Raw genomic sequence first — 112,606 nt, 5'->3', positions numbered from 1 at the left:
GACGCCAGCGACCGGCCCCCCCTGTGACTGTTCAGGACACGGTGCCCTGGCCGCCCACGGTCATCCGCGTGCGCTACGCCGAGACGGACGCGATGGGCGTCGTGCACCACGCCACGTACCCCGTGTGGTTCGAGGTGGCCCGAACCGACCTGATGCACCACCTGGGCCTGCCGTACCGGGACGTGGAGGCGCGCGGGTACTACCTGATGCTCTCGGGCCTGAACGTCGAGTACCGCCGCGCCGCCCGCTACGACGATGAACTCCGGATCGTCGCGCGGCTGAGTAGCGTCCGCTCGCGCACGATGACCTTCACGTACGAGGTCCTGCGCGGCGACGAACTGCTCGCCACGGGCGAGACCCGCCACATCGCCACCGACCAGACCTACCGCCCCGCCCGCCTCCCGGACGACGTCCTGAGCCTGCTGCAGGCGCCGGGGCGCGCTAGACTGCCGGGCACATGAGCCACCTGTCGCGCACCCTGCCGCTCAAACGTGCCGCGCACGTGTACCTCGTCCGGGACGGGCACCTGCTGCTCGTCGAGGAACGCATGGACGACGGCAGCATCTTCTACGGCCTGCCCGGCGGCAAGGCCCTCCCCGGCGAGACCCTCGGGGACGCCGCCGTCCGTCAGGTTCTCGTCGAGACCGGCCTGACCGTCACGGACCTGATATTCGTCAGCCTGCTCGAAGGCGAACTGCTGACCGGCACCCGTAACGAGTGCTACGCCATCTTCGGCCGCTTCACCGCGACCTTCCACGGCGAGATCGACCCCACCGACCCCGAGGTCGTGGGCGTCAAGTGGGTGCCGTTCGCGCAGGTGGAGTCCCTGGTGCGGTACGGCCCGCCCCCGGAAGTCGAGGAACGCAACCCGCTGATCTGGGTGCCCACCCGCGACTTCGTGCAGGGCCAGCCGCGCGCGTACTACCCCATCTGACCAACAGGAGAGAGGCGGCCCCAGGAGTACCGGGGCCGCCTCTGCTGGTGGTGTTCAGTTCAGGGTCTTGATGTACGCCTGCACGTTCGCGATGTCGCTGTCCGTGATCTGCGCGTCGGTGAAGCGGGGCATGGTGGCGGCCAGTTCCTTCTCGGGCGCCTTGCCTTCACGCAGCGCCGTGGTGAACTGAGCCAGCGTCCAGTCCTTGGGACCGTTCGCCGCCACGAGGCTCGGCCCGACCACACCCTGGCCGTTCGCACCGTGGCACCCGGCGCAGTTGGACGCGAAGAGTTTCTCCCCGGCGCTGGCGTCACCCTGCGTCTCGGCCGCGGCAGCCGTCTCTGCGGGCTGCTGCCCGGTCGAACCGGCGGTGTCGGTATCGGTGGCGCTGCCCTCGGTGGTGCTGGTCTTCTCGTCGCCGGTGGTGCCCTCGCCGCTGGCGGTCACGGCGCCGTTCGCACCGGCCTGCTCGCCGCCCTCGTTGGCAGCCGTGACGTCACCGGTCGTTCCGGGGGCGGCCTCGGCGCCGGTCGAGGCGCTGTTCGGGCTGGGTGCTTCCTCGCTGCCCATCGAGGGCGCCTCGGTTTCCTCGTGACCCTTCTCGCTGTGGTGCGGCTTGGTGGCAATGTTGTACCCGACGACGGAGCCGCCGACGGTCAGGGCCAGCAGCAGCGTCATGGTGACGGCGAAGGTGTTCTTCATATACCCCGAGCCTACCATACGGTCAGGGGGCGTTTGCCCGCGCCAGCGCGCACTTCCAACCCGCGTAGACTGCCTGGCATGCCCCCCATGCGACTGGCCAGCCTGACGTGCAGCAACACCGACATCCTGCACGCCCTGCACGCCACCGACCGGCTGGTGGCCGTGGACAGCCACAGCGACGCCCCCGGAATAGAACGCGCCGCGCGGCTGGGACCGGACCTGAACATCGACGTGGACGCCCTGACCCGCGCACGCCCGGATCTCGTGCTCGCCAGCCTGAGCGTGCCCGGCATGGAGCGCGTCGTGCAGGCCGTGCAGGCTGCCGGGCTGAACACCGTGATCCTCGACCCGACCAGCGTGCCGGACACTGCCGCCACCATCCGGCAGGTGGGCACACTGCTGGGCCTGCCGGAACGCGGGGAGGAGGTCGCCGCCGCGCTGGAGGCCGAACTGGCCGCCCTGCACCGCCCCAGCCCAGCCCCGGCGCGCGTGCTGGTCGAGTGGTGGCCGAAACCCATCATCGCCGCCACCCGCGACTCCTGGGTCACCGACCTGCTGACCAGCCTGGGCGCCGTGAACGCCCTGGCCGAACGGGAGGGCCGCAGCAGCCCGCTGACGCTGGACGAGGTCCGCGCCGCCCGCCCGGACCTGATCGTCTGCTCATGGTGCGGCGCGAAGAAACTCCGCCCCGAGGTCATCGAGGCGCGCGGCCTGGGCGTCCCCGTCGTCGCCGTGCCCGAGAGCGGGCTGGGCCGCCCCGGCCCCCGCCTGATCGAGGGCGCCCGGCAGATCCGCGCCGCCCTCGACGCATTGGGCCGCTGACGGCAGCAGAAGAGGAGAGGCCACCCGACCTCCCCCCCAGATCAGACTCCCGGTTTACGCGAGGTCGTCCAGCGTCTCCCGCAGGTCCTTCTTCACGCAGGTGAACATCGGGGTGTCCTGCAGCGTGTAGTTGCTCGCCTCGGTGTAGCGCAGGCGGTGCACCAGATCCACGAATTCCTGCGGGTGGTCGCTGTCGAAGCTCACCACGAACTCCTGATCGTCGATCCCGTAGGAGTAGCTGGTGTTGATGCGCACGCCCTTGAACGGTTCGGAGGCGTAGATGTGCTCGTCCATCATGCCCTGGCGGGCGTGGGGCGTCAGGTCGTACCACGCGCGGGTCTTGATGAACGGGTAGATGAACAGGTAGCGGCCCTGGCCGGGCAGGATTTCCAGGCCGTGCCCGCTGCCCTCGACGCGGTTCACGTACTGGCTGCGTTTGTTCATGCTGGTGTACGTGTACGGCTGGGTCAGGTAGCCCATCAGGCGGGTGCGGTTCAGGCGGGCCTGGGCGTCCTGGAAGTCGCGGACGTCGAAGGCCATGCGCCAGATCATGAAGTCCACGTCGCCGCGCACGCCGACCAGCGAGTAGCTGCGCTGGATGAGGCCCTTCGCGGCGGGCGCGTCGGCCTGCCACGCGTCGGCGGCGGCCATGAACTCGGCCTTGATCTCCTCGCGCTCGGCGTGCGGCAGGCGGCGGAAGGCCGGGTCGAGCTTGAAGAACGAGTAGTTCATGAACTGCCGCCCTGACCGGTCGGGTTCACGCTGCGTGACCTGCCCGCTGGGGTCGAGGTCCACCATGCGCTTGCGGGCGGGGCGACCGGCGGGCGCACCCTGGCCCGGCGCACTCTGGGCAGGGGCTCCGTGGGCGGGTGCGGCGGGTTGGGCGTTCGATTCGGGTTGTTCACTCATGGGATCACCGGGGCGCGCGGGGCGCCGAAGTCAGAGAGGAGTGGGGAAGAGGGTGCCCGCAGGCCCAGTGCGCGGGGCAGGTGGGGTGGGGGCGTTCGCGTTGAACTATCTCACCCGCCGCGCGGGGCGCATGACCCCGAACGACCGGTCAGGCAGGCCGCACGCGCGCAGCGGGGAACACCATCCGGAAGTCCGGCACCGCCACCGACAGCAGCGGTCGCCGCTCCAGCAGGGCCGGGTGGAAGTCCCCGCCGACCACGCTCAGCCGCGCGGGCCGCCCCCGACCAGACGCCGAGACGGTCGTCAGGAGCGTCGCCCGGTCCCCGGCCTCCGGCAGGGGCGGCTGCGTCAGCGTCCGCCACGCGGCCGGCACCACCGCCGTCGTCACGGGCAGCGACGGCCCCCACGCCTGCACGCTCAGGTGGGCCAGCAGCCGCCCGTCCTGCGTGACCCGCACCTGCTCGCGCCCCGGCAGGCCCTCCCACGCGAACTCCGCCTGTGACTTGGGAATCGCCCAGTTGCGGCGGCCCCACACCACACTCTGCTGCGTGCTCACCACGATCCGCGTCACCTGCGGCGCGCCCGACAGGGACACCCACAGCAGCTCGTCGTACGGCCCCACGCCGGACTGCGCGTAGCGCACGAGCATCAGCGCCCCCGCCTCTCGGCCCCCGTACACGGCGACCGCTCCCCGCCCATTCAGATTCCACGGTGCTCCCGTCACGCCCGGCAGCGTATACCCTGCACGCATGCTCAAGCACGTCTCCTTCCTCACGCGCGACATCGCCGCGACCGTCGCCTTCTACGAACGCCTCGGCGCGACCACCGAGAAGAACCTCACCACCCCCGAGGGCCACCGCCGCGCCGTCCTGCGCCTCGGGGACGGCCTCCTCCAGTTCTTCCAGGTGACCGGCGAGACCCCCGCCCCGCACCCCCACTGGGCCGAACACATCGCCCTGCACGTCACCGGCCTCCGCGACCTCCTCCCCAAACTGAAAGAGGACGGCGTGACCGTCACCCGCGACCTCCAACCCAGCCCCGGCGGCCGCGACATGGCCTTCGTGCAGGACCCCGATGGGCGGCAGGTGGAACTCCTCGAAGGGTGAAGAGGGTTGTGGGAAGTAGGGAGTGGGGAGTGGGCTGAAGGGCATCAGCGGGGACATCGGCGTGTTCGCTTTATCGCGGTTCCGCTGCGTGCCCGCCCAGAGCGACCGACCCACTCCCCACAACCCACTCCCCACTCCCCTCAGGCGCTAGCCTGAGCAAATGACGCCGACCATCGTGATCGTGCCGGGCCTGGGGGACAGCGGCCCGGAGCACTGGCAGAGCCTCTGGACCGGGAAGTTCGGCGCGGCGCGCGTGCGGCAGGACGACCCGGAGCGGCCCACGCCCGGGACGTGGTCGGCGCGGCTTCAGGAGGTCATCGACGCGACGCCGGGTGATCTGGTGTTGATCGGGCACTCGTGCGGCGTGCTGAACATCGTCCACTGGGCGCGCCTGACCGGCGGGCACCCGCGCGTGAAGGGCGCGATGCTCGTCGGCCCCACCGACGCGGACCGGGCGTTCGAGGAGTACCCGACCGTGGCGGACATGGCCCCCGTGCCCATGCAGCCCCTGCCGTTCCCGGCCCTGGTCGTCGCCAGCGAGAACGACCCCTTCGCCAGCTTCGAGCGCGCCCAGGCGTTCGCGGACGCGTGGGACGCCGAATTCATCTCGGCAGGCGAGGCCGGGCACATCAACATCGCCAGCGGACACGGCGACTGGCCCGACGGCGAGGTGCTCCTGGGCGAGGCCCTGCACGCCTGGACGCCACCGGACATCGTGAGGATGTGAACGGGGGGAGTGGGTTGTGGGCAGTGGGGAGTGGGTCGGTCGCCAGTGGCAAACACGCGGTGGCCCTGCCGTAAAGCGTCCACACGGGCAGGTACGCTGATGCCCTTCAGCCCACTCCCCACTCCCTACTTCCCACTACCCAGGCAACGACGAAACGCGCCCCAGGTCACTGCCCGGGGCGCGTCACCGTTGCCGTTCAGGCGCTGGCGGTCGCGTTGCTGTACTTGTCCAGCAGCGCTTCGAAGGCGCGTTTGGGCTGGGCGCCGACGACGCCTTCGACGGGCTGGCCGTCCTTGAAGAGGATCAGGGTGGGGATGCTCATGACGCGGTACTGGCCCTGCGTGACGGGGTTCTCGTCGACATTCAGTTTCGCGATCTTGACCTTGCCCTCGTACTGCCCGGCGAGTTCCTCGATGACCGGGGCGATGATGCGGCAGGGGCCGCACCAGGGGGCCCAGAAGTCCACCAGGGTCAGGCCCTCGCTGATCTCGTTGTTAAAGTTGCTGTCCGTGAGTTCCACAGGCTTCATGCCTTCGACTATACCCCTGGGGGGCAGGGTGGGGATATGCCGCGCGTGGGTGTTCCCTCACCGGTTGTTTAACCGTGGTGAGGTGGGTCGCAGTTGGTGTTTCCGTGGTGGGGAGACGGTAGCCTGCCGGGCATGACGGTCACGGAGTCCGGGGAGTTCCGGCGCGGCGCGGCGCTGTTCGCACGCGGCGAGTGGTGGGAGGCGCACGAGGCGTGGGAGCGGCCCTGGCTGACGGCGCGCGGGGACGACCGGGCGTTCCTGCAGGCGCTGATCCTGCTCGCGGCGGCGCTGCATAAACGCTGGGCGCACGGCAGCCTGACGCACCGGAACTACGACAAGGCCCTGCGGTACCTGGACGCGTTGCCCGCCGGGTACGCGGGGGTGGATCTCGCGCGGTTGCGGGCGGACGTGTGGGACGCCCTTCAGGGTCCGTCGCCGCCGGAGTCCGGGCGGCCCGCGCTGCGTGTGGTGGGGGGTGGGCTGTTTCCCGCGTGACGGTCCGTCAGGTATCCTGAGCCGCGAACGCTCAGGGCCACCAGCCGGTGTGCCGGGCGTCCGCCGCCGCCCGCCCCATGGCAGGCGCGGCCCCAGGAGATCACAGATGGAACGCATTGCACTCTTTATTGACGGCGCGAACGTGTACGCGGCAGCCAAACGACTCGGGTGGAACTTCGACCACCGCAAGATCCTGGAGCACTTCGCCGCTCCGGGCCGCCTGTACAACGCCTTCTACTACACCGCCGTCCCCACCCCCATTGACGACAAGCAGAAGCGCTTCACGGACGCCCTGACGTACATGGGCTACACGGTCCGCACCCGCCCGCTGCGCGAGGCGACGGACGACAGCGGCGACACGTACCGCCGCGCCAGCCTGGATATCGAGATCGTCACGGACCTCCTGACGACCAGTGACCAGTACGACACGGCGGTTCTGCTGACCGGCGACGGGGACTTCGAGCGCCCGGTCGAGGTGCTGCGCGCGCGTGGTAAGCGCGTCGTGGTGGCCAGCATCGCCGAGATGACGAGCTACGAGCTGCGCAACGCCGCCGACCTGTACGTGGACTTCAAGGACATCCGCGAGCACGTCGAGCGTCCCGGCTACCGCCTGCCCAGCGAGCAGCGCGGGCAGGAGACCCGGCCCTTCTACACGTCCGCCGCGCTCGACGGCGACGACCGCTGATGAGTCTGCCGGTCGCGCTGGACGCCATGGGCGGCGATCACGGCGCCGTGCCGAACGTCGAGGGGGCGGTGCAGGCCGCCCGCGCGGGCGTGCCCGTGATCCTCGTCGGGGACCGCGTGAAACTCCACGCGGAACTCGGGCGGCACGCGGGCAGCGCCAGTCTGCCCATCGAGGTCGTCGAGGCGACCGACGTGATCGGCATGGACGAGCACGCCAGCGACGTGCGCAGCCGCACGCAGGCGAGCATCAACGTCGCGTCGCGCCTCGTGAAGGAGGGCCGCGCGTCGGCGGTCGTCAGCATGGGCCACAGCGGCGCGACCATGGCGTCCGCGCTGCTCACGCTGGGCCGCATCAAGGGCGTCGAGCGGCCCGCGATCCTCACGCACCTGCCCGCCAAGGGCGGCTTCACCACCCTGCTGGACGCCGGGGCGAACGCCGACGTGAAGGCCACGTACTACGCGCAGTGGGCGCGGCTGGCGAGCGTGTACCTGAAGGTCGTCGAGGACCGCGACAACCCCACCGTGGGCCTGCTGTCCATCGGCGAGGAGGACCACAAGGGCAGCGCGCTGGTGCTCGAGGCGCACGGCCTGCTGCGCGCCCTGCACGGCCGGGGCGTGAACTTCCACGGGAACGTGGAGGGCCGCGACATCTTCCGCAACACCACCGACATCGTCGTCACCGACGGCTTCACCGGGAACGTCGTCCTGAAACTCGCCGAGGGCGAGGCGAAGGTGCTGTTCGGCTGGGTCAAGGAAGCCCTGCAGAGCAGCCTCAAGAGCAAGCTGGGCGGCCTGCTCGTACGCGGCGCGCTGCGCGGACTGGCCGAACGCATGGACCCCAGCACGTACGGCGCGAGCCTGCTGATCGGCGTGCGCGGCCTGGCGTTCATCGGGCACGGCAGCGCCGACGCCCGCGCGGTCAAGAACGCCCTGCTGCGGGCCGCACGCGCGCACGAGGCGAACCTGATTCCCCGCCTGGAGGCGGCCTTCACCGAGCAAGCCTCCGGCTGACCCGCGCTGCCTCCACACCCGCCCGGGAGGTCACCTGGGCGGGTGTCGGCCGTTCAGGGCCGCGCCGCGCCTCTTGGCACACTCACCACCTCATGAGAAGGTGTGGGTCATGTTGCAGGAACTCAGTGTCCAGATCGTCAAACCACAGGTGTGGGTGGGGCTCGCGCTGACGGCGGTCGCCGCGTACGCCATCCACCGCTTCGGCCGGCTGCTGATCAGCACGCTCGAACCGCACGTCCCCGCCCGCCTGCGCCCCGCCCTGAACGGGCTGTGGGCGCTGGTCGTGATCGTCGGCTGGCTGGCCGTCGCCACCGCCGTCGCGTACCTGCCCAGCGTCCCCGTGCTGTTCAGCCTGGGCCGCGACATCATGGACGGCTTCCGCCACAGCGCCGGACAGCTCGTCGTGGTGATCGCCATGGCGCTGATCGCCTGGAACCTGATCGGCGCCCTGGCGCACCGCATCGTCGCCGACGAGGAATTCAACCGCCGCAGCGTCCGGGTGCAGACCCTCAAGGGCGTCGTGGAAAGCACCCTGCGCGTCGTCGTCGTCATCCTGAGCGTCATCGCGGGCCTCCAGGCGCTCGGCGTGAACGCCACCAGCCTCCTGGCCGGGGTGTCCGTGCTGGGCCTCGCGGTGGGTTTCGGCGCGCAGAGCCTCATCAAGGACGTCTTCAACGGCTTCTTCATCCTGCTGGAAGACCAGTACGGCGTCGGGGACGTCATCACCGTGAACTCCGGGCAGCTGTCCGGCGGCGTGGAACGCCTGAACCTGCGCGTCACCGCCCTGCGCGCCCTGGACGGCACCGTGCACATCATCCCCAACGGGCAGATCGCCACCGTCAGCGTCAGCAGCAAGGACTGGTCGAGGGTCGTCGCGCAGGTGGACGTCACGTACGCCGCGAACATCGACGACGCCCTGCGCGTGCTCGAACAGGTCAGCACCGAGATCTACGAAGCGGACGCGTGGAAGCACTTCTTCCTGGAGGCGCCCGAGCAGCAGGGCGTCACGCAACTCGCCCCGGACGGCGTCACCCTGCGCGCCCTGTTCAAGGTGCAGCCCAAGAGCCAGTACGCCATCGGCCGCGAATTCAACCGCCGCATCAAGATCGCCATGGACGAGGCCGGCATCGAAATTCCCTTCCCGCAGCGCAGCCTGAACTTCGGCGGTTCACCCATCGAGATCAAACTCACCCGCGAGGACCTGGGCCGCGACCCGCGCGGCGGCCAGGACCGCGACCACGCGCCCGTGAAACCCACCCTGACCCGCGACCCCGAGGAGAACGAGAACACCTGACGGGGGAGAGGGTTGATACGGACTCCGGTTGAAAGGTTTGCAAAATCTTTCAACCCGAGCGGAGCGAGCGGGAGAGAAGCGGGTTCCGGACGTGGAGTTGACAGATCGGTGGAGTTCCGATCTGTTATTGATTCCTGCGCAACTGGGTCACAGCCGAGCTCCATGCAGGAGGCGCCTTGGAAGCTCAGCCGCTCGCACTTTCCGCCACGCCACGGGCAATCGGGCCTTCAACGTCTGAAGATCTGACGGGCAGAAGTTCGCGAGGACATGCTGCTTCACATACGCCCACACCGGCTCAATCGGATTCAGTTCAGGCGCGTATGGCGGGAAGTACACCACCGACAATCGAGGTTCAGCTGCAACGAAGGCGCCCAGCGCCTTCGTCTTGTGAATGCGGGCGTTATCGAGCAGTACCGTGATCGATCCAGAAATGTGACGCAACAGATGCGACAGAAACGACAGGACGTGTGCGCCGTTGATCGACGCTGGATGCGTGTGTTGCAGAAACTGTCCCGTCGTGGCGATCGCTCCAATCGTCGACACGCTGTCCCAGCGGTACTTGGACACCAACACGGGCGTCTGACCACAGGGGGCCCAGGTGCGGGTCACGGTGGGCTTCAAGCTGAAGCCCACCTCATCGATGAAGACGAGTGTTTCTCCGGCCTCAACTTTTTTTTTCCAACTCGGGCACCGTGGTGTCCACCCAGGTGACGAGGGCCTCCTGATCCTGTTCTCGTGCCCGCCTCATCGGTTTCTGTGGTGTGAATCCCCACTGCCGTAAGAGCCGACTGAGGTGATCGACGTCGTACCACACGTCGTAGGTCTGGCCGATCAGCTCGCGCACCTGTGGGCACGTCCAGCGGGCATTCGGGGCCTGCGCGGGGCCCGGCCCCGCGCTGAGGATCGTCATGATCTGGGCGATCTGAGCGTCTGTCAGTCGTGGTGTGCGGCCTGGAGCAATGGTGGCTTCAAGAGAGCCCTGTGTGCGCAGACGTTGTCGCCATCGTCGAACGGCACTGCTGCTGACGCCGCACCGTTCGGCGATCTGGGTGGAGCTGAGCTCCCCTGCGCGGAGATACGGCTCAGCGAACAGTCGCCGTTCTTCCATCTGTTCGCGGGTCCACCGGGTGGGTTGCCAGGCTGGCGGCATGCCCTCATCGTACCCCTCTCGTTACGCTCCAACGCAGGAATCAATAACGAAACAAACGGAATCCGTATGATAGGTGATAGTTGATGGGTGATGGTTGATAAAGAGGAGCCACACCATCGATGCAGAGAGGCCGTGGAGGTGTTCCCACGGCCTCTCTGCGCGGTTCGATCCGTCTAGGGTCTGTCTGGCTGAATCTGTAAGGATGGGCAGATGGGACGGACGGATCTCACCGAGCAGCAATGGGCGACCCTCTCTCCGCTGTTGCCTGCCAACCCCACACGTGGACACGCCTTCAAGGACCATCGGACCGTCCTGAATGGCATCCTGTGGCGACTGAAGACCGGTGCCCCCTGGCGAGATATCCCGGAACGGTACGGGTCATGGCATACCTGCCATGACCGCTTCACCCGCTGGTCTCGGAACGGCACCTGGGTGGCGATTCTCGCCGCGCTCCAGGTCAAAGCCGACGATGAGGGAAGAATTGACTGGGACGGCGCCGCCATCGACAGCACCCATGTCAAAGCCCACCGCAGTGCGGTGGGCGCGCGGAAACAACTGGCACGGACGGAAAAAAGGGAGGCGTGCCTGATGAATGGCTTGGCATCAGTCGTGGGGGAAGAACCAGCAAAATCCACGTCCTGAGTGACGGACATGGGTATCCACTCAGCGTCCTGGTGTCCGCCGGACAGGCCAGTGACCCCACTTACCTCGCGCCGCTGCTGGACAATGTTCGGGTGGGGCGTCCCGGGCCGGGACGCCCCAGGAAGCGTCCGACGACGCTCAGGATGGACCGAGCGTATGGCGCGAGGACCTACCGTAAGGTGCTACGGAAGAGAAAGATCTGCTGTGTCTGTCCGGAACGTGCGGATGCTCGGAAGGCTCGCCTGCGGCGCGGTGCGCGGGGTGGGCGTCCACCGAAATTTGACGCACAAGCCTATCGGGGACGTCAGGTGGTGGAGCGCAACATCAACCGGTTCAAGGATTTTCGGGCTTTAGCGACGCGATACGAGAAGCGGGGACATCAGTTTTTGGCCGGCGTACACGTTGCCTGCATCGTGTTGTGGCTCTGAAACGTCAGCCAGACAGACCCTAGGCGCGGCTCCAGGTGGCGGCCTGCGTGAGGGCCTGGGCCGCCGCGCTGACCTCGGCGGGCGTGGTGGCCGCGCCGAAACTGAAGCGCAGGGATGCGCGGGCCTGCGCCTCGTCCAGCCCCAGGGCGGTCAGGACGTGGCTGGGTTGCATGGTGCCCGCGCTGCACGCGCTCCCGGCGCTGGCCGCGACGCCCAGCATGTCGAGGTTCATGAGCAGCGCCTCGCCGTCCGCGCCGCCCACGGTGACGTTCACGACCTTCGGGCTGCTGTCCGGCGCGTGATTCACGCTCAGGTCCGGGATGCCCGCGACCTCCCGCATGAACTGCTCGCGCAGGGCGCCCAGGTGCGCCAGGGTCGCGGGCTGCGCCGCTGCCGCGTGGGTCAGGGCCACGCCCGCCGCGTACACCCCGGCGGTGTCCTGCGTGCCGGGGCGCACGCCGCCCTCCTGCCCGCCGCCCAGTGTCACGGGGGGCAGCTCGGCGCCGCGGCGGACGTACAGGAAGCCCACGCCGCGCGGGCCGCCCCACTTGTGCGCGCTGAACGTCGCGAACGTCACGCCCCAGCCCGTCAGGTCCACCGGCAGCACGCCCGGCGCCTGCACGGCGTCCGTGTGGTACGGCACGCCCCGCGCCGCCGCCAGGGCCGCCAGTGCGGGCGTGTCCTGCACGGCGCCCACCTCGTTGTTCGCGTGATGGATGGACACCAGTGCCGTGTCCTCCCGCAGCGCGTCCGCGAGCTCTGCCGGGTCGTAGCGCCCGAAGCGGTCCGGGGTCAGGAACGTGACCGCCCAGCCCTGCGCCGCCAGGGCCCGCGCGGGGGCCAGCACCGCCGAGTGCTCGCTCGGCGTGGTGATCAGGTGCCCGGGCTGGCTGTGGCGGTCCTGCCACGCGCGCGTGATGCCCAGCAGCACGTGATTGTCGCCTTCCGTGCCGCCACCGTTGGCGATCAGTGTGCGCGGGTCCACCCCGAACGCCGAGGCCACCCGCGCGCGGCCTTCCTCCAGCCGCTCGCGGGCCGCCTGACCCGCCGCGTGCACGCTGGCCGGGTTGCCCGGCAGCGCCGCCGCCTGCGCGTAAGCCGCCAGGGCCTCCGGGGTCATGGGGTGCGTCGCCGCGTAATCCAGGTAGATCATGTGGCCCTCAGGGCGTGACGAGCGCGAAGTCCTGCCCGTCCCGCCGGATCACGAACACCGCGTCCCCCTGCACGCTCGCCACCGTGCTGATCTGCTTCCCGGCCAGCGCCCCGGCGTCCGCGTTCAGGTCCAGTGCGCGCTCGCCACTGTCGTCCCGCACCGCCAGCGTGTACGTCCCCTGCGGCAGGTCGCTGGGGAACGTGTACCGCAACGTCACGCTGCGCGGGGCGGGCGCCGACACCTGCGGCGACGCGTCCTGCGCGGGCACCGCCGGGATCTCCTGCGGCGCCGCGCCCTGCGGGTCCGGCGTGACCGGGTCCGGTTCGGGCGCCGGTTCCGGTTCGGGCGCCACGACCGGCGGCGGCAGGGGCAGACTGCCCGCCGGGCGGCTGGGCGCGCTGTACCGCGGCGCGGCGACCGTCAGGGTCACGGGACTGCCGACCGGCACGCTCTTGAACGCCGCGGGCGTCTGCTCCAGCACCGTGCCCTCCTTCTGGTCGCTGGGCTGCGGCGTGACCTTCGTGATGACCAGCCCCGCGTCCCGCGCGTACGTCCGGGCGTCCTCGTACTGGAAGCCGCGCACGTCCGGCAGGAAGGTCTTCTTCCCGACGATCCCGGTGCTGACCATCAGTTGCACCGGCTGCCCCTGCTGCGCCGTCGAGCCCGGCTCGGGCAGCTGCGCCACGATCCGGCCCTCCGGCGTGCCGGTCAGGGTGCCGTCCACCTTCACGATCTTCCCGACCGTCATGGCGCTGCCCTTCAGCGCGTCGCGCGCCTGGTCGGGCGTCATCTCCTCCAGGCGCGGCACCTCGATCGCCGGGGGGTTGTTCACGGTCAGCGTCACCAGCCGCCCCACCGGCAGCGTCGAACTGCCCGCCGGGTCCTGCCGGATGACCGACCCGATCGCGCGGCCCGCCGCCTGCCCGGTCGTGTACTCCACGCGGAACCCCTCGCCGGTCAGCTGCCGCGCCGCGTCCTTCGCCGCCTGACCCACCACGCTGCTCACGGGCCGTACCGGCGGGTTCAGGTAGATCTGCACGGCCTGCGCGCCCACGTACGTCGCGCCGCCCAGCAGCAGCAGGCCCGGAATGAACGTCAGCCACGCGCCCGGCTCGCGGCGGCGTTTCACGCGCGCGCCCTTCAGCGGGGCGAGGGTCGCCGCGTTGCGCGCCGCGATGTCCTCGGGGCTGCGCGGCGCCAGCAGGGGCGTCAGGTACGCGACGCGCGGCTCGTGGGCCTCCACGAGGACCTGCGCGTCCTCCAGCGCGTACCCGTGCTCGGCCAGAGAGGCCGCGAGCGCCTGCACGTTCTCCACGAGGTCCTGCGGGACGCCCTTGTGCGCCAGCGCCGCCTCCAGCGGCTGACCCGTCACGGGCTGCCACACCGCGTAGAACGCGCCGGGCCGCGCGACGACGTCCGTCAGGCCCGCCGGGCTCAGGGCGCGCAGCGCGGTCCGGTACGCGTGAAAGGCCTGCCGGTCGGCGGGCGTCGCCACGGTGAACCACGCCACCTGTCGCGTGACGCCCTCCGCCGCGCGGACCTCGGACAGCGTGACCGGGCCCTGCACGGACACCTCCCGCAGCACCTCGTACTTGCCGTCAATGACTTTCACCCTGCCCACCTGACCCGTCATGCGCCGCTCAGCATAGCGCGCGCCCCACCCTGCACGCGGCGGCCCGCCTCACACGCCCCGGCTACGCGCCCAGCAGCCGCGCCGCCCAGTACGCCGCGAAGCCCCCCACGATGCCCAGCGCGAGGTTCCGGGTGCGCCACAGCAGCGCCCCGCCCACCGCGGCCCCGATCAGCCGCCGCGCCCACTCGGGGCTGCCCAGCACGTCCGGGACGATCAGCGCCGCGAACACGCTGACCGGCACGAAGCGCAGGAACGCCAGCCAGAACGGCGGCAACTCCAGGCGGCCCAGGCTGAGACCCACGAAGCGCGCCGCGTACGTCACGCCCCACATGAGCAGGATGACCAGCCAGCCGCTCACGCGCGGACCTCCGCCCGCCGCGTACTGATCGGCGCGCCCAGCAGCGCCCCGCCCACCCCGACCAGCAGCACGACCAGTCCGCCCGGCAGCACCCGTCCCAGCCCCCACGCACCCAGACCCGATACGACCGCCACCAGCACCGCCACGCGGCCCACCAGCAGCGGCACCAGCAACCCCAGGAACGCCAGCGGGAAGATCACCCCCACGCCCAGCGCGTCCGGGTCGGGCAGTACGCCGCCCGCCAGGGCGCCCAGCAGCGTCGCCGCGTTCCACGCCGCGAACAGGCTCAGTTCCGCACCCAGCAGGAACCCCACGCTCAGGCCGCCCGGATCACGCGGGCCCGCCACGAGCACCATGCCGTACGCCTCGTCCGTCAGGAACTGCGCCGCCACGGCACGCTGCCACCGACCCAGCGGCACCTGCCGCGACAGGCTCAGGCCGTACAGCACGTGCCGGGCGTTCAGCACGAACGTCGTCCCCACCAGCGCGACCGCCGCCACCCCCGGCACGGCCCCACCCACGAACTGCCCGGCCGCCGCGAACTGACTCGCCCCGGCGAACACCGTCACGCTCATCAGGCACGTCTCCCACACGCTCAGGCCCCCCGCGCGGGCCGTCACCGCGTACGCCACCGCGAACGGCACCACGCCCGCCCACAGCGGCACCATCACCCTGAAGCCCCGCCCGAACGCCCCCCAGTCGAACCTCCGCCCCTGACCCGTCATGCCGGGCAGCTTACCCGCGCTTGACCCTCACGCGGCGGGAGGGCCTACGCTGCCCCTCAGGAGGTTCCACCCTGGACGCGAAGCGCTGGACGGTGGGGGAGGTCGCGGCCCTGACGGGCGTCAGCGTCCGTACCCTGCACCATTACGACGAGATCGGGCTGCTGCGCCCCGCCGAGCGCAGCGACGGCAATTACCGCCTGTACACGCCGGGCGATCTGGCGCGGCTGCGGCGCGTGCTGACGTGGCGGGCGCTGGGCGTGCCGCTCGCCGAGGTGGCGGGGGTGCTGGACGCCCCGCCGGACCTGGAACGCGAGGCGCTGCGTGCCCACGCCGGGCGGCTGCGCGAGGACCTGCGCCGCGCCGAGCACACGTTGCGCGAGGTGCAGGCCCGCCTGAAGGCCCTGGAGGACGGGGCAGAGGAGACCATCATGAACAACGAGGACGTGAAGGCCGTGTTCGACGGCTTCGACCCCACGCAATACGAGGCGGAGGCCCGCGAACGCTGGGGCGAGACGGAGGCCTACCGCCAGAGCGCCGCGCGCACCGCCCGGTACAGCAGGGCGGACTGGGCGCGCATCCGCGCGGAGATGGACGGCATCACCGCCGCATACGTGGAGCTGATGGACGCGGGCGTGCCCGCCACGGACGTTCGGGCGCAGGGGGTCGCGGCGCGGCACCGCGCGCACATCAGCGGCGCGTACTACGACGCGTCGGCGCAGATGATGCGCGGCCTGGCGCAGATGTGGGTGGCGGACGAGCGGTTCACGCGCAACATCGACCGGGCACGCCCTGGACTGGCCGCGTACCAGAGTGCCGCCGTGATCGCCTGGGCCGACGCGCAGGACGGGTAAAGGACGGGTAGAGGGGCTCACTGCCCGCCCGTCACGCCGCGCCGTGCTGCACGAAACGGGTGGGGGTCTGCGCGGCGACCTCGGCGGCCTCGCGCGTCAGGCGCTGCCACGCGGCGCGCACCCCGTCCGGGCCGAGCACCTGCACCTGCGGCCCCCAGGACAGCAGCCACGGGAGGACGCTGCGGGGCACGCCCCCGGCGTCGTGCGGGACGAGCAGGGGCGCGTCCACGCTGCCGTCCGGGTTGATGCTCGGTTCGCCCAGGCAGGCGTGGCCGCCTTCCAGCACGCGGAATGCCGCCTCGCCCGTGAAGCGCAGGGTGACCGTCACACTGTCCGCTGCCTGGGTGGTCAGCAGCGTGACGGGCAGCGCGGGCACCTGCCCCGGGTCGAGGGGGTCGGGCGTGAAGGTGCCTGCCTCGGGCGTGACGTGCAGCATGCGGCTCATACGGACTCCGATTGAATGGCTTACAAAGCCGTTCAATCCGAGCGGAGCGAGTGGGAGAGAAACGGATTCCGGACGTGGAGTTGACAGATCGGTGGCGTTCCGATCTGTCAACGAAATAAACGGAATCCGTATCAGGCGGTAGGTGCGGACCTCGCCCGCGTGGTCGGGGTCGCGGCCCACGACGAGCAGGTCACCGCTGACCGGGTGCGCCTCGATCCGCAGCGGGTGCAGCCGCGCCGCGCGCCGCTTGCCGGGCTGCCATTCCTGGAAGCGGATGGGGCGGCAGGCCAGCCAAGCCTGCGTCACGGCGCGGAGCGCGAGGTCGGAGGCGGCGGGGCGAGCCGTGCCCGTGGTGGGCAGGGCCGCGCGGACGTGCGCGGGCAGCGCGTCGGCCAGCGCGGCGCGCAGCGGGGCGAGGCTGGCGGCCGGTTCGTTTCCGCGTGCCGCGAGGGCGTCCAGGCCGCGCAGCAGGGTCAGTCGCGCCGCGCCGTCCAGCTCCGGCGTGCCGATCACGTACCCCTGCGGTGGGCCGGGCAGGACGCGCAGCCCGGGTTCCAGCGCCTCCAGTTCGCGCAGGTCGCGCGCCGTGACCGCCAGGGGCTGCCCGATGGCCGCCGCGAGTTCCGCGACGGTGTGCGGCCGGGCGCGCAGCAGGCGGGCCAGGAGGAACAGGCGCTGGACGGGGCTCTGGACACGCTCGGGCTGCTCGTCGGGGGTCATGCGTCCAGTCTGCGGATGGGGTGTCCGCAGAACGTCCGTATTTATGAGAATGACCTATCAATAGTGGTCAATCCGGTACTCCAGCCAGCGTCCGCTCCTCCCGCCACTCCAGCACCCACGGGTCGAAGCGGCCCTCGCAGAAGAAATCCTCCCGCCCCCGCCCCGGCATGGAGGGTTCCTCCCAGCGCGGCGCGTCCGACAGGCGCAGCACGCCCCCGTCCACCGTCAGCGCTCCCGGCCAGCCCAGCAGCTCGCGCAGGGCCGCGACCGCCGCACTCAGCGCCTTACGCCGCGCCGTCGGCGTCTTCCCCGGCAGATCCAGCGCGTCCAGCGCCCGCTCGCGCGACACCTGCCCGCCCGCCGTCACCAGCAGCGCCAGCAATCCCGCCTCGGGCCGCGTGGAGCGCAGCGGCAACTCGTCCCCGGACATCCACACCCGCACCGGCCCGGCCAGACTGACCCGCACCGTCCACTCCGGCGGCGCGAACGTCACCACCCCGTACTGCTCCAGCAGCGCGGGCAGGTACGCGCGCACCCACGACCACCGCAGCGTCGCCAGCTGCGCGCGGATGCCGTCACCCGGCGGCAGCGGCTCACCCCCCGCCTGCCGGGCGCACTCCGCGCGGGCCAGCCACGAGAGGGTCCCCGCATGCTGCGAGTAACTGTCCGCGCGGCTCAGGGCCTCCTGGGCGCGCGGCAGATCCCCCGCGTGCAGGTACGCCAGCGCCAGGTGGTTGAGGATCGCGTGCCGATCCGAATCCAGCACCCGGTGCAGCGCGGCCGCCTCCTGCGCCATCAGAACGGCTTCGAACGTCTGCCCCATGAGCGCCAGGGCCTTCGATCCCATGACCAGTGTTGAGGCCAGCCGATCGGGAGCAGAAATGTGCTCACGGGCTGACATGGCCGTCTTGAGCGTGACGGGATACTGGGTCAGGCTCAGGGTCAGCAGTGCCCGCGGCAGGAACAGTTCTGAGGCGAGCAGGCCGTCCTGAGCGATTGCTTCCGCCTTTCGCAGTGCATTCAGGGCTGCGCCCGGTTGACTGGTGTCGAGGGCGATGGACACGAGCGTCCGGTAAATGTATGTGGAGGATGTCGGGTCGTGCCGCAGGTCACCCAGCGCCCGCGTCAGTTCGGTGGTCGCCTCGCCCACTTCCTGATGGTGTTGCAGGTCGAAGGCGAACTGGAGGCGGGCCAGCCCCCGGTAGATGGGTGGTGCCTGAGCGATCTGGAAGCGGTACAGCTCCTTCCAGTGGGGGTGATCGAGCATGGCGGCCGCACCCGCCAGCTGCGTGAGGGTCAGGGAACGGGTGGGGCCATCGGGTGCCTGCAGGACGCTGAAGCGCGCGAGGTTCAGGGCCAGTTCGCTGCGCCGGTGAATCAGGTGCAGGTGCGCCCGGAACGGCAGAAGCTGCCCGGGGGGCCGGGCGTCCAGCAGATCGTCGAGCTGGCGGTGCTGCATCCCCCGGAAGTACAGCCAGGCCAGGGCGAGGCCGCCCAGCTCGCTGCCGATCCAGTCCCGCGGTACCTCCGGCAGGGCCGCGATGAGCGGAAGTACGTCTGCTGCCCTACGTGCGTGTTGTGCCGCCTGGATCAGGTGATTCAGTGTTCCCTCTGCGTCGTCACGGAGCAGCAGTTGACGGAGCGGGATCAGGGGATCGGGCACAGCGAGAGCTTAGCGGCTTGGCGTCAACCACGGGGCCGATCGTCGTCAGCTGCCAGGAATGGCGAGTTCGGCACAGGGACGGTGTCACTGGACAGGCGGAAGATCCAGATCAAAAAATACGCCGAAAACATAATATGGCTCCAGTCGCGGCCTGTCCGATGTCCGTGAGGTGCCGGATGGTCTGGGTCGACTGCGGGTGGGCGAGGTGGCGCGGCCACCAGAGCGGGATGTCACCCGCTTCGGGCCGCCAGTGGGCGTGGAACGCCGTTCACCTCAGGCATCGCTGGGGTGAAGGGTTCCGGTGGAACGTGGATTGAATCGGAGAATTCAGGGTCGGTCGGGGGCACCCCGACGACTATGTAAACTATAGAACAATGTTATGTATTTCGCAAATAGCAGAATGAGCCTAGAGGGGAATGCGCCACCTCATGCAGAAGCCACACGCCACATCGCCGACCTCACCCCAGGCGCGCAGCAGGCCACACGTCCTACCGCCCCATGAAAAACGGCAGGAAAAAAGGCGGCCCACGCCGCCTCGATTCCCCACCCCCGCATTCAGATCACGCGCCGTTCCGGCAGTGTCACGCCCCGACTCAGACGCGCCTCCAGCGCGCGCACCAGCCGCGACAGCACGAACGTCAGCAGGAAGTACACCAGCGCCAGCACGGCGTAGACCTCGAACTGCCGGTACGTGGCGTTCGTGATGTACCGCCCCTGACTGAACAGTTCCTGCAAGGTCACCGCGCTCGCCAGACTGCTGCCCAGGATCAGGCTGATGAACTCATTGCCCAGCGCGGGCAGCGCCACCCGCCACGCCTGCGGCAGCACCACGAACCGCAGCGCCTGCCCCCGGCTGAGCCCCAGACTGCGCGCCGCCTCCGCCTGCCCCGCCGGAACACTGCTGATCCCGCCGCGCACGATCTCACTCGTGTACGCCGCCGAGTACAGACCCAGGGCCAGCACCGCCGCCGGAAAATCCGGCAGGGTCACGCCCAGCGTCGGCAGGCCGTAGTACACCACCGACAGCAGCACGATCAGTGGAATGCCCCGCACCACCGTCACGTACGCGTCCCCCAGCCGCCCCAGCACCGGCACGCGCAGCACCCGCGCCGCCCCCAGCGCCGTGCCGACCAGCACCGACACCAGCAGCGCGCACACGCTGACCGCCAGCGTCAGGCCCAGACCCGACAGCAGCAGACGCGGGTACTCACCGGACAGCACCGTCCGGAAGCCCTCCAGAACCTCTGTCACAGGCGCGCCCCGCCGGACACGACACCACCGAAAACCATCACGCGGACACCTTCACCGCCCCACCATAGGACAGAACCGCCTCGGGGACGCGCCCCCACCAAAGAAGAAGGGCGCAGGACGACACCGTCGCCCGCGCCCCGCCACACCCGACGTTACTTCTGCACGATCCACTTCTTCAGCAGGTTCTGGTACTCTCCGCTGGCCTTCAGGCGTGCCAGTGTCCTGTTCGCGGCCGCCGCGAGATCACTCCCCTTTTTGAACACCATGCCGTAATCCTCGGCCGCCAGGTCCTTCCCGGCCTGCTCGAACTGCCCCGGCAGTCGCTTCTTCAGGTCATCCACCGTCGGCGCGTCCCCGACCAGCGCCGCGATCCGCCCGGCCCGCACGTCCGCCAGTCCCGCCGCGAAATCGTCATACACCTTCAGCGTCGCGCCCCTGGGTTTGAGCGTGTCGTTCGCCACGAACTGCCCCGTCGTGTTCCCCTGCACACCGATCACCTTGCCCTTCACGCTCGCGGGCCACGCGAACTTCCCGGGATTCCCCGCCCGCACGATGAACACCTGCGCCGACCGGAAGTACGGCTGGCTGAACGACACCACCTTCGCCCGCTCCGGCGTGATTGTGATCGCACTGATCGCCATGTCCACCCGGCCCGACGTGACCGCCTGCGGCATCAACGCCCCGAACCCCACCGCGCGGATCTCCAGCCGCACGCCCAGATCCTTCGCCACCGCCCGTGCAAGATCAATCTCGAAACCCTGAATCGTTCCGTCCGGACCCTTGAACTCGAACGGCGCGAACGTCGGGTCCGTGCCCAGCACCAGCACGCCCTTCTTCTTCACCTCGGCCACCGTCGCCGCCTGCGACACGCCCGCCACCGCCACGCCCAGCACCGCCGCAATCATCACGAAACGCTTCATGCGCCCAGCATAGAACCCCGCGCGGCGCGCCGTACCCTGCCTGCATGGAATGGCCCGCCCCCACCGACTTCGTCCACGGCGACCCCGTCCCCCCACCCCAGGCGTGGACGCGGCCCGGTCTCGTCATGACCTTCAACCTCGAATGCCCCGGCTGCGTCTCCCGCGGCATCCCCTTCCTCAAACGCCTGCACGCCGAATTCGGCGACGCCGTCCACCTCCTCGCCGTGCACACCAGCCACGGCCACCGAACACTCCCCAGAGAGGACGTCGAACCCACCCTGAAAAAATTCGCGCAGGACTACGCGAAACTCCCGTTCCCCGTTGCCCTCGACCTCACCGGCACCCTCGCCCGACACTGGCACACCGAAGGCACCCCCCACTGGCTCGCCTTCGCGCCCGGCGGCGACCTCATCCGCAGCGTGTACGGCAGCCAGGACAACGCCCAGACCAGACTCCAGTACCTCCTGGAAGAATGGACCGGGCGCACCGGAGAAGAACAGGCTTAACGGGCGTCGGACGTCGCCTGGGCGGGCACGAAGATGCCGGATTTGAGGTTGTTCAGAGGCAGGTTCGTGATCCGCACGAGCAGGGCGCTGCGGCGGCCCCCGGACAGGTACGGCCCGAGCTGATCGAGGCTAGAGACGAACCGCAGTTGCCGGTCCCGACTGTGGACGCTCAGCCGATCCTGGGCGTCCACCTTGCCCGTGTCCACCATGAAGTTCGTACCGCCGCGACTGGTGACGAGCATGACGGCCTCGCCCGTCTTGAGTCCCGTCGAGATCAGGTGCTCAGGGCCGGTCTTCGTCCCGACAAAGTAGCTGCCCCAGACGGGCTGGCCGACCAGCGCGGACAGGAACACGCTGTTGCTGGCGTTGTAGAACGCGGCGCCGATGTCCTCCGGGCCCGCGTTCAGCAGGAGGGTGGCGTCGCCCACCTGCACGCGGGGAGAGGTGTACCCGCTGAACCGTACGGAACGGGTCTGAGTCAGCAGGTCGATGACACTGCTGGCGTCGAAGAAGGCCGCGCCGTCACGGGTAAATCGCGCGTTGACTGAAGTGCCACCCAGGGCCAGTGACCGGCCGTCCCGGCTGAGCGTGACCCCCTGGGCATCCAGGGCCCGGGTGACGTCGGTGCCTTTCAGGAAGACGCCCTTATTCACCTCGTTGTCATTGAAGGTGTAACAGGTGACGCCGCCTGTCTCGCTGACGATGGTGATGTTGTCTCCGGAGGGCTTGGTGCCGCGCACGCAGCTCGGCTTGACGGGTGCCTGCCGGACGACGGTGAGGGTCGTGCTGGTTGTGCTGCCGCCCGCGAGGGCGTAGAGTCCGGCGCTGATGCCGAGGGCGAGGGTTCCGGCGGCCAGGATGAGTTTCGGCATGGTGTACACCTTCGCCATGCCCAGGGTGACGCGGGCGGGTGGCCCGAGTTCACGGATGGCCTGGGCGGTGGCCTGAGTGGGGGTGAGGCCGCTGAGGATCAGGTGGTCGGTGCGGGTCAGGATGTGTTCTTCGAGTTCGTCCCAGAGTTCCTGGCGGCGCGCTTCGGGCAGACCCCAGGTGGCGCGGGTCAGGTACGCGGTCAGAGCACGGGGGGTGGTGTGGGCGGCGGTGGTCACGCGCCGGTCCCGCCGAGGCTGCGGACGGCGCCGGTGAAGGCGGCGAATTCCTGGCGTTTGGCGTTCAGGGTGTCGCGGCCCCGGTCGGTGATGGCGTAGTACTTGCGGGGTTTGCCGTTGCGGCCGGTTTCGCCGTGCTGCGCGGCGAGGAGGCCTTCGGCTTCCAGGCGGTGCAGGGCGGGGTAGAGGCTGCCTTCCTTGAAGTCGAAGTACCCGCCGGTGCGGTCGCGGGCGGCCTGGATGATCGCGAAGCCGTACAGGGGGTGCTGTTCGAGGAGGGTCAGGAGGATCAGGTCGAGGTTGCCGCGCAGCAGGTCTGGGTTCATGGGTGCTCCGGGTGGGGCTTTGGCCGCGTGGCGTCCCGCGTGGTTGCCGCCCCTGCATAGCTATGTCTGTCTACATAGTCTGTCTTGGTTAGGCGGTTGTCAAGCTCAGTCTGCCTATGTAGTCCGGTCAAAGTAGAGCCCCAGCGCCGGAGTCGGCAGGCTGGGGCCTCGTGGTGACAGCGGTCTTCAGGGCGTCTGCTGATCGACGTTGACGGTGCTGCTGTCGGTGTCCTCGCTGACGACGTCGGGGGCCGTTTCGGTGTAGGTGCCGTCCTGTTCGGCGGCTGCTTCGGCGTCGCCGCGGTCCACGTAGCTGAAGGTCTTGTCGTTCAGGCTGGTCACGGTGATGGTGTAGTCGCTCAGGCGTTTCGGGTCCAGGGTGATGACGCTGCTCTTGATCGTGTCGCCCATCTCCTGGCTGAGCGAGTAGTCGCCCAGCAGCGGGGATGTGCAGGGCTGGCCGTTCAGACCGGCGGGCAGCTGCTGGGGTGTGGCGGTGGCGCGGGCGCGTTCCAGTGCCTGGATGCACTGCGTGCGGAAGTACAGGGCGTTGTCGATCTTCAGTTTCTCGGCGCGGTCGGCGTTGTGTTTCTCGAACATGCCGCTGCAGGAGGCCAGCGCGGCGGGCAGGGCCAGGATCAGCAGGAGGGGAAGGCGCATGACCCGAGTGTAGAGGCCAGGGAAACAGCCGGAGACCGCAGGTGCGGTGGATAGGCCAGAGGGCCTACAGCGAAAAAGACCCCCGGCGCCACGCGGGGGCTCGGGGGTCCTGGGGTGTGAACTGGCTTCAGTCGATGCTGATGCGCCAGCGCCATTCGCTCGCGCGTTTCATGACGTGCGCGATGCCGCCGGTGATGGCGAGCTTCTGGTTCCAGGGGAGTTTCATCCAGCCGACGGCCATCAGGCCGCCCAGGCTGACGAATTCGCCCAGGGTGGTGGGCTCGTAGGACTCGGGTTCCTCGCCGCGCACGAGGCGCATGATGTTCTTCCCGGTCAGGCGGCCCTGCTGCCCGGCGTGCTGGGCGGTGGTGGGCACGGGTTTGCCTTCCTGGTTCAGCGCGAGGCCCATGTCGCCGATCACGAACACTTCGGGGTAGCCCTTGGCGCGCAGCTTGTCGTCCACGGCGATGCGGCCGCCGGGGCCTTTTTCCAGTTTGCTGCCGCTGACGATGTCGCGGGCCTGGATGCCGCCGGTCCAGATGATCTTCCCGGCGCCGATGGTCTTCTGCTCGCCGCTGGCGGTCTGCACGGTGACGGTGTCGGCGGTGGCCTGCGTGATGCGGTGCCCGACGAGGATGTGAATGCCGTATTCCTCGAGGGTCTTCTGGGCCTTGGCGCGCAGGGCGTCGTCGAGGATCGGGAGGATCTTGGGGCCGGCTTCCACGAGGTAGATGTTGAAGGGGGGCAGGCCGCGTTCCTTGGTCAGGAGCTGGGCGCGCTGGGCGAGTTCGGTGACGAGTTCCACGCCGGTGAGGCCCGCGCCGCCCACGACGATGTCGCGGTTGCCCTGGTACTCGGTGGTATAGGCGCGGTTGACGAAGTTGAAGATCTCGTCGGCGTCGCTGAGCTGCTTGAGTTCGGAGGCGTTCTCGGCCAGGCCGGGGATGCGGTAGAAGTTGGTGACGCTGCCCAGGCCCACGACGAGGGTGTCGTAGGTGAGGACGCGGCCGTCTTTGAGCTTGACTTCACGCTCGTCGAGGTTGACGGCTTCGACCTGCGCCTTTTCGAGGTTCACGCCGGTGCCGCGCAGCAAAGGAGCCAGGGGCAGCGTGACGGGGGTGTTGTGGGCGGCCGCTTCGTGCAGGCGGGTTTCGAAGGTGTGGTAGGCGTTCTGCTCCACCATCAGGGCTTCGAGGCCGGGGGCGGGCTTCATTTTGGTGGCGACGGCAAGGCCGGAGTAACCAGCACCGAGGATGAGGGTCTTCATGTCTCTTTCTCCTGTGAACGAATTCACGAGTCAAGTGGGAGTGCTCCCACCGGCTCATAAACACCGCTGGAAGCCTCCGGCCTCCACACGGCAACAGTGTACATCTTACACCAAATACACCTGAATGCGCCCACACAGTGTCGTCTCGTCTAGCGAGACCGTTCATCTACCCCACGGCCCGCGTCTGCCAGCGCCGCCGTCACCACCCGTTTCAGGGTGATGTTGTTCTTCCACATGCCCAGCGCCAGCGTCTGCCCCGGCAGCTCCGGCACCGCCGAGACCCGCGAGCCCGGCACCCGGGCCGCCACCCACATCACCTCCGGGCGCAGGCCCAGCACGCCGTCCACCTGCCCGGCCCTCAGCGCCGCGACCGCCTGACGCGCGTCCGGGAACGCCTGGAACGCCCCGCTGTGATCCTGCGCCCAGCCGAACGCGTCGTCCGCGACCAGCCCCCAGTGGTTCGTCAGGACTGCCAGCTGCGCGGGCCGCTCGGCCCCCCGCCCGCGCAGCAACGACCAGCCCACCCGCGCGTACGGCAACACCTGCATCGCCCCGCGCGTCTCGTCGTTGACCACGATGCCGCCCGCCAGCAGGTCGCACGACTCGGGCCGCAGTCCCCAGTCCACCGGGTCCGGCGCCGTGCCCCACCCCGCCTGCACGTTCCAGCCCACCGGCACCCCGATCCGCGCGGCGGCCCGCTCCACCAGCGTCGCCTCCTGCCCGGTCACGCCGTCCCCTTCCGGCGACACGAAGGGCGGCAGGTCCGGCGGCACGCACACCTGAAGCGTCCCGGCCCCCCGCACCCGCGCCAGCGAGTTGTCCGGCGGCAGCTGCCGCAGCCCCAGATACGCCAGCACCCCCAGCACGATGAACACCACGTTCCCCGGCGGCCGCCACCGGCGCCGGTGTAGGGGAGAGGACGCACCCCGCCCGCCCGCACCCTCCGGTTCCGCCCGGCTCACGGCCTCACCGCCGGAACGCCCGGAACGCCAGCGCGCAGGTCACCACCGTCAGCGTGCCCAGCACGCCCAGGTCCAGGCCCAGCGGGTGCTCGTGGTAGTCGATGATGAAGTGCCGCAGCAGATCCACCGCGTATGTCAGCGGGTTGGCCCGCACGAGCAGCACCAGCCACGGCGGGAACACCTGCTGCTGCTGCTGCACGCTCAGGCTCGGGTCGAGCGGGAACACGCTGCTCGCCAGGAAGTACAGCGGCAGGATCAGCGCGTTGCTGAACACCCCGAACCCCTCGAAGGAACGCAGGCGCGTGGCGATCAGCAGCCCCACCGCCGTGAACGCCAGCGACACCAGGAACATCGTCCCCAGCACGCCCGGCAGGATCGCGGGCGGAATGGGCACGTCCACGTACGGGCCCAGCAGCAGCACCAGCCCGCCCTGCAACGTCGCGACCGTCGCGCCGCCCAGCAGCTTCCCGGCGAACACCACGCCCCTGGGCACCGGCGACGCGAAGACCTCGCGGAAGAAGCCGAACTGCCGGTCGTAGATCAGGCTGACCGCCGACTGGATGCTGGGGTACAGGATGTTCAGGACCACCACCGCCGGGAAGATGTACTGCATGTACGTGAACGGCACCACGAACGTCGTCTCGCGCAGCCCGGTGCGGAAGTACGGCGTCAGGCCCACCCCGAAGATGATCACCCACAGCAGCGGCCGCGAGAACGCCCCCACCAGCTGTCCGCTCTCCCGGACGCTGCGTTTGACCTCGCGCGCCCAGATCGCGTACAGGCACCCCGCCAGATACCGCGCGCCCGTCAGGGTCACCTCGCCGCGCGTCACCGGAACCCCCGGCCGTCCACGGGCGACGCCGCGCCCACCCCCACGACCGGCCGCTCCTCGCGCAGCGCCCGCCCCGTCAGGTTCAGGAACACGTCCTCCAGACTGGCGGGCTGCGCACTCACGCCCCCCAGCCGGTGCAGCTGCGGCCCCAGCTCCGACAGCAGCGGCCCCGCGTCCGGCACGCGTGCCACCAGCGACCCCGCCGCGCCCGCCGTGAACGGCCCGCCCAGCAGGGCCGCGCGCAGGTCGTCCGGCACGCCCCGCAGCGTCACCACCATGCCCAGCCCCGCGCGCAGGTCATCCGGCGCGCCCAGCGCCAGCACCTCGCCCCGGTCCACGACCGCCACCAGATCCGCACCCTCGGCCTCCTCGATCTGATGCGTGGTCAGCAGCAGCGACACGCCCGTCTGCGCCCGCAGTGAGTCCAGGTACGACCACACCGCCCGGCGGCTCTGCACGTCCAGCCCGGTCGTCGGTTCGTCCAAGATCAGCAGTTCCGGGCGGTGCATGACGCCCCGCGCGATCTCCAGGCGGCGTTTCATGCCGCGCGACAGGATGCGCGCCGTGGCGTTCTGCCACTCCAGCAGCTCCACAATCCCCAGCACCTCCTGCGCCCGCGCCCGCCGCGCCCGGCCCGGCATGCCGTAGATCTGCCCGTGGAACTCCAGGTTCTCCAGCACCGTCAGCCGCTCGTCCAGGCTGGGTTCCTGAAACACCAGCCCCAGCGCCCGGCGCACCGCGCCCGCCGAGCGGTGCACGTCCAGTCCCGCCACCCGCAGGTCACCCCCCTGCAGGGGCAGCAGCGTACTGAGCAGCGACACGAACGTACTCTTCCCGGCCCCGTTCGGGCCCAGCAGCGCGAAGAACGATCCGCGCGGCACCGCGAGGGTCACGCCCCGCAACGCCTGCACGTCCCCGTACGCGAAACGCACGTCCCGCGCCTCGATCACCGCCCCGCCCGGTTCAGTCATCCTTGAACGACTCCGACTGCGGCCGCCGGTCCGTCACGGCCGCCGCCGCCATGCCCGGCCGCGCCAGTCCATGCTTGACCAGCAGCTTCTGCACCTCGCCACGCGAGATCAACCGCGTGAGCGCCCCGTCCAGCTGCGAACGCAGCGCCGGACGGTCGCGCCGCAACCCGTAGATCACGTACCACGACATGTTCGGCAGGCCCGCCACCGGCTGCGCCGACAAGCCCGCCTTCGCCAGGTCTGGCACGCGCGGGTACAGCTGCGACGCGAACACCATCCCCACCCGCGCCTGCCCACCCCGCAGGTCCGCCACCAGCCGCGCCGCCGTGTTCACCGGCCGTTCCGTGAACTGCCCGCGCCGCGTGGCATACATCATGTACGCCGGGACGCCCTGACGCTCCATGCTGACCGGCAGCGACTTCGGCAACTGCGCCAGGGACCGGACCTTCGGGTCGCGGCTCACGAACAGGTAACTGACCTTCAGGTACGGCCGCGTGGCGTACATCTGCTCGTCCGCCGGGTAGTCGAACGCCGGCGTCGTGCTGCCCACCAGCCCCGGGTACACGTCGCACCGGTGCGCGAACAGCCGCATCAGTTCCGTCCGGTCCAGCGGCTGCGGACTGGTATCCACGCCCGGCAGCGGCGTGCGGTGCACGTAGAACTCCGCCTTGCGGCCCAGCGCCGCCGCCACCCGCGTCGCCAGGTCCTGCTCGAACCGCCACATGGGATTCTGCTGATCCAGGCAGAACGTCAGGTTCGGACTGGTCCGCAGCAGCCCCGTCGTGCTCGTCGGAGAATTCGGGTCCTGCTGCGCCGCCGCGCTTCCCAGCAGCCCGGCCAGGACGGCCGCCATCACTCCATGAAGCACTCGCCTCGGCATCATCGTCTCCCTTCCCGCCTCACGCGGATTCCGCTGAACTGATCCTCGACCCGGCGTGAACGCCAGGACCGGCGCAGGGGACGCGCCACGAACCGGAATCCGGCCGTCAGCGCGCCCCCCTCTCTCTTTCCCTGAAGCTCATGTCATACGGATTCCAACTGTTTCACCGACCACCCGGAACCCGCTGCGCCGCCACTCGCTCCGCTCGGCCTGAACGGCTGACCATTCAGGCGGAGGCCGCATCAGTTCAGCGCGAACACCCACAGCACCCCGCCGCGCGGCGTGTCCTTCGTCAGCTGCGCCATCGGCCCGGCCCACAGCGGAATCGCGCCGCCGTACCCGCTGAACACCGCGACGTACTGCTTGCCGTTCACGCTGTAGCTGATCGGCTGCCCCACCACGCCACTGTTCGTCTTGAACGACCACAGCTTCTTCCCGGTGCGGGCGTCGAAGGCGTTGAAGTCACGCTCGGCGGTGTTCCCGGTGAACACCAGCCCGCCCGCCGTGGTCAGCACCCCGCCCCACAGCGGCGCCTTGAAGGTCTGACTCCAGACCCGCTTCCCGGTGGCCGGGTCGATCGCCTGCAGGTTCCCCACGTAGTTCAGGTTCGGGACCGGGTTCAGTTCGAACTCGGCGCCCACGTACGCCTCGCCCGCCGCGTACTTCGTCTGCGCGCCCTTGATGTCCATGCACCACTCGTTGCTGGGCACGTACACCAGTTTCGTCTGCGGGGAGTACGCCGCCGGGTGCCAGTTCTTCCCGCCCAGGAAGCTGGGGCAGGCGTTCACGGCCTTGGTCAGGTCGGGGCGGTGCTGCGGATCCCAGATGGGCCGCCCGTTCTTGTCCAGGCCCTTGTACGCCGTGACCGTCACGTACTTGTTGGCGTTCAGGTACTTCACGCCGCCGCCCGTGCGGTCGAAGCGGTACAGGTACCCGTTGCGGTGCGCGCTGACGATGCTCTTGACGGTCTTACCGCCCTGTACGGTGTCGATCAGGATCGGTTCGTTCACGCCGTCGTAGTCCCACGCGTCGTTCGGGGAGTACTGGAAGCCGCTCTTGATCTTCCCGGTGTTCACGTCCACCGCGATCAGCGAGGAGCTCCACTTCAGGTCGTCGGTGGCCTTGCGGCGCGGATCCATCCAGGGGCTGGGGTTCCCGACGCCCCAGTACACGGTCTTCGTGGCCGCGTCGTAGCCACCGGTCAGCCAGGTGGGCGCCCCGCCGGTCGCGGCGCTGCCCGCCGGGTAGCTGCTCTCGACGGTCGTGTAGGACTTCCACTGGGTCTTGCCGGTCTTGGGGTCCATGGACTCCAGGAAGCCGCGCACGCCGTACTCGCCGCCGTGCACGCCGGTGATCAGGCGACCGTTGGCGACCAGCGGCGCCGAGGTGATCGTGTAGCGCTTCTTGTAGTCCTCGATGGTGCGGTCCCAGACGATCTTGCCGGTCTTGGCGTTGAAGGCGATCATGTGCGAGTCCAGCGTGCCCATGAACACCAGGTCCCCGTACACGGCCACGCCACGGTTCACGACGTCACAGCAGGTGGTGATGTCGTCCGGCAGTTCGCGTTCGTACTTCCACAGCAGCGACCCGTTCGTGGCGTTCAGCGCGAACAGCTTGTTCATGGGCGCCGTGATGAACATCACGCCGTTGTTCACGATGGGCGCGCCCTCGTGCCCCTCGGTCTGCCCGGTCGAGTACGCCCACACGGGCCGCAGCCCGGCCACGTTCTTCGCCGTGATACCCCCCAGCGCCGAGTAACCCCAGTTGCTGTAGTTCCCGCGGGTCATCAGCCAGTTGCTGGACTCCGGGTTGGTCAGGCGGGCGTCGGTCACCGACGGGTAGGACTGCGCGCCAGCCGCGCCCAGAAGGGAAACGCCGACTGCCAGAATTGCGCTCAACCGTGCTGCACCCACCAAACGAGTTCCCTTCATGTGTCTCTCCTTCGCGGGGTCATGACCCCACCGTGCGGTCGTGCGTGTCAGGGGCGCGGCGCGCCCGGCGTGCGGGAGGAACTCAGCTGCCGACTTTGCCGGTGAACGCGGCCTTGGCGACCAGCTGCCCGCTGTCGTCCTTCTTCAGCGGCAGCGCGGCCAGGCGGCGCGGTGCGGGACCGCCCAGCACCTTGGCGTTGTCGCCCGGATCGAAGATCGAACCGTGGCAGGTGCAGATGATGTTTCCCTTGCCCTGCCCGAGCGACCCGATCTCCTTGGTGGGGCAGCCCTGGTGCGTGCACAGCGCCGAGTACGCCACCACGTCACCCAGCGCGTTGGGTTTGCTGCTGGCCTTGACCTTGCCGCTGGCGAGCTTCACGATCACCACGCCACCCTTGGCGGCGTCGCGGGGCTGCTTGGTGGCCGGGTCGGCGACGGCCGCCCACACGGCCACGCCCACCTTCAGGTCGGCGAGTTTCACGGGCTGGCCCTTCTTGGCGCCGTCCTGGTAGATCAGCAGGTCGCCGGGTTTGGCCGGCGACGCCGCCGCCTGCGCCCCGGCGCGGCCCACGGTGGAGGCGAGACCGACGGCGGCGCCGGTGGCGGCGGTCAGTTTCAGGAAATGACGACGGTTCGTGTTGGTTTCATTCATGGCAACCTCCGGGAGAGTCCAGTCGCGTCAGGACTGGACGGGAGCCTTTCAGGAAAGGCGGAATTGATTCAGGTCACCGTTCACTGTAGAAACGACGGGTTGGGCCGGGGTTGGAGATGGAAGGGGAAGCGGTTGGTGCGCCCCACGCTCCCCCCGGCTGCGGGCCGAGCAGCGCCGCATGAACTGCCGATTTTGAACCCGGTCAAAACACGTGCGGCCGGGTCAGCCGCGACCGTCGGCGATGCGGGCAGCGTCGGGCGTGGCCCGCAGGGCCCGCATGGCCAGCGCCCCCAGCAGCGGCCCCAGCGCCCACAGCGTGAACAGGCCGCCCCAGCCCAGGTGCGGCAGCAACAGCGGCACCAGCGCGATGGTCACGGCCGTCAGCGTGAACCCCAGCGCCAGCTGCGCGGTCAGGGCGGTCCCCACGTACTCGCCGGGTGCGATCTCACTGACGACCGTGCTGAACTGCGCGCTGTCCGCGATGATCCAGAACCCCCAGAACAGACTGACGGCCAGCACCGCCCCCGGCGACGCGCCGCCCACCACCAGCGCCGCCAGGACCAGCGCCGCGCCGCCGGACAGCCACATCGCCAGTTCCGTCAGGCGCGTGCGGCCCCAGCGGTCGCCCAGCACGCCCCCCACCACGCAGCCCAGCGCGCCCAGACCGACCACGCTGAACGTGGCCAGCGCCGCGCCGCGCGTGGCGTCCGGGGCGCCCGCGCCGCTCAGCACGCCGCCGTAGAACAGCGCGAACCAGGTCCACATGGCGTACAGCTCCCACATGTGCCCCAGGTACCCGAGGGTCGCCAGGGCCGGGCCGCGCGCCGTCAGGACCCGCCACGCCTGCGCCGGACGGAACGGCGGGGCTTTCGTCGCCAGTGGGCCCGGCGGGACCGGCAGGGCCAGCAGGCCCCCCAGCGCCGCCAGCGCACTGGTGACACCCACCACCACCCGCCAGTCCGCGCCGCCCAGCGCGTTGACCAGGTGCGGACTGGCCGAGCCGAGCGTCAGGGCGCCCACCATGACCCCCAGCGCCAGACCCCGGCCGCGCGTGAAGTACGCACTCATGGCCCGCAGCGCCGGAGGGTACACGAGCGCCAGGGCCGCCCCGACGGCCGCGCGTGCCAGCAGCGCCCCCACCAGCCCCGGCCCCAGCAGCAGCGCCGCGTTCGCCAGGGCCGCCGTCAGTGCCCCGGCGGCGATCAGCACGCGCGGTTGCGTCCGGTCCGCGAGGTTCAGGGCGGCGCTGACCACCGCGCCCGCAACGAAACCCAGTTGCACCGCCAGCGTCAGCCACGAGCCCTGAAAGGCGTTCAGGCCCCAGCCTTCACGCAGCTGCGGCAGCGCGGCCGCCGCGCTGAACCACGGACTCATGCTCAGCACGACACTCAGGGCCAGCAGCGCCAGCGCCGCGTTCGGACGCAGGCGCGGCGCCGGCGGGTTCATGCGGACTCCGCTGGACCGGGTCGCGCGCCCCGCCGGGTCCGGGCGAACTGGCAGATCCGGGCGGACTCGCAGGATCGCGCCGCCGGGCGAGCAGGAGCAGAACGGGTTCCGGACGCGGCGTCGACAGACCGGAGCCCTTCGCGGCTGTCAACGAAACAGACGGAGTCCACACCGGACGGAAGCCGCGTGACTCCCGAACGTCCGGTGGGCTCGCGGGTGTTCGTCCGCCGCGTGAACCGGCTCCTGGGGGCCGTTCCCGCCGGTCGGATGTATCTGCGGGTCATCGCCCTCCCGGATCAGAAGGCGGCGTCCAGTGCCGCGCGGCGCGCCCGTGCGATCGGGCGGCGGTGGTCACCTTCGGGCAGCAGGTCTTCGAGGGTGTCCAGGCATTCCGGATCGTCGAAACGGGACGCGTAGCGCCACAGCAGGTCCGGGTCGCCCGACCGGCACACCGCCTCGCGCAGCGCCGCGTCGAGGTACTCGCGCCAGTAGGTCAAGAGCGGCGACGCCGAGTGCGGCAGCAGCGGCCCGTCGTACAGGTCGGCGGCCTCGCTCACGCGCCCGGCCAGCAGCAGTTCCTCGATGCGCTGCACGTCCAGCGTGATCGGGACACTCAGCCGGTACGGCCGCGACGCGATCTGCCCGCCCAGCAGGGACCGCAGGGTGCTGACCTCGGATTTCAGGGTGCTCAGACTGATCGGCTGGTCGCCGTACACGTGCGCGTGCAGCGCGTCCAGCGTCAGGCCACCCGGATTCAGGGACAGCACGCACAGCAGCTCGTGCTGCCGGGGCGTCAGGTGCAGCCGCTGCCCGCCGAACGTCACGCGCGGCGACCCGCAGAACGCCAGGTTCAGCCCGGCGGCGGGCGTGACCGGCCGCCCCTGGATGGCCAGTTCGATCTGCGCGGCGTAGTGCCGGGCGCTGGCCAGTCCCAGCGGCGTGGTGTGCTCCCAGGTGGTGCTGATGTCCAGCACGCCCAGCAGCGCCCCGCTCCCGGTATCCCGGATGGGACTGGAGTAGCACACCCAGTCGTGCACGGTCTGCACGTAATGCTCGGCGCTGAACACCCGCACGGGCTGCCGGGTGCGCAGCGACAGCGCCAGCGCGTTCGTGCCGACGCTGCCCTCGCCCCACTGCCCGCCGGGCACGAAGTTGATGCTGCGCGCCAGGTCGGTCATGCGTTCGCTGCCCTGCGTCCACAGCAGCGTGCCGTCCACGTTTCCGACCGCGACGATCAGGTCCGCCTCCTCCGCGAGGCGGCGCAGTTCGGGAATCAGGCCGCGCATGCCGTACTCCAGGGGGCTCTCGTGCCAGACGTGCTGCACGTCGGATTCCTTCATGATCGGCGCGCACGCGCGCTCCGGCGACACGGTCAGCGCCGACCGCGCCCACGACGCGGCGACCTCCTGGTCCACGGTCGTCTCGACCGGCTGGGGCGCCTGTTCACGGGACACGTACCGGTACCAGGCGCTGATCAGTTTCTGTCGTTCCAGCGACAATCTGTCATTCATGTGCGCGTCCTCGGGGCGAAGGGCGTCCGCGTCGGGTGTGGGGCAGTCCCCGGTGCCGTGCGGCAGGATTCATAGAGTGATGGGCCAACGCTATCACTTCCTCCCGCGGTAAAGGTGTACGTGTCTACGTATCGCCCCTGCCGGGTGGACCCGCGCGACCTTCAACCTTTTGGCAACCCCGCAGCTGTCACCATGACCGCACGCCACGACCAGCTTCCGTTCCTCCGGGTCCGCCGGAGGTGCCCCTGCATGCCCGCTCCACGTCCACACCGCGCCCGGCGGCTGTGTCCGTCCGGTTCCCGCCCACCCCCGTTCCGCAGGCCCACCCGCACCGAAGGAGTGCCCATGCCCCAGCCCACCGCGCCCCGCGCACGCCGCACCCCCATCCGCGCCACCTGCGCGCTGCTGCTCCTGCTCGGCGGGACCGCCGCCGCCCAGAAGACCCTGAACGTTGGCCTGCAGGCCGGCGGAACACTGTCCTGGGTGACGTTCGCCATCCAGAAGTACGGCATTGACCGTGACCTGGGCTTCCGGCTGAACACCACCACCTACGCCAGCAAGGACGCCACCCGCGTCGCGCTGCGCGCCGGGGACGCCCAGGTGGTCGTGGACGACTTCCTGGAGGTCACGCTGCTGCGCCAGAAGGGCTTCCCGGTCAGCGCCATCTACCCGTTCAGCCTGATCACCGGCGGCGTGATCGTCCCCGCCGGCAGCGACATCCGCACGGTCGCCGACCTGAAGGGCCAGACGCTGGGCGCGACCAGCCTGACCGACAAGACCCTGCTGATCCTGCGCGCCTACACCCGCCGGCAGGGCTTCGACGTGCAGAGCGCCGCGAAGGTCGCCTCGGTCAGCAGTCCCCTGATGGAGCAGTTCATGAACCGCGGCGAGATCCAGGCCGGGATTCCCTTCTGGCACCACGGCGCGCGCATGGTGAGCACCGGGAAGTTCCGCACGCTGATCAGCAGCGCCGACCTGCTGCGCGGCCTGGGCCTCCCGCAGAACGTGCCGCTGCTGTACCTCGTGGCCCGCACCGACGCCGACCCCGCCACGCTGCGCCTGTTCCTGAAGGCGGTCAATCAGGCCAACGAACGCATGAAGACCGACCCGGCCTTCTGGACCGCCATGCTCGACGCGAACCTGTACGCCCTGCCCGACCGCTCGCAACTGCCCGCCCTGCGCACCCAGTGGGCGGCCGGCCTCCCGAAACGCTGGACGGCCGCCGACCTGAACGCCACGCTGCTCCTGACCCGCCGGATGATCGAGGTCGCCGGGCCGGACGTGGTGGGCCTGACCCGCCTGGACACCCGTGCGTTCAATACCTCCTACCGCCCCTGACGTGCGCCCCGCGCGCCACGCCGCCCGCTGGCTGTGGCCGCTGGCCGGACTGCTGAGCCTGCTGCTGGGCTGGCTGCTGCTGGGCCAGGACACCTTCCCCGGCCCGGCCGCGACCCTGGCGTACGCGGCGCGCGAATCGGCGCGCGGGACGCTGTGGGGGCACGTGGGCATCACCCTGTGGCGCGTGCTGCTGTCGTTCGTGCTGGCCCTGCTGCTGGGCGTGCCGCTGGGGCTCGCGCTGGGCCGCTCACGCGCCCTGGCGGGCTTCCTGGCCCCCTGGCTGGCCGCGATGCTCAGCGTGCCGCGCATCCTGGTGCTGCTCGCCGCGTACCTGCTGGTCGGACTGAACGAACGGGCGCTGGTCGGCGCGATCACCCTGATCCTCCTGCCGGGCGTGGCCGTGCAGGTCCGCGAGGGCGTGCGCGGCCTCGACCCGCGCCTGTACGGCATGGCCCGAGCGTTCGGGCTGGGTCGGGCCGCCACGCTGCGCGCCGTCACGTGGCCGCAACTGACCCCCACGCTGCTCGGCACGGCGCGCCTCACGCTGTCCCTGGCGTGGAAGATGGTCGTGTTCGGCGAGGTGTTCGGCCGCACCAGCGGCGTGGGCTACATGCTGGCCTTCGCGTTCCAGCAGTTCGAGATGCGCGCCCTGCTCGCCTACGGACTGGTCATGACCGTCATCCTGGGCGCCGCCGACGCCGCGCTGGGCGCACTGGGCGCCCGCAGCGCCGCCTGGCGCGCCGGAGGCACCCCGTGAGCCTGCACTTCGACGGCGTGGCCCTCGACTACGGCGCGCGGCCCGTGCTGCGCGACGTGACCCTGCACGCCGCGCCCGGCGAGGTCGTGGCGGTCGTGGGCCGCAGCGGCTGCGGCAAGAGCACCCTGCTGAGCCTCGCCGCCGGCCTGCTGAACCCCACGCGCGGCGCGGTCACGCGGCCCGCCGGACGGGTGGGGTTCGTGTTTCAGGACGCCCGGCTGCTGCCCTGGCTGACCCTGCGCGAGAACCTGCGCCTGGTCGCCCCGACCCTGAGCGGCGCGCAGGCCGACGACTGGCTGGCCCGCGTGGGCCTGCGCGGCCGCGGCACCGACCGGCCAGGGCAACTGTCGCTCGGCATGGCGCAGCGCGCCGCCGTCGCCCGCGCGCTGGCCGTGCAGCCCGAACTGCTGCTGCTCGACGAGCCCGCCGGGGCGCTGGACGAACTGACCGCCGCCGACCTGCGCGCCGAACTGGCCGACCTGCTGCGCGCGCGGCCCGTCACGACCCTGCTCGTCACGCACCACCCCCTGGAGGCGGCGCTGCTGGCCGATCAGGTCGTCGTGCTCGGCGGGCGGCCCGCCACGGTGCAGGGCACCCTGCGCGTGCCCGGCGCGCGCCCCCGCGACCCCGACGACCCGGCCGTGGCGGGCACCATGCGCGACCTGCGCGCCCTGATCGCCCGGGCCGACCGCGCCGCGCCCGGCGGGGGAGAGGCCGCGTGACCGGCATCCAGCCGCTGGATTTCTCCTGGCTGGGCGCGGAGTGGCCCGCCGCGCTGGACGCCGCGCGCGTCACCCTGACCCGGCTGGCGCTCGCGCTGGGCCTGGGCCTGGGTGGCGGGACGCTGCTCGCCTGGACTATGCGACGCAGCCTGCGCGCCGAAGCGCTGCTGACCCCCACCCTGCTGATCCTCCAGGCGATTCCCTGGGGGCTGCTGCTGGTCGCGCTGAACCTGATTCCCAGCCTGGGCGTGCGGGACTCGACGGCCGTGGGCGTCGCGGCGCTCGCGGCGGGCGTACAGGTGTTCACGCTGGGCCGCCGCCGCCTGGAGGAAGCCCGCCCGGCCGTGCTGCGGCGCGCGCTGTGGTACGCGTTCAGCGCCATCGTCGCGTCCGAGGTGCTGGCCCGCACCGACGGTCTGGGCGCCAAACTGCGGTTCTTCAGCCTGAACACCGAGCCCGCGCACCTGCTGTTCTACGGCGCACTGTGCGCGGCGCTGGTGCTGGCCTTCGCGGGGCTGGCGCGCGCCGCGCGGGGCCTGCTCGGGCGCACCTTCCTGGGGCGCGGATGACCGCCACGCCGCCCCCCCCGTCACCGGCGCTCACGGCGGCGCTGCGGCCCGTGCAGGCGCGGCTGCACGCGCAGGCGTGGGCGGTCCAGACCCGCGCGGCCCTGACGGTGACCGGCGGCGCGGCCCTGCTGGGCGGGCTGCTGCACGCCCTCTGGCCCGGCCCGGTTGCTGGCCTGAATCCTGCCGAGGTGGTCGGCGCGGCCCTGCTGGCCGGGGGGGCGCGCCTGGCGTGGCACGCGCCCGCCCGCCCGACCCTGCCGGACGCCGCGCAGGTCGCGGACCGCCGCGCGGGCCTGTCGGGCCTGCTGGGGGCGGCGCTGGGCAGCCAGCCCACACCGGACCCCTGGTCGGCGGCGCTGCACGCCCGCCTGGACGGACAGGCCGCCGCCGCCGCCCGCTCCCTGTACGCCCGCACCCTGCTGCCCGCCCCGCCCGCGCGGGTGTGGGCCGCGCCCCTGCTGCTGCTGGCCCTGGGGGCGGGCGCGTGGGGCCTGCCCGCCCCGGTCCGCCCCGACCAGGGGCCGGAGGCCGCGCGCGTGATCGAGGAGCCCCCCACCCCCCCGATCCCCACCGGGGCCGGGCCGACCCCGGCGGCCCCGGTGGACGCCGCAGTCTCGCCGGTGCCCACCACCAAGCCGGACGAGAACCCCGGCGCCGACGCGGGCGCCCGCACGGACGCGGCCCCGGAGCCCGGCACGCGGTCCGACGCGCCGACCGGGGCGGGCACCACCGGCCGAGCGACCGCCGTGCCGGGCCGCGCCCCCACCCTGCCCCGGCTGACCGAGGCGCGTCAGGGCGTCACGCCCGCGGCGCAGGCGCCCCGTGAGCCCACCCCCGCCGCGCCGGGCACGCGCACGCAGGACACGCCGTTCGGTTCGCGCGAGAACGGGCAGTTCGAGAACCAGAGCGTCACCGACCCCGACCGGCTGGCCGCCGCGCCCTACGACCCGACCACCGCGCCGGGCGCGCGCGCGCAGCAGCAGCAGGCCGACCCCGGCAGCAGCGGACTGCGCGCCGCGTCCGGCGGGCGCGGCATCGAGAGTGACGGGGCCGACCGCTGCGTGCAGGGCTGCCTGACGAACAACGACATGAACCGGGGCGCCGCGCCGGACCCGGCCAGACCGAAGAACCCGCAGGGCCAGACGACCAGCGGCACCAGCGACAGCGGCGGCGCGGGCACCGCCGGGTCCAGCAGCGGCACCGGCCTGGGGCGCGGCACCCTGCGGCCCCTGAACACCCGCGTGCAGGGTGAACTCGGCGGCGCGGCCGGCGCGGGCGGGCGGGTGCAGGTCCTCGCCGCACCGGACGACCGGAGCGCCGCGGCGCCCGCCGCCACGTCGGCGGGCGCCGCGCCCCGCTGGACGCCGGGGCCGGACCTCGCCCCGCCGGACCTGCCTGCCCCGACCCCCATCCCGCCCGGCGCGCAGGACGCCGTGCGCGCCTACTTCGACAGGAGCTCCCCGTGACGCAGCCCGACCTCCCCCCCTCCACGGCCACACAGCCGACCTCCTCCCAGGCCGCTGCCACACAGCCCGCCGCCCAGACCGGCGCCACCCTGGAGCGCCTCGACGCCCTTCTGCGCGACCTGCGGGCCGCGCGGGACGCCGTGAACCGCGTGGTTGTCGGGCAGGAGACCATGACCGGGCAGGTGCTCGTGGCGCTGCTCGCCGGGGGGCACGTCCTGCTGGAGGGCGCGCCCGGCATGGGCAAGACCCTGCTGGTCCGCACCCTGGCCGACGCGTTCGGCCTGCAGCTGGGCCGCGTGCAGTTCACGCCGGACCTGATGCCCGCCGACATCACCGGCACGCTGGTCCTGAACCCGCAGGGCGGCGCGCCGACCTTCCAGCCGGGCCCGATCTTCGCTCAGCTGCTCCTGGCCGACGAGGTGAACCGCGCCACGCCCAAGACGCAGTCCGCGCTGCTCGAGGCGATGGGCGAGGGCACCGTGACGGTCGCGGGCACCGTGCGGGCCCTGCCGCGCCCCTTCTTCGTGCTCGCCACCCAGAACCCCATCGAGCAGGAGGGCACCTACCTGCTGCCCGAGGCGCAGATGGACCGCTTCTTCTTCAAGGTGGACGTGCCCTACCCCGACGCGGACACCCTGGCGCGGATCGTCACGCAGACGACCGGCACGCATGCCGTGCAGGCCGATGCCCGTCTCGGGCCACAGGGGCTGCTGAACCTGCAGGCGGCGGTGCGGGCCATGCCGGTCGCGCCGGAGGTCGTGCAGGCCGCCGCGCGCCTGACGGTCGCCACGCAGCCCACCCGCGCCGAGAGCAGCGCCGACGTGCGCCGCTACGTCAGTTACGGCGTCAGCCCACGCGGCACGCAGGCGCTGATCCTGGCCGCCAAGGCCCACGCGCTGCTCGCGGGCCGCGCGCACGTCGCGCCGCAGGACGTGGGCGACGCGCTGCTGCCCGCCCTGCGCCACCGCCTCCACCTGAACTTCGAGGGCTTGGCCGACGGCGTGGACCGCGACGCGCTGCTGCGCGACCTATGGCGGGCGCAGGGCGGCTGACGCATGGAGTTCCCGCCCGCCGCACAGCAGGAACTCGCCCGCCGCCGCCTGACGGTCCGCGGCGCGGCCCACGCGCGCGGCGGCGCGGGCGAGCGGCCCACCCGCGCGCGCGGCGCGGGCCTGGACTTCGCCGAGCACCGCCCCTACCGCCCCGGCGACGACATCCGCACGCTGGACGCGGCGGTCACGGCCCGCACCGGGCAGCCGGTCGTGCGCGAGTACGTCGTGACCGGGCAGCTGCCCGTGCTGGTCGTGCTGGACGCCGGGCCGGGCATGCGCCTGCACCCGCGCAAGTGGCGGCTGGCGCAGGGACTCGCGGCGGCCCTGGCGTTCACGGCGCTGTCCGGCGGGGACCGCGTGCAGGTCGTGACCGCCGCTGAGACCACCCGGGCCAGCGGCTGGCTGCAGGGCGTGAACCGCGCCGCGCACCTGCTGGGGTTCCTGGGCGCGGTCCGCCCCGGCGCGCGCGGCAGCCTGCCCGGCGCGCTGGCCCACCCAGCGACCCGCGCGCCGCGCGGCACCCTGACCGTGCTCGTGTCGGACTTCCTGCACGAACAGGTGCCCGGCGCGCTCGCCGGACTGCCCGCACGGGGGCAGGAGGTGCTGGCCGCGCAGGTCCTCGACCCGCTCGAACTGGACCCGGCAGGCCTGGGGCGCGGCGTGACCCGCCTGCTCGACGTGCACGGCGACGAGGAACTGACCGTCACGCTCGACGACGCGGCCCGCCGGGCATACCGCGCGGCGCTTGCTGACTGGAACGCCGCGCTGGGCGCGCAGGTCACGCGCGCCGGGGGCCGCTGGCTGAGCGTGGACGCCGCGCGGCCCCTGGAACAGGTGATCCTGCGCGACCTGATCGCGCGGGGCGTGATCCGGTGAGCCTCGCGCAGCCCGCGTGGCTGGCGCTGCTGCTGCTGGCCGCCCTGCTGGCCTGGCTGGCCCGGCAGCGCCGCGCCGCCCGGCAGCAGGAGGTCAGCGCCCTGCACCTGTGGCGCCGCGTCCGCGCCCGCTCGCCCCGCGCCCGGCTGCACCCCAGCGCCGCGCTGGGCCTGCAACTCCTGGCACTGCTGGCCGCCGCGTTCGCCCTGAGCCGCCCGGTGTTCGCCCCGCCGGCAGGCGGGGGCCGACTGGTGCTGCTGGACGCCACGCGCGCCATGCGGGCCACTGACGCGCGCCCCACCCGCTTCGACGCGGCCCGCGCCCTGGCACTGCGCGAGATCGGCCCCGGCAGCGGCGCGGCGCTGCTCACGGGCGGCGTGCAGCCCCTGGGCCTGAACCTGGACCCGGCCACGCTGGGCGCGGCGCTGCGGGCCGCGCAGCCCGGCGACGCCGCGCCCGACTGGGCCGCCGCGGCCCGCTGGCTGCGGGCCAGGGCGCGCGGCGGGCCGGTCACGGTGTACACCAGTCCCGCGCAGGTGGGCGCGGCCCGCGCGGCCCTGCGCGGCCTGAATGCCCGCATCCTGAGCGTGGGCCGCCCCGACACCCCGAACGCGGCGCTGACCGACCTGCGCGTCACGCCCGGTGCGGCGGGCGCCCCCTGGACCCTGACCGTCACCGCCCACGCGTTCGGCCTGAGCGGCCCCCGCCCCCTGACCGTCCGGCTGGGCGGCCGGGCCCTGGCGCGCCGCACGGTGACCCTGGTGGACGGCGTGGCCACGCCCATCACGTGGCGCTTCACGCCCGGCGCGGGCGGCCTGCTGGAGCTGACCCTGGACGCCCGCGACGCCCTGGGCGCCGACGACCACGCCGCGCTCCTGCTGCGCCCCCAGCCCGGGCCCGTGCGGATCGCGATACAGGGACCGCTGGCGCCCGGCTCGCCGCTGGCCCGCGCCCTGAAGGCCCTGCCTGCCGCGCGCCTCCAGACCGGCACGGGCGACCCGGCGGACCTGCTGATCGTCATCGACCCGGCAATCGGGCCGGACCGGGCGCTGGCCTCACCCGCGCCCCTCCGGCTGGACCTGAATGCCGACCCCGCCCGCGCCGCCCCGGATCACGTGCTGGCCTGGGCGCAGACCGACCCGGTCGGGCAGACCGTCCTCTGGGCCGCGCTGGGCGACCTGCGCGCCGTGACCCTGCCCGCCCGCCCCGGCGCGCAGGCGGTCCTGAGCGGCACGCGCGGCCCCCTCCTGACCCGCGAGACCACCCCGGACGGCGAGATCTGGCGCGCTGCCCTGCCCCCGGTCGGCGCGTGGACCGACACACCCGCCTTCCCGGTGCTGCTCGCCACGCTGGCCGCACGCGCCCGGCCCGACGCGGGAGCCCAGGTCCCGACGCCCTGCACGGTCGGCCGCCCCTGCGCCCAGCCGCCCGGCCCGCACGCCCTGCGCGAGGGTGGCCTGCCGCCGCGCCGCGTGTGGGGCGCGTTCGTTCCGGCCCGCGCGGGCGTGGCCCTGCTCGACGGTCAGCCGCTGGCCGTGCAGGCCCAGGGCACGGACGGCGACCTGCGCGCCCCGGCGGGCGCCACCCCGGACGCCGCCCGCCGCGCCCTCGCCCCTCGCCTGGACCACTGGCGATTGGAACCCTGGCGCGCCCTGGTGCTGCTGGCCCTGCTGGCCGTCGTGACCGAGGGCGCCCTGCGCGTCCGGGACGAGGGGAGCCTGCGGCGGCCCGGCGCGTGGCGCACCCCCGCCGGGCGGCGCTGGTGGCCGTGGCAGGCGCTCGCGGCGGCGCTGCTGCTGCTGGCGGCCCTGAACCCCGGCCTGCAGCGACCCCAGCCTGCCCCCGCCCCGGTCACCCTGGCGGGCGGCGGCGATCTGGACGCCGCCCTGGCCGACGCGGCGGCCCGCGCGCCCGGCGCGCCGCTGCGCGTGACCGGCCCCGGCTGGCGCGTCTCCGGCACGGTGCCCGACACCCTGGCGCGCCTGCACGACCAGGGACACGCGGTCCAACTCGGCCCCACTGCCGGCACTGCTGCCGGAACCACCCCTGGAACCGCCGCCGGACCCGCGCTGGCCGCCCCGGTCCTGGACGTGCCCGCCGGGGCACCCGCCGGGCAGCCGGTGCCCGCCACGCTGAGCCTCCAGGCCGCGCGGGCTGGCGAGGTGCAGCTCACGGTGCGGCAGCAGGGGAGGGCCGTGCAGCGCGGCTCGGTACAGGTCCAGCCGGGCCTGACCCGCCTGACCCTGCCGCTGCCCGCCCCCACCACGGCGCTGGACACCTACACGGTCGAGGTTCAGGCCCCCGGCGTGCCCCCCGTGACCCGGCAGGCGGCCGTGCGCCGGGACGCCCCCACAGCCGCGCTGCTGATCGCCCCGCCCGGCGCGGCGCGGGACACCCTGACCCGCGCCCTGGCCGTGCAGGGGCTGAGCGTCACGCCCGTCAGCCCCGCGGACCTCGGTGCCGCGCAGATCCGCCGCGCGCGCCAGATCGCGCTGGTGGACACCCCCGCCGCCGACCTCGGCGCGGACCTGCGCTCGGCACTCGACCGCGCCGTGCGGGACGGAGCGCACCTGTTCATCGCCGGGGACCGGCAGGCCTTCGGGCCGGGCGGGTACGTGGGCACGCCCCTGGAGACCCTCTCGCCGCTGTCTGGCCGCGTGCCGCGCGACCAGCCCCGGCTGGCCCTGGCACTGGTCCTGGACAAGAGCGGCAGCATGAACGAGGTCGTGTCCGGCGGCGTCACGAAACTCGACCTGATCAAGGCCGCTGCGCTCGGCTCTGCGCGACTGCTGGCCCCGCAGAGCGACGTGACCGTCATCGCCTTCGACTCGGCCCCGAAGGTCGCCGTGCCGCTGGGCCCCGCCAGCCGTCAGGCGGCCATCGAACAGGGCGTCGCCCGCATCGAGGCCGAGGGCGGCACCGTCGTCAAGCGCGCGCTGGACGCCGCCCTGAAGGAACTCGCGGGATCGGACGCCCCCAGGCGGCACCTGCTGCTCCTGACCGACGGCGTGGACGGCGGGATCTTCAGCCCTGACGAGTACGAACGCCAGATCCGCCGCATCCGCGCCACCGGCATCACCGTCAGCGCGGTCACGGTGGGGGCCGGGATGCACGTGCCGCTGCTGCGCCGCGTGGCCGAGTGGGGCGGCGGGCAGTTCGCGCAGGCGACCGACTGGCGGGACGTGCCCAGCCTGCTGGCGCGCGACACGCTCGCGCAGGGCCGCCCCGCCGCGCGCCAGGGCACCTTCGCGGCCCGCTGGCCCGGCGCGGCCCCCCTGACCGTCCGCGCGGCCGTCCGCACCACCCTGAAAGGCGGCGCGACCCCCCTGGGCCGCCTGGACCTGGGCGGCGACGACCGCGCCGCGCCGCTGGGCGCCGCGTGGCGCGTGGGCCTGGGGCGCGTCACCGCGCTCGCCGTGAACCCGGCCTCGCTGTTCGGGGACGCGGGCGGTCCCGCCCGGCTCGCCCCGCTGCTGCGCGGCCCGCCGCTGCTGCCCACCGGCCCGGTGCCCCTGACGCTCGTGGGTGCCGACCTGCGCGTCCAGGCCCCCACGGCGCAGGTCACGCTGCTCGGCCCGGACGGCGCGGCACCCCTGCGGCTCACGCCCCGCCCGGACGGCGTGTTCGAGGCCCGGCTGCCCGCCCCCACGCCCGGCCTGTACCGCCTCGGCCCCGCCGCGCTGGAAGTCCCCCCGCCGGACGCGCTGCCCGCCGACCTGACCGGCGCGTGGCCGACCGGCGGCCCGGGCCGCGCCGCGTGGCAGCCGCTGTGGCCCGCGCTGACCCTCGCGGCCCTGGCGTGCTTCCTGACCGCCCTGGTGCGCCGGGCCGTCCGGTCGCGCCGCGCGGCCCCGCAGCCCACCACCTGATCCCGACTCCGGTTGAAGGCGGTGCACGAACGTTCAGCCCGAGCCGACTCGCAGAGCGGCGCCGCAGAACGGGCAGGGGAGAACCTGGTTCCGGGCGTGGACTCGGCCCCCCAGTGCCGACCAGGTGCCGACCCGGTGCCCAGCCGGTGCCCTTCCGGGGTGTCGACGAACCCGGCGGACCCCGTATGACCGTTCGGGGCGGGGCGCCGGGAGTGCCCGCGCACCCTTTTCCAACCTTAATGTGTTTAGATGGGGACGGTCAGACAACTCAGCTTCCACCCCTCTGGAACCCCTTCATTCCACCCCGCCCGTGGGAGGCCCGCATGAACGTCACCCTGACAGTGAACGGCAAGACCTACACCCGTGACGTGGAGCCCAGAACGCTCCTCGTCCACTTCATCCGCGAGGACCTCGGCCTGACCGGCACGCACGTCGGCTGCGACACCAGCCAGTGCGGCGCGTGCACCGTGCACGTGAACGGCGACGCCGTGAAAAGCTGCACCCTCCTGGCCGTGCAGGCGCAGGGCGCCGACATCACCACCATCGAGGGCCTCGGCACGCCCGGCGACCTGCACCCCCTCCAGACCGGCTTCTGGGAGGAACACGGCCTCCAGTGCGGATTCTGCACGCCCGGCATGATCATGGCCTCCGCCGAACTCCTGAAGCACACCCCCAACCCCAGCGAGGACCAGATCCGCCACCACCTGGAAGGCAACTACTGCCGCTGCACCGGGTACCACAACATCGTCAAGGCCGTGCAGCACGCCGCCGGTGCCATGCAGGGCGCCTCGCAGGCCGCCGACGACTGACCTGGGTCGAGGGTCGAACGGTCACGGCGTCCAGAACCGGACTCCGCTGACCCACTCAGACCTTCAGACGCCTGGCCCCTCAGATTTTTTGCCCTTCTCCACAGCCCAGGGAGGCATCACCCCATGAGCGAGACCCGGACGGACAAGTATTTCGGTCAGGCCCTCAAGCGCAAGGAAGACCCGCGCTTCATCACCGGTACCGGCAACTACACCGACGACATGGTGCTGCACGGCATGGTGCACGCCGCGATGGTGCGCAGTCCCTACGCGCACGCCAAGATCACGGGCATCAACACCGACTCGGTGAAGGACATGCCGGGCGTGATCCGCGTACTGACCGGGCAGGACGTGCAGGACGCCGGGCTGGGCAGCATCCCGGTCGGCTGGCTGCTGCCGGACCTGAAGACGCCCGCGCACCCCGCCATCGCCCTGACGGAAGCGAACCACGTCGGGGACATCGTGGCGGTCGTGATCGCCGAGACGCGCGCGCAGGCCGAGGACGCCGCCGCCGCGCTGGAAGTCGACTACGACGCCCTGCCCGCCGTGGCGACCACCCACGCCGCGCTGGCCGACGGCGCGCCCCTGGTGCACGACGACGTGCCCGGCAACGTCGCCTTCCACTGGGAAATCGGGGACGAGGCCGCCACCACCGAGGCCTTTGGCGGCGCGGCCCGTAAGGTGCACGTGAAGCTGCGCAACCACCGGCTGGTCGCCAACCCCATCGAGCCCCGCGCGTCCCTGGCGCAGTTCACCCCGGCGGGCGGCGACTACCTGCTGTACACCACCAGCCAGAACCCCCACATTCACCGCCTGATCCTCGCGGCGTTCGTGATGAGCATCCCCGAACACAAACTGCGCGTGATCAGCCCCGACGTGGGCGGCGGCTTCGGCACGAAGATCTTCCAGTACCAGGAAGAGGTCATCGTGCTGCTCGCCTCGCGCCTGATCGGCCGCCCCGTCAAGTGGACCTCGCGGCGCAGCGAGGCCTTCGTCAGCGACGCGCAGGGCCGCGACCACGACACCGAGGCCGAACTGGCCGTGAGTGAGGACGGCAAGATCCTGGGCTTCCGCGTGAACACCCACGCGAACCTCGGCGCGTACCAGACGCTGTTCGCGCCCGCCGTGCCCACGTACCTGTACGCCACCCTGCTGAACGGCGTGTACAAGATTCCCGCCATTCACGCCAAGGTCACGGGCGTCATGACGAACACCGTGCCCGTGGACGCCTACCGCGGCGCGGGCCGCCCCGAGGCCACGTACCTCATCGAGCGGATCGTGGACATGGCCGCGCACGAACTGAACATGGACCCGGCCGAACTGCGCCGCCAGAACTTCATCCAGCCCGACGAGTTCCCCTACCAGACCCCGGTGGCGCTCGTGTACGACAGCGGCGACTACGAACCGGCGCTGGATCAGGCCATGCAGATGATGAACTACACGGCGCTGCGCGACGAACAGGCCCGCATGAAAGGCGGGAAGACGATCCTCGGCGTGGGCCTGATCTCCTTCCTGGAAGCCTGCGGACTGGCCCCCAGCGCCCTGGTCGGGCAGCTCGGCGCGCAGGCCGGACAGTGGGAATCGAGCCTCGTGCGCGTGCATCCCACCGGGAAGGTCGAACTGTACACCGGCAGCCACAGCCACGGGCAGGGCCACGAGACGGCCTTCCCGCAGATCGCCGCCGACGAACTCCAGATCCCCATCGAGGACATCGAGCTCATCCACGGGGACACCGGCCGCATGCCCTACGGCTGGGGCACCTACGGCAGCCGCTCGGCGGCGGTGGGCGGCAGCGCCCTGAAACTCGCGCTGCAGAAGATCACCGCGAAGATGAAGAAGATCGCCGCGCACCTGCTGGAAGCCAGCGAGGACGACATCGAGCACGAGGGCGGCGTGTTCCGCATCAAGGGCGCGCCGGACAAGAGCAAGACCTTCTTCGACATCGCCCTGATGGCCCACCTCGCGCACAACTACCCCGCCGACCTGGAACCCGGCCTGGAAGCCACCGCGTTCTACGACCCGAAGAACTTCGTGTACCCCTTCGGGACGCACATCGCCGTCGTGGAGATCGACACCGACACCGGCCACGTGAAACTGCGCGGCTACGGCAGCGTGGACGACTGCGGCCCCCTCATCAACCCCCTGATCGCCGAGGGACAGGTGCACGGCGGCGTCGCCCAGGGCATGGGCCAGGCGCTGCTGGAGGAAGCCGCGTACGACGAGGACGGCAACCTGCTGGCCGGGACGTACATGGAGTACGCCATGCCCCGCGCGGACGACGTGCCGTTCATCCAGCACGGCCACACCGTCACCCCCAGCCCCCACAATCCCCTGGGCGTCAAGGGCATCGGCGAGTCGGGCACGATCGCCAGCACCGCCGCCGTCGCCAACGCCGTCATGGACGCCCTGTGGCACGAAGCCGGAATCGCGCACCTCGACATGCCCTACACCGCCGAGAAGGTCTGGCGCGCCCTGAAAGACGCGCGGGGCAGCCAGCCGCAGGCCGCCGACGACTGAAGCGTTAACAGTTGAAAGTTGATGGTTGATAGAACCGCCGCCCATCACCTTTCAACCTTCACCCATCAACCCCATCCCGGAGGGATTCATGTATCCAGCCAGTTTCGAGTACCACAAGGCCGAGAGTGTCGATCAGGCCCTCGCCGCACTTGCCGAGAATCCTGACCTGAAGGTCATCGCGGGGGGGCACAGCCTGCTGCCCGCCATGAAGCTCCGGCTGGCGCAGCCGCCCGCGCTGCTGGACATCTGGGGCATCCAGGAGATGAAAGGCATCCGGCGGGACGGGGACCACTGGGTGGTCGGCGCGATGACCACGCACGCGGACGTGCTACGCAGCGAGCTGCCGCTGTTCCCGGAAGTGGCGGGCTGGGTCGGCGACCCGATGGTCCGCAACCGCGGCACCATCGGCGGCAGTCTGGCGCACGCCGACCCCAGCGCCGACTACCCCGCCGCCGCGCTGGCGCTGGGCGTGGAATTCGTCATCCGCGGCCCCGGCAGGGAGCGCACCGTGCACGCCGACGACATGTTCCAGGGCATGTTCGAGAGTGCCGTGCAGCCCGGTGAACTCCTGACGCACATCCGCATTCCCGCGACCAGCCAGGCCAGCGCGTACGAGAAGTTCCGCCACCCCGCCAGCCACTACGCCGTCGTGGGCGTCGCCGTGGTCCGGCACGCGGACGGCAGCGTGCGGGCCGCGTACACCGGCGCGGCCGAGAAAGCGCACCGCCTGAACAAGCTGGAGGACGCCGTGAACGGCTCCCAGGCCGTCCCCACCGGACTGGTCGACGCGGGCGACCTGCTCGGGGACCGCTTCGCCAGCGCCGAGTACCGCGCGCACCTCGTGGACGTCCTCGCCGCCCGCGCCATCGAACGCCTCGGTTAAATCCGATTCAGGGCCAGCGGCATCCGGGCACCCAGCCGGGTGCCGCTGGCCGTTCCAGGATCACGCGCACGCTCACCTCCGGCGGGACATCCACCACCCCCGAGTCGCCCAGCGTGCGGGAGTACCCACCCTCGACCATCGCCGCGACCTCGACCGTCAGAGGACCGTACGACCAGAACTCCGGGAAGTCCGTGTCCGGGTTTCGCAACGCCTGCCAGATCCGTTCCCCCAGCACCTTGCGGTCCCCGGCGGGCAACCCGAAGCAGCGGGTGGCGTACTTGCGCGCCAGTCGTCCCAGGCGACTGCCCAGGTCCGGCAGCGCGTACGGATACGACGGACTCTGCGTGTCGAACGCCAGCACCACCCGCGTCACCTGCCCCCGGTCGCCCGACAGGAGCACGTCCAGTTCACTATCGATCGGCACGATCACCCCACCCCCTTCCGCCGGAACGGTGGCCGCCGAACGGGCACCCTCCAGCAGGACCGGTGTCCGGCTGACGGACACGGGCGCGGCGAGCAGCAGACCGGACAGCATCAGAGGCAGCATGCCCAGACTGTACGCCCCGGCTACTGGATCAGGCCCGCCACGCCGTTGATCGTCACCGCGATGATCACCGTGCCGAACACGAACGACAGCAGCGCGTGCCCCAGCAGCAGGCGCCGCATGGCGCGGGTGTTCAGGTTCGTGTCGCTCACCTGATACGTCATGCCGATCGTGACGCTCAGGTACGCGAAATCCCAGTACGTGGGCTCCTCCAGGTTGCTCTCCCCGTGAGGGAACAGCACGCCGCGTCCGTCCCGGTAGTAGCGGCGCGCGTAATGCAGGGTGTACTCGGTCTGCACGAGCAGCCAGCTCGTGGCGACCGTCCCCACCGCCAGCGCCGTCAGGAGCAGCTCCCGGGTGCCCCTGGCGTCGTGCGCGTCGGACAGCAGGAACACCACGCCGATCAGGCTCACCAGGGCAGCCGTCATGGTGATCGTCCCGGCCAGCGCCCGGCTGTCGTCCTCGCGCGTGGCGAGTTCCCGCGTCCGGGCGGGCCCCGCGCGCATCATGAGAGGCCACAGTTGCGCCATCACGGTCAGCGTGAACGCCACCCAGCCCAGCAGGATCCGCGCCTCCGGCGGCCACACGTGGGGCGTGGCGAGGCCCACCAGCACGCCCAACACGAGCCCGATGAGCAGGCGGCGGGCCGCGTGATGGGGCGGCCGGGCGTTCAGGGTCATGCGCGGAGCCTACACCGGGAGGTTGTCATCCGGCCCTCGTGAAGTGTTCATGGGCACCGGCTACCGTGGAAAGGATGAAACGAGTGATCTTGACCGCCGCTGGACTGCTACTGGGCGTGGCGGGCGCCGCGACGCCGCCCGTGCAGGTCAACTACCGCGTCTACCAGTACGCCTGCACGGGCGGGCAGAAAGTCAGCGTGTACTACGTGCAGTTCGGGGATCAGCCCATGTTCGCCGTGCTGGACTGGAAGGGCCAGAAGTACGGGCTGGCGCAGGCCATCAGCGCCAGCGGCGCCCGCTACGCCAGTCTGAACGGCCCCGCCGGCGCGCGCGGCGGCCTGCAATGGTGGGAACACCAGGGCACGGCGGAACTCAGCACCTTCACCGGGAACAGCACGACCACCACGAAGAGCCTGCTGACCGGCTGCAAGACCGTGCGGCGCTGAGCGGTCCTTCGCTAAGTCTTTTCGCTCTCTGTTTCCGGTGCGGGGGGCGCGTACACTCTTCCGGTGACTGTTGCTGCGCCGAACCTGTCGAAACTGCTGCCCGCCGCCCCGCCCGGAAATCTGCTGCTGCTGCCGCAGGTGGCGCGCGCGGCGCTGTTCGCGGCGTTCCCCGGTCCGGCCGTCCTGCTGACCACCCCCGACCGGCTGGGCAGTTACGCGACAGCCGGGGTGCTGGGCGCGCCGGTCAGCGTGAACCCCGGCCTGCGCGACTGGGACGCCCGCCACGAGCACGTGGTGCTGGACGTGAATACGGCGCTGGACCTGTTCCCGTCCCGCCCGGAGGATCACGCCCTGACCCTGAAGGTGGGGGCCAGCTACCCGCGCGAGTCGCTGCTCTCCCGCCTGGAGCGCCTGGGGTATGAGCGTGGTGAGGAGCCGGGCTTCGAGATTCAGGGGGACACGCTGGAACTGCGCCTGTCGGCCGGGTCGGGTCTGCCCGCCGAGGCCGAGGAGGGCCTGTGGGTCCGCGCGGAGTTCTTCGGGGATGAGCTGGACACCCTGCGCTTCCTGAAACCAGGCGCGCTGACCGGCGAGAAGGCGCAGAGCTTCACGCTGGAACCCACCGCCGAGTACCTGACGGAGGTGAAGTGGGACGCCACGCGACTGGAGCTGCTGCCCGGACGGGTGTTCCTGGATTCGCCGGAGTTCTACGCCTCGGCGCTGGGCGTGCTGATCGACACCTTCTGGCCGAAACTGGCCGGGCGTGAGGTGACCAGCTTCGGCCGCTCGCCGCTGGACCTGCCGGACCTGGATACCGGCCTGACCACCCTCCCGTTCTACCGCGCGCGTCTGAGCGACCTGGAACGCGACGTGAACGAGTGGCGGGGCGCGGACTACCGCGTGATGATCCTCGTGCGGCACGACCGCACCGCCGCGTATCTGGCCGACAAGCTGCTGAACACCCACGAGATCCCGTGGCTGAAGATTCCGCGCGTGAAGGAGGGCGGCCTGGGCTTCCTGCGCGCGGCAGGGGAGGGCGGCTTCGTCATCCCCGAACACAGGACGGTCGTCCTGACCGAGGACCTCATCTACGGCTTCCAGGGCGGCAGCGCCCTGCGCGGCAAGCGCCTGAACGGCAAACCCGTCACGGACGCGCTGGGCCTGCACGTCGGGGATTACCTGATTCACCCCGAGCACGGCATCGGGCAGTTCGAGGGCCTGGAGACCCGCAAGGTGCTGGGCGTCACGCGCGACTACCTGAACCTGACCTACCGGGGCGGCGCGCGCCTCAGCGTGCCCATCGAGCAGCTGCCCGTCCTGCGCCGCCACCCCGGCACCACCGACGACCCGCCCTCCTTGAGTTCCTTCGACAAGAAGGACTGGGCGAAAGCCAAGGAGAAAGCCCGCAAGAACGCCGAGGCGGTCGCCGCGAAACTCCTCGTGCAGTACGCCGCGCGGCAGGTCACGCCCGGCAACGCCTTCCCCGCCCAACCCGAATGGGACAGTCAGGTCGAGGCGAACTTCAAATTCGAACTCACCGCCGACCAGAAGACCGCGCTGAAAGAAACCATGCGCGACCTGGAAAAAGCCAACCCCGCCGACCGCCTCATCTCCGGCGACGTGGGCTTCGGCAAGACGGAGGTCGCCCTGCGCGCCGCGCACCGCGTCGTCGGCCACGGCAAACAGGTCGCCGTGCTCGTCCCCACCACCCTGCTCGCCGAACAGCACACCAGCACCTTCGTCGAACGCTTCAAGGGCCTCCCCGTCCGCGTCGAGGGCCTCTCCCGCTTCACCACCCCCCAGCAGGCCCGGAGCATCCTCGCCGACGCCGCCCAGGGCAAGGTGGACATCCTGATCGGTACCCACCGCCTCCTCAGCGGCGACGTGCAGTTCCGCGACCTGGGCCTGATCATCGTCGACGAGGAACACCGCTTCGGCGTCGGCCAGAAAGAAAAACTCCGCGCCCTGCGCGGCCTCCCCGAGGTGCCCAAGGACGGCAAGCTCGACATCCCCGAGGACGCCCGCGCCGTCGACACCCTCGCCCTGTCCGCCACGCCCATCCCCCGCACCCTCTACATGAGCATGGTCGGCCTGCGCGACATGAGCTCCATCCAGACCCCACCCAAGGGCCGCAAACCCATCCAGACGGTCCTCGCGCCCTTCGATCCGATCACGGTGCGCGACGCCATCCTCAGCGAGATCGAACGCGGCGGCAAGGTCTTCTACATCCACGACCGCATCGCCAGCATCGGCGCCCGCAGCCTCTACCTGCGCAACCTCGTCCCCGAAGCCCGCATCGGCGTCGCCCACGGCCGCATGAACGAAGAAGAACTCGAGGAGATCATGCTCGGCTTCGAACAGGGCGCCTTCGACGTGCTCCTCGCCACCACCATCGTCGAAACCGGCCTCGACATCCCCGAAGCGAACACCATCCTCATCGAACGCAGCGACCGCCTCGGCCTCGCCCAGCTCTACCAACTCCGCGGCCGCGTCGGCCGCCGCGCCCAGACCGCCTACGCCTACCTCTTCTACCCCCCCCGCATGACCGAAAACGCCCAGCGCCGCCTCTGGGCCATCGCCGACCTCCAGGACCTCGGCAGCGGGCACCTCCTCGCCGAGAAAGACATGGAAATCCGCGGCGTCGGCAACATCCTCGGAGAAGAACAACACGGCCACGTCCAGGCCGTCAGCATCGACGTGTACACCGAACTCCTCGCCGAAGCCGTCGCCAAACTCAAAGGCGAAAAGATCGAAGCCCCCGCCACCATCAGCATCGACCTCCCCATCGACGCCCGCCTGTCCCCGGAGTACTTCGCCAGTGCCGATGGACAAGGGGACGAAGAAGCCCGCATCGCCACCTACGGCCGCCTCAGCGACAGCCGCACCCTCCAGGCCATCAGCCGCGTCGAACGCGACCTCCGCAAAAAATACGGTCCCCCCACCCCCGAAGTGCAGAACTTCATCGACCTCGCCAAACTCCGCCTCACCGCCGCCGCCCGCCGCGTCCTCAGCATCGGCGAAACCATGACCCAGATCCAGATCACCTTCGCCTACAAAACCCTCGACTATGACGCCCCCGCCCTCCGCGCCTTCCCCTACAAGACCGAAGTCGTCACCTTCCCACCCAGCGTCAAACTCGACAAGCGCGGGCTGAAACCCAACGACTACGCCCGCACGCTGATCGACCTGCTCGGGTACTTCGGGTAAAAGAGGTTGGGAGGGGGCGCCTGGCGGTGGGCCTCCCTGTTTGAATGGTTGCGCCTGCGGCGGGCTGCCCCACCCCCCAGCCCCCTACCCCAGAGGGGCAGGGGGGGCTTACGTTGGCACTGGGCAAGAGTTTTTACTCGTGCGGCGTGTTTGTGTGGGGCGGTGACGGGTCTGGCCTCGACGCCATCCTCCGCCCCCCGCAAGGCCCGCGCGCTGCGCGCACGACGGCCGGTGGTGATCTGCGATCAGGTGATCAGTGGGACGCTTCGCGCCGCTGATCGACTTTCAAAAGACCGCTCTGGCAGAAGCCCAAAAAGTAGAACCTTCTGGGTCGCACCACGATGTGGGGCCAACCCATCGTCGTGGCAACCGAGCCCGTCGTGCGCGCAGCGCGCGGGGCGCCCGCAGCGACACCGGAGGTCTGCAGACCCATACGTGGCCGAACCCACCAGTCACCCACCCAGAAAGCCGGAGAAATACCTGCCGAGCGCAGCGACCGCTCCCCCTGCCCCCCTGGGGTAGGGGGCTGGGGGGTGGGGAGGCCCGCCGCCAGGCGCAGCCCCACGACGTCACTGCCAAACAGGCTTAGCCGTTACGACCTCACCCCGCGATGCTGGGCGCTGCGGGTGGCAGTGGTTCGAGCGTCTCGCCGTTGAGGAGCGCCGCGAATTCTTCTCCGGTGAGGGTTTCGCGGGTGAGGAGGACGCTGACGATCTCGTGGACGCGGCCCAGGTGTTCGCCGATGAGGTCGGTGGCGCGGGTGTAGGCGGCGTCGATGAGTGTTTTGATTTCGGTGTCGATCTGCGCGGCGGTGTGTTCGCTCATGGGGAGCATCTGGGGGCCGCCGCCGAGGTAGGTGCCCTGGTCGGTGGCGTGGGCGACTTTGCCGATGGTGGGGCTCATGCCCCATTCGGTGACCATGCGGCGGGCGATGCTGGTGGCCTGCTGGAAGTCGTTTTGTGCGCCGGTGGTGATGTCGTGGAAGATGATGTCTTCGGCGGCGCGTCCGGCGAGGGCGACGGCGATCATGTCTTCGAGGGCGGGGCGGGTGACGTGGAGGCGGTCGTCGGCGTCGGGCATCATGTATCCGGCGGCGCGGCCGCGGGGGACGACGGTGAGTTTCGCGACGCGGTTGGCGTGGGGGAGGAGCTGGGCGGCGAGGGCGTGGCCGACTTCGTGGTACGCGGTGACCTTCCGGTCGGCCTCGCGCACGACCATGCTGCGCCGTTCGGGGCCCATCAGCACCCGGTCGCGCGCTTCATCGACATCCCGCGCGGTGATGCGCGTCCGGCCCGACCGTGCCGCGAGCAGCGCCGCCTCGTTCAGCAGGTTCTCCAGGTCCGCCCCGACCATCCCGGCGGTGCGCCGAGCGATGACGCCCAGGTCCACGCTGGGGTCCAGCGGTTTCTTGCGGGCGTGGATGCGCAGGATCATCTCGCGGCCCCGCACGTCGGGGGCGTCCACCACGACCTGCCGGTCGAAGCGGCCCGGGCGCAGCAGCGCGGCGTCGAGGACGTCGGGGCGGTTGGTGGCGGCCAGGATGATGACCTCCTGCCCGGAAGAGAAGCCGTCCATCTCGACGAGGAGCTGGTTGAGGGTCTGTTCGCGTTCGTCGTTGCCGCCCTGCATGTTCAGGCCGCGTTTGCGGCCGACGGCGTCGATCTCGTCGATGAAGACGATGCAGGGGGCGTTCTTGCGGGCCTGTTCGAAGAGGTCGCGGACGCGGGCGGCGCCGACGCCGACGAACATCTCGACGAAGTCTGAGCCGCTGATGCTGAAGTAGGGGACGCGCGCCTCGCCCGCGACGGCCTTGGCCAGCAACGTCTTGCCGGAACCGGGAGGGCCGACCAATAACACCCCGTGGGGGATGCGGGCGCCGAGCTGGTGGTAACGGTCGGGGTGGCGGAGGAAATCGACGACCTCCTGGAGGTCGGCCTTGGCCTCGTCGCAGCCGGCGACGTCGCCGAAGGTGAGTTTGATCTGCCCCTCGCTGATCACCGCTGCCCGTGACCGGCCGAAGTTCGTGGGGTTCGCGCCGCCCTGCGCGCCACGCATGGAGCGCCACAGCACCACGAGGATCAGCCCGGTCAGCACCAGGGGCAGCAGTTGCCCCAGCCAGCCCAGGGTGCTGCCGCCGCCCGTGACGTTCAGGGGTACGTCCGCGGCGCGGATGCGTTTCAGGGTCGCGCCGTCTGGCGGGACGACCAGCGAGCGGACGCGCGTGCCGCCCGCGTCGGTCAGGGTGACGTTGGCCAGTCCGGCGCTGTTCAGGGTGACGCGCGTTACCCCGCCGCCGCTCAGGTCGGCGAAGAAGCGGTTGGTGGTATAGGGCCCGTCCGGCGTGGCGGGGCGGGCGGGCAGCGCGGCCGAGACGCCGAGCAGGGCCAGCAGAAGCAGGGGCAGCAGCCGTCGGGCGGGACTCATGCTGCATCCTACGCCCGAGTGAGCCCTGAACTTGGTGGACAGGCGCACTGAACCGGACGGGGGCAGGCCGGAGCAGGGCCGGGAGTCAGAACAGGCTCAGCGCGCCGGATCACGGCGCTGTGTGAAAGCGGCACTCAGCTTCCGGTCAGTTTCGCGTCATAGGGTGAGGACATGCGCACTGCACTTCTGCTCGGCACCCTGGCCCTGGGCCTCAGCGCCTGCTCCGTCACCGTCCGTCCCAACCTGGGTCTCCAGGGGTCGGGCAGCAACCTGATCACGTCCCTGCGCCCTGACCGGGGCGAGGGCAGCACCTACGCCGTGGGCGAATCGGTGCGCTTCGTGGTGAGCACCCGCGCGGCCGGGTACGTCACCCTGATCGCTCTGCAGGGCAGCGAGGCCAGCACCATCGTGCGCAACGTGTACGTGCCTGCCGGGACGACCGTGTTCCCCCGCGCGCAGGACGGCGTGACGTACAACGTCTCCACCCCGCGCGGCCTGCAGCGCGTCCGTGCGATCTTCACCCGCGTGCGGCCCACCAGTGATCTGGTGCTGCGCGGCACGTACGACGAGGGCCGCTGGAACGCCACGAGCACTGCGTACCTCCAGCCGTACGCCGTGCAGGACCGCGACGTGCAGGAAACCTACCTGTACATCCGCTGACCGCCGCCGACGTGCCGGGGGCCGCTTCCATGGGGGGTGGCCCCCGGTGGCGTGCGGCGCGCGCCGTATGCTGGGCCGCATGAGCCTCACCTTTCAGGAAGCGAGTGCACGGGTGGACGCCTTCATCTCCCAGTTCGAGGAGGGGTACTTCCCGCCGCTGCTGATGCTGGCCCGCCTGACCGAGGAGACCGGCGAGATCGCCCGCGTCATCGCGCATCAGAACGGCAAGACGCCGAAGGCGGGCGAGGACGCCGGGGATCTGGAGATGGAACTCGCGGACCTGCTGTTCGTGACGATCTGCATGGCCAACGAGCGAGGTCTGGATCTGGAGCGCGGCTTCGAGCGGATGATGGCGAAGATCGAGCGGCGCGACGCGACCCGCTGGACGAAGAAGGACGCTCCTCAGGAAGCGGCGGACCGCGCCGCCGAGGAGGGTGCGCTGTGACGGCTGACCCGCGCTACCCGATCGGGCCGATGCCCACGCCCCTGACTCTCACGCCGACCGGGCGGGTGGAGGCGCTGGGGCAGGTGTTCGCGCTGCCCGCGGACCTGTTCGAGGCGGTGCAGGGCCTCTCGGAGGCGCAGCTGGCCACCCCGTACCGCGAGGGAGGCTGGACGGTGCGGCAGGTCGTGCATCACGTCGCCGAGAGCCACATGAACGCCTTCATCCGCCTGAAGCTGGCGCTGACCGAGGACAACCCGGTGGTCAAGCCGTACGAGGAGGACCGCTGGGCGACCCTGGCCGACCACGAGCTGGTGCCGGAGGTGAGCCTGAACCTCATCGACGCGCTGCACTCGCGCCTGGGGATGCTGTTCGCGTCCCTGGACCCGCAGGGCGACGACTGGGCGCGGCCCTGGACGCACCCGGCGCAGGGCCGCACGTACAGCGTGGATACGCTGCTGGCGATGTACGCGTGGCACGGGCGGCATCACGTGGCGCAGATCACGGCCCTGCGCGAGCGGATGGGCTGGTCGTGACGGGGGTGGGCTGATGCAGTTCGGCCCGGAGCTGCACACCCCGGTCTCGCACCGCGCGGCGGGTGTGGTCGTCCTGAACGAGGCGGGCGACATCCTGCTCGTGCGGGAGCGGGGCGTGCCAGGGCAGCGCCAGAAGGCCGGGCTGTGGCACATCCCCAGCGGGACCGTCGAACCCGGCGAGAACCCGCAGGACACGGCGGTGCGCGAGGCCTGGGAGGAGGCGGGCGTCCGCGCGGGCCTGCTGACGTTCCTCGCGGCGTACCTGGGGCACTTCCCGGACGGCGAGCCGGTGCTGCGACACGCGTGGCTGGCCGAGGCCCTGCCGGGGTCGACCTTCACGCCCACACTGCCCGACGAGGTGCTGGAGGTCCGGTTCGTCCCGGAGGCCGAGTTCGACGCGCTGTACGTCGCCGGGCTGATCCGCATGCACCACACGAAACTCTTCTACGAGGACGCCCTGCGCGAACGCGGGCGTCAGGTGCCCGCCCCGACCGGCTGACGGGTCAGCGGCGCGCGGCGGGCGAGGCGTCGGCGCGCGGCACGAGCACGATCGCGTTCGGGACGGGGCGGCTCCAGACGGTGTTCAGATACCCGCCCAGGTTCGCGTACCCGCCGGTGACGAACGCGGTGGCGCTGCTGCCGCTGTCCAGCCGTACGGCGTCCCGCACGCCCGCCCGGGCCAGCGCAGCGGCGAAGGCCTCGGGGCTGCCGTGCGTCAGGAACGCGATGGTGGGCTGACCGGCCAGCGTCCCGAACGCCACCTGCCGGGTGGGCCGCCAGATGCTCGCGGCGGTGTTGAAGCCCTCGCGGGCCGGGTCGAGCGCCACGCGGCCCCCCTGCACGAGCAGCGGCCCGGCGCTCAGGGCGTCCGTGGCGGCGTCCCAGCCGCCGTCCGCGCGCCAGTTCAGCGCCGTGCTCAGGGGGGCGCCCGCCGTGCGGGGTAGCTGCGGGAACCGCGCCGGGTCGAAGGTGAAGGCCAGTGTGCCCGCCGGGGGCGTCACCACGCCCGTCAGGGCCGACCCCACCGCGGCCGCGCCGGGGGTCACGAGCAGGGTCGTCAGGCGGTCCGCGCCGACGCGGGTGCGCCCGTCGCCCACGAACGCGGTGAGCAGGGTCGGGTCGGCCTTGGCGCGCACGCTGTTCACGGTCACGCTGAACCCCGCGCCGCTCAGGACGTAGCGGGGCCGGGGGTAGCCGAAGAGGGTGTCGCCCTGCGCGGTGAAACCCAGCGTGGCGCGTTTTTCCAGGCTGGGCGCGGTCATCAGGCCGCCCGTGGCGACCAGGTCCACCGGCAGGTGCGTGCCCGGGTCGAAGTACCCGCCGTTCACGCCCGCCACGCCGCCCACGCGCCTGACCAGGTCGGCCACGCCGCTGGCCTGCCCGGTCGGGGCGCTCACCACGCGCGGCTGGTAGACCGCCGGGTCGAAACTCAGCAGGTGCAGGTTCCCCAGCGGCCGGTACGTCACGCCGTCCGGCAGGGCGTCCGGGTCGACGGGGGGCGGCACGGTGCTGTCGAGGTAGGTGGTCGTGTCGATCACGAGGCGTTCGGGGTTGTTCAGCGTGAAGATCTCGCTGCGCCCGCCCCCGGTCGTGAGGCCCACCGACGCGCCCTGCAGCGTCTGCGTGAGGGTCAGGGTGTCGCCCGATTCGAGGGTCTGCGTGCTCGGCGTGACCGACACGCCACTCAGGGTGACGGTCAGGCCGTTCTGGAGGCGCGTGACGCTGCTCTGGGCCGCGCCGCTGAGTTCCAGCACGACCCGCTGCACCTCCACCGTGCGGTGCAGGGTGCGGCTCACGCGGACGGTGTCCAGATTCACCGCGAAGGTCGGCTGAGGCTGGGGGTGCGGCAGGGGAGAGGGGGCGGGCACCGGCGCCGGGGTCGTGCCGCTGGCCCCGCCCGGCGTCTGCGCCAGATCCGGCGAGGGCGGCAGGGTCGCGGCGGGCACGCTGGCGGGCGCCGCGAAGTCCAGCAGGGCCGGCGTGTCCGCCAGGACGGACAGTCCCAGCGCGTTCAGGGCCGCCAGGGGCACGAACAGACTGCCGCCGCTCAGCTGCGGCACGGGCAGTTTCGCGCCTGGCGTGAAGCTCACGGCCCGCCAGCCGGTCGCGGGCGCGTAGCGCAGTTCCCGCGCGCCCAGCAGCAGGCGCAGGTCCGACGGGTCGTTCCGGACGGTCACGCCCAGGCGCGGCAGGGTCCACACGGGCAGCATCTCCCCGCCGGGCAGCGTGACGGTGCCCACCGACGCGGACTGCAGCACGCCGCCGATCGCCACGGGGCGCGCGCCCGCCAGCCCCAGCAGCGCCGAGCCCAGCAGGGCGGCACTCAGGATCAGGGTGGGCGTGCGGCGGGCGGGGCGGAGGCGGGGCGCGGTCACGCCGGGGAGTGTAGCGCCCCCCTGCGCGCGCGCTGGTGAGCGTCCCGTCAGCTTCATGATCGTTGCGCAGGCGCAGTGACGAGCTTGTATGAAATGTGTTTTTATACTTGAATCATATGATCGAACCTTCACTGGCGCTGTACGGAGACGCCTTCGAACGCGTCGACGGCCTCATTCAGGAACTTCTCGACACCACCGGCGTCCGCTACGGCCTGCTGGTCGACCGCAAGGGGTTCGTCCTGTCGCACAAGGAGGCCCTGTGGGCGCCCCGCCCGCCCGCGCTCGACAGCGTCGCCACGCTGGTCGCCAGCAACGCCGCCGCGACCGCCGCGCTGGCGAACATGCTGGGCGAACGGACCTTCAGCGAACAGATCCACCAGGGGGAGAACGGCACCCTATACGTCGAATCGGTCGGGACGGACTCGCTGCTCACGCTGATCTTCGACGCGAGCGTGCCGCTGGGCAAGGTGAAGGTGTACGCCAAGAAGAGCATCACGCAGATCGCCGCGATCCTCGACGAACTCAAGGACATCCCCCCGGTGCAGCTGGGTGAGGACTTCAGCGCGGGCGCGACCTCGCTGCTCGACGACCTGCTGGGCTGACCCGCCCCGCCCTCCCCGCGACCCCTCAGCCCTCACTGTCACCCCAGAGGAGTTCCATGAGCACCATCAACTTCGCGGCGCGCGAAATCAACTGCAAGATCGTCTACTACGGCCCCGGCATGAGCGGCAAGACCACCAACCTCAAGCACGTCTTCTCCAAGGTGCCCGGCCACCTGCGCGGCGAGATGGTCTCCCTGGCCACCGAGGACGAACGCACCCTGTTCTTCGACTTCCTGCCCCTGGACCTGGGCACCGTGCAGGGCTTCAAGACCCGCTTCCACCTGTACACCGTGCCCGGACAGGTGTTCTACAACGCCAGCCGCAAACTGATCCTGCGCGGCGTGGACGGCATCGTGTTCGTCGCCGACAGCGCCCCCAACCGCCTGCGCGCCAACGCCGAGAGCATGCGCAACCTCCGCGAGAACCTCCAGGAGCACGGCATCGACGTGCGCGACGTGCCGATCGTGCTGCAGGTGAACAAACGCGACCTGCCCGACGCGCTGCCGCTGGACATGATCCGCGCGGTCGTGGACCCCAGGAAGGAACTCATGATCTTCGAGGCGGTGTCGGACAAGGGCGTCGGCGTGTTCGAGACCCTCAAGACCGTCAGCCGTCTCGTGCTCGAACGCCTCTCGCAGAACAAGTAGGATCCTCCCCGCGCCGGGCCGCCCAGCACCTGTGGGCGGCCCGGCCGCTGTGGGCCAGTGCCGGGAAGGCCCACACCCGACCCGGGCTGGCGGGCACGGGAAGAACCCGGCCACCGGGACCGGGTTCTTCGGGGTGTGAGCGCCGGTCTGGCCGAACGGTTCACCCTGTCTGGTCGGAGTCCGTCTTACTTCGACAGGCGCAGTTTGCGCTGGTAGGCGGTTTCCTCGGGGAAGGCCACCACGCCGGTCTGGGCCTTGAAGGTCGGGCTGAAGCGCATCTTGGCGCCCTGGCCGACGCTCAGGCCTTCCAGGCCGTTGAGGTTCTCGTACCACTTGTACGCGGTGACGGGCACGCCCGCGCTCTTCGCGGCGCTCAGGACGCTGCGGTACCCGTCGTGCGCGAGCTGCGCGGCACCCAGGTAGTCCAGCGCGTCGTACTTCGTCTTGGCCTGCACGAACTTGCTGTCGGCGCTCTGCGCGGCGCTGCTGACGCTGCCCGCCTTGTTCGCGCGGCGCACGAGCTCCAGGATGGCGTTCGTGTTGTTCAGGTACGCGGCGGTCAGGTAGCGGTACTGGCTGTCCAGGTTGAACTGCCCGAAGGTGCGCGACAGGTCGTTGTAGGACATGATCGTCGCGCTCTGGTCGCCGGTGTTCACGAAGTGGAAGTCGCCGCTGGGGCCGTACGAGAGGTTCTGTTCGCTGTCGTACCCGTCGTGCGGGTGGCTCAGGCTGAGGTGGTGCCCGGTCTCGTGCACGCTGGTGTCCGTGAAGCCGTACCCGAAGTCGAACAGGTCGGGCGTCAGGAAGGAGTACACGAAGCTCTGCGTGCCGGTCTCGCCGTCGTCGTACGCGACGCCCAGCAGGCCACCCTGGCTGTTCGTGCTGTCGTTGAACAGGTAGATGGGCAGGTTGTACGTCCCGGCGGGCGTGGTCTTGTACGTCTCCCGCAGTTCCTTCACGCCGAACTGGAACAGCTTCTCGCCGCTGAAGTCCGCGTAGTCGGGCGAGCAGGTGTCTTCACTGACCCCGAAGAAGCACTTGTACACGTCGGCCAGGTCACCGTCGAGCGCGGTGGTCTTGCTGGTCTGCTTGAAGGTCGCGAAGGGCTGGAGGACCTTCACGCGGTCCTGAAGCAGCGTCTTGTTCAGGACCGTGGCGGGGTCGGCGGCGCCGTCACCCTGCTCGATGTGCACGTCCAGGTTGATGGTGTCGGGCATCTCGGGAGGCGTGAGGGCCGCGCGGTAGATGGGGCTGGGCGTGAACAGCAGGTTGATCGCGGTGTAGCGCGCCACCAGTGCCAGGTCCGGGCTGACCTTGCGGCCGTATCCGATGTTCGCCTTGCGGGTGCCGTACTCCCAGATGGGCGGCATGCGGTAGTCGGGCGCACCGTCGCCGTCCACGTCGGGGTTGGTCACGTCGAACGCGTCGGTCCAGGGGTCGGGGTTCGCGGACAGGTCGTAGAACCACACGCGCTGCGCGGGGGCTTCGGTGCGGGCGCTGCCGCCCCAGGCGATCAGGCGGCGTGACGAGTAGGTGCCAAACGGCGCGCCGGTATCGGTGTCCTTGGCGTCCAGTCGGGCGTAGCTGTGGAACTTGAAGTCCGGGCGGTCATACCAGTTCACGAAGTAGATGGTGTACTCGCCGGGCTTGACGCCCACGCGGCCTACGTTGTCCGCCAGCCAGTTCTCGGTCTTCAGCGCGTCGACGACGATGTTGTTGTTCGCGTCGATGGCGCGCGTGATGTTGCCTGACGGTGTGGTGCAGGTCGGGTCACCCTGGCAGTTGAAGATTTTCTCGCGGCTGGTCAGGGGTGCCGGCTGGCTGACCTCCTGGGTCTGCACGAACTTGAAGAAGTCGTCCTCGAAGGCCTGGTTGGCGAAGACGTAGTTGTAGTCGAAGTCGAAGCTGGTGCCGGTCTTCTCGGTGCGGCCGTACGCGCTGGGGATGCGGTTCACGGCGTCGTACGTGCTGGGCAGGGTCTGATCGAAGTCGGCGGTGCTGATCTGGCGGGCGGTGGCGACCTGACCGGGCAGGGTCTGGCGGTACCCGACGAACACGATGTTCACCTTGAGTTTGGTGTTGATGGTGTCCTGCGTGCCGGGTTTCAGGGCCTGTAGTCGTCCGAAGTCCGTCTGGGTGCCGGGGGTGGGCGTGGGGGTGTTGGGTCTGGTGCAGCCGGCGAGCAGGGCCGCGCCCAGCAGGGCGGTGGCGACGAGCTTGTGGTTCATGTGACTCCTGAGGGTGAGGTGGGAGTGGGGTGGTCCGCGCAGGACCGCGGTGAACGTCGTGTCATGCCCGGGGCCAGCACTGGATGGACACATGGAATTGGGATGACCGGCTCATGCTACTCCGTTTCCCCCGAATGGGTGGGTCGGGATGCGGCTCTTCACAGCTGGACAGCGGCCTTGACCCTCCCGGCGTGGGCACGCTACCCTGCGTGACAGCTCCCGCGTGGAGCGACCCACTTCAGAGCGCCCGAGAGACCTGGCTCGTTGACGGCGCGGCAACCGGACCTCATCACGTCACGGTGCCAAGGCCAGCCCCGCAGGCGAGTCGACGATGACCGCCGCCGGGGAGCAAGAGGGAAGGTCACGCGGTGATATCTCAGCGCCCCTTCTCGAATCCACCCGAGCAGGGGCGCTTCCCATTTGCGCCCCACCGACGCACCCCACCGAGGAGGCGCAGTCATGGCGCACAACTTCGAGACGTTGCAGGTTCACGCCGGGCAGAAGCCCGACCCCACCACGGGCGCGCAGCAGACGCCCATCTACCCCACGAACAGTTACGTGTTCCAGTCGCCGGAGCACGCGGCGGACCTGTTCGGCCTGCGGCAGTTCGGGAACATCTACAGCCGGATCATGAACCCCACGAACGCCGTGTTCGAGGACCGCGTCGCGGCGCTGGAGGGCGGCGTGGGGGCACTGGCGGTCGCCAGTGGGCACGCCGCGCAGTTCCTGGCGATCACGAACGTCGCGCAGGCGGGGGACAACATCGTGTCCAGCCCGAACTTGTACGGAGGGACCGTGAACCAGTTCCGCGTGACCCTGAAACGCCTCGGGATAGAGGTGCGTTTCACCAGCCGCGACGAGCGCCCCGAGGAATTCACGGCCCTGATCGACGACCGTACCCGCGCCGTGTACCTGGAAACCATCGGGAACCCCGCGCTGAACATCCCGGACTTCGAGGCGATCGCGGCCGCCGCGCACGCGCAGGGCGTCGCGGTGATCGTGGACAACACCTTCGGCGCCGGCGGGTACTACTGCCAGCCCCTCAGGCACGGCGCGGACGTGGTGCTGCACTCGGCCAGCAAGTGGATCGGCGGGCACGGCAACGGCATCGGCGGCGTGATCGTGGATGGCGGCACCTTCGACTGGGGGAACGGCCGTTACCCCCTGATGACCGAACCCAGCCCCAGCTACCACGGCCTGAACTTCTGGGAGACCTTCGGCGCGGGCAACCCGCTGGGCCTGCCGAACGTGGCGTTCATCATCCGCGCCCGCACCGAGGGCCTGCGCGACCTGGGCCCCACCCTGGCGCCGCAGCAGGCGTGGCAGTTCCTTCAGGGCCTGGAAACCCTGAGCCTGCGCGCCGAACGGCACGCCGACAACGCCCTGGCGCTGGCGTCGTGGCTGGCGGCGCACCCGGACGTGGCGCGCGTCACGTACCCCGGCCTGAGCAACCACCCGCACTACGACCGCGCCCAGCACTACCTGCCGCGCGGGGCGGGCGCCGTCCTGACCTTCGAACTGCGCGGCGGGCGCGCGGCGGGCGAGGCGTTCATCCGCTCGGTCGCCCTGGCGCAGCACGTGGCGAACGTCGGGGACACCCGCACGCTGGTCATCCACCCGGCCAGCACCACCCATAGCCAGCTGGAGGACGCCGCGCAGCGCGCCGCCGGGGTCACGCCCGGACTGGTGCGCGTGTCGGTGGGCATTGAGCATATCGACGACATCCGCGACGACTTCGCGCAGGCGCTGGCCGCCGCGCTCGTCGAGGCCGGTGACGTGACCGGAGAGGGCGCGTGACCGCCCTGACGCACCCCACCACCACCCCCTTCCCGCTGACCGCGCCGGATGACGCGCCCGAACGATGTCAGGCGCCGGAACGCCCCCGCCTGCGGGTCGCGCGGCTGTTCCGCACCCAGCCGCTGCTGCTCGACTGCGGCGTGCCCGTCAGTGACGTGCGCCTCGCCTACCACACCTACGGGACGCCGCAGGAGACCGCCACGCTGGTCCTGCACGCCCTGACCGGCACGAGCGCCGTGCACGAGTGGTGGCCGGACTTCCTGGGCGAAGGGAAACCCCTGGACCCTGAACGCGACTACGTGATCTGCGCGAACGTCCTGGGCGGCTGCGCCGGCAGCAGCGGCCCCGCCGACCTGCCCACCCTGAACGGCCAGGACGCCCCGCTGACCCTGCGCGACCTGGCCCGCGCGGGCCGCGCCCTGCTGGAGCACCTGGGCGTCAGACGCGTGCGGATCGTGGGCGGCAGCATGGGCGGCATGCTCGCGTACGCGTGGCTGCTCGAATGCCCCGACCTCGTGGAGAAGGCCGTGATCATCGGCGCCCCGGCCCGCCACTCCCCGTGGGCCATCGGCCTGAACACCGCCGCCCGCAGCGCCATCCGAGTCGCGCCCGGCGGGGAGGGGCTGAAGGTCGCGCGGCAGATCGCCATGCTCTCCTACCGCAGCCCCGCGAGTTTCGCCGCCACCCAGGCCGGGCAGCGCGCCCCGGGCGTTCCCGCCATCACGTCCTACCTGCACCACCAGGGCGAGAAGCTCCACGCGCGCTTCTGCGAACGCACGTACGTCGCCCTGACGGGCGCGATGGACGCCTTCCAGCCCAGCGACGCCGAACTGCGCACCATCCGCACGCCCGTCCTGGCCGTCGGGATCAGCAGCGACCAGCTGTACCCGGCCGTCGAGGTGCAGGCCAGCGCCGCACTCCTCCCGCACGCGCGGTACGTCGAGCTGAACAGCATCCACGGGCACGACGCGTTCCTCATGGACGCCGGGGACCTGCCGCAGCAGGTCAGCGCTTTCCTGAACGGCTGAGCCCCACCCTCAATCCACAGCAGGAAGCCGCGCCGCATCCGGACAACATCCAGACGGGCGCTTCCGGCGTGATTACACGCGCCGCAGGGGCTCGTGCGGTTCCGGCGGCAGCGTCACGTGGATGGCGTCGCCGGGCGTCACCGCGCCGCCTTCCAGCACGACGCCCATCACCCCGGCGAGGAACACCGGGGCGCCCGTGTCGTCCGTGCCGATCAGGCGGCGCATCAATCCCGGCTGGAACGCGTCGATCTGCGCGCAGGGGTTGCGCAGGCCCGTCACCTCGACCACCGCGCCGGACGGGAAGGTCAGTTGCGTGCCGCGCGGCAGGGCCAGCAGGTCCAGGCCGCGCGTGGTGATGTTCTCGCCCAGGTCGGCCGGTTGCACGCGGAAGCCGTCCGCCGCGACCTGATCGAACAGTTCGGCGTGGATCAGGTGCACCTGCCGCAGGTTCGGCTGCGCGGGGTCAGCACGGACACGCGAACGGTGCCGCACGGTGTCGCCCGCGTGCGCGTCGCCCTGCACGCCCAGCCCGGCCAGCAGCGTGATTCCTGGCTGCGGCGCCTTGCTGAAGCGGTGGATGCCGTCCCGCGCGACGGCGATGACCTGAGCCTGCTGGAAAGTCATGCGCCGAGCGTACCCCGCGCGCTACAGCAGCCGTTCGGGTTCGTTCAGCAGCGCCCGGATCGGCGCGAACGACCGGCGGTGCGCCTCGCTGACGCCCAGGTCGCGCAGGGCCGCGCGGTGGGCGGGAGCGCCGTACCCCTTGTGCCCCGCGAAGCCATAGCCGGGGTGCCGCGCGTCCAGTTCCAGCATCAGTCGGTCGCGTTCCGTCTTCGCCAGCAGGCTCGCGGCGGCCACCGAGTAGCTCAGCGCGTCGGCCTTCGGGGGGGCCGTCAGGGGGAGGTCCGTGCGGAGCTTCAGGTAATCCGTGACCAGTGCCTGCGGGGGCGGGTCCAGCCGCGCCAGTGCCCGGGCGGCCGCCGCGTGCGTGGCGCCCAGGATGTTCAGCCGGTCGATCTCGTCCGGCCAGGCGTGCTCCACCGCCCAGCTGACGGCCACCTCGCGCACCTGCGCCGCGAACGCCTCGCGCTGCGCGGCACTCAGCTGCTTGCTGTCCCGGAACGGGTACTCGGCCGCCGTGCCCGGCAGGATCACGGCCGCGACCGTCACCGGACCCGCCCACGCGCCCCGCCCGGCCTCGTCCACGCCCGCCACGCGGAAATACCCGCGCCGCCAGTGCTCACGTTCGTAGGACCAGTCGGGGGTGACGGAGGGGACGCTCATCGGGCGTACCCTAGCGCAGCCCCGCCGCCGACGTCTCGGGGCTCGCCGCGCGGCGGCGCAGCACGTGCCGCAGCACCTTCCCGCTGGCCGTTTTCGGGAGGTCGGTCACGACGTGCACGCGGCGCGGGCAGGCGTGCGCGGGCAGCAGCGGCTCGCAGAAGCGTTGCAGCTCGCGGCCCTGCACCTGCGCGCCGGGGTGCAGCGTCACGAACGCCACGGCGATCTGCCCGGCGTCCGGGTGCGGGGCGGCCACCACGACCGCCTCGCGGACGCTGGGGTGGCGGTACAGCGCGGCCTCCACCTGCGCGCTGCTGACGGGCTGCCCGCCCAGGTGCAGCAGGTCCCCGGCCCGGTCGAGGATCTCCAGGCGGCCGTCGGGGTGCGTGACGGCCAGGTCGCCGGTGTGCAGCCAGCCGCCTTCCAGGGCGCGGCGGGTCGCGGCGCGGTTGCGGTGGTAGCCGCGCATGACCTGGTTGCTGCGCACGACGATCTCGCCGGGCGTGAAGCCGTCGTGCGGAACGGGCTGGCCGTCCTCGGTGACGGCGCGGACCTCCCCGGCGAACGCCATGGGGTGTCCCTGGCGGGTCAGGGCCTCGGGCGGCTGCCCGGGCGGGGCGGGGGGCAGGTCGGCCGGGTCGGTCAGGGTGAGGATGGCGCTCGTCTCGATCAGGCCGTAGCCGTGCAGTACCTCGAAGCCCTGCGCGGTCAGCGTGCCCAGCAGGCGCGGGCCGGGGCTGGTGCCCGCCACGAGGACCCGCGTGGGGCTGCCCAGCGTGAGGGGCGCGGCCGGGTCCGACAGCGGCGCGAGCAGCGCGGGAGAGGCGCACAGGTGCGTGACGCCGCGCGTGAGCAGGTCCGCGCGCAGCGAGTCGCCGGGCAGCAGGTGGGTGGCCCCGGCGGCGCTGACGGTCCACGGGGCGCCCCAGCCGTTGCCGTGCGTCAGGGGCAGGGCGTGCAGGTAGCGGCTGGGGGGGCGCAGGTTCAGGTGGTACAGCAGGTTCGCCTGGTTCACGAAGGCGGCGCGGTGCGTGAGCATGACGCCCTTGGGGTCGCTGGTGGTGCCGCTGGTGTAGTTGATGCTGATCGGCTGGTCCTCGTCCAGCGTGTCCGGCAGGGTCAGCGGGGCGGGGGAGAGGCCGCCCAGGCGTTCCAGCAGCGGCGCCCCGGGGCCGGTGGGCACGACGGGCACGTTCAGGGCGGTCAGGGTGTCCTGCACGCGGGGAAGGTCGCGGGTGTCGACGAGGGCCGCGGCGGGCTGGGCGTGCTGCGCCAGGAAGCGCAGGGCGTCGTCGGGGAAGGCGGGATTCAGGGGGACGATCACAGCCCCGGCCAGCGGGACGGCGTGGAAGGCCAGCAGGGCGTCGGTGGTGTTCGGGCCGATCAGCAGGACGTGCGCGCCGGTCTGCACGCCCAGGTTCCGCAGGTGCGTGACGAGTCGCGCGGTGGCCCCTGCCAGGTCGGCGTAGGTCATCACTTCGGTGTCCGGTGCGTGCAGCGCGGGGCGGAGGGCGTGAACGGTCAGGGCGCGCAGGACGGCGCTCAGGGGGCTGAGGGGAATCTTCACGGGGTGGCCTCGCGGCGGGGTGGGGCGCGTGTGGGGGCGGAAAATCAGTCTGCCTGCAGGGGCGGGGCGGCCTGACGACCTGTCTAGATCAATAGACCTGAAATCTCGGCAAAAGACAATCTGTCTAGTCAAGTTGACTGGCAGCCGACCCACCCCATCCGCATAATCGACTCACCCAACCTCACGTTCCGACGCCCGGCTCACCCGAGAAGCCGGACACCCCTGCCACACCCGCGAGTTCCGCCCACGGCCCCGCGCCGGGAGGTGCCATGCCGCAACTGCACGTGGAGAACGTCACCCTCACCTTCGGCGGCCTGAACGCCCTGACCGACGTCAGCCTCACCGTCCCCGAAGGCGAGATCGTCAGCATCATCGGCCCCAACGGCGCGGGCAAGACCAGCCTCCTGAACTGCATCAGCGGCTTCTACCACCCCACCCGCGGCCAGATCCGCTTCGGGGAACACGACCTCACGCACGCCGCGCCCAACGTCATCACCGGCTACGGCGTCGCCCGCGCCTTCCAGAACCTCGAACTGTTCCGCGGCCTGAGCGTCACCGAGAACCTGCTGCTCGCCCGCCACACCCACCTGCGCTACGGCCTGCTGAGCAGCCTGCTCTACTACGGCCGCGCCAGCCGCCAGGAAGCCCAGAACCGCGCCTACGTCGAGGGCATCATCGACTTCATGGAACTCGAGGAACACCGCGCCCACCCGGTCGGGACCCTCGCCTACGGCATCCAGAAACGCGTCGAGGTCGCCCGCGCCCTGACCCTCGCGCCGCGCCTGCTGCTCCTCGACGAACCCATGGCCGGCATGAACGTCGAGGAGAAAGAAGACATGGTGCGCTTCATCCTCGACATCAAACGCGAGCACGGCGTCACCGTCGTCCTGATCGAACACGACCTCGGCGTCGTCATGGACATCAGCGACCGCGTGTACGTCCTGGACTTCGGGCAGCTGATCGCCGCCGGGACGCCCGCGCAGGTCAGCGCCGACCCGCGCGTCATCGCCGCGTACACCGGCGCGCAGGAGCTCAGCGCATGACCGACGTCACCACCCTGACCCTCCCGCAGCTGCTCGCCCGGCGCGCCCACGACACCCCGGACGCCGTCGCGCTGCGCCACAAGCAGCTGGGCATCTGGCAGGAAACCACCTACGCCGCGTACCACGAACGCGCCCGCGAGGTCGCCGCCGGCCTGCACGCCCTGGGCGTCCGGCGCGGCGACAAGGTCGCCATCATCGCCGAGAACATCCCCGCGTGGGCCTACACCGAACTGGGCGCCCAGGCCCTCGGCGCGATCAGCGTCGGCGTGTACCACACCAGCGTCGCCGCCGAGGTCGAGTACGTCCTGACCTACACCGACGCCAGCGTCGTCCTGTGCGAGGACGAGGAACAGGTGGACAAACTCCTGGAACGCCGCGCCGCGCTCGGCCAGGTCCGGCACGTGATCGTGGAGGACCCGCGCGGCATGAGCAAACACGCCGGGGACGACTGGATCATGACCTTCGACGACCTGCTCGCCCTGGGCCGCGCGCAACCCGACGACCACTACGCCCGCGAATCCGCCCAGGGCCACCCGGACGACGTGTGCCACTTCAGCCTCACCAGCGGCACCACCGGCCAGCCCAAGGCCGCCATGCTCAGCCACCGCAACCTGCTGTTCATGGGCCAGTCCCTCGGGCAGGTCGAGGGCTTCCGGGCCGGGCAGGACTACCTGAGCTTCCTGCCGATGGCGTGGATCGGCGAGCAGATGATGACCGTCGGCGTGGCACTCGCCAACGGCGTCACCGTGAACTTCCCCGAGAGTAGCCACACCGCCATGCACGACCTCGTCGAGATCGGCCCGCACTTCATGTTCGCCCCGCCCCGCATCTGGGAAGGGCTGCAGAGCCAGGTGTTCATCCGCGTGCAGGAATCCTACCCGCTGAACCGCGCCGCGTACCGCACCCTGCTGCGCTGGAGCACCGACGCCGCCGACGCCAGCCTGCGCGGCAAGCGCCCCACCGGGCTGGCCGCCCTGAAACGCTTCGTCGCGTACCACGCGCTGACCCGCCCGCTGCTCGACCAGCTGGGCCTGCTGCGCCTGAAGCACGCCTACACCGGCGGCGCGGCCCTCGGCCCGGATGTGTTCCGCTTCTACCACGGGCTGGGCGTGAACCTGAAACAGATCTACGGACAGACCGAGAACATCGGCATCGCGTACGTCCACCGCGACGGGGACGTCCGCTTCGACACCGTCGGCCTGCCCCTCCCGGGCGGCGAGTGCCGCATCAGCGACACCGGCGAGATCCTCTCCCGCAGCCCCGCCGTGTGCCAGGGCTACTACAAGAAAGCCGACGCCACCGCCGACACCATCCGGGACGGCTGGCTGCACTCCGGCGACGCGGGCCGCCTGACCCCCGAAGGGCACCTCGTCGTCATCGACCGCCTGTCGGACGTCATGCACGCCGCGGGCGGCGAGACCTTCAGCCCGCAGTACATCGAGAACCGCCTGAAATTCAGCCCGTACATCAAGGAAGCCGTCGTGTTCGGCGACGGACAGGACGACGTGACCGCCTTCCTGAACGTCGATCCGCTCACCGCCGGGCAGTGGGCCGAACGCCACCGCCTCGCGTACACCACCTACATGGACCTGAGCAGCAAACCCGAAGTCGCCGACCTGATCCGCAAGGAAGTCGCGGGCATCAACGCCCTGCTCGAAGAGCACGAACGCGTGCGGCGCTTCGTGCTGCTGTACAAGCTGCTCGACGCGGACGACGACGAACTCACCCGCACCGGCAAGGTCCGCCGCGCCGCCATCCGCACCAAGTACGCCCCCATCGTGGACGCGCTGTACGACGGCAGCCAGCAGGTGCGCGTCCACGCCACCTTCCGCTACCAGGACGGCCAGGAACAACACGTGGACACCGACGTGCAGATCCACCGCGCCGACCCCCCCGCCCCGGTGACCGCGCCCCACGCGCGGCAGGTGACCGCATGAACCTCGACCTGCTCCCGCAACTGCTGCTCGCCGGCGTCGTGATCGGCAGCATCTACGCGCTGGCCGCGCTGGGCTTCGTGCTGATCTACAAGTCCAGCCGCGTCATCAACTTCGCCCACGGGCAGGTGATCGCCACCGGCGCGTTCATCGCCTTCGCCCTGACCCAGTCCGGCATGAACTTCTGGCTGGCGGGCCTGCTCGCCATGCTCGCCACGTTCGCGCTGGGCATGCTGATCGAACGGGTGTTCCTGCGCCGCATGGTGGGCGAACCGATCATCAGCGTCATCATGGTCACCATCGGACTGGCCAGCGTCGTCGACGGCCTGCTGCACCTCACGCCCTACGGCGCGGGCAACTTCAGCTTCACCACGCCCGCCGCACTGAGCGGCGCCGGCATCGACCTGCTCGGCACGCAACTGTCCCGCGTGCAACTGGCCGGGGTGCTCGCCGCGCTGGCGCTGCTGGGCGGCTTCACGTACTTCTTCAACCGCAGCACCATGGGCATCACCATGCGCGCCGTCGCTGACGACCAGATGGCCGCCATGTCCGTCGGCACCAGCGTCGAGCGCGTCTTCGCCCTCGCGTGGGCCTTCGCGGGCCTGACCGCCGCCGCCGCCGGGGTCATCCTGGGCCTCATGAGCGGCCTGACCCTCACCGGACTGGCCGGCATCGGCCTGAAGGTCTTCCCGGTCGTGATTCTCGGCGGCCTCGACAGCGTCCTGGGCGCCATCGTGGGCGGCATCCTGATCGGCGTGCTGGAAAACCTCGCCGCCGGGTACCTCGACGGCCTCGTGCCGGGCGGCGGCACCCGCGACGTCTTCCCGTTCATCGTGCTGCTCATCGTGCTGCTGCTGCGCCCCTACGGCCTGTTCGGCACCAAGGAGATCGAACGTGTGTAACGCGCCCCAGGAGCAGTTCTCCGAATTACAGCATCAGGAAATGAAATTCCTGATGCCTCCATTCTCCGCCCTGCTCACTCAATTCCACTCGCTCCGCTCGGCCGTAAGCGACAGGTCTTTACGGCATATGCCCCAGGAGCACCGCTGACATGCCCGCCTCCCGCTTCACCCAGACCGGCAACTACCGCGTGCGGTACGCGCAGGACCAGACGATCTTCGCCACGTACGCCGAACAGCTCAGCCTGCTGCTGCTCATCGCCGCGCTGTTCGCCCTGCCGCTGATCCTGCCCCGCGCGTGGTTCCCGTACCTGACGCAGATCGTGATCTTCAGCGTCGCCGTGATCGGCCTGAACGTCACCACCGGTTACACCGGCCTGATCAACATCGGGCAGGGCGCGTTCATGGGCGTCGGCGCGTACGCCACCGCGCTGGCCGCCACCCGCCTGAACCTCCCGTTCTACCTGGCGATCCCGCTGGGCGGCGTGGCGGGCGCCCTGATCGGCACGCTCGTCGGGCTGCCCAGCCTGCGCCTGAAGTACCTGTACCTCGCGATCGCCACGCTGGCCTTCCAGATCATCTTCGAGTGGGGCGTGGGGCACACGCCGCTGCTCGAACAGGGCGGCGTGATCAAACCCCCCACCCCGCAGGCGTTCGGCGTGAAGGACTCCTTCCTGAACCACAACGTCTTCTGGTACCTCGTGAGCCTCCCGGTCCTGATCAGCCTGGCGCTGCTGTGGCGCAACGTGCTGCGCACCCGTCACGGCCGCGCCATGATCGCCGTGCGCGACAACGACCGTGCCGCCGCCGCCATGGGCATCCACCCGGGCCGCGCCAAACTCACGGCGTTCCTGATCGGCTCGTTCTACGCCGGGGTGGCCGGGGGGCTGTTCATGTACTTCCAGAAGGGCGCCGTGATCGAGGACTACAGCCTGGGCCTGTCCGTGAAACTGCTCGCCATGGCCATCGTGGGCGGCCTGGGCAGCCTGCCCGGCTCGTTCCTGGGACCGCTGTTCATCGTGGGTCTCGACCGGGGCGTGGAACTCCTGAGTCAGAGCGCCCTGCTGGGCCGCGTCACGGCGTTCGCCGAGGGCGTGGACGTCGCGTCCGCGCTGCGCCCGTTCTCGTTCGGGATGGCCATCGTGCTGTTCCTGATGTTCGAACCGCGCGGCCTGGCGAACTGGTGGCGCCTGACCCGCCTGTACTTCAAACGCTGGCCGTTCAAATTCTGACCCCCCTACGCCCCCCCGCCGGGCCGCCCGAAACGCCACTCCCGCCCCCCAGCCTCGACCCCAGCCCCCCACGGAGGTTTCACCATGAAACGAGCTGCCGCCCTGTCCGCCCTGCTGACCCTCAGCCTCGCCGCCGCGCAGAAGACCGCCACCATCGGCTGGTCCGGCGCGATCACCGGCCCCACCAGCGACGCGGGCGCCAGCTACGCCGCCGGAGTCGAGGACTACTGCCGCTACGCCGTCAGCCAGAACACCCTGCCCGGCATCAAACTCAACTGCGTGGTCCGCGACGACCAGTACAACAACGCCAACACCCAGCGGAACTTCGAGGACTACGTCGGGAACATGAACGCCAGTGCGTTCCTCGGGTACTCCACGGGCGGCACCCTGCAACTCAAGAGCACCATCCAGGAAGTCAAGGTGCCCACCCTGCCCGGCAGCTACCACATCGGGAACGTGGACGGCGCCGACAGCCAGTACATCTTCCTGCCGATCAGCTCGTACTCCGAGCAGCTCGTGAGCCTCGTCGAGTACGTCGCGAAGAAGGACCGCGGCGCGAAGATCGCGCTGGTCGTCAATCCCAGCCCCTTCGGCCGCGCCCCGGTGGACGACGTCCGCAAGGCCGCGCAGCGCCTCGGCGTGCAGATCGTGGACGTGCAGGAGGTCGGCGGGAACAACCTCGACAACACCGCCCTGCTCAAACGCTTCGAGTCCGCCGGCGTGAAGTACGTCCTGAACCAGAACACCGCCGGACCGGTCGCGAACATCCTCAAGGACGCCAAACGCCTGAACCTCCTGGGCAAGATGCAGTTCATGGGCGCGCACTACACGGGCGGCGAGGACCTGACCCGCCTGGCCGGGGACGCCGCGAACAACTTCATCTGGGCGACCAGCTACTACATGTTCGACGAGGCCGACAAACCCGGCATCCAGCTCGTGAAGAAGATCGGCGCGGCGAACAACCGCAAGCCCGACACGATCCGCAGCGTGCACTACACCAGCGGCATGCTGGCCGCCAGCATCGCCATCGAGGCGATCCGCCGCAGCAAGGACCCCAGCGCCGCCGGGGTGTACAAGGGCATCACCTCCATGACCGGCAGCCGCGCGTTCAACCCGGGCTTCACGGTCGGGCCCGTCACGTTCAGCGCCAAGGACCACATCGGCGCCGAGAGCCTGCGCCTGTTGCAGGCCGACAGCACCGGGAACTTCAAGGCGATCACCGGCGCGCAGCGCAGCGCGATCTTCCCCCTCGTGCACCCCCTGAAGTGACATGACGGCCACGCACCCCGCCCCGAATCCGGCCGCCACGCATGGCGACCTGACCGTGAACAACGTCGAGGTCGTGTACCACGACATCGTGCAGGTCCTGCGCGGCGTGTCCCTGACCGTCCGCGCCGGGCAGGTCACCAGCCTGCTCGGCACGAACGGCGCGGGCAAGACCACCACCCTGCGCGCCATCTCGGGCCTGCTCAAGCCCGAGAACGGCCGCATCCGCGAGGGCACCGTCCGCTTCGCCGGGCGCACCCTGAGCGGCCTGAGCGGCACCGAGGTCGTCAAGAGCGGCGTCGTGCAGGTCCCCGAGGGACGGCGCGTGTTCAAGCACCTGAACGTCGAGGAGAACCTGCGCGCCGGGGCGATCCTCGGCCGGGGCCGCTGGCGCGACGACCTGGACCGCATCTACACGTACTTCCCGAAGCTGCGCACGCTGCGCCACCGGCAGGCGGGCTACACGTCCGGCGGGGAGCAGCAGATGCTCGCCATCGGCCGCGCCCTGATGGCCCACCCGCGCGTGCTGCTGCTGGACGAACCCAGCCTGGGTCTCGCCCCGATGCTCGTCGCGGAGATCTTCGAGAACGTCCGCCGCATCAACCGCGAGGAAGGCCTGAGCGTCCTGGTCGTCGAGCAGAACGCCACCGTCGCCCTACGGCACAGCGACTACGGCTACGTCATGGAGGGCGGCCGGATCGTCATGGAAGGCGAGAGCGCCTGGCTGTCCGGCAACCCGGACGTCAAGGAGTTCTACCTGGGCATCACCGAGCACGGCCAGCGCAAGAGTTTCCGTGACGTCAAGAGCTACAAGCGCCGCAAACGCTGGATGTGACCCGGATTCCGTGTATTTCGCTGACCGTCCGGAACTTCACCGGATGGCCAGCTGCACGTCCGGAACCCGCTCTGCCTGCATCCGCTCGGATTGAACGGTCTTTGCAGCCCCTTCAACCGGAGTTCAGATGACCCGCCCACGATCACGCCCCCCATCCCGGAGGTGCCCCGCGCATGACCGTCACCCTGCCCGCCCCCGCCCCACCCCACGCGCCGGACCTCCTGGCCCGCCTGCGGGACCTGCCGCTGTACCGCACGCTGCCCGACCCGGCCGGGACCCCCTGGGCGGACGTGCCCTTCCTGACCCGCGAGGACCTGACCGGGGCGTTCACGCGCGGCGAGCTGCGCCACCCTTCCGCCACGCGCGCGTACCTCACCCCGCACCCCGGCGGGCACTGGCTGCCCGAGTACGCCACGCCCGCCGACCTGCTCGGGCACGCGCGGGCGGGCGCGCGGGCCCTGACCCTGGCGGGCGTGACGGGAGGCGTGACCGCGCAGGTCGCATTCGGATTCCACCGCTTCGCGGGCGGCTGGCTGTTCCAGGGACCGCTGGAGGAACTCGGTGCGTGCGTGATTCCCTTCGGGCCCGGCGAGACCGACGCGCAGCTGGACACCATCCGCCGCCTGGGGGTGGGCGTGCTGGCCTGCGCGCCGTCCTTCGCGCAGCGGCTGGGCGAGGCCGGGGCGCGCGTGCCGCTGCTGCTCGCCAGCGGGGAACCGCTGAGCAGCATCGCCGGGCGGCGCGAGCGGGTGCAGGACGCCCTGAGCGGTGACGGCGTGACCTGCCGCGCGGCGGACGTGTACGCGAGCAGCGAGGCGGGCCTGATGGCCGCCGAGACGACCGACCCCGCGCTGGGCCTGCGCGTACTGGACGACTGGGTGTTCCTGGAGGTGATCGACCCGGAGACCGGCGCGGCCCTCCCGGACGGCGAGCGGGGCGAACTGGTCGTCACGCACCTGTCGCGCGAGGCGATGCCGCTGCTGCGCTTCCGCACGGGAGACCTGACCCGCCTGGAACGCCGCGCGGACGGCACGTTCCTGCCCGGCGGGGTGTTCGGGAACGTGGGCGGCATGCTGAAGGTCAAGGGCGTGAAACTCTACCCGCGCGAGGTGGCGTTCTGGCTGGCCGGGCACGGCCTGGACCACACGCGCCACACGCTGCGCGTGTGGTCGCCGGGCGGCGCGGACCGCGTGGGCGTCACGGCGGCCCCGCTGCCGGGTGTGAACACCCCTGACCTGGAGGCGCTGCGCGTGGACTTCCAGCGGCGGTTCGCGTTCCGTCTGGACGACCTGACCGTGGACGCCACGCACGAGGGCCCGGGCGTGCGGGACGAGCGGCACTGACCCACGTGGAAGGGGGCGACCTGCACGGACAGCCGCAGGTCGCCCCCTTCCACGTGCCTGGACTCATACGGATTCCGTTTGTTTCGTTGACAGATCGGAACACCACCGATCTGCCAACTCCACGTCCGGAACCCGTTTCTCTCCTACTCGCTCCGCTCGGGTTGAAAGATTTTGCAAACCTTTCAATCGGAGTACGTATCAGTCGGCGGCCAGGTCGGCCGTGTTCCGTTCGGGCACGCCGTCGCGGACGCTGGGGTGGATGCCGAAGTCCTGCGCGATCAGGCGGGCGGTCATCTTGGCACTCATCATGACGCTGGGCGTGCCGCCGCCGGGTTGCGCGCCCGCGCCGACCATGTAGAGGTTGCGGACGTCCTCGCTGCGGTTGTGCGGGCGGAAGTACGCGCTCTGCGCCAGGATCGGCTCGGGTCCGAAGGCGTTCCCGAGGTAACTGTCCAGGGTTCCCTCGAAGTAGTCGGGCGTGATGAACTCGCTGTGCGTCAGGCGGGCGCGCAGATTCGGAATGAACCCGCGTTCCTCCAGCAGGTCGTACACCCGTTCCACCAGTTTCGGGCCCTCCACGGTCCAGTCGAGGCCGCTGGCGTTGTGCGGCACCGGCACCAGCGTGTACGCGGCGTGGTGGCCCTCGGGGGCCAGGGTGGGATCGGTCAGGGTGGGGACGTGCAGGTACTGGCTGAAGTCGCGGCCCAGGACCTTCTTCCCGAAGATCTCGGTGAGCAGTTCCTCGTAGCGCGGCCCCAGGATGATGTTGTGGTGGCGCAGGTTCAGCTCCGGGCCTTCCCGGCGGAACCCGAAGTAGATCACCAGCAGGCTCATGCTCTGCCGGGCGGCCTTCACGCGCACGTCGCTGTTCACGAGGCGCGCGGCGGCGGGCACGCGCTTGAGGTACGTGTTCGCCCAGTCGCCGTTGCTGACCACGATGTCCGCGTGCAGCTCCTCACCGCTCTCCAGGCGCAGGCCGCGCGCCACGCGCTTCCCGCCGGGGCGGCGCACCGGGCGGCCCCGGTCGTCGGTCACGAGGATCTCCTGCACGCCGGCGTTCAGGCGCAGCGTGCCGCCCAGTTCCTCGAACTTGCGCACGAAGGCGTCCACGAGTGCACCCGTGCCGCCCATCGCGTAGTGGATGCCCCAGGTCTTCTCCACGAAGTGGATCATCGCGTAGATCGCCGGGACGCTCAGGGGATTCCCGCCGACGAGCAGCGTCTCGAAGGAGAACACCTGCCGCATCTTGGGGTTCTGGAAGTACTTGCTGGTGAACGAGAACAGCGTGCGTACGGCGTCCAGGCGCATCAGGTCCGGCACGACCCGCAGCATGGTGGGCATGTCCCCGAAGTGCGTGTACCCCAGTTCCAGGAAGCCGCGCTCGAAGATCGCCTGCGCGTCCGCGTGGAAGCGCTCGTACCCCGCGAGGTCCTCCGGGGCGAGGTCCGCGATCTGACGGCGGGTGCTGACCGGATCGCCGTCGTAGTCGAAGAAGGTGCCGTCATCGAAGTAGATGCGGTAGAACGGCAGGATCGGCACGAGCTTCACGTAGTCGCGGGTGCGTGCGCCGCCGCTCTCGCCCTCGCGCACGCGGGCGTCCGGGGCGAGGATCTGTGCGGGGTAGTCGGCCTCGCCCAGCATGCCCCGATCGCGTTCCAGGGCGAACAGTTCCTCGATGAAGTGCGGCACGGTGATCACGGTGGGGCCCATGTCGAACACGTACCCGTCGGCGGTGCGTTTCTGGTACGCGCGGCCGCCCGGCTGGTCCAGGCGTTCCACGATGGTCGTGTCGAAGCCCAACGACTGCAGGCGGATGCCCAGGGACAGGCCCCCGATGCCCGCCCCGACGATCAGGGCGGTCTTGCGGCGGGACGAGGCAGGCAGGGGAGAGGAGTCAGGCATCATTCGGGGCAACCTCCCGCCGCCCCAGGCGTGCGGGCGGCGTGACAGGGACTCAGGGGTTCAGGACAGCGGGGCGGGCGCGGTGCGCAGTTCCCACCACGCCTGCGGCAGCATCAGCAATTTGCGCGGGCCGCTCACGTGCGCGCGGCGGCCGAAATTGTCGAAGTCGTTCCGGGCGAGGTCGTCCAGGATGCCCTCGTACGCGCGGGCGGCGGTCGCCACGGCCAGCCGGGCGCTGCCGTGCAGGCAGGGAATGCCCTGGCGGCCCTCGGCGTACCACTCTCGGGCCAGGGCGCTCAGGTGCCGCATCAGCGCGCGGTACTCCGGGGTGACCACGCCGCGTTCCAGATCGGCGCGGCTCACGTGGAACTCGGCCAGCAGCTCCGAGGGCAGGTACACCCGGCCGCGCGTGAGGTCCTCGCCCACGTCCCGCAGGATGTTCGTGAGCTGCATGGCCTGCCCCAGCATCAGCGCGGCGTGCAGGGTGCGCTCGCCGCCGCTGTACCCGCTGACGGGCGCGATCATGAAGCCCACCACGCCCGCCACCCGGCGGCAGTACAGGATCAGGTCGGCCATGGAGTGGTACTCGTGCCCGCGCAGGTCCATGCGCAGTCCCTCGTGCAGTTCCTCGAATGCCGAGAGCGGAATGGGGTACTCGCGCGCCGCCCAGGCCAGCGCCTGGTCGATCGGGTGGTCGCCGGGTCGGCCGGAGAACGCGCCCTGCACGCGTGCCCACCACAGGTCCAGGCCCAGCTGCGCGGCGTGTCCGCTGAGTTCGTCGACCGTGTCGTCACCGTCGCGGCATGCGGCGTACACGGCCCACACGGCGCGGCGCTGCGCCATGGGAAAGAAGCGTGACCCCAGGTAGAAGGTCTTGCTGTGCTCCCGCGTCACGTCCTGACAGTGCGCCACGGCCCGGTCGAGTCCGGGGGGGGATGCGGAGGTGAAGGTCAGGTCAGTCACGTTGGGTTCCTTTGCAGGGAGTGTACGGGGGCCCGGGCGGCGAAACGTCACGGATTCTTACAGAGTCCGGTCAGACCGCACAAACCGGTCGAACTGCACGGCGCCCACCCCCAGGCCGTCCGTGCGGACGCAGCCGGGCAGCTGCCGCGCCACCCACGCCGGATCGGGGCAGGTCAGGCCGCCCAGTGCCGGGCGGGCCAGCAGGTTCTGCGCCGGCCCGGCGGTGCGGCGCAGGTACATCAGCCACAGCTGCCCGCCGGGCCGCAGCAGCCGCTCCAGGTCGGCCAGCAGCCGCGCCGGGTCGTGCGTCTCGTTCAGGGTGGCGCCCACCGTGACACCGTCGAAGCTGGCGTCCGGCAGGCCGCTGGCCTCCACGTTCAGGTTCACCCAGCTGATCGCGGGATCCGGCTCGCGCCGCGCGGCGACCGCCAGCATCGCCGGGCTCAGGTCGGCCGCCGTGACCCGCGCGCCCGCCCGGGCGAGCACGCCCGCGTAGAACCCGGCGCTCGTGCCCACGTCCAGCCACACCTGCCCGGCGGCGGGGCGGCACAGCGCGGTGAACAGGACCGCCTCCCGCTCCAGGGTGAAGCCGCGCGCCCCCAGCAGCGCCAGGGACCGCGCGCGCCACCACGCGTACCCCCACGCCGTCACGGGCGAGAGGTTACTGCGCTGGGCGGCGCTCAGGGCCGGCGCGGGATGTGCGTCCGGATTCAGGTTTTCTTTCGCCTGCGCGGCATGGGGCACGAGGTTCATTATGCTGGGGGCACTTCACGCCCCCCGTTCATGAAACGTGAGGGCTTCACCCGGAGGAAGCATGGAAGAACGCAAGAGCATGGGAGGCGCCCTGGTCGACGTATTCGACGCGGGCGTGACCCTCGTCAAATCGGAGATCACGGTCGTCGCCCGCAAGGCCGGTCAGATCGCCAAGGCCAAGGGCATCGGCGCGGTGCTGCTGCTCGCCGCCACCGGCCCCCTCATCCTGGGTCTGGTCTTCATCATCCTGGCCGTGTTCTACGGCCTGATGCGCCTGGGCCTGGGCGCCTGGGCCGCCGCGCTGATCATCGCGATCCTGAGCTTCGTCGTGACCGGCGCGCTGATCTTCATGGGCATCAAGAAACTCGGCGCGGACGTCCAGATGGACGAACCCCGCCACCGGAGGGACAGTATGGACGACACGGAATACACCCCCACCCAGCCCGGCCCCAGCGGCAGCGGCGCGCCCACGCCCACCGGCAGCAACGCCGCGCGCGACTCGCACAACAGCAGCGGCCCCAAGGTCGAACTGCGCCGCGACGCGCAGGACCACGCTGCCGGTGAAAACCGCGTCCTGAGCGAAGCCGACGGTGTCGCCGTCGTCCGCACCGAGGAAGGCCCCCAGACCGTCCCCGTGTACGAGAGCAAACCCGGCGGGGAAGCTGCCAACTACGGCAGCGGCCTGAACAAGAAACTCAGCGGCCACCACGACCACGACCCCAACCTCCAGGAACCCAGGGTGCTCAAGGACGCCCCCGGGATCAGCGTCAGCACCACCCCCACCTTCCGCGAGGACATGCAGAAAGGCGGCAAGTGACATGGCCGAGTACCTCACGGAACGCGAGGAAGCCCGCCAGCGCCTCCAGCAGAGCGTGGACGCCCTGACCCAGCAGGCCAGCCTGCACGCCCAGATGCAGAAAGACCCCCTGAAGATGCTCGGCGGCGCCTCTGCCGTCGGCGCGCTGATGGGCATCGTGGTGGGCCGCCAGTTCCGCCGCAGCCGCAAGATCTACGTGGACGCCCAGAGCCCCGCCAAGCACCAGAAGGCCCTGATGAAAGCCCAGAAGAACCAGAAGGGCGGCGGAGGCGTCGGCGGCGCGCTCGTCGCCACGCTGGGCACGCTGGCCGTGAAGACCCTGATGGACAAGGTCATCACGCCCCGCCTGGAAACCCTCGCGGACGGCCTGCTCGACAAGGCCGGGCAGCCCCGCGACCGCGCCGCGCAGCCCGGCCCCAACGGCTCCGTCCAGAAAGGTCCCGGTGGACACGTCAGCCCCAGTTACAGCAGCGGCGTCGGCGCGTTCACCCGCACCGCCCCTGCCGCCAGCGCCCAGAGCTACGCGCAGCAGGCGTCCGCCGACGGCAGCGCCGCGCCCGCCCCCACGAGCAGCACCCCGGTCAGCACCGTGAAGGCCGCCGCGCAGGGCAGCGCCATCTCCGAGCAGGACCTGAGCAACCCCAACAGGAAGTAACGCACGGCAGAGGAGGCGGCCCGCTCTATTCCGGAGCGGGCCGCCTCCCTTGTGTGTAATGCACCTGCGGATTCTGTCTGTGGTCCACGCTGCGGGTTGGCTCTGCGGGTCGCGTCCGGATTAGCTGGCGGCCGTGCCGGACAGGTGAGGGGGGCTGGCCGAGCGGGCCGCCTGCAGCGCCAGTCCGCACAGCCACACCCGGCCCGGCAGGCCCGAACGGGACCAGCACCGGCGTTCGGCCAGTGCGCGGCGCAGCACCTGAAACGCGAACTCCTCCGGGTCGCGCACGTCGTGCCGCCGGGCCAGGGCGAACAGCAGTGGGGACGCCGCCTGCACCAGCGGCGCCCAGTCCGGGACGGGCTGGTTCAGGTGGCGTTCGATCGGGCACGGTGGGGTCACCCCTCCAGTCTGACCCGCCCCCGCTCCTCGCAACCAGAACAGGTGTTCACGCGACCGTCAGACTCGCTTCACGGGCGGTTCATCCGGCGTCCAGAAGTGGACATACGACCAGTCGGCGTCCAGCGATCCCCCCCTGCCGATCAGATCAGGAACTGGCCGTTCTCCTGCACGACCTCGCCGTCCAGGCTCAGGCGGCCCCCCCGGCGCAGGTCCGTGATCAGGTCCCAGTGCACGGCGCTGGCATTCACGCCGCCCGTCTCCGGGTAGCTCTTGCCGATCGCGAGGTGCACGGTCCCGCCGATCTTCTCGTCGAACAGGATGTTCCCGGTCGGCACCTGAATCCCGCTGTTCGTGCCGATGCCCAGCTCGCCGAGGCGTCGCGCGCCCGGATCGGTGTCCAGCGCGGCGTGCAGGGCGGCCTCGCCCTCGTCCGCGCTGGCGTTCACGACCAGCCCCCCCCGGAATTCCAGGCGGGCGCCGCGCACCATCACGCCCTGGTACTCGGCGGGCACGGTGAATGTCACGACCCCCTCGGCGCTGTCCTCGTGTGGGCCGGTGAAGACCTCGCCGCTGGGCATGTTGCGTTTGCCGTCGCTGTTCGCCCAGGTGCGGCCTCCCACGCGCAGGGTCAGGTCCGTGCCGGGCGCCTCGATCCGCACGACGTCCGCGCGGGTCAGGCGTTCGATGATGCGGGCCTGCGTCGCGCGGACCTCGCCCCAGGCGGCCACCGGGTCGGCGCGGTCGAGGAACATGGCGCGCATCACGAAATCCCCGAATTGCGCCTCGCTCATGCCCGCCTGCGCCGCCGCGTGCGCGGTCGGGTACAGCGTGAGGCTCCACTTCTTCCGCGCGCGGGCCGACGCGACCGGCGCGTTCGCCGCGAGCAGCCGCGCCCGCCGCGCCGCGTCCACGCTCCGGGGCTCGGCGGGCGTCAGAACGCGCAGGCTGCCGTCCAGCGCCTCCACGTCCGACAGGTCCGCCGGGTGGATGGCGTCCAGCACCGCGTCACTGGCGAGTTCCGCGAAGTCCTCCAGCTGACCCGGGTAGTCCACGCGCACCACGGGCCGCGCGCCACGCGTGAGCAGCGCCCGCGTCACCGCACGGATCAGAGGCGTCGCCTCCTGCCCCCCGGCGACCAGCAGCCGCTCGCCCGGCGCGGCCGACAGGCAGTAGTCGGCCAGCAGGGCCGCGTGAAGGTCCGGGGCGTAGGGCAGCAGGTCTGTACTCATGGCCGCGAGCCTAGCACCGCGCGGCCCCGCGGCGTCCCGCCTCGCCGACAGCCGGGACAGCCGTCAGGCAAGACAGGGGCCGGTGCCTTCAGCGGGCGTGCGGTATTCTCGCCGGATATGACGGTGCCACCAGCCGCGCTCGACCCCCTGAACACCGCCGTCCTGACGATCACCTGCCCCGACCGGGGCGGGATCGTCGCGGCGGTCTCGCAGTTCCTGCACAACCACGGCGCGAACATCCTGCACAGCGACCAGCACAGCACCGACCCGGCGGGCGGCACGTTCTTCATGCGCATGGAATTCCACCTCGCGGGCCTCGACCTCGCCCGGGACCAGTTCGAGCGGGCCTTCGCGACCGTCGTCGCCGCGCCCTTCGGGATGGAGTGGCGCGTCGCGTACACCACGCAGCCCAAACGCATGGCGCTGCTCGTGAGCCGCTACGACCACTGCTTCCTGGACCTGCTGTGGCGCAAACGCCGGGGCGAACTGAACATCGAGATTCCGCTGATCATCAGCAACCACGACGACCTCCGCCGCGACGCGGAGATGTTCGGCATTCCCTTCCACGTCGTGCCCGTCACGAAGGACACCAAGGCCGAGGCGGAAGCCGAGCAGGTCCGCCTGATGCACGAGGCGGGCGCGGACTTCGCCGTGCTGGCGCGCTACATGCAGATCCTCAGCGGGGACTTCCTGCGCAGCTTCGGGCGGCCCGTGATCAACATCCACCACTCGTTCCTCCCGGCGTTCGTCGGCGCGAACCCCTACCGCGCGGCGTTCAACCGGGGCGTGAAACTCATCGGCGCGACCAGCCACTACGTCACCGAGGAACTCGACGCCGGGCCGATCATCGCGCAGGACGTCATTCCCGTCACGCACCGCGAGACGCCCGACAGCCTGATGCGCATCGGGCGGGACGTGGAACGGCAGGTGCTGGCCCGCGCCGTGAAAGCCCACGTCGAGGACCGCGTGCTCGTGTACGGCAACAAGACCGTCGTGTTCTGAGCGCGGGCGCTGACTGGAGCCCGACCTGTCCCTTGAGCTTACCGAGCGGTCAGGTTAGGCTTGCGGGCATGGCGACCCTGTACCTCGTGCTCCTGACCCTCCACAACCTCAACCGCTGGCTGATCCTGATCGCGGGCATCTGGACCCTGATCCGCAGCGTGCCCGGCGCGTCCGGCGGGCGCACCTTCACGCCCGCCGACCGCCGCCCGGTCGTGATGTTCATGGGCAGCCTGCACCTGCAGGTCGTGCTGGGCCTGCTGCTGTTCGCGTTCATGGGGATGCAGAACATCCCCGTGTTCGCGAATGGGCCGCGCACCAGCTTCCAGTGGGAACACCTGGGTCTGGGCATCATCGCCGCCGTGTTCGGCACCCTCGCCAGCGTGCAGGCCCGCAAGGCCCCCACCGACCAGGGCAAGTTCCGCGCCGCGACCCTCTGGACCGCGCTGAGCCTCGTGACCATCCTGCTCGCCATCCCCTGGTGGCGGCCCCTGCTGCGCTTCTTCACGCAGTAAGAACGCATGACAATACCGGTGGTGCTGCTTGAAGGTGATCAGGCCGCACCACCGGCTGCGTGAATACCAAGTGGATGTCCGCCCGCACGTCATATCTCGCTCGCAGACGAAGGAACAGGCTGAACCACGCTCACGTCCGCTTGACCACTCAGCGGTGTCACCCCAACCGCTCATTGGACTCCCGACCCCGGCGTACGATCAGCACATTGATGCCGGGGTGCCGCCGGGCGTGTCGGCACCGGCGAATGTCTTACGCTTTGTCCTCATCAGCCGCTCCGGACTGCTGCGGGTCCGGCCACGCCGCCCATTATGGATGGGCGGCATCGCGTCGAGCAGGGCTTCAAAGAGCGTGCTGTGAGGCAGATTGGCTGGGGGGATACGGACCGCCAATGGTGTCTCTTCGTTATTGACGATCACATGACGCTTGCTGGCGGGCCGGTCTCGATCCGTGGTGTTGGGCCCCGTTTCAGCCCCCCGAGGATGCTCGTGCAGTTCACACCCACCCATTACCAATCGAAGTGATCCGCCTACGTCATGCGGTTGAGGAGCATCTGGTGCAGGCGGGTGAATGCACCCGCCGCATACCCGACGCTAGCAAGTGATGCTGCTGTCATACCCGAGGTCACGCGGGAGGTGTTCCCAGTCAATGCCGGTCTCGAGTACCTCTGGGATGAGGTGCGTCAGGCGGGAGCAGCGGATGGATCAGCTGCCACAACTCTTCGCTGACCAGTGACATAGCCCTGCCTCACCTTGTGCGCCCAACCTGAGGTTTAGATAGGGGCTCTAAGTTGCCGGAACCCATTTTGCTCATGTGACTGGGGGAGCTGGAACCTGACTACGCGCGAGTGGCGTGAGGGGGATCTTGGCGGGCTGTACGGCGGCGGCTTTGCTGATGTTTAACGCCTAACACATAACCTATACGCTGTTGACTTCCGACTGCCATATGTGCCAATGTATTACTATAATGACACAAGACTCGCGAGATGAACGAGGGGTGCTGGATTGGATCACGCCGCAGATCAACCCACACAGTGGCATTCCAATCTACGTCCAGCTGACGCAGGCCTTCACCCGCGCGATCCTACGAGGCACTCTCCGCAGCGGCGACGCCCTGCCCACGGTCCGGCGCTTGGCCAGCACCCTGAGACTGGCGCCGAACACCGTCACGCGCGCGTACGCCGAACTACAGCGGCAGGGCCTAATTGAAAGTCGGGCAGGGGCCGGCACGACCGTCTGTGCGCTCGCCGCCACACACTTCATCGATGAGGCCAGTCAACAGGTCCTCACGGAGGAGTTGCGCGATGTCCTGCACCGCATGCTCATGAGTGGAATGACCATGCAGGACATTGATGAGCTCTGCCAGCAGTTCACCGCAGCCAAGCGGATGGAGGCCCTATGAATGCGCTCCACGTTGAAGGTCTGGTGGCCCGTCAGGGGCGACGCGCGGTGCTCCAAGGCGCTGATCTGAGTGTGACCCAAGGATCGATTACCGCACTGCTCGGCCAGAACGGCAGCGGGAAGTCGACCTTGATGCGCAGTGTGCTGGGCTTACATCCACGTCAGAGGGGTCAGGTCCGTATTCTGGATCTTCCGCCTAACGCGAAGGGCCCGCAGGTGCGCCAGCGCGCGACGTATGTGCCGACCACTGGTGCCGTGATGGTGCAGGAAACCGCGCGTACGCATTTCTCGTTCGGCCGCCGCGTCTACCCACGCTGGAGTATGAAGCGCGCCCTGGAGACGGCCGCTGAATTACATGTGCCACTGGATCAACGTGCGGGCCGGCTGAGCACCGGTCAGCGCATGGGACTGGCCCTGGCGTATGCGCTCGGCAGCGGCACGGAGGTCATGCTGCTGGATGAGCCCACCAATGGACTCGACCCGGATCACCGGATCCTGTTCGCGCAGCTGCTCGTCGCGTACGCCTCGGAGGGCAACAGCGTCCTGCTCAGTTCGCACGTGCTGCACGAAGTGGAAGGTCTCGCTGATCGCGCCGCGTTTCTGAAAGATGGCCGAATCATTCTTGAAGCGGACTTGGATGAACTCCGCACTCAGCATGCCATTGTGCAGGCCATCCTGCCTGGCGTCGTTCCAGCCGGTACCATTCAAAATCTGCGCGCCTTGCCGGGCGTGCAGGGCTTTGAGGTGCAGGGCCGCACCTTGACCGTGCATGTCCAAGGCGGTCGTGAAGCGCTTCTGGCCGCGCTGGCCAGTTTGCGTCCCGTGGACGTTCAGGTGAAGCCACGTCCACTCGCAGATGCCTACGCGGAACTGCTTGGTGGTGTGGCGTGAGCTGGCTTGAATGGCGGCACGTCCGGCTACCTCTCCTCCTCCTGGGCGCGCTTTCCCTAATCATCGGGCTCGGCTACGCGGCACGAGTCCTGCAGGGCCTCCCGCCATTTGCCGCCGTGCATGAACTTGGTCCATGGGCTACCGGAACGATGTGCACGGTCTACGCTGGCTTGCTGGCGGACCAGGAATCGACATGCAAGGTGGACCTCCTGTTTGCTGGTCGCTGGTTCGATTGGTGGGCGCCGCTGGTGGCCACGTTGGTGGGCGCGTGGTTCGGAAGCCGGTTCAACAGTGGCATGGGGTTCCTGCGCCTTCAACCACTCGCCACTGGACGGATTCTGGGCGTGCGGCTGTTGTCAGGACTCGCGGCCATCACGACAGTGGTGCTGCTGGGTGCCTTTCTGGCCAGCACGCGGGGGGCGCTTGACTTCACGTGGTGGTCCAGCAGCGAGGTGATGCGTTCAGAGTTCTGGATTGGTACGGCCCTGGTCTGGTTCCGGGGCGTCGGGGTGTTTGTGCTCGCGGCGCTCCTGGTCCAGCTGACGCCGCCTGCGGTGGCTGCGCTGGCCTCTATTGCCGCCAGTCTCGCCGTCCTAGGATCATCGATCGATCCTTTCCTCCGGAAAGTGACGCTGGTGTATACGCCTGAGCAATTTGGCCCGCTCTCACAGAAGGAAGCGATCCCGCTGCCCGTCGTACAGGCCTTTATTGCGGGCCATCTGCCCAGCCGCGTTGAGGCGGGCATGCCGCTCCTAGCGGGGACAAGTGCTGGGCTCCTGACGCTCGGGGTCCTGATGGCCTTGCTGTTCGCCCGCGCCCGCGTGCGGTAAAGGGGTGGCGTGAGGTCCGGTGCTGTCCCGCTACCCTTTGTACCGAAGACCTTGTCTTCAAGCCGCGCCAGGCGCGTAAAATGGCGTGCTTATCAGTTTGATCAGTGGGGTAATTCGGGGAGATTGCACCGCAGGGCATGGCACACCTGTTCAGCGCCGTAATGCATGAGGCTCATGGCCGAGCGGCCATGAGCCTTCACCCTGATCGGGAGTTGCGCGTAGAGGCCACCCTTGGGCAGCTGATCCAGGCCAGGATGACTAGACCAGCCCGAAGAGGCGTTCCAGTCGGTCTGGGCGGGTGATGCCGATCCGCTCCAGATCGAAGCCGCGGGTCTTAAAGTTCACGAACGTGCACTCTACCGACCAGTGAGAGTGATACGGAGCAATGGAACAGACAGAATCCGCATGGGAGGTTGAAGGAGGTGGGTCGTGGGCAGTTTCCACGGGGCCCACAGCCCATCCGTCGTGGTCGGTCAGTCGGCAGCGCTCATGGCTTCGTGGACGTTCAGCGGGGCGTGCGGGGGGGTGGGGGGCCGCAGCAGGTCGCGCAGGACCCGCCAGCCCTGCGCCCGGCTGGGCATGAACCACGTGAAGAACACCAGTCGCATCAGCCACGCGACCGGCCCGGTGAAGGTCACGCCGCGCAGTTCGGTGATGGCGTTCCAGCGGCCCAGGCTGGCACTCTGCCCCAGCCCGCCGTACCGGAAGGGCCGCAGCGGCAGGCGGCGCACGCTGCGGGCCACGTTCCGGCCGATGCACAGGCCGTGCTTCATGGCGTACAGGGCGTTCGCCGGGTCCTCGCCGCGCGGCTGGCGGACGCACGCGGCGTCCCCACCGGCCCAGACGTTGTGGCAGCCGGTCACGCGCAGGAACTCGTCGGTCAGCAGGCGGCCCCGTTCGTCGCGGGGCAGTCCTTCCGTGCCGGGCAGGGCGGTGTGCGCGATCCCGGCTGCCAGCAGCGTGAGGTCCGCGCGGCGCAGCGTGCCGCCCTCCATTCGCGCGCCGAGCGGTTCGACGGCCTGCACGCGGGTGTGCTCGTGCAGCTGCACGCCCAGCGCCTCCAGTGACGCGCGGGCGTGGGCGCGCAGCCCCGCCAGTTCGGGCGGGAGAGTGTCCAGCACCCCTCCGGCGCTGATCAGGTGCACGTCGCCCGGCAGGCCCTCGCGCCGCTGGCGTTCACGCAGCGCGGCGGCCATCTCGACCCCGGCGTACCCGCCGCCGATCACGTTGATCGTCGTGGGCGTGCGCGCCGCGAACCGCAGCCCGACCTGCGTGCGGAACGCCTGCATGTCCTGCGGGCGTTTCAGCGTCCAGCCGTGCTCGCGCAGGCCCGGCACGCGACCGAACGGGTCCACGGAGCCCACGCCCAGGATCAGGTGATCGAACGGCAGCCACGTCGCCTCCGCGCCGGGGCGCGTGACCTGCACGCGCTGCATGGTCAGGTCCACCCGCGTGACCGTGCCCTGCACGACCTCTGCGCCGGGCAGCAGGGGCCGCAGGGGCGTCAGCGTGCGCGTCAGGGCCAGCTGCCCGCCCAGCGCCTCGCCCGTGAACCCGTGGAAGGTGTGGTACGGGGTGGGGTTCACGACCGTGACCTGCATCTCGCCCCGCGCCAGCTGCCGTCCCGCGCCGCGCCGCAGGGCCCGGCAGGCGTCCACGCCCACGTACCCGCCGCCCACGACGACCACCCGCGTCACCGGACTGCCGTGACCGGGGGCGTTCACGCGACCACCTCGCCCCGCTGGCGGTCCTGCGAGACCACCCCGGCGGGCAGGGGCGACTCGAAGCGGCGGGTCACGGTGACCGGCTGCCCGAACGAGTGCGGGGCGGCCAGCGTGAACCCCAGGTGCCGCGCCTGCCGCGCCACGTCCAGCAGCAGCGTCGCCTGCTCGGGACTGGGGCTGCCCAGCGAGTAGTGCCCCCGGTGCCCGCTCAGGCCCAGCAGCAGCGTCTCGGCGAGGCACGCGTACGCCACGCCGGGCGGCAGCCCGATGAAGCCGCGCCGCTGCACGCCGGGCACGCTGACCAGTCCGCCGTCCACGATCCGCACGTCCGGGCGTTCCAGCAGCAGCTCCGGACGGGTGTTGCGCGGCTGGGTGTCGTCCAGCACGACCGCGCCGCGTTTCAGGTGCCGGGAGCCCAGCAGGGCGTCCTCGGCGCTCGTCAGCAGGATCACCAGGTCCGCGTCCCGCACGCGGTCCAGGTCGGTCGTGGCGACCGCCCGCCCGGCCGGGAGGCTGGCCCGCAGGGACCGCAGCCGCGCCTCGTTCCGCGCGACGAGCAGCAGCGGATTCGGCGTTCTCTGCGCGAGCAGCCGAGTCAGGCACCCGCCGACGCTCCCGGTCGCGCCCACGACCGCCACCAGCGCGTCGCCCGGCAGGTCGTCCAGCAGCCGCTGCGCGCCCAGCAGGGTCATGGCGGCCGTGAACGCGTTCCCGTTCGTCACGCCGATGTCCGTCCGGTGCCGCAGCGCCGCGCCGCCCGCTGTGGCCGGGGCGGTCAGGGCACCCAGCCCGACGGTGCGCGCGCCGAGCTGCGCGGCGCGGTCCACGGCCCGCCCGATGATCCGCTGCGCGCGCCGCCCGCCACTCAGCAGGTCGCGGGGCGTCAGGGGCACCGTGATCAGCCACCCGGCGGTGCGGGCCGGGTCGTCCGCGAAGCGCAGCGTGCCCGTGACCGGGCTGGGGAACTCCACGCGGCGCAGCGCGGCCGCGTACACGCCGTTCGGCACCCAGCCCAGCGGGCGGCAGATACCGCCCAGATCGGCGGCGACGTCGGTACGGGGGTGAACGAGGAACGCGACGGGATGACGGTCGGGGAACAGGGTGGGGATCATGACAGGGACGCTCCGGATGGATGAGAGGACGAGTGAGGCCGAGTGTGCCCGCCCGCGCGTTATGGCCGCGTTAGCGGGGCTGGCCTGCACTGTGCCTCCCGGGGCATGATCAGCCCGTGATCGGCCGCGAAACGGTCGGCCGGGACCGGAGGCTGGGACCGGAGGCCCGGACCCGAGGCGGGGAACAGCAGAAGACGCCCCCCCACGTGGGAGGGGCGCCGTGCAGTTCGCTGGGTGGTGAGCCTCAGCGGCCGGGTTCGATGATGACCTTGCCGGTCGTGCGGCGGTTCAGGAGGTCCTCGAAGGCCTGCACGCTCTGGTCCAGGGCGTAGGTGGGGCCGACCTGCGGGACGACCTTCCCGCTGCCGACGAGTTCGGCCAGAGCGCGGGCGGCCTCGGCGGTGGCGGGCGCGTCGTTCATGAGGCTGGTCAGCCACAGGCCCGTGACGGTCAGGTTGCGTTTCATGAGTTCCACGGGGCGCAGGTTCGCCTGTTCGCGGCTGGCGTTGCCGATCACGATGATCCGGCCGCGGCTGGCGGCCATGTCGAGGCTCTCCTGGAAGCGTTTGCCGCCCACGACCTCCAGGATCAGGGGCACGCCCTTCCCGCCCGCCGCGTCGCGGACTTTCTTCACGCGGTCCGGGTCGTCCTGCAGGATGGTGACGTCCGCGCCCAGGGTGCGGGCGATCTCCAGTTTCTCGTCGGTGCTGGCCAGGGCGATGACGTTCATGCCCAGGGCCTTGGCGAGCTGGATGCTGGCGGTGCCCAACGCCCCGGCGGCGGCCTGCACGAGCACCCATTCGCCCGCCTCGCCGCGCCCGAGGGTTTTCAGGCCGTGGTACGCGGTGAAGTACGACACGGGGAACGCGGCGGCCTGCGCGCCGCTGAGGCTCTGCGGGACGGGGATCAGCGCGGCGGCGGGCACGGTGGCGTACTCGGCCATGGCGCCGCTGCCGCCCAGCGCGGCGACGCGCGTGCCGACCTGCACGCCTTGGACGCCCTCGCCCAGGGCGTCCACGATCCCGGCGAATTCCATGCCGGGCGTGTACGGCACGCGGGTGCGGGTGAGGTACTCCCCGGCGACGGCCAGCGCGTCGGCGAAGTTGATGCCGACCGCCTCGACGCGCACGCGGACCTCGCCGGGCGCGGGGGAGGGGACGGGCGCGTCCTGGAGCTGCATGACGTCGGGCGGCCCGAGGCGTTCCACGCGGATGGCGCGCATGCTGGCCTGCGGGGTGGCGGCAGTCTGACTGTCGGTCATGCCCGGCAGCATACCCCGCCCCTGCGCGAAAGTGAACGTCAACGTACACTCTGAACGTGAACGTGTTTGACCGTCCCGGCCTTTCATGGAAAGCTGGGGCCGCACACCCGCACCCTCAACCCGACCGCCCCGCAGGAGGCCCCGCATGAGCACCGAGAACATCGTCGCGCAGTCCCGCCAGGACGACATCCTGATCCTGACCATCCAGAACCCGCCCGTGAACGCCTTCAGCCCCGGCGTCCCCGAGGGCCTCAAGGCCGGACTGGACGCCGCCGCCGCAGACGACACCGTCAGGGCCGTCGTGATCATCGGCGGCGGGCGCACCTTCGTCGCCGGGGCGGACATCAGGACCTTCAACCTGCCCCGCGAGCAGGCGCCGGACCTGCGCGGCACCATCGAGAAACTGGATGCCTTTCCCAAACCCACCGTCGCCGCCATTCACGGCACGGCGCTGGGTGGCGGGCTGGAACTCGCCATGGGCTGCACGTACCGCGTGGCGACCCCCGACGCGCAGCTGGGTCTGCCCGAGGTGAAACTGGGCGTCCTGCCCGGCGCGGGCGGCACCCAGCGCCTCCCCCGCGTGGTCGGCGCGCAGAAGGCCCTGGAGATGATGCTGAGCGGCAACCCGATCAAGGCCACCGAAGGGCAGGAGGTCGGCCTGATCGACCGCCTGATCGACGGGGACCTCCTGAGCGGCGCGGTCGCCTTCGCCCGCGAGGTCGCCGCCGCCCGGCCCCTCCCGCGCATCAGCGAGCGCGGCGTGGACGGCGCGGCCCCCGAGGTCTTCGCCGCCGCCCGCCAGGGCATCAAGAAATCCCACCGCGGGCAGCTGTCCCCGGAACTCATCATCGACCTCGCCGAGATGGCCGCCACCGTGCCCTTCGCGGACGGCTGGACTGCCGAGGCGACGAAGTTCATGCAGGCGAAGGACTCCCCGCAGTCCCGCGCGCTGCGGCACGTGTTCTTCGCCGAGCGGGAAGCCGCGAAGATCCCCGGCCTGGGGAAGGACACGCCCACGCTGGACATCCGCCGCGCCGGGATCATCGGGGCGGGCACCATGGGCGGCGGCATCGCCATGAACTTCCTGAACGCCGGGATTCCCGTGACCATCGTGGAGACCACCCAGGAGGCGCTGGACCGGGGCCTGGGCGTCATCCGCCGCAACTACGAGAACACCGCGAAGAAGGGACGCATGAGCCAGGACGACGTCGAGACCCGCATGGGCCTCCTGACGCCCAGCCTCGACATGGGCAGCCTCGCGGACGCCGACATCATCATCGAGGCCGTGTTCGAGAACATGGATGTGAAGAAGGACATCTTCACGCGGCTCGACGCCATCGCCAAGCCCGGCGCGATCCTCGCCACGAACACCAGCACCCTGGACGTGAACGAGATCGCCGCCGTCACCAGCCGCCCCGAGAGCGTCATCGGCCTGCACTTCTTCAGCCCCGCCAACGTCATGAAACTGCTGGAGATCGTCCGCGCCGATAAGACCAGCGACACGGTGCTGGCGACCAGCATGGCCCTCGCCCGCAAGATCAGGAAGGTGGGCGTGGTCGTCGGCGTGTGCGACGGCTTCGTCGGGAACCGCATGGTGCACCGCTACGGCGAGGAAGCCCGCCAGCTCGTCGAGGAAGGCGCCCGCCCCGAGGACGTGGACGCCGCCATGAACGCCCTGGGCCTCCCCATGGGACCCTTCCAGATGAGCGACATGGCTGGCCTGGACATCGGCCACGCCATCCGCGTGCACCGTGCGAAGGTCAGCGGCGAACCCGAACCGGACGGCTGGCTCGACCGGATCGTGAAGACCGGCCGCAAGGGCCAGAAGACGGGCGGCGGCATCTACGACTACGACGAGACCCGTAAACCCCGCCCGAACGCGGACGTGCAGGCCCTCATCGACACGTACCGCAGCGAGAAGGGGGTCACGCCCCGCGACATCAGCACCGAGGAACTCACGCGGCGCCTCGCGTACACCCTGGTGAACGAGGGCGCGCAGATCCTCGACGAGGGCATCGCCGCGCGCGCCGGGGACATCGACGTGATCTACCTGTACGGCTACGGCTTCCCCGCCTACCGCGGCGGCCCCATGCAGTACGCCGACGAGATGGGCCTGCAAAACGTCGTGGCGGACCTCGAACGCTACGGCCAGACGCCCGCCCCCCTCCTGAAGCGCCTCGCGGACGAGGGCGGCAGTTTCGCGGGCCTCGACGCCAGCCGGAACCGCTGAGGGACGGGCGCTGAGCATCACCCCTTACCTGACCCACGCGCTCCTCCCGGCAGGCACCGACCTGGGCGGGCTTGGCGCGCGGGTCGCCCGGCACGCCGGAGCGGAGGCCAGCCTGCGTCCCGGCGACCGGGCCGGGGAGGTCGCGTTCGGCGGGTACCGGTTCTTCATGGCCCTCGATGACGGTTCAGGCGAGGGCAGTGAACTGGCCGGGCTGCGCGACGTGATCCTGACGGTCGCCACCGACGCCGAACGCCGTCAGACCTTCGGCGCGGTGCTGACCCTCGGCGGGCTGAGTCCCGACCCGGACATGGATCACTTCAACGACGCGGTAATCCTCATGGAAGCCGTCGAGGCGCTGTGCCCCGGCGCGGTCCTGTTCGACCCGCAGTCCGGCGAGCGAATCTAGCCCCCAGCGCGAACGGCAGCGGGCCGGAGGTGAGATGCCTCCGGCCCGTCCTGTGTCCTGTCGCTCTTCAGTTGGTGGTGCCGGACGCGGCCAGGGTGCCGTCGGTGGGTTCGTCGTGCCGGACGCTCTTGTACCAGCCGCGCCGCCCGGTGAAGTGGTTGAACAGCGCCAGCGGCAGCGACCACAGCGTGATCGCGCTGAACACCGGCAGGGTCAGCATGATGTACCCGACCACCCACAGCGGCAGGCGGCGTTCGGCGCGGTAGCGCAGCGCCCAGTTCAGCTGGAACGCCAGGGGCAGCAGCGTGAACACGGTCGCCACCCACGCGGGGGACGTGAAGCCGTGCCAGCCGAACGCGCGGCGCAGCGGCTGGGACAGCAGGCTGATGATCATCAGGGTGTTCAGCCACGGCCCGAGGATCAGGTACGTGAAGTCCGCCAGGGTGACGGGGTGGGCGCGGGCGCCCCACAGGCGGCCCAGGTATCGCAGGCACTGCATGGTGCCCTGGATCCAGCGGGCGCGCTGGCGCATGAACGGCACGGGGCTGATCATGCCCTGCTGCCCGACGTGCGCGGTCAGCAGCGCGATGCGGGCCTTGGGGTCGTGCAGGCGGATTTCCAGGGCGCTGCCGAAGTCCTCGAGCAGCACGTCCGGCCAGGGCTGCACGCCGCGTGCGAGCTGCCCGGCGACGTAACTGGCGCGCATGCACTGGCCGTTGCCGGTCAGGGACGCGGTGCCCGCCCAGTGCCGCACGCGCTGGTAGTGGCCCAGGATGAAGTTCTCGAGGTCCTGCTGGATGAGCAGCACGCGCGCCAGCGCGCCCTGCAGGCCCGGGAGTTCGCTGGTGGTCTGGCGGTAGCGCATCCAGCCCTGCGCGGCGAGGACGTGCGGGTCCTGGAACGCGCCGCGCACCTGCGGGACGAAGTCGCTCCCGAGGCGGCCGTCGGCGTCCAGGCCCACGAAGACGTGTTGCGTGAGGTCCTGGCCGTGCATGTCGGGTTCGGCCAAGAGGCGCGTGACGGCCCAGTTCATGGCGCGGCCCTTGTTCTGCCGCGCTTCGGGGAACTCGCGGCGCAGGAGGCGCACGCCGGGGTCGCGCTGCGCGAAGGCGCGGACGATGCGGTCGGTGCCGTCGTCGCTGGCGTCGTCGATGACGATCACGCGGGCGTCGGGGGCGACGGTGCGGACGTTCTGGAGGGTCGCCTCGATGACCTGCGCCTCGTTCAGCGCCGGGATCAGGAACGTGACGTGCACGCCGCCCTGGGCGTGGGGGATGCGGCGGGGGCGCATCAGGGCGCTGGCGGTCTGCTGCACGACGTACAGCGCGAACAGGACGAGGCCGAGAATGTCGAGGAAGGCGAGGAAGTTCATCAGTGGGGGCTCCGGGTGGGGACGCGGGCGTCCCAGCAGGTCACTATGACATTAACCCGGTCTTCATGCCGGGAAGTTGAGGCACGATCCGGTGGGGCGGGGCGTCCGCGCGGGACGCGACCCACCGGAGACGCTAGACTCGGTTCATGAATATTCCGCTGGGGGAAGCTGTCCCCGACGACGGAACGCGCGCCGCAGGGTCGGCCGCGCGGCCCCTGCGGCTGGCGGTCCTGACCGACGCGCCGCGCGTGGCGGGCAGTGAACTGTGGCTGCTGTACGTCCTGCCGCGCCTGCTGCCGGGGGGCGTGCAGCCCACGGTGTTCCTGCGGGTGGGGGAGAGCCTGGACCGGCTGGCCGCGCAGTTCGGGGAGGCCGGGATTCCGGTGCGGCGCTACGCGGACCTGACGGCGCTGCCGGAGTTGACCCGGGACTTCGACCTGCGCCTCTTGCAAGCCTGGGACCCCGGCACGTACCTGCGCCTGCTGCCCGGGCTGGCCGCGCCCACGCTGGTCGTGTCGCACGATCAGCTGGACTACCATTACGCGCCGCCACTGCGGGCGCTGTACCGCGAGACGTACCGCTTCACGAAGGCGATTCCGCTGCGTCGCGCGGGGCACCTGCTGACCGTGTCCCGCTGGGGGGCGGACTTCCTGCGCGGCCCGATGGGACTGCGGGACACGACCTTCGTGACGAACGGCGTGGACCCCGGGCAGTTCCGGCCCGCCACCCCCGAGGACCGCGCGGCGCTGCGCGAGTCGCTGGGCTTCACGCGCTTCACGGTCCTGATCCCAGGCCGCTTCACGCCCGAGAAGAACCAGTGGGCGAGCGTTCGGGCGGCGCGGCACGCCCCGGACCTGGATTTCGTGTTCGTCGGCGACATGGATTCCAGCGTGGGCACGCTGGTGCAGGGCTACGCGGCACGGCTGGGATTGCGGAATGTGCGCTTCCTGGGTCGGCGCTGGGACATGCCGGAGCTGTACCGCGCGGCGGACGCGCTGCTGCAACCCACCCTGGCCGAGAATCAGTCCCTGGTGACGCTGGAGGCGATGGCGTCCGGTCTCCCGGTCGTGACCACGGACATTCCGGCGCAGGCGGAACTCGTGCAGGACGGCGTGACCGGCCTGACGGTCCCCGCCCAGCCGGACGTGCTGGCCCGCGCGCTCCGGGCCCTCGCGGCGTACCCGGAGCGCACGGCTGCGTTCGGGCGGGCCGCACGGCAGTTCGTGCTCGACCACCACACCACCGACCACACCGCCGCGCTCGTCCTGGCCCAACTGCGCCGAATTTCTCCCACCCCCTCACCTGCGGCGCACGCCGCGAAGGAGTACCCCCATGCCTGAAGCTGTCATCGTCTCCACCGCCCGCACCCCCATCGGCAAGGCCTACCGCGGCTTCCTGAACGACACGCACGGCAGCGACCTGGGCGCGCACGCCGTCACGCACGCCGTCGCCCGCGCGGGCGTGGACCCCGCCGAGATCGAGGATGTCATCATGGGCGCCGGGAACCCCGAGGGTGCTACCGGCAGCAACATCGCCCGGCAGATCGCGCTGCGCGCCGGACTGCCCGTCAGCGTGGCGGGGCAGACCGTGAACCGCTTCTGCTCCAGCGGCCTGCAGACCATCGCGACCGCCGCGAACAGCGTCATGGCCGGCCAGGGCGACGTGTACGTCGCGGGCGGCCTGGAAAGCATCACCCTGACGCAGAACGAGCACGCGAACAAGTACCGCCTGCGCGGCGAGTGGCTCATGGGGCACAAGCCCGCCATCTACATGCCCATGCTGGAAACCGCCGAGATCGTCGCCAAGCGCTACGGCATCACCCGTGAGCAGCAGGACGAGTACGCGTACCACTCGCAGATGCGCACCGCCCGCGCCCAGCAGGCCGGACTGTTCGAGCACGAGATCGTCCCCATGACCGCTACCATGAAGGTGCAGGACAAGGCCACCGGCGAGATCAGCGACCAGACCGTCACCCGCACCCTGGACGAGGGGAACCGCGCCGACACCACCCTGGAAGGCCTGGGCAAGCTGAAGCCCGTGTTCGAGGGCGGCGTGATCACCGCCGGGAACGCCAGCCAGCTCAGCGACGGCGCGGCCGCCGTGGTCGTCATGAATGCCGACGTGGCCCGCGAACGCGGCCTCGCCCCGCTGGGTCTGTTCAAGGGCTTCGCCATCGCCGGGTGCGAACCGGACGAGATGGGCATCGGCCCGGTGTTCGCCGTGCCGAAACTCCTCAAACGGCACGGCCTGAGCGTGGACGACATCGACCTGTGGGAACTGAACGAGGCGTTCGCCGTGCAGGCCCTGTACTGCCGCGACCACCTCGGCATCGACCCGGAGAAGTACAACGTGAACGGCGGCTCCATCAGCATCGGGCACCCCTACGGCATGAGCGGCGCGCGCCTGACCGGGCACGCCCTGCTGGAAGGACGGCGCCGCGGCGCCAAGCACGTCGTCGTCACCATGTGCATCGGCGGCGGCATGGGCGCCGCGGGCCTGTTCGAAGTGCTGTAACGGCGTTTGGGGCCGCGCCCTGAACCGGGTGGAACGAGAAGCCGCGAGAGGCGGTGGCAGGACGTGGAGGTCGCGGGCGTGTTGTGCTCCCGTGACCGCAACCGGACACCACTGCCAGGGCAGTGGGACGTCGGCAGGAGGAGGTGGGCCGCGGGGGGTGAATCCTGCGGCCCACGCCCGGTCCATTCACAGCCGGGCCGGAACTTGATAGGCTCAGGGGTCATGAGTATTCACCTGAACGCCGAACCCGGCCAGATCGCCGAAACCGTCCTGCTGCCCGGCGACCCCCTGCGCGCCAAGCACATCGCCGAGACGTTCCTGACCGACCCCGTCCTGCACAACACCGTGCGCGGCATGCACGGCTACACCGGCACCTACAAGGGCAAGCGTGTCAGCGTGCAGGGCACCGGCATGGGCATCGCCAGCTCCATGATCTACGTCAGCGAACTGATCACCCAGTACGGCTGCAAGAACCTCATCCGTGTCGGCACGGCCGGCAGCTACCAGGCGGACGTGCACGTGCGGGACATCGTGCTGGCGCAGGCCGCGTGCACGGACAGCAACATCAACAACATCCGCTTCGGCGCGAAGAACTTCGCCCCAATCGCCGACTTCGACCTGCTGATGCGCGCCTACCAGATCGCCCGCGAACGCGGCCACACCACGCACGTCGGCAACATCATGAGCAGCGACACCTTCTACCACGACGACTTCGACCAGTACAAAATCTGGGCGGACTTCGGCGTGCTGGCCGTCGAGATGGAAGCCGCCGGGCTGTACACCCTGGCCGCCAAGCACGGCGTGAAGGCCCTGACCGTCCTGACCATCAGCGACCACCTCGTCACCCGCGAGGAGACCACCGCCGAGGAACGCCAGCTGACCTTCAACGCCATGATCGAGATCGCGCTCGACGCCGCGCTCGGCGAGTAATACGGACTCCGATTGAATGGGTTGCACAACCCGTTCAATCCGAGCGGATGCGAGTAGGAGAGAGGCGGATTCCGGACGTGGAGCTGGCAATCCGGTGAAGTTCCGGATTGTCAGCGAAACAAACGGAATTCGCATAGATGTACATAGGCAACGGGGCGTGCGCCGGGGTTGATCCTCCGGCGCACGCCCCCGTTCCGGTGAAGGTCAGTTCACGCGGACGCTGTTGGTCAGGGTGCGGACCACGGCCTCGTTCTTCGCGTAGTCCTTCATGTTCCCGGCGATCGTCACGACGAGCATGCGGCCCCCGGCGCTGGTGACGAGCAGTTCGCGGCGCAGCTCGTCGCCCTGGCTGGGGGTGGTGAAGATAAACTGCGCCCAGGGCGTGCCGCTGACCTGCAGCAGGTTCGCCTTGAGCGTCTTCACGTTCGGGACCTGCGCGCGGATGACGCTGGGGAACTGCTCGACGAGCTTGCCGACCTCGGTCCTGTTCAGTTTGCTGTCCCGCCACTCGAACGCGACGCTGACCTTGCGGTCCTCGGTCATGAAGACGGCGTCGGGGCGCCCGGCGGCGCTGGGGAACGCGGTGCGGATCCCGGCGGCACTCAGGGTCAGGAGTTTGGCGTTCGGTTCGACGGTCACCGGCACGCTGCCCAGCTTCACGGGCACCGCGCTGGCGGCGCCCAGGGTCAGGGCGGCGAGCGTCAGGAGAAGGGAGCGGGGCTTCATGTCAGTGCCACCCTAGCGTGAGAGGTGAGAACGCTCGTGAACCGAGCATGAGGACTGTGCGATTCGCATCAATTTCCCATCAGCGCCCGCCGACCTCACGGAGTGCGAAGGTCGCGGCCCGCGCGCCGATCATCATGCTCGTCGCGTTCGTGTTCGCGTGAATGATGCGCGGCATGACGCTCGCGTCCCCCACCCACAGGCCCCGCACGTCCCGCACCGCCAGGTCACGGCTCACCACGGCGTCGTCCCCGTCGCCCAGGGCCGCCGTGCCGACCGGGTGGTACAGGGTCGCGCACTCGCGCGCCACATGCTGGCGCAGCGCCGCGTCACTGCGGTGCCCCTCGCCCGGCAGGACCTCCGCGCCGCGCAGTTCGGACAGCGGCGGGCTGGAGGCGATCTCACGCGCCTGCCGCACGCCCGCCACGAGACTCTGCACGTCCCGGTCGTCCGTCAGGTACCCCGGGTCGATGACCGGCGCGGCGAGAGGGTCACGCGACGCGAGGGTCAGGCGGCCCCGGCTGTGCACGTCCACGAGCACCGGCCCCACCGTGAAGTGGTTCCCCGGCTCGGTCCGGAACCCGTGATCCCGGAAGTACGCCGGACCGAAATGAAACTGGATGTCCGGGTCGTCCTGGCTGCTCAGGCCCGCGCGGGCGTGCGTGAACGCACTGGCCTCCGCGACGTTGCTGCTCAGCGGGCCGCTGCGGTTCCACAGGTACCGCGCCAGCGCCTCGCCCTGCGGCACCCGGTCCAGGCTGGTGATCCGCGAGCGGCTGATCACCGGCACCGCGAGGTGATCCTGCAGCCCCCCACCCACGGCCTCCAGCGCCACACGGACCGGGATGCCGTGCCGCTGCAGTTCCGCGCGCGGCCCGATCCCCGACAGCATCAGCAGCTGCGGCGTCTGCACCGCGCCCGCCGTGAGGATCACCCCGCCCGCCGGGGCGTCCAGCGTCCGGCCCCGCCAGCGCAGCCGCACGCCCGCCGCACGCTGGCCCTCCCACAGCAGTTCCAGCACGTGAGCGCCCGTCAGGACCGTCAGGTTCGGGTGACCCAGCACCGGCTTCAGGAACGCCCGGAACGCACTGAACCGCTCGCCCCCCTGATGGTTGCTCTCCAGCAGACCCGCGCCGTCCAGCACGCCATCATTGAAGGAGTCCACGACCGGCAGGCCCAGCCCCACCGCCGCCGCCTTCACGAACGCGTGACTCAGCTCGTGCGACGCGCCGCGCGCCCCGGCGGGCATCGGGCCGTCCACGCCGCGCGTCTCCGACGCCGGGCCCCGGTACGACTCCAGCGCGCGGAAATCCGGCAGCACATCCTCCCAGGTCCAGCCGTCGCCCCAGCGGTCGAAATCCCGCCGCGAGCCTCGAATCCAGATGGTCGCGTTGATCGCGCTGCTGCCACCCAGCACCTTCCCGCGCGGCCAGTAGAACGACCGCCCCGCCGCGCGCGGCTGCGGCACCGTCGTCAGGTTCCAGTCCACCGCCGTGCGGAACAGCTTGTTGAACGCGCCCGGCGCGCGGATCAGCGGATGCGAGTCCGGCCCGCCCGCCTCCAGCAGCAGCACCCGCGCGCCCGCGTCCAGCAGCCGCCGCGCCGCCACGCAGCCGCCCGACCCGGCCCCCACCACGATGAAATCCACGCGCCCCTGCCCCACGTCCCCGCTTGTCATGTGCCCCGAGTATAGACGCCCACCCTGCGCGCCCTCCCAGCCCGGGCGGGCCGCCCGCTACACTCCCGTACATGAGCCTCACCTTCCCCACCGGCTTCACCGCCGCCGCCATGGCCGCCGGCATCAAGCCCAGCGGCCGGACCGACCTGAGCGGCGTCACGAGCGCCGCGGACTGCACCTGGGCGTTCGCGGGGACGCGCAGTACCACCGCCGCCGCGTGCGTCACCCGCAACCGCGACCTGTACGCGCAGGGCGCGCCCATCCGCGCGCTGCTCGTGAACGCTGGGAACGCCAACGCCGCCACCGGCACCCGCGGCGCCCATGACAACGCCGACATGGCCGACGCCTTCGGCAGCGTCCTGAACGTGCGGCCCGAGGCGGTCCTGACCGCCAGCACCGGCATCATCGGGCACCTGCTGCCCATGGACAAGGTACTCAGCGGCATTGAGCACCTGCCGGACGAACTCGGCAGCGGCGCGGACGCCTTCGCCAGCGCCATCATGACCACCGACACCCGCCCCAAGACCGCGGAAGCGACCTTAAGCAGCGGCGCGCGCATCGTCGGGACCGCCAAGGGCAGCGGCATGATCCACCCCGACATGGCGACCATGTTCGCCTTCGCGTTCACCGACGCCCAGATCGATCAGGCGGCGCTGCGCGAGGCGTTCCCCGCCATCGTGAACCGCACCTTCAACGCCGTCACCGTCGACGGCGACACGAGCACCAACGACATGGCCGTCGTCCTGTGCAACGGACAGGCCGGCGCCACCGACCTTCAGGAGTTCCTGACCGCCCTGGAAGGCGTCATGCGCGACCTCGCCCGCCAGATCGCCGCCGACGGCGAGGGCGCCACCAAACTCCTGACCGTGCAGGTCAGCGGCGCCCGCAGCGAGGCCGAAGCCCTGGCCGCCGCCCGCACCTGCTGCGTCAGTCCCCTGCTCAAGAGCGCCGTGCACGGCAACGACCCCAACTGGGGCCGCGTGATCATGGCCGTCGGCCGCAGCGGCGCGGGCGTGAACATCGAGAAACTCCGCGTCACTGTGCAGGGCCACCCGGTCTTCCAGGGCAAACCCCTCCCGTACGACGACGCGCAGGTCAGCGAGAGCATGAAGGCCGAGGAGGTCGTCTTCACCATCGACCTCGGCGTGGGCGACGCGCGCGGCGAGGCCTGGGGCTGCGACCTCAGCGCCGAGTACGTCAGCATCAACGCCGACTACACGACCTGAACGACCTGGGGGGAGCTTGAGGCTTCCTTGTCACTGGCCGACACGACCCGGAGCGGGGGGTAGGGTGCGGGCATGCGTGCTCCCTCTGCTCCCCGCCCGGCTGCCTCCCGTTCGGCGCTGGCGCGCCCGCTGGACTTCACGTACCCGTCGAACCGCGTGGCGGCGCTGGGCCTGCTGGGGACGGTGGCGCTGGCCCGCCTGCGCGGGCGCGGCTGGGCGGACGCGATAGGAGCAGGAGGTACGGCCTTCCTGGCCTGGGCGACGGCGCGCGAACTCGACCCGGACTTCCCGGGCACGGCGAACGCGGCCCTGCCCGTTGCAGCAGTGGCCGGACTAGTCGGCCGCGGCGGTGGGCTGACCCCATTGCTGCCGGCGGTGGCGGTGCTGTCCGGCCTGCGGGGAATCGCCGGGACGACGGGGGAGACCCTGACCCGCACCGATCACCTGGGCCTGCTGGCGCAGTCGCTCGCGGCGGCCGGGACGGGCGGCGCCGTGGGGGCGCTCGTGGCCGGCGCGGCCCCCCTCCTGACCGAAGGCGGGCGGAGCGTGACCCCGCTGATGGGCGCGCTGCTGCCCCCGCTGGCCCCGGCGCGCGGTGGGTCATGGACGGGCGCGCTGCTGTCGGCGGCCGCCCTGCCGCTGGCCCGTGACCTGACGGCCCCGGAACCCGTGCAGAGCGCCTGCGACCGCGCTCCGCGCGCCGTGCGGGCCGGGGAGGTCCGCCGCGCCCGGCAGGTCGCCACGCTGGCCCTGGCCGCCGGGCTGCTCACGCGGCAGTCGCGTGGGCTGCTGCCGCTGGCCGCCGCGTGCCTGACCGTCGCGGCCCGCCGGGCCGGCGCGAACCTCAAGAACACCTGAAGCCCCGCGCGCGCAGACTGGGCGCCCGGCGACAGCCCCGCCGCCCCGCACCTCCTACGCTGCACGCATGACCGGACTTCCCAGGCAGATCACGCTGCTGCTCGCCACGATCCTCACGCTCGTGATGAACTACCTCAGCAACGCCCTCCCACTCTTCGGCAACTCGAACAAGGAGGTCAGCGACGCCCTCCCGAACGCTTTCACGCCCGCCGGACTCACGTTTGCCGTGTGGGGCCCCATCTTCCTGGGCCTGCTGGTCTTCGCCGTGTACCAGGCGCTGCCCGCCCAGCGCGGCCCCCGGTATGACCGGCTGTTCTGGCCGTTCCTGCTGGGCAACCTGCTGAATGTCTCCTGGCTGCTGGCCTTCCAGAGCCTGAACTTCGGCCCCAGTGTGATCATCATGCTGGCCCTGCTCGCCAGCCTGATCTGGCTGTACCTCACGGTGCGCGGCCTGCCGCCCCAGGGCGCGGAACGCTGGACGCTCGCGCTGCCCACCTCGCTGTACCTGGGCTGGATCAGCGTCGCCACGATCGCCAACATCACCGCGTACCTCATCAGCGTCGGCGTGACGACCGGCGCGCTGGGCCTCAGCGCCCCCGTCTGGTCCGCCGTGCTCGTCGTGATCGCCGCCGCGATCGGCGTGTTCTTCCTGGCCCGCTTCCACGACTACGCCTTCGCCGGGGTGCTGCTGTGGGCCTTCTACGGCGTGTACGTCGCCCGCCCCGACGCCGCGACCGTCGTGACCGGCGTCGCCATCGCCGCCGCGCTCGTCGTGCTGGGCGCCCTGCTCAGCCTGCGCACCCGCCGCACCGCGCTGTAATACGGATTCCGTCTGTTGCGTCAACAACCCGGAACATCACCGGGTTGTCAACTCCACGCCCGGAACCCGTTTCGCTCCTACTCGCATCCGCTCGGATTGAATGGTTTGGGAAAACCGTTCAATCGGAGTACCAGTCACCTCACCCTCCGGATGAGCCGCTGCGGGCATGACCGGCAGCGGCCCACCTGCGGTCGCTACACTGAACCCCACATGCATCCCGACTCGCCCCTGGCCCTGATCGGCTACCCCGCCCCGGCCGCCCGCGCCCTGCGGGACCTCGGCCTGATCGCCGTGAACGTCCCCACCGACGACCTGCGCGCCGTGCTGGACGCCAGCCGCACCCTCCACTTCACCGGGGCGCTCGTCCACCCCAGCCAGGAGACGCACGCGCTCGGCGCCGTCACACCCGACGCCGTCGCCCGCCGCGTGGGCCGCGTGGACGCCATCGCCCTCAGCGGCGAATTCCACGGCACCTTCGCCCTCAGCGACGCCCTGACCGACGCGCTGGACGCCAGCGGGTACGCCTCGCGCGGCGCGAGTGCCCTGATTCTCGGCGTGGACGCCCACGACCTCGCCCTGGCCCTGCCCCTCGCCCGGCTGGGCTTCACCGAGATCGGCATCGCCGCCGAGAGCACCCCCGAAGCGGAACGCGCCGCCCGCGACCTCCCCGCCGGACGCCGCGCCTACCCCCTGAGCCGCCGCGACCCCAGCGTCACCGACTTCGCCGCCCGCGCCGACCTGATCGTGCTCACCGCCGGACCGCTCCCCAGCGGACTCGTGCAGCCGTACCACACCGTCATCGACCTGACCGGCCGCGCCAGCGTCACCGGCAGCGGCGCCAGCACCCTCGACCTGCGCGACCTCCCCCTGCGCCGCCTCGCCCGGCAGCTGGAACACGCCACCGGGCAGCGCTTCCACCCGCAGGAACTCGAAGGGGCCCTGCAGGCCCTCGTGTAAGGAAAGGGGGAGAGGCGCACCCGAACGGTGGGTGCGCCTCTGCTGCTGCCACACCCCTCACCCTGGCCCTCTCCCCAGGGGAGAGGGAAGGAGCCGCGCAGGCGGCGGGAGGGTGCGGGGTTCCGGCTCAGTTGTGGCTGGCGGTCTCCAGTTTCTGCAGGTACGCCTTGCCGCCTTCGAGTTCGGCCTCGAACCCGTCGGCGGGGGCGAACACCAGCGTCTCGGCCAGCGTTTCGCTCATCAGGTATTCCTGCCACGCCTCGGCGGCCTCGCGGGCGTCGCCGCTGAGGTCCAGGTGAAGGGCGATGCGGTCCTGCACCTCGAACCCGGCTTTCTTGCGGGCGTCCTGCACGCCGCGCACGAGGTCGCGGGCGAGGCCTTCGAGTTCCAGTTCGCGGGTGAGGGTGGTGTCGAAGGCGACGAGGTACCCGGCTTCCTCCTGCGCGGCGAAGCCCTCAGGGGACTTGGCGTCCACGAGGACCTCGTCCGGCCCGAGTTCGAAGCGTTCACCGGTCGGGGCGATGACCTCGAACTGCTTGCCGTCGCGCACGAAGCGGGCGACCTCGCTGGCGTCGGCGGCGGCCAGTGCGGCGCGGACCTGCGGGACGGCCTTCCCGAACTTCTTGCCCAGCACCGGGAGGTTGGGGCGCAGCACGTAGCTGACGAGTTCGGTGAACTGGTCGATCAGTTCGACCTCCTTGACGTTCAGTTCCTCCTTGAGCTGCTCGGCGAAGCGGCCCAGCGCCTGGGTCTGCCCTGCAGTGCGGGCGCGGACCATGACCTTCGGGAGGGGCTGACGCTGGCGCATGCCGGTCTGTCCGCGGACGGCGCGGCCCAGGCTGACGACGCGCAGCACGGCGTCCATCTCGCCCACCAGGGTCGGGGCGGCCAGCGCCTCGTCCACCTTCGGCCAGGGGGTGAGGTGCACGCTGTCGGGCGCGTCCGGGACCAGCGAGCGCACGAGGTTCCCGTACAGCGTCTCCGCGAGGAACGGCGTGAACGGCGCGGTGAGCTGCGTGACGGTCACGAGCGCGTAGTGCAGCGTGGCGTACGCGTTGTGGTCGGCGCCGTCGTCCCCGGCCCAGAAGCGGCGGCGGTTGCGGCGCACGTACCAGTTGCTCAGGTCCTCCACGACGAAGTCCTGCAGGGCGCGGCTGGCTCCGGTCGGGTCGTAGTTCTCCAGCGCGCCCGTGACGGTGGCGATCAGGGCCTGCACCTTGGCGAGCAGCCAGCGGTCCACCTCGGGACGCTGATCGGCGGGCGCGGCGGCCTTCAGGTCCGGCTGGTCGAGGTTCGCGTACAGCACGAAGAACGAGTAGGTGTTCCACAGCGTCAGGAAGTAGCTGCGGAACGCCTCGCCGACGAGGTTCATGCCGAAGCGGCGGCTCAGTTCGGGCGGCGCGCTGACGTACATGTACCAGCGGGCGGCGTCCGCGCCGTACTGCTCGAACACGTCCCAGGGGTTAACGACGTTCCCCTTGCTCTTGCTCATCTTGGCGCCCTTCTCGTCCAGGATGTGCCCGGAGCAGATGACGCTCTTGTACGCCACGGAGTCGAACACCATCGTGCCGATCTGGTGCAGGCTGTTGAACCAGCCGCGCGTCTGGTCGATGGCCTCCGCGATGAAGTCGGCCGGGAAGCCGCCCTGCTCGAACTTCTCCCTGTTCTCGAAGGGGTAGTGGTGCTGCGCGAACGGCATGCTGCCGCTGTCGTACCAGACGTCCATCACGTACGGCACGCGCCGGAAGGTCTTGCCATCCGCCTCGAAGGTGATGTCGTCCACGAACGGCCGGTGCGGGTCGAAGTCCGGGCCGGTCAGTTCGGGGCGGCCACTCAGTTCGGCCAGTTCGGCGTAGCTGCCGATCACGCGGTACTCGCCGTCCTCGGCCTCCCACACGGGCAGCGGCGTGCCCCAGTAGCGGTTGCGCGAGAGGTTCCAGTCGATCAGGTTCTCCAGCCACCCGCCGTAGCGGCCGTTCCTGATGTGCGGCGGGTGCCAGTCGATCGTCTGGTTCAGTTCGATCAGACGCTCCTTGAGGCGGGTGTTGTTCAGGTACCAGCTCTCGGTGGCGTAGTACATCAGCGGGGTGCCGCAGCGCCAGCAGTGCGGGTAGGCGTGCAGGAAGTTCTTCTCGCGCCACATCAGGCCGCGCGCGCGCAGGTCGCGGACGATCTCGGTGTTCGCGTCGCGGAAGAACACGCCCTGCCAGGGGCCGAAGCGGTGCTTGCCCTCGCCGTCCACACCGACGATCACCGGGAAGCCGTAGTTCCGCGCCAGGCGCATGTCGTCCTCACCGAAGGCGGGCGCGGTGTGCACGATCCCGGTCCCGTCGCTGTCGGACACGTAGGTGTCCAGACCCGACATCCACACGGGCTTGCCCTCGCCCTCGGCCTCGTAGGCTTCCGTGAACAGCGGCTGGTACGCCACGCGCTCCAGCTCACTCCCCTTGAAGGTCTTCACGACCTCGGCGTCCTCGCCCAGCACCTCGGCGCGCAGGCTGGCGGCCAGGATCAGCACGTGGCCGTCCTTGTCGCGCGCGGCCACGTACTCGAACTCCGGGTGGATGGCGACGCCCACGTTGTACGGCAGCGTCCAGGGGGTGGTCGTCCACACCAGGAACGCCGCGCCGTCCTCCAGGCCCAGGCGGGCCGGGTCGGTCAGGCGGAACGGCACGTACACGCTCGGGTCCTGGATGTCCTTGTACCCCTCGCTGACCTCGGCGTTGCTCAGGGTCGTGCCGTCCTTGGGGCAGTAAGGCGCCACGCGGAAGCCCTTGTACAGCAGGCCCTTCTCACTGAGGTTCTTGACGCTCCACCAGATGCTCTCGATGTAGTCCTTGTGCAGCGTCATGTACGCGTCGTCCAGGTCCACCCAGTAGCCCATGCGCTCGGTGAACCTGCGCCACTCGGCCTCGTACTCGAACACGCTGGCGCGGCACTCGGCGTTGAACTTGTCGATGCCGTACGCCTCGACCTCACGTTTGCTGTTCAGGCCGAGTTTCTTCTCGACGCCCAGCTCGACCGGCAGGCCGTGTGTGTCCCAGCCGGCCTTACGCGGCACGTGGAAGCCCTGCATGGTCCGGAAGCGCGGGAAGAGGTCCTTGAACGAGCGGGCCTGGACGTGGTGCACGCCGGGCTGACCGTTCGCGGTGGGTGGGCCCTCGAAGAACGTGAAGACGGGGCCGCCTTTGGTCTGCTCCAGCGAGCGTTCGAACACGCGTTCGCGTTTCCAGAAGTCGAGGATGCCCTGTTCCAGCGCGGGGAAGTTCGGGTTGCCCTGCACGGGCGTGAAGAGGGTCTTCTTGTCGGTCATGTGATCTCCAGCTTGAGTGAGAGGCGTGTCGCGGGGGTGGTGTCGCAGGCGGGGATCACCCGCGTCCGAATGGGCGGCCCGGGCAGGGCGGGGCAGAGGGAAAGGGCGCGGGGCAGTCGGGCTTGCGGCATGGTCACCTCCGGGGGGTGCGGGTCAGGACAGGGGAGAGGGTCGGCTAGTCGACGATGAACAGCGTGGCCCCCACTTCGGTACTCGACCGGTGCGCTTCGGCGTGGTCGGCCACCTGATACGACTCGCCGGGCCGCAGCGTGAAGGTGCGCCCATCGGCCAGTTCGGTGTCCAGCTGCCCGGCCAGCACGAGCAGGATGTGGCCCTTCTCGCACCAGTGGTCGGCCAGATACCCGGGGGAGTACTCGACCATCCGCACACGCACGGGTCCACCCGGTCCGGCTCCGAACTGCCGGGTGCGCCACACGGCCACGCCGCGTTCGCCGGGGTGTTCGGTGGCGGGCACGTCGGCCCAGGTGGTCACCCCGAAGGGAATGTCGGTCAGGTGCATGGTTCGGGCCTCCGGGGACGGAACACGGGCGAAGCGGGGCAGGGGTGAATGGGAATGGGGGCGGCGGGTCTCAGCGGTCACGCCCCCACGTGGGGGGACGGTGCTGGGACGCGCCGCCCCCGTGGGGAGCTGGTGCGTGGTACCACCCAACTTCACCGGCACGCTGCCGGTCTCCATTGGCCCTCTGTCGGGGGGTGTCCGGGCGGGTCTAATCGGCCCGTGGGCCTTTCTTCCGCCGGCGCGGGAGGTGATGTTCGGCTGGCCGGGTCCGCGTCAGGCTCTCACCATCCCTGACTCGCTCGTGCGGTCCGCTGCTGCCCGCGTACTGTCCTCTCGGTCGCCTTCCTCGTGTCTCACCCCGGTCTGGGGTGCCCCTCATGGTAGGGCGGCAGGCTGGGGGCGGTCAACGTGGTCCCATGGCGGGCCGCGCTTGCGGGTATGCTGGGAGGCAGTCTCTTCCACCGTCCCACCCCCCCCGGCTGCCGGCGCGCACGTGTGAAAAGCGTCAGCGCGCGTTTAGAATCGGTTTCAGGAGTACGTGACGAATGATCTCAATCCATCCCACCTGCCTGAACGACCAGCCCGCCGCGCGCGTGGCAGGCGTACCTGACAGGTTCCCACCCACGGAGGCCCCGCTGTGACCGACGCCCACCAGAGCCTCCCGTACCACGAACTGCAGCAGAAGATCCTGCCCGAACTGCACCTGATCGCCGCCGGGTACGGCATCGAGAACTACCGCAAACTGAAGAAGGACGCCCTGGCGCTCGCGATCATGGAGCACCAGGCGGCCAGCGAGGGCCAGCTGCTCGCGCGCGGCTTCCTGGAGATCAGCCCCGACGGGTACGGCTTCCTGCAGGCCGACCTGCTCGACCCGAACAGCCGCACGGTGCTCATCAGCGCCGGGGTAATCAAGCAGTACCACCTGCGCACCGGGGACGAGATCATCGGCCGCGCCCGCCGCCCGCGCGAGAACGAACGCTTCGGGTCTCTCGTGCAGGTGGAGGCCGTGAACGGCGTGGACCCCGAGACGGCCCGCCGCCGCCCGCGCTTCGACGACCTGACCCCCACCTTCCCGGACGCGCAACTCGTGCTGGAAGACCCGACCATGGACGACGGCCTGAGCCTGCGCGTCGTGGACCTGCTCGTGCCCATCGGGCGCGGGCAGCGTGCGCTGATCGTCGCGCCGCCCAAGGCCGGGAAGACCAGCCTGCTGAAGAAGGTCGCGAACTCCATCGTCAAGAACTACCCGGACGTGACCGTGATGGTCCTGCTGGTCGACGAGCGCCCCGAGGAGGTCACGGACTTCCGCGAGAGCGTGCAGGGCGCGCAGGTCATCGCCAGCACCTTCGACGAGCCGCCCCAGCACCACGTGCGCGTCGCGGAGTTCGTGCACGAACGCGCCCGCCGCATCGTGGAGGAAGGTGGGCACGTCGTGATCCTGCTGGATTCCATCACGCGACTGGCCCGCGCGAACAACCTCGTCACCCCACCCACCGGACGCACCCTGTCCGGCGGTCTGGACAGCAACGCCCTGC

104 protein-coding genes and 1 riboswitch (2 of these 105 running past the window's edge) are annotated in these 112,606 nt (G+C 70.7%); of the genes, 58 read left to right on the top strand and 46 right to left on the bottom strand.

Translation table 11 applies throughout. From position 1 onward, the window contains the following. The 3 genes in view from rbfA to DEIGR_RS10500 are tightly spaced (at most 14 nt apart) and all read left to right on the top strand, a layout consistent with a single transcriptional unit that may run on beyond the window. Nucleotides 1-27: the 3' end of a 30S ribosome-binding factor RbfA gene (gene rbfA, locus DEIGR_RS10510; RefSeq protein WP_058977062.1), read on the top strand. Its footprint begins 264 nt before the window's first position; the window shows 27 of its 291 coding nt (coding positions 265-291); the start codon falls outside the window, past its left edge; its stop codon occupies nt 25-27. Between the two features lie 14 nt (nt 28-41). Further along, nucleotides 42-461 (top strand): acyl-CoA thioesterase, encoded by a 420-nt coding sequence (locus DEIGR_RS10505; RefSeq protein ID WP_269083795.1) that lies wholly within the window; start codon nt 42-44, stop codon nt 459-461. Then, complete coding sequence (locus tag DEIGR_RS10500; RefSeq protein WP_058977060.1) at nt 458-934, top strand: NUDIX domain-containing protein; 477 nt, start codon at nt 458-460, stop codon at nt 932-934. The genes DEIGR_RS10505 and DEIGR_RS10500 overlap by 4 nt, the downstream gene beginning before the upstream one ends. Nucleotides 935-988: 54 nt before the next feature. On the opposite strand, the gene DEIGR_RS10495 is transcribed toward DEIGR_RS10500, so the two are convergent. Next, nucleotides 989-1,636 carry a c-type cytochrome gene (locus DEIGR_RS10495; protein WP_058977059.1) on the bottom strand — a complete coding sequence of 216 codons (648 nt, stop codon included), beginning with the start codon at nt 1,634-1,636 and terminating at the stop codon, nt 989-991. Nucleotides 1,637-1,723: 87 nt separating this feature from the next. Here DEIGR_RS10495 and DEIGR_RS10490 point away from each other — a divergent pair, with 87 nt between their 5' ends. After that, nucleotides 1,724-2,458 (top strand): helical backbone metal receptor, encoded by a 735-nt coding sequence (locus tag DEIGR_RS10490; RefSeq protein WP_058978659.1) that lies wholly within the window; start codon nt 1,724-1,726, stop codon nt 2,456-2,458. 54 nt (nt 2,459-2,512) lie between these two features. On the opposite strand, the gene DEIGR_RS10485 is transcribed toward DEIGR_RS10490, so the two are convergent. Beyond that, a complete protein-coding gene (locus tag DEIGR_RS10485; protein WP_058977057.1) occupies nt 2,513-3,256 on the bottom strand; it encodes a chlorite dismutase family protein in 744 nt (247 codons plus the stop codon). A gap of 259 nt (nt 3,257-3,515) precedes the next feature. After that, complete coding sequence (locus DEIGR_RS10480) at nt 3,516-4,091, bottom strand: hypothetical protein (RefSeq protein WP_236704720.1); 576 nt, start codon at nt 4,089-4,091, stop codon at nt 3,516-3,518. Nucleotides 4,092-4,116: 25 nt separating this feature from the next. Between DEIGR_RS10480 and DEIGR_RS10475 the strand changes: the two genes are divergently transcribed. Together DEIGR_RS10475 and DEIGR_RS10470 are read left to right on the top strand one after the other, a co-directional pair. Then, nucleotides 4,117-4,473, top strand: coding sequence for a VOC family protein (locus DEIGR_RS10475; RefSeq protein WP_058977055.1), 357 nt, complete (start codon nt 4,117-4,119; stop codon nt 4,471-4,473). Between the two features lie 160 nt (nt 4,474-4,633). Then, a complete protein-coding gene (locus DEIGR_RS10470; protein WP_058977053.1) occupies nt 4,634-5,200 on the top strand; it encodes an RBBP9/YdeN family alpha/beta hydrolase in 567 nt (188 codons plus the stop codon). Between the two features lie 196 nt (nt 5,201-5,396). Here the strand turns inward: DEIGR_RS10470 and trxA are convergent, their stop codons facing one another. After that, entirely contained in the window at nt 5,397-5,729 is a 333-nt protein-coding gene (gene trxA, locus DEIGR_RS10465) for a thioredoxin (RefSeq protein ID WP_058977051.1), read from the bottom strand. Between the two features lie 132 nt (nt 5,730-5,861). On the opposite strand from trxA, the gene DEIGR_RS10460 reads away from it, so the two are divergent. From DEIGR_RS10460 to DEIGR_RS10445, 4 genes are all read left to right on the top strand, one after another. Further along, on the top strand, nt 5,862-6,224 hold the full coding sequence (locus DEIGR_RS10460) for a DUF309 domain-containing protein (protein ID WP_058977049.1): 363 nt from the start codon (nt 5,862-5,864) through the stop codon (nt 6,222-6,224). A 106-nt stretch (nt 6,225-6,330) separates the two neighbouring features. After that, nucleotides 6,331-6,909, top strand: a complete 579-nt coding sequence (locus tag DEIGR_RS10455) for a LabA-like NYN domain-containing protein (protein WP_058977047.1) — start codon at nt 6,331-6,333, stop codon at nt 6,907-6,909. After that, nucleotides 6,909-7,919 (top strand): phosphate acyltransferase PlsX, encoded by a 1,011-nt coding sequence (gene plsX, locus DEIGR_RS10450; RefSeq protein WP_058977045.1) that lies wholly within the window; start codon nt 6,909-6,911, stop codon nt 7,917-7,919. The genes DEIGR_RS10455 and plsX overlap by 1 nt, the downstream gene beginning before the upstream one ends. Nucleotides 7,920-8,028: 109 nt before the next feature. Next, nucleotides 8,029-9,213, top strand: a complete 1,185-nt coding sequence (locus DEIGR_RS10445) for a mechanosensitive ion channel family protein (protein WP_058977043.1) — start codon at nt 8,029-8,031, stop codon at nt 9,211-9,213. Between the two features lie 147 nt (nt 9,214-9,360). On the opposite strand, the gene DEIGR_RS19645 is transcribed toward DEIGR_RS10445, so the two are convergent. Further along, nucleotides 9,361-10,363, bottom strand: a protein-coding gene (locus DEIGR_RS19645) for an IS630 family transposase (protein ID WP_153013568.1) whose coding sequence is annotated in 2 segments (ribosomal slippage) — nt 9,361-9,891 and nt 9,893-10,363 — 1,002 coding nt in all. Because the reading frame shifts where the segments join, the coding sequence is not laid out codon by codon here. A gap of 210 nt (nt 10,364-10,573) precedes the next feature. On the opposite strand from DEIGR_RS19645, the gene DEIGR_RS19640 reads away from it, so the two are divergent. Continuing rightward, a protein-coding gene (locus DEIGR_RS19640; protein ID WP_153013705.1) for an IS5 family transposase occupies nt 10,574-11,433 on the top strand; the annotation gives its coding sequence in 2 pieces (ribosomal slippage) (nt 10,574-10,931 and nt 10,931-11,433; 861 coding nt in all). A gap of 19 nt (nt 11,434-11,452) precedes the next feature. Here DEIGR_RS19640 and DEIGR_RS10435 read toward each other — a convergent pair. From DEIGR_RS10435 to DEIGR_RS10420, 4 genes are all read right to left on the bottom strand, one after another. Beyond that, nucleotides 11,453-12,586: a cysteine desulfurase family protein gene (locus tag DEIGR_RS10435; RefSeq protein WP_058977041.1), complete on the bottom strand. Its 1,134-nt coding sequence runs from the start codon at nt 12,584-12,586 to the stop codon at nt 11,453-11,455. 7 nt (nt 12,587-12,593) lie between these two features. Then, nucleotides 12,594-14,219, bottom strand: a complete 1,626-nt coding sequence (locus DEIGR_RS10430) for a PASTA domain-containing protein (RefSeq protein ID WP_058977039.1) — start codon at nt 14,217-14,219, stop codon at nt 12,594-12,596. A gap of 61 nt (nt 14,220-14,280) precedes the next feature. Next, on the bottom strand, nt 14,281-14,577 hold the full coding sequence (locus tag DEIGR_RS10425) for an AzlD domain-containing protein (protein WP_058977037.1): 297 nt from the start codon (nt 14,575-14,577) through the stop codon (nt 14,281-14,283). After that, nucleotides 14,574-15,302: an AzlC family ABC transporter permease gene (locus DEIGR_RS10420; RefSeq protein WP_058977035.1), complete on the bottom strand. Its 729-nt coding sequence runs from the start codon at nt 15,300-15,302 to the stop codon at nt 14,574-14,576. Before DEIGR_RS10420 ends, DEIGR_RS10425 begins: the two co-directional genes overlap by 4 nt. A 20-nt stretch (nt 15,303-15,322) precedes the next feature. On the opposite strand from DEIGR_RS10420, the gene DEIGR_RS10415 reads away from it, so the two are divergent. After that, nucleotides 15,323-16,153 carry a MerR family transcriptional regulator gene (locus DEIGR_RS10415; RefSeq protein ID WP_236704719.1) on the top strand — a complete coding sequence of 277 codons (831 nt, stop codon included), beginning with the start codon at nt 15,323-15,325 and terminating at the stop codon, nt 16,151-16,153. A gap of 31 nt (nt 16,154-16,184) precedes the next feature. On the opposite strand, the gene DEIGR_RS10410 is transcribed toward DEIGR_RS10415, so the two are convergent. The 4 genes from DEIGR_RS10410 to DEIGR_RS10395 all read right to left on the bottom strand — a co-directional run bounded on the left by DEIGR_RS10410 (nt 16,185) and on the right by DEIGR_RS10395 (nt 21,152). Then, complete coding sequence (locus tag DEIGR_RS10410) at nt 16,185-17,318, bottom strand: helix-turn-helix transcriptional regulator (protein ID WP_058977030.1); 1,134 nt, start codon at nt 17,316-17,318, stop codon at nt 16,185-16,187. 67 nt (nt 17,319-17,385) lie between these two features. Continuing rightward, on the bottom strand, nt 17,386-18,981 hold the full coding sequence (locus DEIGR_RS10405) for a hypothetical protein (protein WP_058977026.1): 1,596 nt from the start codon (nt 18,979-18,981) through the stop codon (nt 17,386-17,388). Nucleotides 18,982-19,536: 555 nt separating this feature from the next. Next, nucleotides 19,537-20,232, bottom strand: coding sequence for an amino acid ABC transporter permease (locus tag DEIGR_RS10400; RefSeq protein WP_058977024.1), 696 nt, complete (start codon nt 20,230-20,232; stop codon nt 19,537-19,539). A 152-nt stretch (nt 20,233-20,384) separates the two neighbouring features. Continuing rightward, nucleotides 20,385-21,152, bottom strand: a complete 768-nt coding sequence (locus DEIGR_RS10395; RefSeq protein ID WP_058977022.1) for an ABC transporter substrate-binding protein — start codon at nt 21,150-21,152, stop codon at nt 20,385-20,387. Nucleotides 21,153-21,196: 44 nt separating this feature from the next. Here DEIGR_RS10395 and DEIGR_RS10390 point away from each other — a divergent pair, with 44 nt between their 5' ends. Continuing rightward, nucleotides 21,197-21,658, top strand: a complete 462-nt coding sequence (locus DEIGR_RS10390) for a TlpA family protein disulfide reductase (RefSeq protein ID WP_058977020.1) — start codon at nt 21,197-21,199, stop codon at nt 21,656-21,658. On the opposite strand, the gene DEIGR_RS10385 is transcribed toward DEIGR_RS10390, so the two are convergent. The 12 genes from DEIGR_RS10385 to DEIGR_RS10330 form a co-directional block, all read right to left on the bottom strand. After that, a complete protein-coding gene (locus DEIGR_RS10385; RefSeq protein WP_058977017.1) occupies nt 21,655-22,767 on the bottom strand; it encodes a permease prefix domain 1-containing protein in 1,113 nt (370 codons plus the stop codon). The genes DEIGR_RS10390 and DEIGR_RS10385 overlap by 4 nt on opposite strands. Next, the gene (locus DEIGR_RS10380; protein WP_058977015.1) at nt 22,764-23,093 is read right to left on the bottom strand and encodes a PadR family transcriptional regulator; all 330 of its coding nucleotides are present in this window, start codon (nt 23,091-23,093) and stop codon (nt 22,764-22,766) included. Before DEIGR_RS10380 ends, DEIGR_RS10385 begins: the two co-directional genes overlap by 4 nt. A 186-nt stretch (nt 23,094-23,279) precedes the next feature. Continuing rightward, the gene (locus tag DEIGR_RS10375; RefSeq protein WP_058977013.1) at nt 23,280-23,753 is read right to left on the bottom strand and encodes a hypothetical protein; all 474 of its coding nucleotides are present in this window, start codon (nt 23,751-23,753) and stop codon (nt 23,280-23,282) included. A gap of 127 nt (nt 23,754-23,880) precedes the next feature. Beyond that, nucleotides 23,881-25,020, bottom strand: a complete 1,140-nt coding sequence (locus DEIGR_RS10370; protein ID WP_058977010.1) for an NAD(P)/FAD-dependent oxidoreductase — start codon at nt 25,018-25,020, stop codon at nt 23,881-23,883. A 149-nt stretch (nt 25,021-25,169) separates the two neighbouring features. After that, entirely contained in the window at nt 25,170-25,895 is a 726-nt protein-coding gene (locus DEIGR_RS10365; RefSeq protein WP_160329930.1) for a substrate-binding periplasmic protein, read from the bottom strand. A gap of 91 nt (nt 25,896-25,986) precedes the next feature. Beyond that, nucleotides 25,987-26,814, bottom strand: a complete 828-nt coding sequence (locus DEIGR_RS10360; protein WP_119672492.1) for an ABC transporter permease — start codon at nt 26,812-26,814, stop codon at nt 25,987-25,989. Continuing rightward, nucleotides 26,811-27,785, bottom strand: coding sequence for an ABC transporter ATP-binding protein (locus DEIGR_RS10355; protein ID WP_058977006.1), 975 nt, complete (start codon nt 27,783-27,785; stop codon nt 26,811-26,813). The genes DEIGR_RS10360 and DEIGR_RS10355 overlap by 4 nt, the downstream gene beginning before the upstream one ends. Then, nucleotides 27,778-28,638 (bottom strand): substrate-binding periplasmic protein, encoded by an 861-nt coding sequence (locus DEIGR_RS10350; RefSeq protein WP_058977004.1) that lies wholly within the window; start codon nt 28,636-28,638, stop codon nt 27,778-27,780. The genes DEIGR_RS10355 and DEIGR_RS10350 overlap by 8 nt, the downstream gene beginning before the upstream one ends. Before the next feature lie 269 nt (nt 28,639-28,907). Continuing rightward, the gene (locus tag DEIGR_RS10345) at nt 28,908-30,497 is read right to left on the bottom strand and encodes a PQQ-dependent dehydrogenase, methanol/ethanol family (protein ID WP_058977003.1); all 1,590 of its coding nucleotides are present in this window, start codon (nt 30,495-30,497) and stop codon (nt 28,908-28,910) included. A gap of 181 nt (nt 30,498-30,678) precedes the next feature. Next, on the bottom strand, nt 30,679-31,248 hold the full coding sequence (locus DEIGR_RS10340) for a Rieske (2Fe-2S) protein (RefSeq protein WP_058977001.1): 570 nt from the start codon (nt 31,246-31,248) through the stop codon (nt 30,679-30,681). A 222-nt stretch (nt 31,249-31,470) separates the two neighbouring features. Continuing rightward, entirely contained in the window at nt 31,471-32,694 is a 1,224-nt protein-coding gene (locus DEIGR_RS10335) for an MFS transporter (RefSeq protein ID WP_058976999.1), read from the bottom strand. 296 nt (nt 32,695-32,990) lie between these two features. Next, a complete protein-coding gene (locus tag DEIGR_RS10330) occupies nt 32,991-34,205 on the bottom strand; it encodes a helix-turn-helix domain-containing protein (RefSeq protein ID WP_153013704.1) in 1,215 nt (404 codons plus the stop codon). Nucleotides 34,206-34,550: 345 nt separating this feature from the next. Here DEIGR_RS10330 and DEIGR_RS10325 point away from each other — a divergent pair, with 345 nt between their 5' ends. The 11 genes from DEIGR_RS10325 to DEIGR_RS10275 all read left to right on the top strand — a co-directional run bounded on the left by DEIGR_RS10325 (nt 34,551) and on the right by DEIGR_RS10275 (nt 49,060). Beyond that, nucleotides 34,551-35,543 (top strand): ABC transporter substrate-binding protein, encoded by a 993-nt coding sequence (locus DEIGR_RS10325; protein WP_083524005.1) that lies wholly within the window; start codon nt 34,551-34,553, stop codon nt 35,541-35,543. A gap of 1 nt (nt 35,544) precedes the next feature. After that, a complete protein-coding gene (locus tag DEIGR_RS10320) occupies nt 35,545-36,300 on the top strand; it encodes an ABC transporter permease (RefSeq protein ID WP_160329929.1) in 756 nt (251 codons plus the stop codon). Continuing rightward, nucleotides 36,297-37,022: an ABC transporter ATP-binding protein gene (locus tag DEIGR_RS10315; RefSeq protein ID WP_058976994.1), complete on the top strand. Its 726-nt coding sequence runs from the start codon at nt 36,297-36,299 to the stop codon at nt 37,020-37,022. The genes DEIGR_RS10320 and DEIGR_RS10315 overlap by 4 nt, the downstream gene beginning before the upstream one ends. Continuing rightward, the gene (locus DEIGR_RS10310; protein WP_058976993.1) at nt 37,019-37,591 is read left to right on the top strand and encodes a hypothetical protein; all 573 of its coding nucleotides are present in this window, start codon (nt 37,019-37,021) and stop codon (nt 37,589-37,591) included. Before DEIGR_RS10315 ends, DEIGR_RS10310 begins: the two co-directional genes overlap by 4 nt. Then, a complete protein-coding gene (locus DEIGR_RS10305) occupies nt 37,588-39,057 on the top strand; it encodes a hypothetical protein (protein ID WP_058976991.1) in 1,470 nt (489 codons plus the stop codon). Before DEIGR_RS10310 ends, DEIGR_RS10305 begins: the two co-directional genes overlap by 4 nt. Then, nucleotides 39,054-40,109: an AAA family ATPase gene (locus tag DEIGR_RS10300; protein ID WP_201785751.1), complete on the top strand. Its 1,056-nt coding sequence runs from the start codon at nt 39,054-39,056 to the stop codon at nt 40,107-40,109. The genes DEIGR_RS10305 and DEIGR_RS10300 overlap by 4 nt, the downstream gene beginning before the upstream one ends. A 3-nt stretch (nt 40,110-40,112) precedes the next feature. Continuing rightward, nucleotides 40,113-40,985, top strand: a complete 873-nt coding sequence (locus DEIGR_RS10295; RefSeq protein ID WP_058976989.1) for a DUF58 domain-containing protein — start codon at nt 40,113-40,115, stop codon at nt 40,983-40,985. Next, nucleotides 40,982-44,854 (top strand): vWA domain-containing protein, encoded by a 3,873-nt coding sequence (locus tag DEIGR_RS10290; RefSeq protein WP_058976987.1) that lies wholly within the window; start codon nt 40,982-40,984, stop codon nt 44,852-44,854. The genes DEIGR_RS10295 and DEIGR_RS10290 overlap by 4 nt, the downstream gene beginning before the upstream one ends. A 323-nt stretch (nt 44,855-45,177) precedes the next feature. Next, complete coding sequence (locus tag DEIGR_RS10285; RefSeq protein WP_058976985.1) at nt 45,178-45,663, top strand: (2Fe-2S)-binding protein; 486 nt, start codon at nt 45,178-45,180, stop codon at nt 45,661-45,663. A 123-nt stretch (nt 45,664-45,786) separates the two neighbouring features. Then, nucleotides 45,787-48,177, top strand: a complete 2,391-nt coding sequence (locus DEIGR_RS10280; protein ID WP_058976983.1) for a xanthine dehydrogenase family protein molybdopterin-binding subunit — start codon at nt 45,787-45,789, stop codon at nt 48,175-48,177. A gap of 88 nt (nt 48,178-48,265) precedes the next feature. Next, nucleotides 48,266-49,060 (top strand): FAD binding domain-containing protein, encoded by a 795-nt coding sequence (locus tag DEIGR_RS10275; RefSeq protein WP_058976981.1) that lies wholly within the window; start codon nt 48,266-48,268, stop codon nt 49,058-49,060. A gap of 7 nt (nt 49,061-49,067) precedes the next feature. Here the strand turns inward: DEIGR_RS10275 and DEIGR_RS10270 are convergent, their stop codons facing one another. Together DEIGR_RS10270 and DEIGR_RS10265 are read right to left on the bottom strand one after the other, a co-directional pair. Next, the gene (locus DEIGR_RS10270) at nt 49,068-49,607 is read right to left on the bottom strand and encodes a hypothetical protein (RefSeq protein ID WP_058976978.1); all 540 of its coding nucleotides are present in this window, start codon (nt 49,605-49,607) and stop codon (nt 49,068-49,070) included. Between the two features lie 20 nt (nt 49,608-49,627). Next, entirely contained in the window at nt 49,628-50,284 is a 657-nt protein-coding gene (locus DEIGR_RS10265; RefSeq protein WP_058976976.1) for a DUF1345 domain-containing protein, read from the bottom strand. A 74-nt stretch (nt 50,285-50,358) separates the two neighbouring features. Here DEIGR_RS10265 and DEIGR_RS10260 point away from each other — a divergent pair, with 74 nt between their 5' ends. Together DEIGR_RS10260 and DEIGR_RS10255 are read left to right on the top strand one after the other, a co-directional pair. Then, nucleotides 50,359-50,730: an MliC family protein gene (locus tag DEIGR_RS10260; RefSeq protein WP_058976974.1), complete on the top strand. Its 372-nt coding sequence runs from the start codon at nt 50,359-50,361 to the stop codon at nt 50,728-50,730. A 63-nt stretch (nt 50,731-50,793) separates the two neighbouring features. Continuing rightward, nucleotides 50,794-53,937, top strand: a complete 3,144-nt coding sequence (locus DEIGR_RS10255; RefSeq protein ID WP_058976972.1) for a DEAD/DEAH box helicase — start codon at nt 50,794-50,796, stop codon at nt 53,935-53,937. Between the two features lie 600 nt (nt 53,938-54,537). Here DEIGR_RS10255 and ftsH read toward each other — a convergent pair. After that, nucleotides 54,538-56,361 carry an ATP-dependent zinc metalloprotease FtsH gene (gene ftsH, locus DEIGR_RS10250; protein ID WP_058976970.1) on the bottom strand — a complete coding sequence of 608 codons (1,824 nt, stop codon included), beginning with the start codon at nt 56,359-56,361 and terminating at the stop codon, nt 54,538-54,540. Nucleotides 56,362-56,532: 171 nt separating this feature from the next. Here ftsH and DEIGR_RS10245 point away from each other — a divergent pair, with 171 nt between their 5' ends. From DEIGR_RS10245 to DEIGR_RS10230, 4 genes are all read left to right on the top strand, one after another. Beyond that, nucleotides 56,533-57,021, top strand: a complete 489-nt coding sequence (locus DEIGR_RS10245; RefSeq protein WP_058976969.1) for a DUF4384 domain-containing protein — start codon at nt 56,533-56,535, stop codon at nt 57,019-57,021. Nucleotides 57,022-57,100: 79 nt separating this feature from the next. Further along, nucleotides 57,101-57,466 (top strand): nucleotide pyrophosphohydrolase, encoded by a 366-nt coding sequence (locus tag DEIGR_RS10240; protein ID WP_058976967.1) that lies wholly within the window; start codon nt 57,101-57,103, stop codon nt 57,464-57,466. After that, the gene (locus DEIGR_RS10235; protein WP_119675190.1) at nt 57,463-57,999 is read left to right on the top strand and encodes a YfiT family bacillithiol transferase; all 537 of its coding nucleotides are present in this window, start codon (nt 57,463-57,465) and stop codon (nt 57,997-57,999) included. Before DEIGR_RS10240 ends, DEIGR_RS10235 begins: the two co-directional genes overlap by 4 nt. 13 nt (nt 58,000-58,012) lie before the next feature. After that, the gene (locus DEIGR_RS10230; protein ID WP_058976962.1) at nt 58,013-58,498 is read left to right on the top strand and encodes a Nudix hydrolase; all 486 of its coding nucleotides are present in this window, start codon (nt 58,013-58,015) and stop codon (nt 58,496-58,498) included. A gap of 4 nt (nt 58,499-58,502) precedes the next feature. Here the strand turns inward: DEIGR_RS10230 and DEIGR_RS10225 are convergent, their stop codons facing one another. After that, on the bottom strand, nt 58,503-60,374 hold the full coding sequence (locus DEIGR_RS10225; protein ID WP_407638318.1) for a phosphodiester glycosidase family protein: 1,872 nt from the start codon (nt 60,372-60,374) through the stop codon (nt 58,503-58,505). 116 nt (nt 60,375-60,490) lie between these two features. Between DEIGR_RS10225 and mglB the strand changes: the two genes are divergently transcribed. Together mglB and mglA are read left to right on the top strand one after the other, a co-directional pair. Continuing rightward, nucleotides 60,491-60,976 (top strand): GTPase-activating protein MglB, encoded by a 486-nt coding sequence (gene mglB / locus DEIGR_RS10220; RefSeq protein WP_058976960.1) that lies wholly within the window; start codon nt 60,491-60,493, stop codon nt 60,974-60,976. Nucleotides 60,977-61,032: 56 nt separating this feature from the next. Then, nucleotides 61,033-61,623 (top strand): GTPase MglA, encoded by a 591-nt coding sequence (gene mglA, locus DEIGR_RS10215; RefSeq protein ID WP_058976959.1) that lies wholly within the window; start codon nt 61,033-61,035, stop codon nt 61,621-61,623. 185 nt (nt 61,624-61,808) lie between these two features. On the opposite strand, the gene DEIGR_RS10210 is transcribed toward mglA, so the two are convergent. Further along, nucleotides 61,809-63,851: a zinc metalloprotease gene (locus DEIGR_RS10210; protein WP_058976957.1), complete on the bottom strand. Its 2,043-nt coding sequence runs from the start codon at nt 63,849-63,851 to the stop codon at nt 61,809-61,811. Nucleotides 63,852-64,082: 231 nt separating this feature from the next. After that, a riboswitch (SAM riboswitch) is annotated at nt 64,083-64,177 on the top strand. Between the two features lie 133 nt (nt 64,178-64,310). On the opposite strand from DEIGR_RS10210, the gene DEIGR_RS10205 reads away from it, so the two are divergent. Both DEIGR_RS10205 and DEIGR_RS10200 read left to right on the top strand, forming a co-directional pair. Then, on the top strand, nt 64,311-65,648 hold the full coding sequence (locus DEIGR_RS10205; protein WP_058976954.1) for an O-acetylhomoserine aminocarboxypropyltransferase/cysteine synthase family protein: 1,338 nt from the start codon (nt 64,311-64,313) through the stop codon (nt 65,646-65,648). Then, a complete protein-coding gene (locus DEIGR_RS10200; RefSeq protein ID WP_058976952.1) occupies nt 65,645-66,676 on the top strand; it encodes a homoserine O-acetyltransferase family protein in 1,032 nt (343 codons plus the stop codon). Before DEIGR_RS10205 ends, DEIGR_RS10200 begins: the two co-directional genes overlap by 4 nt. A 72-nt stretch (nt 66,677-66,748) precedes the next feature. On the opposite strand, the gene DEIGR_RS10195 is transcribed toward DEIGR_RS10200, so the two are convergent. Genes DEIGR_RS10195 through DEIGR_RS10185 form a run of 3 tightly spaced genes read right to left on the bottom strand, consistent with a single transcriptional unit; the run spans nt 66,749 to nt 69,524 of the window. Then, complete coding sequence (locus DEIGR_RS10195; RefSeq protein ID WP_058976950.1) at nt 66,749-67,300, bottom strand: MOSC domain-containing protein; 552 nt, start codon at nt 67,298-67,300, stop codon at nt 66,749-66,751. 21 nt (nt 67,301-67,321) lie between these two features. Next, the gene (locus DEIGR_RS10190; protein ID WP_058976949.1) at nt 67,322-67,960 is read right to left on the bottom strand and encodes a ribonuclease HII; all 639 of its coding nucleotides are present in this window, start codon (nt 67,958-67,960) and stop codon (nt 67,322-67,324) included. 10 nt (nt 67,961-67,970) lie between these two features. Further along, the gene (locus DEIGR_RS10185; RefSeq protein WP_058976947.1) at nt 67,971-69,524 is read right to left on the bottom strand and encodes an AMP-binding protein; all 1,554 of its coding nucleotides are present in this window, start codon (nt 69,522-69,524) and stop codon (nt 67,971-67,973) included. 269 nt (nt 69,525-69,793) lie between these two features. Here DEIGR_RS10185 and DEIGR_RS10180 point away from each other — a divergent pair, with 269 nt between their 5' ends. The 7 genes from DEIGR_RS10180 (at nt 69,794) to DEIGR_RS21485 (ending at nt 78,076) form a co-directional block, all read left to right on the top strand. Then, entirely contained in the window at nt 69,794-70,567 is a 774-nt protein-coding gene (locus DEIGR_RS10180) for an ABC transporter ATP-binding protein (protein ID WP_058976946.1), read from the top strand. Continuing rightward, nucleotides 70,564-72,504, top strand: coding sequence for an AMP-binding protein (locus DEIGR_RS10175; protein WP_058976943.1), 1,941 nt, complete (start codon nt 70,564-70,566; stop codon nt 72,502-72,504). Before DEIGR_RS10180 ends, DEIGR_RS10175 begins: the two co-directional genes overlap by 4 nt. Continuing rightward, complete coding sequence (locus DEIGR_RS10170; RefSeq protein ID WP_058976942.1) at nt 72,501-73,403, top strand: branched-chain amino acid ABC transporter permease; 903 nt, start codon at nt 72,501-72,503, stop codon at nt 73,401-73,403. The genes DEIGR_RS10175 and DEIGR_RS10170 overlap by 4 nt, the downstream gene beginning before the upstream one ends. Nucleotides 73,404-73,552: 149 nt before the next feature. Beyond that, a complete protein-coding gene (locus tag DEIGR_RS10165) occupies nt 73,553-74,632 on the top strand; it encodes a branched-chain amino acid ABC transporter permease (RefSeq protein WP_058976940.1) in 1,080 nt (359 codons plus the stop codon). 84 nt (nt 74,633-74,716) lie between these two features. Further along, entirely contained in the window at nt 74,717-75,901 is a 1,185-nt protein-coding gene (locus tag DEIGR_RS10160) for an ABC transporter substrate-binding protein (protein ID WP_058976939.1), read from the top strand. A 1-nt stretch (nt 75,902) separates the two neighbouring features. Then, nucleotides 75,903-76,733 (top strand): ABC transporter ATP-binding protein, encoded by an 831-nt coding sequence (locus tag DEIGR_RS10155; RefSeq protein ID WP_058976936.1) that lies wholly within the window; start codon nt 75,903-75,905, stop codon nt 76,731-76,733. Nucleotides 76,734-76,906: 173 nt separating this feature from the next. Further along, the gene (locus DEIGR_RS21485) at nt 76,907-78,076 is read left to right on the top strand and encodes a phenylacetate--CoA ligase family protein (protein WP_058976934.1); all 1,170 of its coding nucleotides are present in this window, start codon (nt 76,907-76,909) and stop codon (nt 78,074-78,076) included. Nucleotides 78,077-78,274: 198 nt separating this feature from the next. Here the strand turns inward: DEIGR_RS21485 and crtI are convergent, their stop codons facing one another. The 3 genes from crtI to DEIGR_RS10135 form a co-directional block, all read right to left on the bottom strand. Then, complete coding sequence (gene crtI / locus DEIGR_RS10145; protein WP_058978653.1) at nt 78,275-79,978, bottom strand: phytoene desaturase family protein; 1,704 nt, start codon at nt 79,976-79,978, stop codon at nt 78,275-78,277. A 60-nt stretch (nt 79,979-80,038) separates the two neighbouring features. Continuing rightward, on the bottom strand, nt 80,039-80,932 hold the full coding sequence (locus DEIGR_RS10140; protein ID WP_269083806.1) for a phytoene/squalene synthase family protein: 894 nt from the start codon (nt 80,930-80,932) through the stop codon (nt 80,039-80,041). A 66-nt stretch (nt 80,933-80,998) separates the two neighbouring features. After that, a complete protein-coding gene (locus DEIGR_RS10135; protein ID WP_058976932.1) occupies nt 80,999-81,694 on the bottom strand; it encodes a class I SAM-dependent methyltransferase in 696 nt (231 codons plus the stop codon). Between the two features lie 61 nt (nt 81,695-81,755). Between DEIGR_RS10135 and DEIGR_RS10130 the strand changes: the two genes are divergently transcribed. Beyond that, complete coding sequence (locus tag DEIGR_RS10130; RefSeq protein ID WP_058976930.1) at nt 81,756-82,511, top strand: phage holin family protein; 756 nt, start codon at nt 81,756-81,758, stop codon at nt 82,509-82,511. Between the two features lies 1 nt (nt 82,512). Then, complete coding sequence (locus DEIGR_RS10125) at nt 82,513-83,166, top strand: hypothetical protein (protein ID WP_058976928.1); 654 nt, start codon at nt 82,513-82,515, stop codon at nt 83,164-83,166. Nucleotides 83,167-83,286: 120 nt separating this feature from the next. Here the strand turns inward: DEIGR_RS10125 and DEIGR_RS10120 are convergent, their stop codons facing one another. Then, on the bottom strand, nt 83,287-83,565 hold the full coding sequence (locus tag DEIGR_RS10120; RefSeq protein ID WP_058976927.1) for a hypothetical protein: 279 nt from the start codon (nt 83,563-83,565) through the stop codon (nt 83,287-83,289). Nucleotides 83,566-83,705: 140 nt separating this feature from the next. Then, complete coding sequence (locus tag DEIGR_RS10115; RefSeq protein WP_058976925.1) at nt 83,706-84,794, bottom strand: aminopeptidase; 1,089 nt, start codon at nt 84,792-84,794, stop codon at nt 83,706-83,708. Nucleotides 84,795-84,911: 117 nt separating this feature from the next. Between DEIGR_RS10115 and purU the strand changes: the two genes are divergently transcribed. The 5 genes from purU (at nt 84,912) to DEIGR_RS10090 (ending at nt 89,427) form a co-directional block, all read left to right on the top strand. Beyond that, entirely contained in the window at nt 84,912-85,796 is an 885-nt protein-coding gene (gene purU, locus DEIGR_RS10110; RefSeq protein WP_058976923.1) for a formyltetrahydrofolate deformylase, read from the top strand. Between the two features lie 68 nt (nt 85,797-85,864). Beyond that, nucleotides 85,865-86,308, top strand: a complete 444-nt coding sequence (locus tag DEIGR_RS10105; protein ID WP_058976921.1) for a hypothetical protein — start codon at nt 85,865-85,867, stop codon at nt 86,306-86,308. 994 nt (nt 86,309-87,302) lie between these two features. Further along, nucleotides 87,303-87,707: a GntR family transcriptional regulator gene (locus tag DEIGR_RS10100; RefSeq protein ID WP_058976919.1), complete on the top strand. Its 405-nt coding sequence runs from the start codon at nt 87,303-87,305 to the stop codon at nt 87,705-87,707. Beyond that, nucleotides 87,704-88,597: an ABC transporter ATP-binding protein gene (locus tag DEIGR_RS19635; protein ID WP_083524002.1), complete on the top strand. Its 894-nt coding sequence runs from the start codon at nt 87,704-87,706 to the stop codon at nt 88,595-88,597. Before DEIGR_RS10100 ends, DEIGR_RS19635 begins: the two co-directional genes overlap by 4 nt. Continuing rightward, on the top strand, nt 88,594-89,427 hold the full coding sequence (locus DEIGR_RS10090; RefSeq protein ID WP_153013700.1) for a hypothetical protein: 834 nt from the start codon (nt 88,594-88,596) through the stop codon (nt 89,425-89,427). The genes DEIGR_RS19635 and DEIGR_RS10090 overlap by 4 nt, the downstream gene beginning before the upstream one ends. Before the next feature lie 473 nt (nt 89,428-89,900). On the opposite strand, the gene DEIGR_RS10085 is transcribed toward DEIGR_RS10090, so the two are convergent. The 3 genes from DEIGR_RS10085 to DEIGR_RS10075 all read right to left on the bottom strand — a co-directional run bounded on the left by DEIGR_RS10085 (nt 89,901) and on the right by DEIGR_RS10075 (nt 93,524). Continuing rightward, complete coding sequence (locus tag DEIGR_RS10085) at nt 89,901-91,151, bottom strand: NAD(P)/FAD-dependent oxidoreductase (RefSeq protein WP_083524001.1); 1,251 nt, start codon at nt 91,149-91,151, stop codon at nt 89,901-89,903. Continuing rightward, a complete protein-coding gene (locus DEIGR_RS10080) occupies nt 91,148-92,263 on the bottom strand; it encodes a semialdehyde dehydrogenase (RefSeq protein ID WP_058976911.1) in 1,116 nt (371 codons plus the stop codon). Before DEIGR_RS10080 ends, DEIGR_RS10085 begins: the two co-directional genes overlap by 4 nt. 244 nt (nt 92,264-92,507) lie before the next feature. After that, nucleotides 92,508-93,524, bottom strand: a complete 1,017-nt coding sequence (locus DEIGR_RS10075; protein WP_058976909.1) for an NADPH:quinone oxidoreductase family protein — start codon at nt 93,522-93,524, stop codon at nt 92,508-92,510. Between the two features lie 145 nt (nt 93,525-93,669). Here DEIGR_RS10075 and DEIGR_RS10070 point away from each other — a divergent pair, with 145 nt between their 5' ends. After that, entirely contained in the window at nt 93,670-95,754 is a 2,085-nt protein-coding gene (locus DEIGR_RS10070; RefSeq protein WP_058976907.1) for a 3-hydroxyacyl-CoA dehydrogenase NAD-binding domain-containing protein, read from the top strand. A 166-nt stretch (nt 95,755-95,920) separates the two neighbouring features. Beyond that, entirely contained in the window at nt 95,921-96,160 is a 240-nt protein-coding gene (locus DEIGR_RS10065; RefSeq protein WP_058976905.1) for a hypothetical protein, read from the top strand. 67 nt (nt 96,161-96,227) lie between these two features. Here DEIGR_RS10065 and DEIGR_RS10060 read toward each other — a convergent pair whose 3' ends face one another. Beyond that, nucleotides 96,228-97,532 (bottom strand): glycosyltransferase family 2 protein, encoded by a 1,305-nt coding sequence (locus tag DEIGR_RS10060; RefSeq protein ID WP_083524000.1) that lies wholly within the window; start codon nt 97,530-97,532, stop codon nt 96,228-96,230. A 146-nt stretch (nt 97,533-97,678) separates the two neighbouring features. Between DEIGR_RS10060 and DEIGR_RS10055 the strand changes: the two genes are divergently transcribed. From DEIGR_RS10055 to deoD, 3 genes are all read left to right on the top strand, one after another. Beyond that, nucleotides 97,679-98,872: a glycosyltransferase family 4 protein gene (locus DEIGR_RS10055; protein ID WP_083523999.1), complete on the top strand. Its 1,194-nt coding sequence runs from the start codon at nt 97,679-97,681 to the stop codon at nt 98,870-98,872. Further along, nucleotides 98,865-100,046 carry an acetyl-CoA C-acyltransferase gene (locus tag DEIGR_RS10050; protein ID WP_058976901.1) on the top strand — a complete coding sequence of 394 codons (1,182 nt, stop codon included), beginning with the start codon at nt 98,865-98,867 and terminating at the stop codon, nt 100,044-100,046. Before DEIGR_RS10055 ends, DEIGR_RS10050 begins: the two co-directional genes overlap by 8 nt. 222 nt (nt 100,047-100,268) lie before the next feature. Continuing rightward, nucleotides 100,269-100,976, top strand: a complete 708-nt coding sequence (gene deoD / locus DEIGR_RS10045; protein ID WP_058976899.1) for a purine-nucleoside phosphorylase — start codon at nt 100,269-100,271, stop codon at nt 100,974-100,976. Between the two features lie 204 nt (nt 100,977-101,180). Here the strand turns inward: deoD and DEIGR_RS10040 are convergent, their stop codons facing one another. Then, the gene (locus DEIGR_RS10040; RefSeq protein ID WP_058976897.1) at nt 101,181-101,702 is read right to left on the bottom strand and encodes a hypothetical protein; all 522 of its coding nucleotides are present in this window, start codon (nt 101,700-101,702) and stop codon (nt 101,181-101,183) included. Between the two features lie 79 nt (nt 101,703-101,781). After that, complete coding sequence (locus DEIGR_RS10035; RefSeq protein ID WP_058976894.1) at nt 101,782-103,377, bottom strand: GMC family oxidoreductase; 1,596 nt, start codon at nt 103,375-103,377, stop codon at nt 101,782-101,784. A 71-nt stretch (nt 103,378-103,448) separates the two neighbouring features. Here DEIGR_RS10035 and argJ point away from each other — a divergent pair, with 71 nt between their 5' ends. The 4 genes from argJ (at nt 103,449) to DEIGR_RS10015 (ending at nt 107,238) form a co-directional block, all read left to right on the top strand. Beyond that, entirely contained in the window at nt 103,449-104,603 is a 1,155-nt protein-coding gene (argJ, locus tag DEIGR_RS10030) for a bifunctional glutamate N-acetyltransferase/amino-acid acetyltransferase ArgJ (RefSeq protein ID WP_058976892.1), read from the top strand. A gap of 72 nt (nt 104,604-104,675) precedes the next feature. Next, nucleotides 104,676-105,461, top strand: a complete 786-nt coding sequence (locus tag DEIGR_RS10025) for a hypothetical protein (protein WP_083523998.1) — start codon at nt 104,676-104,678, stop codon at nt 105,459-105,461. Between the two features lie 67 nt (nt 105,462-105,528). After that, nucleotides 105,529-106,281: a tryptophan-rich sensory protein gene (locus tag DEIGR_RS10020; RefSeq protein ID WP_058976889.1), complete on the top strand. Its 753-nt coding sequence runs from the start codon at nt 105,529-105,531 to the stop codon at nt 106,279-106,281. Nucleotides 106,282-106,491: 210 nt separating this feature from the next. Further along, nucleotides 106,492-107,238, top strand: coding sequence for a hypothetical protein (locus tag DEIGR_RS10015; RefSeq protein WP_058976887.1), 747 nt, complete (start codon nt 106,492-106,494; stop codon nt 107,236-107,238). 127 nt (nt 107,239-107,365) lie between these two features. On the opposite strand, the gene ileS is transcribed toward DEIGR_RS10015, so the two are convergent. Then, entirely contained in the window at nt 107,366-110,551 is a 3,186-nt protein-coding gene (ileS, locus tag DEIGR_RS10010) for an isoleucine--tRNA ligase (RefSeq protein WP_058976884.1), read from the bottom strand. A 175-nt stretch (nt 110,552-110,726) separates the two neighbouring features. After that, on the bottom strand, nt 110,727-111,071 hold the full coding sequence (locus tag DEIGR_RS10005; protein WP_058976883.1) for a DHCW motif cupin fold protein: 345 nt from the start codon (nt 111,069-111,071) through the stop codon (nt 110,727-110,729). Nucleotides 111,072-111,708: 637 nt separating this feature from the next. On the opposite strand from DEIGR_RS10005, the gene rho reads away from it, so the two are divergent. Next, on the top strand, nt 111,709-112,606 hold the 5' portion of the coding sequence (gene rho / locus DEIGR_RS10000) for a transcription termination factor Rho (protein ID WP_058976880.1). It continues 377 nt past the right edge of the window; only the first 898 of its 1,275 coding nucleotides appear in the window; it begins with the start codon at nt 111,709-111,711; its stop codon lies beyond the right edge, outside the window.

Source organism: Deinococcus grandis, assembly GCF_001485435.1.
Classification (GTDB): Bacteria; Deinococcota; Deinococci; order Deinococcales; family Deinococcaceae; genus Deinococcus; species Deinococcus grandis.
Note: the sequence above shows the minus strand (reverse complement) of the source record. Positions and strands in the feature narration are given on the sequence as shown.

Excerpts from the sequence above, each read along its gene's own strand:
- DEIGR_RS10490 (WP_058978659.1), top strand. The coding sequence starts at position 1,724 with ATGCGACTGGCCAGCCTGACGTGCAGCAACACCGACATCCTGCACGCC.
- DEIGR_RS10495 (WP_058977059.1), bottom strand. The coding sequence starts at position 1,636 with ATGAAGAACACCTTCGCCGTCACCATGACGCTGCTGCTGGCCCTGACC.
- DEIGR_RS10435 (WP_058977041.1), bottom strand. The coding sequence starts at position 12,586 with ATGATCTACCTGGATTACGCGGCGACGCACCCCATGACCCCGGAGGCC.
- DEIGR_RS10180 (WP_058976946.1), top strand. The coding sequence starts at position 69,794 with ATGCCGCAACTGCACGTGGAGAACGTCACCCTCACCTTCGGCGGCCTG.
- DEIGR_RS10195 (WP_058976950.1), bottom strand. The coding sequence starts at position 67,300 with ATGACTTTCCAGCAGGCTCAGGTCATCGCCGTCGCGCGGGACGGCATC.
- trxA (WP_058977051.1), bottom strand. The coding sequence starts at position 5,729 with ATGAAGCCTGTGGAACTCACGGACAGCAACTTTAACAACGAGATCAGC.
- DEIGR_RS10305 (WP_058976991.1), top strand. The coding sequence starts at position 37,588 with ATGACCGCCACGCCGCCCCCCCCGTCACCGGCGCTCACGGCGGCGCTG.
- DEIGR_RS10330 (WP_153013704.1), bottom strand. The coding sequence starts at position 34,205 with ATGAATGACAGATTGTCGCTGGAACGACAGAAACTGATCAGCGCCTGG.
- DEIGR_RS10105 (WP_058976921.1), top strand. The coding sequence starts at position 85,865 with ATGGCGACCCTGTACCTCGTGCTCCTGACCCTCCACAACCTCAACCGC.
- DEIGR_RS19635 (WP_083524002.1), top strand. The coding sequence starts at position 87,704 with ATGAATGCGCTCCACGTTGAAGGTCTGGTGGCCCGTCAGGGGCGACGC.
- DEIGR_RS10350 (WP_058977004.1), bottom strand. The coding sequence starts at position 28,638 with ATGGCGGCCGTCCTGGCCGGGCTGCTGGGAAGCGCGGCGGCGCAGCAG.
- DEIGR_RS10395 (WP_058977022.1), bottom strand. The coding sequence starts at position 21,152 with ATGAAGCGTTTCGTGATGATTGCGGCGGTGCTGGGCGTGGCGGTGGCG.
- ftsH (WP_058976970.1), bottom strand. The coding sequence starts at position 56,361 with ATGAGTCCCGCCCGACGGCTGCTGCCCCTGCTTCTGCTGGCCCTGCTC.
- DEIGR_RS10050 (WP_058976901.1), top strand. The coding sequence starts at position 98,865 with ATGCCTGAAGCTGTCATCGTCTCCACCGCCCGCACCCCCATCGGCAAG.
- DEIGR_RS10025 (WP_083523998.1), top strand. The coding sequence starts at position 104,676 with ATGCGTGCTCCCTCTGCTCCCCGCCCGGCTGCCTCCCGTTCGGCGCTG.
- DEIGR_RS10125 (WP_058976928.1), top strand. The coding sequence starts at position 82,513 with ATGGCCGAGTACCTCACGGAACGCGAGGAAGCCCGCCAGCGCCTCCAG.
- mglA (WP_058976959.1), top strand. The coding sequence starts at position 61,033 with ATGAGCACCATCAACTTCGCGGCGCGCGAAATCAACTGCAAGATCGTC.
- DEIGR_RS10325 (WP_083524005.1), top strand. The coding sequence starts at position 34,551 with ATGCCCCAGCCCACCGCGCCCCGCGCACGCCGCACCCCCATCCGCGCC.
- DEIGR_RS10135 (WP_058976932.1), bottom strand. The coding sequence starts at position 81,694 with ATGAACCTCGTGCCCCATGCCGCGCAGGCGAAAGAAAACCTGAATCCG.
- DEIGR_RS10060 (WP_083524000.1), bottom strand. The coding sequence starts at position 97,532 with ATGAACTTCCTCGCCTTCCTCGACATTCTCGGCCTCGTCCTGTTCGCG.
- DEIGR_RS10005 (WP_058976883.1), bottom strand. The coding sequence starts at position 111,071 with ATGCACCTGACCGACATTCCCTTCGGGGTGACCACCTGGGCCGACGTG.
- purU (WP_058976923.1), top strand. The coding sequence starts at position 84,912 with ATGACGGTGCCACCAGCCGCGCTCGACCCCCTGAACACCGCCGTCCTG.
- DEIGR_RS10445 (WP_058977043.1), top strand. The coding sequence starts at position 8,029 with ATGTTGCAGGAACTCAGTGTCCAGATCGTCAAACCACAGGTGTGGGTG.
- DEIGR_RS10080 (WP_058976911.1), bottom strand. The coding sequence starts at position 92,263 with ATGATCCCCACCCTGTTCCCCGACCGTCATCCCGTCGCGTTCCTCGTT.
- DEIGR_RS21485 (WP_058976934.1), top strand. The coding sequence starts at position 76,907 with ATGACCGTCACCCTGCCCGCCCCCGCCCCACCCCACGCGCCGGACCTC.
- deoD (WP_058976899.1), top strand. The coding sequence starts at position 100,269 with ATGAGTATTCACCTGAACGCCGAACCCGGCCAGATCGCCGAAACCGTC.
- DEIGR_RS10170 (WP_058976942.1), top strand. The coding sequence starts at position 72,501 with ATGAACCTCGACCTGCTCCCGCAACTGCTGCTCGCCGGCGTCGTGATC.
- DEIGR_RS10285 (WP_058976985.1), top strand. The coding sequence starts at position 45,178 with ATGAACGTCACCCTGACAGTGAACGGCAAGACCTACACCCGTGACGTG.
- DEIGR_RS10380 (WP_058977015.1), bottom strand. The coding sequence starts at position 23,093 with ATGAACCCAGACCTGCTGCGCGGCAACCTCGACCTGATCCTCCTGACC.
- DEIGR_RS10175 (WP_058976943.1), top strand. The coding sequence starts at position 70,564 with ATGACCGACGTCACCACCCTGACCCTCCCGCAGCTGCTCGCCCGGCGC.
- DEIGR_RS10265 (WP_058976976.1), bottom strand. The coding sequence starts at position 50,284 with ATGACCCTGAACGCCCGGCCGCCCCATCACGCGGCCCGCCGCCTGCTC.
- DEIGR_RS10455 (WP_058977047.1), top strand. The coding sequence starts at position 6,331 with ATGGAACGCATTGCACTCTTTATTGACGGCGCGAACGTGTACGCGGCA.
- plsX (WP_058977045.1), top strand. The coding sequence starts at position 6,909 with ATGAGTCTGCCGGTCGCGCTGGACGCCATGGGCGGCGATCACGGCGCC.
- DEIGR_RS10280 (WP_058976983.1), top strand. The coding sequence starts at position 45,787 with ATGAGCGAGACCCGGACGGACAAGTATTTCGGTCAGGCCCTCAAGCGC.
- DEIGR_RS10165 (WP_058976940.1), top strand. The coding sequence starts at position 73,553 with ATGCCCGCCTCCCGCTTCACCCAGACCGGCAACTACCGCGTGCGGTAC.
- DEIGR_RS10055 (WP_083523999.1), top strand. The coding sequence starts at position 97,679 with ATGAATATTCCGCTGGGGGAAGCTGTCCCCGACGACGGAACGCGCGCC.
- DEIGR_RS10275 (WP_058976981.1), top strand. The coding sequence starts at position 48,266 with ATGTATCCAGCCAGTTTCGAGTACCACAAGGCCGAGAGTGTCGATCAG.
- mglB (WP_058976960.1), top strand. The coding sequence starts at position 60,491 with ATGATCGAACCTTCACTGGCGCTGTACGGAGACGCCTTCGAACGCGTC.
- DEIGR_RS10210 (WP_058976957.1), bottom strand. The coding sequence starts at position 63,851 with ATGAACCACAAGCTCGTCGCCACCGCCCTGCTGGGCGCGGCCCTGCTC.
- DEIGR_RS10260 (WP_058976974.1), top strand. The coding sequence starts at position 50,359 with ATGAAACGAGTGATCTTGACCGCCGCTGGACTGCTACTGGGCGTGGCG.
- DEIGR_RS10410 (WP_058977030.1), bottom strand. The coding sequence starts at position 17,318 with ATGACCCCCGACGAGCAGCCCGAGCGTGTCCAGAGCCCCGTCCAGCGC.
- DEIGR_RS10295 (WP_058976989.1), top strand. The coding sequence starts at position 40,113 with ATGGAGTTCCCGCCCGCCGCACAGCAGGAACTCGCCCGCCGCCGCCTG.
- DEIGR_RS10035 (WP_058976894.1), bottom strand. The coding sequence starts at position 103,377 with ATGACAAGCGGGGACGTGGGGCAGGGGCGCGTGGATTTCATCGTGGTG.
- DEIGR_RS10375 (WP_058977013.1), bottom strand. The coding sequence starts at position 23,753 with ATGCGCCTTCCCCTCCTGCTGATCCTGGCCCTGCCCGCCGCGCTGGCC.
- DEIGR_RS10015 (WP_058976887.1), top strand. The coding sequence starts at position 106,492 with ATGCATCCCGACTCGCCCCTGGCCCTGATCGGCTACCCCGCCCCGGCC.
- DEIGR_RS10190 (WP_058976949.1), bottom strand. The coding sequence starts at position 67,960 with ATGAGCGTCCCCTCCGTCACCCCCGACTGGTCCTACGAACGTGAGCAC.
- DEIGR_RS10065 (WP_058976905.1), top strand. The coding sequence starts at position 95,921 with ATGGCCCTCGATGACGGTTCAGGCGAGGGCAGTGAACTGGCCGGGCTG.
- DEIGR_RS10470 (WP_058977053.1), top strand. The coding sequence starts at position 4,634 with ATGACGCCGACCATCGTGATCGTGCCGGGCCTGGGGGACAGCGGCCCG.
- DEIGR_RS10390 (WP_058977020.1), top strand. The coding sequence starts at position 21,197 with ATGGAATGGCCCGCCCCCACCGACTTCGTCCACGGCGACCCCGTCCCC.
- ileS (WP_058976884.1), bottom strand. The coding sequence starts at position 110,551 with ATGACCGACAAGAAGACCCTCTTCACGCCCGTGCAGGGCAACCCGAAC.
- DEIGR_RS10420 (WP_058977035.1), bottom strand. The coding sequence starts at position 15,302 with ATGACGGGTCAGGGGCGGAGGTTCGACTGGGGGGCGTTCGGGCGGGGC.
- DEIGR_RS10040 (WP_058976897.1), bottom strand. The coding sequence starts at position 101,702 with ATGAAGCCCCGCTCCCTTCTCCTGACGCTCGCCGCCCTGACCCTGGGC.
- crtI (WP_058978653.1), bottom strand. The coding sequence starts at position 79,978 with ATGCCTGACTCCTCTCCCCTGCCTGCCTCGTCCCGCCGCAAGACCGCC.
- DEIGR_RS10130 (WP_058976930.1), top strand. The coding sequence starts at position 81,756 with ATGGAAGAACGCAAGAGCATGGGAGGCGCCCTGGTCGACGTATTCGAC.
- DEIGR_RS10500 (WP_058977060.1), top strand. The coding sequence starts at position 458 with ATGAGCCACCTGTCGCGCACCCTGCCGCTCAAACGTGCCGCGCACGTG.
- DEIGR_RS10335 (WP_058976999.1), bottom strand. The coding sequence starts at position 32,694 with ATGAACCCGCCGGCGCCGCGCCTGCGTCCGAACGCGGCGCTGGCGCTG.
- argJ (WP_058976892.1), top strand. The coding sequence starts at position 103,449 with ATGAGCCTCACCTTCCCCACCGGCTTCACCGCCGCCGCCATGGCCGCC.
- DEIGR_RS10270 (WP_058976978.1), bottom strand. The coding sequence starts at position 49,607 with ATGCTGCCTCTGATGCTGTCCGGTCTGCTGCTCGCCGCGCCCGTGTCC.
- DEIGR_RS10020 (WP_058976889.1), top strand. The coding sequence starts at position 105,529 with ATGACCGGACTTCCCAGGCAGATCACGCTGCTGCTCGCCACGATCCTC.
- DEIGR_RS10160 (WP_058976939.1), top strand. The coding sequence starts at position 74,717 with ATGAAACGAGCTGCCGCCCTGTCCGCCCTGCTGACCCTCAGCCTCGCC.
- DEIGR_RS10240 (WP_058976967.1), top strand. The coding sequence starts at position 57,101 with ATGAGCCTCACCTTTCAGGAAGCGAGTGCACGGGTGGACGCCTTCATC.
- DEIGR_RS10070 (WP_058976907.1), top strand. The coding sequence starts at position 93,670 with ATGAGCACCGAGAACATCGTCGCGCAGTCCCGCCAGGACGACATCCTG.
- DEIGR_RS10460 (WP_058977049.1), top strand. The coding sequence starts at position 5,862 with ATGACGGTCACGGAGTCCGGGGAGTTCCGGCGCGGCGCGGCGCTGTTC.
- DEIGR_RS10115 (WP_058976925.1), bottom strand. The coding sequence starts at position 84,794 with ATGAGTACAGACCTGCTGCCCTACGCCCCGGACCTTCACGCGGCCCTG.
- DEIGR_RS10245 (WP_058976969.1), top strand. The coding sequence starts at position 56,533 with ATGCGCACTGCACTTCTGCTCGGCACCCTGGCCCTGGGCCTCAGCGCC.
- DEIGR_RS10205 (WP_058976954.1), top strand. The coding sequence starts at position 64,311 with ATGGCGCACAACTTCGAGACGTTGCAGGTTCACGCCGGGCAGAAGCCC.
- DEIGR_RS10340 (WP_058977001.1), bottom strand. The coding sequence starts at position 31,248 with ATGAATGAAACCAACACGAACCGTCGTCATTTCCTGAAACTGACCGCC.
- DEIGR_RS10475 (WP_058977055.1), top strand. The coding sequence starts at position 4,117 with ATGCTCAAGCACGTCTCCTTCCTCACGCGCGACATCGCCGCGACCGTC.
- DEIGR_RS10485 (WP_058977057.1), bottom strand. The coding sequence starts at position 3,256 with ATGGTGGACCTCGACCCCAGCGGGCAGGTCACGCAGCGTGAACCCGAC.
- DEIGR_RS10355 (WP_058977006.1), bottom strand. The coding sequence starts at position 27,785 with ATGACTGAACCGGGCGGGGCGGTGATCGAGGCGCGGGACGTGCGTTTC.
- DEIGR_RS10430 (WP_058977039.1), bottom strand. The coding sequence starts at position 14,219 with ATGACGGGTCAGGTGGGCAGGGTGAAAGTCATTGACGGCAAGTACGAG.
- DEIGR_RS10075 (WP_058976909.1), bottom strand. The coding sequence starts at position 93,524 with ATGACCGACAGTCAGACTGCCGCCACCCCGCAGGCCAGCATGCGCGCC.
- DEIGR_RS10370 (WP_058977010.1), bottom strand. The coding sequence starts at position 25,020 with ATGAAGACCCTCATCCTCGGTGCTGGTTACTCCGGCCTTGCCGTCGCC.
- DEIGR_RS10230 (WP_058976962.1), top strand. The coding sequence starts at position 58,013 with ATGCAGTTCGGCCCGGAGCTGCACACCCCGGTCTCGCACCGCGCGGCG.
- DEIGR_RS10155 (WP_058976936.1), top strand. The coding sequence starts at position 75,903 with ATGACGGCCACGCACCCCGCCCCGAATCCGGCCGCCACGCATGGCGAC.